The sequence below is a fragment of the Nocardia sp. NPDC047654 genome (assembly GCF_043205035.1).
Lineage (GTDB): Bacteria > Actinomycetota > Actinomycetes > Mycobacteriales > Mycobacteriaceae > Nocardia.
The window spans coordinates 1-109,253 of sequence record NZ_JBIDDF010000020.1 but is presented as its reverse complement, the minus strand read 5'-3'; the positions used below and the strand labels follow the sequence as shown (position 1 = coordinate 109,253).

Here is a 109,253-nt window from a genome sequence, read left to right as displayed (position 1 = left end):
GCCCGACAGCAGCAGGATGATGAAGCTGTAGAGCGCGATCTCGCCGAGCAGGAACGACCAATGGGTCGGGAAGACCTTGTTGATCGACCGCTTCACGAACGCGGCGGCCTTATACCGCTCGTCCGCCTCATCGGCTTGATTGGCGATTTTGCGAGCTAGATCTATTGCCATGGCCGACACCCCGCCCTGGGTGAGTGGTATCCGTTCCTACTACAGACGGTAGCAGAGCTGTCTGCCGGAATCGATGGGGTTCTCCGGAAGAATTGTGGAACAAGATCATTCACATTTGTCCGGCTCGCAGGGCGCCGTTCGATCCGAGTCGATATCGTTTTACTTGTGAGCGCCATGGCACCGCAGGACGCGACGATGTATTGGCTGTCCGAACGGACGCGCAACGACCTTTTTCTGCTGTATTGCTTCGTCGACCGCGGACGGCCCACCCAGGAACTGCGCGCCGCCGTCGCCGAACGGAGCGCGCGGATCGCGGACCTCCGGGTCCGGCTGCGCGAACTGCCCGCCGACATCGATTACCCGTTCTGGACGCGATGTGAATTCGCTGCCGAGCAATTCGTGGAACATGAACTGGCGGAGCGTAATTGGTCGCACCTGCTGCTCGTTCTCGGCGAGTTGCTCGGCACCGGCGTCGATGCCGCCGTGCACCCGTGGCGGCTGCACGTCTTCCGCGCGATCGCCGACGCGCCAGGGCTGGAAGGCGACCCGGCGCTGGTGGTGGTGCTCCAGATGTCCCATGCGCTGGCCGATGGGCGACGGGCCTCGGCGATCGGGCGTGCGCTGTTCGGTGCGGTGGAGAATCGCCCGGTGGGGGACGAAGGCCGATCACGGTTGCCGGCGCCCGGTGGGGTACGGACCGGAGGCGACGGCGGTGCCGAGGCCGCGGGTGCCGACAGTTCGGTCGGCGAGGCTCGGAGCACGCCGAGTGATCGATCGATGCTGGACGTATCCACGCGAAAGGTGCTCGCTGATTCCCACGGGATCGGCTGGACGGCAGAGGCCCGTGGGCGGACGATCGGTGACGCGGTGTCGGCGAGCGTGTCGTCCGCGGGAGCGCGCGTCGGCTCGGTGGTAGTGCGTGGGCGGACGGTCGGTGATGCGGTGTCGGCGAGCGTGTTGCCGATAGGTGTGCTGATCGATTCGGCGGTCGGCCTGCTGCGCGTGCCGGTTCGGATGGCCGCGACGGCGGTGCGTGGCTACCAGGCGTTTCGAGCCCAGCAGCGGCTGGCGGAGTTGACCGAGGCGGGCGAATTGCCATCGCCCGGACAGGGTTACCCGCCGAGCGCGCTGAACCGGACCACGGTAGAGGGGATTTCGCGGCACGAAGCTCGGATGCTGGTGTTCCCGGCGGAAGATCTGCGGGTGCCCGGTCGTACCGTCACGGTCGTCGTCTTGACCGCGGTGTCGCTGGCGCTCGCCCGCTACCTGGCCGACCGGGGCGAGCCGGTGGAGCGTCTCGGTGCGCAGGTCCCGATGGCCCTTCCCGAGGTCGACCGCCCCCGCAACAACTATCGCAGCCTCGGCGTCGATCTCTTCATCGACGAACCCGATCTGGGCCTGCGCGCCGACAAGATCGCCGCCGCGCTCGCCGACCGGCGCGTCCGCGCGCGGCACCCGCTGCTGTCGGCGCAGGACCGGGTCACCGCGGCAGTCCCCGCCCCGTTGCTGCGTCGGGACGTGGACCGCTACCCCCTCGACACCGTTCCCGACTCGATAGCGGGGCACACGGTCGTCTCCAGTGTCGACCGCGGCCCGGCCGACCTGTCCTTCGGCGGCGGGGAGGTGCGCTTCACGGCCGGGTTCCCCGCACTCGGCTCGGTCATGCACCTCACCCACGGGGTACACGGCCTCGGCGACACCATCACCATCTCACTGCACGCCGACCAGGCGGTCCTACCGGATCTCGACGCCTACGCCGCCCACCTCCGCGCCGCGCTGCTGGAAGCGCGCCGCACCCGGCTCGACTCCGCCCCGGCGTGACGATCGCACGCCCGCGGGTCAAGAACGGACGAGGGCGGGCTGGGGTGCGGACTGGTGGACCTCGGCGGAGATCTTGATCTCCAGTTCCAGCCGGGTGGCGTTGATGACCGAGCGTTCCTCCTCGACGGTGTTCTCGATCGCTCGCGACCACAGCGCCTGGATCTCGGTGATCTCCTCGGCGACGGCCTCGCCGTCGAGTTCGATCCTGCGGCGCTGCAAACTGATGTTCAGCGCCGCCGTGAGCGTACGCATCAGGTCCTCGCAGCGATTGGGGATCTTGCGATGCGCTACGACGCGCAAACTGCTGATGAAGCCTCGCGAGCCGGTGATGATCTGCCGGATCTCCTCGTCCACTTGATCCAGCTCGTCGGCCTCCCAGCGTTCGCAGCGCAACAACTGCTGGCGCACGTCGCTCGAGATGGCCAGCACCGAGGACACCGCGGTGAGCACCGACTCCCGCCGCCATTTGTCGTGCTCGCGCCGCTCGGCCGCCGCGTTGGTCGACTCCACGCTGCGCTGCGCCGCGTCCAGGGTGACCCGGTTGCGCTCGTCCGCGGCGGTGAGCGCCGCTCGGTTCGTGCGGTTGTTGACCAGCACGCCGACCAATGCCGCCATGGCGACGATGAGGGAACCGAAGAGCGGGAGCCACTGAGTCACGGGGACGATCATTCCATCGGAATGGGAAGTCGCACAGCCTAGATCGGACGAACGGTGCTCGCCCGCTGCCGGACGCCGTGGGTCGGCCCGAGCGTGTCGGCTTCTGGGGACCTGCCGCGCCGCGAACCCGTAGCCATCGAACGGCGAATGCCTCCGGCGAAGCGATTCCCGCGTGGAGAATAGTGGCCCACGTGCAAGCCGCGTCCAGTCGCCGAAGACCCGGCCGCCGAGCTGCCGTATCTCATGCGAAAGGCCGGGTCGGACGCGATCAAGCGTCCGACCCGGCCTTTCGTGGCGGAGGATAGGGGATTTGAACCCCTGAGGGCGTTAACCCAACCCGCGTTCCAGGCGAGCGCCATAGGCCACTAGGCGAATCCTCCGTGGAGCAGCATACCGGTAGCCCCCCGTCGGTCGCCAAACAGGGTGGGGAAGGGGAGTGAAGTACCTGTTCGGCCCGGGGTGATGGACCCGGAAGGTGGTGTTGCGGACCGGAGGCGCTACACTGGCCGACGGATCCCGCGCGGCGCGCATCCTGTGAACTCCCCCAGGGCCGGAAGGCAGCAAGGGTCAACGGGCTCTGCCGGGTGCGCGGGGTCCCCTATCTTATGGCTCGCGCGGCGTATGCGCGGTTGCCGAGCCTTCGCTCGATCGGTGCGGACTGGGCGTGGCCCGGGTTCTGGGCGAACCCCGTCCGTCGACGGATAACGCCTCCAATTCCGGGCACCACACGGGTAACGTGAACACCGTCCGCGGATGCATGTGCGTCTGCATGGACAACTGTTCGGTCGCCGCCCATCGGTCCGGCCAGACCATCGTCCCCTAGCTGCTTGAAAGGCTGCCCAGGATGCCCCGGCAAACGCAGATCGGTTTGATGAGCCATGAGGAGCTCGTGCTCGAGCACGACACCCAGACCGCGAACTACGCGACGCTCAAGACCGAGAAGCTCACGCTGGACCTGACCCGGGGAAAACCTTCGCCGGAGCAACTCGACCTGTCCGCCGCCCTGCTGCACCTGCCCGGCGAGGGCGATTTCCGCGACGGCGCAGGCACCGACTGCCGCAACTACGGTGGCCTGCACGGTCTCCCGGAGTTGCGCGCGATCTTCGGCGAGCTGCTGAACATCCCGGTGGATAATCTGCTCGCGGGCAACAACGCCAGCCTCGAGCTGATGCACGACGTGATCACCTACGCGATGCTGTACGGCACCAATGATTCCGAGCGTCGCTGGGCCGCCGAGGATACCCTGAAGTTCCTGTGCCCGGCCCCCGGTTACGACCGGCACTTCGCGATCACCGAGGCGCTCGGCTTCGAGATGATCCCGATCCCGATGCGCCACGACGGCCCGGACACCCACGCCATCGCCGAGCTGCTGGCGAAGGACCCGCAGATCAAGGGTCTGTGGGCAGTGCCGAACTACGCCAACCCGACCGGCGTGGTGTTCTCCGAAGACGTTGTCCGCGAATTGGTCTCGATGCCGGCGGCAGCGCCCGACTTCCGGCTGTTCTGGGACAACGCGTACGCGGTGCACCCGCTCACCGACACCGCCGCACCGGTGATCGACGTGCTCGGACTGGCCGCCGCCGCCGGAAACCCGAACCGCCCGTTGGTGTTCGCCTCCACCTCGAAGATCACCTTCGCCGGCGCGGGCGTGAGCTTCCTCGGCGGTTCCACCGCGAACCTGGACTGGTACCTGAGCCACGCCTCGAAGAAGAGCATCGGCCCCGACAAGATCAATCAACTGCGTCACCTGCGCTTCTTCGGCGACGCCGACGGCGTGCGCGCGCACATGCAGAAGCACCGCGCCATCCTGGAACCGAAGTTCGCCCTGGTGCTGAAGGTCCTCGAGGACCGCCTGGGCGCGTCCAAGGTGGCGTCCTGGACCGAGCCCAAGGGCGGCTACTTCATCAGCCTGGACGTGCTGGAGGGCACCGCGGCGCGGGTGATCGCGCTCGCGAAGGAGGCGGGTATCGCGCTCACGGCGGCCGGTTCGGCCTTCCCGTACAAGAACGACCCGGAGGACAAGAACATCCGGATCGCCCCGAGCTTCCCGAAGCTGCCCGAGCTGGAGAAGGCGATGGACGGCTTGGCCACCTGCGTGCTGCTGGCGGCCACCGAGAAGCTGCTCGGCAAGTAGCGGCGGATCGAGAACACATTGATCGCCCGGCACGGATTCGTGCCGGGCGATTCCGTTGGCGCTCGATCCGATGCCGACAGAGGTGGGACATTGGGGCAGCCGCCTACCCGGTCTCCAACAGTTCCTTGAGCCGCGCCAGATCCCCCCGGTTCGCCCGCCGGATCGCTGCTTCCAGTACCGGCGCGGCGAGTTTCCCGAATCCGCTCGGCTCGCCGCGGTTGCGCAGCGTCATACGGGTGCCGCCCCCCGGCGTGTCCGCCCAGGTGTAGGTCGTCTCCATCGGAAACGGCCCCTGCGCGGTGCGCATCACCAGCCGGATGCCGGGCTCGTAGGCGACCACCTCGTAGGTGTAGGTCAGTTTGTTGCCGAGGAAGTGCGCGACGAACGCCATGCGTGAGCCGACGCCCAGCGGCGGCTCGGTTTCCCAGGTGACGCCGTGGATGCGCGAATACCAGGCCGGAGCGTGCGCCGGATCGGCCGCGTACGCCGCGACCAGCTCGCGGGAGCGGTCGATCACGACGTCGGTGCTCACGTCGACGGCCATCGGCCGGGTCAGTGCGGCTTGTGCGCGAGGACGGCGAACATGGTGACCGAGAGGTGGATGTCGCCGTTGGCCGCGCCCGCCTCCAGGTCGGTCAGCAGCTGTTCGCGCTGCGCCTCGGTGATCGCGCCGCGCGCGACCGCCATCGCCGAGACCCTGGTCACCAACGATCCCGCGCCCACGCTGCGGTCCTGCACCAAGGCATGCGAACCGATGTCGTCGACCACCAGGCCCGCCTTGGTGAGCAGGCCGGGGAGCCGACGGCCGGACAACGGATTGGTGGTGGCCGACACGAGGGTATCGATCACCTCTCGGACGACCTGCCGGTCACCGGGGTGCATGATCGCCGTTCCCCAATCGCTGTCCACCACGACGACGCGTCCACCCGGGCGGAGCACGCGCGCGATCTCGTTGGCCGCGCGGGCGGGCGCGGTCAGGTGCTGGAAGACTCGTTCGCACAGGACGGCGTCGAAGCTCTCCGCGCCGAACGGCACGCCGTACGCGTCCCCGGAGTGGAATTTGGCGGTCGAGCCGGCCTCGGCGGCGCGGCGCTCGGCGGAGGCGAGCAGATGCGGGTCGGGCTCGATCCCGACCGCGCTGCCGCCCGGGCCCACCGCTTCGGCGAAGTTGACGACCTCCGTGCCGGTGCCGGAGCCGATGTCCAGGGCGTGCTCGCCGGGCCGCAGCGCGAGCGCTTCATGCGCCCAGCTGCGCAAGCGGCGGATACCGGGCAGCGCGGCCTGTAGGTCGCGCACGTCTACGAGTTGGTCCTGGCCTGCTCGGTCGAACCGGTCGGGGCGCAATGCGTAGGTGTTCATGGGCCCGTGTCCATCCCTGGCCGTTGCCGTCGTCTTGGTCGGTGTCGCCGTCATCTGAGGCATGGTCTGGAGCCTACGCGGCAGGTCATCTACCCGCGCGTAGGCAATGTGAGGTGAGTCACTCCCCAGGTCGGTCGGCGACGACCCGCGGCGTCCCGCCCCGTCGGCGCCGGTGAGATGATCGACCCGTCCCCAGCACATCGAGCAGGAGGTAGGCGATGACTCGCACGCTATGCCTGGCGCAGGACGCCGAGGCGGACAAGCTACTGACCGAGGACCACTTCGCCACCCTGCTCGGCATGCTCCTGGACCAGCAGTACCCGATGGAGCACGCTTTCCGCGGCCCGAAGAAGATCGCCGACCGGATGGGTGGCTTCGACATCCAGCGCATCGCGGAGGCCGACCCCCAGGAGTTCGAGGAGCTCGCCGCGACGCCGCCCGCGATCCACCGCTACGGCAGGTCCATGGCCCGGCGCGCGCAGGAATTGGCGCGCTACGTCATCGAGCACTACGACGGCAAGGCGGAGAACATCTGGACGGCGGGCGACCCGGACGGGAAAGAGGTGCTGCGCCGCCTGAAGGACCTCCCCGGCTACGGCGAGCAGAAGGCGAAGATCTTTCTGGCTCTTCTGGGTAAGCAGCGGGGCGTGCGGGTGGAAGGCTGGCGCGCGGCGGCGGGCGCGTACGGCGACGAGGGCTCACGCCGATCGGTTGCCGACGTGACGGACGCCGAATCTCTCGCGCAGGTAAGGGAATTCAAGAAGCAGGCGAAAGCGGCGGCCAAAGCGAAGTAGTACGGCAACTGTAACTCTGCGGTTGCCTATTTGAAATCGTCCTGCGTTTTTTCCTCGTTCTCGCACAGCCGGTGCCTGATGCTTTTGCCTGGAACGGCTCCACCTGAGATGAGGGATTGCAGGACATGAGGATGAGGAAACTCGCCGTGGTGGCGGCGCTGGTGACCATTGCGACCGGAGTGGCCGCGGGGACATCCGGTGCCGCGCCGGCGGAAGAAAGCACCGAAAGCGTCATCAATTTCACCGCGTACGCGACGGACACCCAGTCGATCATCGAAACCGACGCGGGTTCGCTCGCCGTCGAGGACGAGGTGCTCCAAGTGAAGGCCTCCAACGGTACCGTGCTCGCGGCACAGCCGCTGCGGTTTCAGCTGGAGGACTTCGAATTCCCGATCGCCGCACAGATTTCCGGTCGTAACGCGACGCTGACGCCGCTGTTCGACCGGGAGCACGCGGTCTACAAGCCGGTCGCCCTGCCCTACGAGGACAAGGCGCCGTGGAAGACCGAGTACGACCGTGAGGTCGCCGCCTGGACCCGCTTGACCAGCACGATCGCCGCCGGGGCGACCATCGGCACGCTCGTCGGCGGCATCGCGGGCGGTGCGATCGGCTGCGTGCTCGGCGGCATCGCCGGCGCCACCGTCGCCTCCGCGGCCATCGTCGGCCTGTTCGGCGCGTTCATCCCGGCTGCCGCCATCGGCTGCCTCGGCGGCATCATCGCCGTCGGCGCCCTGGGCACCCTCGCCGGCCAGCTGCTGGTCACCGCTCCGGTCGCGATCGGTGCTGCGATCCAGTACTTCAGCACCATCAACCAGCCGTTCAACGCCCCGAAGTAATCCTTCCGAGCGAAAATACCCCGCCCCCGTGGAACTCTCCGGGCAGCGGGGTCTTTTCGCGTGCCCACGACCTGCGGAAACAATGTGCCTGTGCACACAACGGCGCGTCGAGGGTTGGTGCGTCGCGGAAATCAATGTTAATTTTGATGACATGTCTGCTGGCCGATCGAACCTCCTGCGCGTCACTTACGTGACCGCCGCGCTGGGTCTGCGGCTGCCATTGACACGCGAACTGTGTCGCCTCTCTTGCTGCAGCTGAGCGGTTTTTCCTGCTCATTTGCTGCCTCGCCGCCCATGTAGGCATGTCCCGTCGATTACGGGACTTCAGCAAGGATCCGCACAATGTCCCTTCCCACCCTTGAACGATCCGTCTCCAGGGTTGCCAACGGCCGTGCCCGCGTTCAGCGTCCGGTTGTCGCTCCCGAACTGCGCCTCGCCGACAACCCGGCGGCCGCGGTCCTGCGCGCCGCCACCGGAGGTCCCGTTTCTCGCGACAACGCCGCGCGCGCAACGGGTTTGAGTATCGCCACGGTCAACCGCCAGGTCTCCGCGCTGCTCGCGGCCGGCCTGCTGCGGGAACGCCCCGACCTGACGGCCTCGGGTGCGGTCGGGCGCCCCCGCGTCCCCTTCGAAATCGACCACGACGCCTACCTCACCATCGGAATCCACATCGGCGCCGCGGTCACCAAGATCGTCGCCGCCGACCTGCGCGGCCGCATCCTCGGTGGGCTGGCCATCGCCACCCCGCAGACCGGTCAGGAATTCGCCACCACCACCGTCGCGCGCAGCGCGAAGGCGTTCCTGCAGCGCTGGCACCGGCGCAAGGCGCTGTGGGCAGGCGTCGCGATCGGCGGCCGGGTCGACCCGCTGACCGGCGTCGTCGATCATCCGAAACTGGAATGGCGTGGGGCGCAAGTCGGTTCGGCCCTCGGCGAGGTGCTGGAGTTGCCCGTCTCGGTGGCGCCGCACGTGGAGGCGATGGCAGGCTCGGAACTGTTGCTGCCCACCGGCGAGCCCAAGGACCAGGCCCGCCTCGAGCGGGGCAGCAGCCTGTACTTCTACGTGCGTGAGACCGCGGGTGTCGCGGTGACCTTGGATGGTCGCGTGCACACGCCGAGCAACGGTCCCGGCTCGATCGCGCATCTGCCCACGGGTTCGGACGTGGAATGCACCTGCGGACGGCGTGGCTGCCTGGAGGTGACCGTCGGTGATCGGTCACTGCACTCCAGGGCCGTCGGGCGCGGCATCATCCCGGCGCACAACGGCACCGCGGGCTCGACCATCGCCGACCTGTACCGGGCCGCGGAGGCCGGATCGGAGTCCGCGCGCGAACTGCTCGCCGAGCGGGCCACCATCCTCGGCCACACCGTGGCTATGGTGCGCGACATGCTCAACCCCGATCGGGTGATCCTCGGCGGCCAGGCCTTCACCGGCTACCGCCCCGCGGTCGCGCACGTGGCGCGGGCGTTCAACCAGGGTTCGACCCTGCCGCCCACCGACATCCGGATCAGCGGTTTCGGCGGCAAAGTGCAGGAGTACGCCGCGGTGGTGACCTCGCTGAGCGTTCTCTACGCCGATCCGCTGGCCGCGGTCCGGCGAACCGCCCTGCACGACTGAGTGTTACGGCGAAGGGCGATCGGCCGCAGCGGCTGATCGCCCTTTTCGCGCGCGTGACGCTAGCGGTGCGGATCGCCCGTGAGGGCGAAAAGCCCCTCCAGGGCGGTGATGAAGAACGGGAAGTGGCCTGCGAAGCGCTGCAGGTTGCGGTCGCGTTCGAAGCCGCCGAACCAGTAGAGGCCGGGTTGCGCGTCGGCCGATGGGTCCAGGTCGCGGAAGGCGCGGATCCAGTTGTCGGCGCGTGCGCCGAGCACCATGAACGGCAGGGCGCGGGAGAACACGGTTTCCTGGTCGATCGGCGGGATCTGTTCGCGCCGAGTGGTTTCCAGGCCGCGCTGCAGCGCGCGGATCTGCTTGGCGAGCTCCAGCCCGCGCGCCGTCCGCACCGGCAGGTACTTCGGCGAGAGCAGAGTCGCGACACCCCCGAGCGCGATAGCGACACCGACCAGGGCATGTCCGGAGGTGAGCGCGAGCGCCACGGTCGCCGCGACACCCGCGACCACCAGTGCCCCACCGAGCCACAGGGCGAGACCGGGACGGCGGCGATCGAGGAAGTTGCCGCGGGCCACGGCGTCGGCGACCAGTGCGGCGCGTACCGGCTCGGAGGCCACGCGTCCCGGCTTGCGCAGCTCGCCCAATGTCACCGCGTCGGCGCTTTCGAGCAGCAGCGCCTGGTAGACGGCCTTCTCGTAGTCGCGCAGTTGGTCGTCGGGGGCGTTCACCCGGGTGATCCGCCAGTCGCTGTCACTGAGCGGCGTGATCCGGATGTACCGGCGCACCGCGAGATCCACCACGGTGGCGGCGATGTCGACCGGATCGACATGTCCGTCCAGCAGCAGCCCGGCCGCACCGGGCAGCGTGCCCTCGGGTGAGGTGAACTGCACGCGATCACCCTCGCGCACCAGCGGATCGATCGTCGCGGAACCGTCGCCCACCGTCGCGTCCAAGCGGCGAGCGCGCAGCACATAGGCGACCAAGGCGGCCAGCGCGAGCAGCAGCACGCCGAACGCGACGAGCGCCGGGGCGGTGATCGCGAAGGGGCCCGCGTCGCCGCTGTCGCGGACATCGGCGTTGCTCGGCACGGTGCCGGGCGGCAATTGCAGCGTCAGATCGATCGCGTCGCCCTTGTGCAGGTCGGTCTGCTCGAGGAAGAGGACGCCGTCGGTCTCGATCTTGACGTCGGCGCACGGCCGGGTGTTACCGGGCGGGCCGAGTTTGCAGTCCACGATGCCCATTTCGAAGCTCGGGCTGATCAGCGAGGCGCTGATGGACGCGATGTCGGTGTTGAGCACACCGAGCCAATGGAAGACCTGGGTGCCCCGCGCGTCGCTGACGGTGTTCTGCACGGAGTACCGGAAGGTGGATTCGCCGGGGCGGGCCTCGATGGTGAACTGGTCGTTGGCGACCGTCGCGGTGCCCGCGCCCTCGGTGTCCACGTCGGTGACCCGGAAGACGCGCTCGGCGTCGTCACCGACCCGCAGCCGCAGCGGGAGTGACATCCGGAACGAGCCCTCCGGCGGCACCGAGACCTGTTCGACCACTTCGAGGACGCCCTCGCGGCTCAGCTTCAGATCGGCGGTGATGGTCACGCCCTCCGGCGCGGGCTGGGCCTGGGTGACCGGGGCCGTCGCGAACATTCCCGCGATGGCGAGAAGCAGCGCGCCTAGGGCGGCCCCCCGAAAAGTCAGCATGGCTGCCTACTCTAGACAGCTTGCTATCCTGCGTCAGCGGCTGTCGGCGATCACTGAGACGAGGGGGTACGGGGGCGTGACACAACCACCGTACGGACACGGACCGGTCCCGCGCGGGGGGCGTCCGGTGCCTCCGCCGCCCGGCTACGGTGCGCCCTACGGCCCGCGCCCGGGTTACGGCCCGCCGCCTGGGTACGGTCCGCCTCCCGGTTACGGCCCGCCGCCGGGATATGCGCCGCCCGCCTACGGCCCGCCACCGGGTTACGGCCCGCCGGTCCCTCCGCCCATGCCCTACGGTCCGCCCGGGCGGCCGCCCTACCCGCCGCCACGCAAACGCGGAGGCGGCGGATGGGTTGTGCTGCTGGTCGTCGTCGTATTCCTGGCGGCGGCGGGACTTGTACGCAACGCGATCTCGGTGGGTCGCGACGCGAGCGACGCGTCCGGTCCGCAACCCGGTTTCACGTTCGACACGCAGCCGGACGGCACGGTCGGACCGTCGGAAACCGGCAACAACCCGCTGCTGACCGACCCCAACGCGACGCTGATTCCGGCGCGGTGCGACTACTCGCCGTGGGGCACCCAGGTGGACGCCGCCCGCAGGTTCTTCGAAAGCGCCGCGTCCTGCCTGGAAGCGGCGTGGAAACCCGTGCTGCGCAAGGCGAATCTGCCGTTCCAGCCGCCGTCGCTGAACGTCAGCGCGACCACGACGGGCATCACCACCCCGTGCACCGGCACGACCAGCAATTTCGCCGCGTTCTATTGCCCGGCGAACAAGACCGTCTACATGCCGATCAGCCAGTTGCAGACGGACTACTTCAAGGACAACTGGGTGGTCTACCTGTCGGTTTTCGCGCACGAGTACGGACATCACGTGCAGGCGATGTCCGGCATCCTGCGCAAGGCCAACAGCGATCGGGCCGACGTGGGGCCGCGCAGCGCCAAGGGACTGGAGCTGTCGCGCCGAGTCGAATTGCAGGCCAACTGCTTCGACGGCATGTACCTCTCCTCGTCGTCGAAGGGCGGTTCGCTCACCGACCCGCAGCTGACCCTGGCCCGCAAGGACGCCTACGGGCGCGGTGACCAGGCCGGGGACATGCGCGACCACGGGTCGTCCGAGAACGGCGGGCAGTGGTTCGAGGCGGGTTTGGACAACAACCGTGCGGCCCAGTGCAATACGTTCACCGCGTCGGCGAGCTCGGTGAGCTGAGGGCACGACGCGGCTGCCAGGGTACGGTTCGCCTCCGGACCACAGCCCGCATGGTTATCTCTCGACTCCGAACCTCCGGCGAATGTCGGCGAGCGACCCGGTGCCGCCCGCCGGCTACACGCACCGCGGGGCTACCCTCTGCCCCGCCTTCGCCCTGGGCACTGTGCCGACGCCGCGGCGATGATCAGTCCCCCTCTTCGGCGCGCGGGCGATCGATATGCGGACGCCCGAGATGCCCCTCGCCGAGGCGGCGCGGCGCATGGCCGTGCACTCCTTCCGCGTACGCCGTCTCGGCGTGCAGGGCGAAGTCGATCCCGGCGGTCTCTTCCTCCTTGCTGACCCGGAATCCGACGAACCGGTCGATGCCCTTGCCGAGCGCGAACGAGACGCCGAACGCGTAGGCCGCGACGACGAGCACCGCCACCAGCTGTTTGCCGAGCTGAGCGAGCCCACCGCCGAAGAACAGGCCCTCGACGCCGCCGGTCATCACTCCGGTGGCGAGCAAGCCGATCAGCACGGTGCCCACGATGCCGCCGACGAAGTGCACGCCGACCACGTCCAGCGAATCGTCGTAGCCCGCTTTGAACTTCCAGCCCACCGCGAACGAGCACAGCACGCCCGCGGCGAGCCCGACCAGCAGCGCACCGAGGGTGTTGACCGACCCGCACGAGGGAGTGATGGCGACCAGACCGGCCACCACGCCGGACGCGGCGCCGAAGGTGGTCGGCCTGCCGTCGCGGATCTGCTCGACCGCCAGCCAGCCGAGCATGCCGAGGCAGCCCGCCACCAAGGTGTTGAGGAAGACGGCCGCGGCCAGGCCGTTGGCCGCCAGCGCCGAACCGGCGTTGAAGCCGAACCAGCCGAACCACAGCAGGCCCGCCCCGAGCAGCACGAAGGGCAGGTTGTGCGGGCGCATCGCATCGACCTTGAACCCGATGCGCGGGCCGAGCACCAGCGCGAGTGCCAGGGCCGACGCGCCGGAGGCGATCTCCACCACCAGGCCGCCCGCGTAGTCCAGCGCGCCGAACGAGGCCAGCCAGCCGTCCGGGCCCCACACCCAGTGGGCGATCGGCGCGTACACCACCAGCGCCCAGAGCGGCACGAAGATCATCCACGCGCCGAACTTGGCCCGGTCGGCGATGGCGCCGCTGACCAGCGCGGCGGTCAGGACCGCGAAGGTGAGCTGGAACGTCGCGAACAACAGCTCCGGCACCGAGCCGCGCACCGAGGTCGGATCGATGCCCGCCATGCCGAGGTGGGCGAGGCCGCCGATCAGACCGCCGCCCGCGTCGTCGCCGAACGCCAGGCTGTAGCCGAGCAGTAGCCAGGTCACCGTTACCAGCGGGATGGCGATGAAGTTCATCATCAGCATGTTGAGTACGCCGGTCGAGCGGACCATGCCGCCGTAGAAGATGGCCAGGCCCGGGGTCATCAGCAGGACGAGGGCCGTGCTGACCAGCAGCCAGGCGGTAGCCGCGGGGTCGATGGTTGAAGACACGGGTTCACTCCTTCCGCGCGCGTGCGCTGCGAGGAAGTTACCGAACGGTCGCTCGGGGGCCGACAGCCGATCGGTCGAAAGGCGGTCAGGCCGGGGACGCGCCCTTCCTGACGCGGCGCAGCCACGCCGTGACCGTGTCCGGTGTGGGCGGGTCCGCGCCCACCAGGTCGAGCACGCAGTAGCCGAGGCATGCCGCGCCCATCACGCGCGAGGCGACGGCTTCCGCGTCGCCCCACGGCAGGAAGGGTTTGGCGAGCAGTAGGGAGGCGATGCCGTGGGCCACCGACCACAGTTCCAGCACGATCGGCAGCGGGTCGCGCCGCGCCATCGTCCCGTCGTCCATGCACTTGCGTACGGTGGCCGTGAAATGCTGGAAGGCGCCGCTGGTGAGCACTTCGTCCACCACGCCCTCGGACTCGGTGGGGGCGGTCGCGAGCCGGTATTGCTCGGGATGCTCGAGCGCGAAGCGGACGTAGGCCATGCCTTGATCGTGCAGTTGGCGCACCGGGGAGGTAGTGGGGTCGGTGGCCGCTCGCATCGCCTCGGCGAGGTCTTCGAAGACCTGGGCGACGACGGCGTCGATGAGCTCGTCCTTGTCCGCGAAGTGCCGGTAGATCGACGGCGCGCTCACCCCGACCAGCTTGCTCACCGCCCGGATCGAGACGGCGTCGGCATGCCCGGTCGTGGTGAGCAGTTCGGCCGTGGCCCGCAGGATCTCCTCGCGCAGCTGGGCGCCGGAGCCGCGCGGCGAGCGCGGACGCCTGCCACCGATCACGCGCGCCCCGCGATTTCCAGCGGGCGCGCGGCGGCGTCCTCCTCGCCTTCGGTCAGCCCGATCTTGGCGTGCAGGCGGGCCAGCGGTGCGGGCGCCCACCAGTTGGCCGGACCGAGCAGGCGCATGAGCGCGGGCGCGAGCAGACCGCGGATGATCGTGGCGTCGGCGAGCACGGTCAGCGTGAGGCCGAGGCCGAGCAGCTGCATGAACGACACCTTCGCGGTGACCAGCGCGCCGAGCACGATGGCCATCAGCACGGCGGCCGCGGTGAAGATCCGGCCCGTGCGGGCCAGGCCGACCGCCACCGCGCGAGTGTTGTCGTGGGTGGCCAGCCACTCCTCGCGCACCCGCGACAGCAGGAACACCTCGTAGTCCATGGACAGGCCGAAGGCCAGGCAGAACATCAGGATCGGCATGGTCGGCACCAGGTAGCCGACCGCCGTGAAGCCGAGCAACCCGGACAGATGGCCCTCCTGGAACACCCACACCATCGCGCCGAAGGCGGCGGCCAGCGACAGTGTGTTCAGCACCAGGGCTTTGATGGGCAGCACGACGCTGCCGGTGAACAGGAACAACACGATGAAGGTGGTGAGGGCGATGAGGCCTGCCGCGAGCGGAAGGCGGGCGGCCAGCGCGTGCAGGGAGTCGGCGTTGGCCGCCGCGGCGCCGCCGTAGAGTGCCTCCCCCGGGGCCGGGATCGCCCGGATCGCCGTCAGCTGACGGTCCCCGGCGGGGGAGAAGGGATCGAGCTTGGTCGCGACATTCAGGTAGGTCCCGGTGTCGTTGGCCATCCCGGGCGGAGCAGGCGCGACTCGCGCGCCTGCCGCGTAGACCCCGGCGGCGGACAGGACCGCGGGCACGCCCTCGACCTTCGACAGTTCGGCGGCGTACCCGCCGAGCGCCGCGTTGTCGCCGTGGTAGCCGTCCAGCACGATCGTGGTGCTCGCGACCGGATCGGCCTGCGGGAACTCGGTGCGCAGGGCGTCGCCGACCTGGCGGCTGGTGGCGCTGACCGGCAGCACCCGGTCGTCGGGATAACCGAACTTCACCGACAGGAACGGTGCGCCGAGCGCCAGCAGCAATGCGATGATCACGATCGCGACCGGCGCCGCGTGCCGCATCACCACGCCGGCCAGCCGATACCAGCCGCTGTCCTCCGGCGCCCGTGGGCCGGGTGTGGGCGCGCCGCGGCGGAACAGGCGGCGCAACGGGACCCGCAGGTCGAGGGAGTTCACCCGGTGCCCGAGCAGGACCAGCGCCGCGGGCAGCACCACGATCGATGCCGCCGCCGCCGCGGCGACCACCGCGACGCCCGCGTAGGCGAAGCTCTTCAGGAAGTACATGTCGAACACGCTCAGCACGGCCAGCGAGAGCGCGACGGTGAGTGCGGAGAACAGCACGGTGCGCCCCGCGGTCTGCACCGACCGGATGGTGGCGGCGGCCGGATCCAGGCCGCGCGCCAGTTCCTCCCGGAAGCGGCTGACGATGAACAGGCTGGAATCGATGGCCAGCGCCAGTCCCATCGCCGTCGTCATGTTCAGGGCGTAGATCGAGACGTCGGTGAACAGCGTGCACAGGCGCAGCAGCGCGAGCGTCGCCAGGATGGCGAACATCCCGATGGTCAACGGGAGGGCCGCGGCGACCAAACTGCCGAACACCAGGACCAGCACGATCATCGACAGCGGTACCGCGACGCCCTCGGCCACGGTGAGGTCGCGGGTGGTCTGCTCGGTGACGTCCTGATAGATCGCGGCGATGCCGCCCTGGCGGACCGTGATGCCGTCGGAGACGCCCGAGAACTGCCGCTTCAATTCACTCGCGGTCTGCTGGACCTGCGTCTCGTCTCCGTCGAGATAGGCGACGACCAGGGCGCTCTTGCCATCGGCGCTGCGCAACGCGTTCGCCAGCGGCTGCGGCGTGGTCCAGTAGGACTGCACGCCTCGCACGTCGCCGCGGGCTTTCAGCGCGTCGGCCAGCCCGATGCCCGCCGCCTTGGTGGCCGGATCGTCCGCGCCCGCGTCCGAACCGACCAGCAGGACGAAATTGGGCGCGGCGCCGGCGAAATTGTCGGCGATCAGCTCATTGACGAGGGCGGATTCGGCGTCGTCCGAAGTGAACCCGCCGGACTTCAAGTGCGCGGGCGCGGTGGCGCCGAAGACGCCGCACAGCACGGCGACCGCGAGCGCCGCGGCCAGCACCGCGCGCGGAGATCGGGTGATGAATCGGGCCATCCGGGTCAGCATCGCGGCTCCGCTCGATAGGTTAACGGCGTTATAGTAACGTCGTTAACCCAAGGTGTCGAGCCCGCGGGCGGCGCCCGAGTCAGCCGCGGGACTTACGGATGGCCCGCAATCCCCTCCGTCCGGGCACGGGCAGGTCGTCGCGCATCTCCACCCATTCCGCGGTGGTCAACCAGAGTTCCTGGGCGCGGGCATCGGCGGTGTTGTGGAAAATTCGGCGGCCGCGGTCGTCGCGCAGTTCTTGCGCGACCACCGACCAGCGTGGCGCGCGGCCGTGTTCGTCGAGGTAATCGGCCAGATAGGCCGCGATCGCGGTGCCGATGGTGTTCACCGGGCGCAACGAGACCCGGTTTCCGTACTGGGCGGCGTAGAAACGGCGGGCCGCGCACAGAGACCGGGGATTGGCGTTGGAGGCGATCCATCCCGCGCGCTGGGCCCGCTCGATCAGCCAGAGGTGTTTGACCGCCGATGGGGCGATGTTGCCGACGCGGGTGCGGATCAGCGTCATGATCTGCTCGGTGCACAGCACGTCGCGGCGGGTGGGCCCGTAGCCGTGCGCGGTCCAGTGCGCGTCGGCCAGTTTGGCCAGCACCCGGCCGAAGTCATCGATGCTGCGCTGGGCGCGGCGGCCGAGACGTTCGATGCGCTCGGCCTCGCGGCGCATCTCGTTCTGCGCGGTCAGGGTGCGGATCGCGGCCATGGTCGGCACCTGGCCGCGCTCGAGGAGTTCGAGGATGGCGGCCGCGGTGGCCGGATCGGCTGCCGCGGTGACCGGCAGCGAGTCGCGTTTGATCGCGAACTCCTGCGGGCTGATGGCGCGGCTCAAGAGGGCGACGGCGGAGCGGTCGCCTGCGAAATCGGTGCTGGACAGCCAGGCGGCGGCGATGTCGTCACACGACACGGTGGACGGTCCTCCGGTGGAAGGTGGGGGAATTGGCGCTGGTCACCCGTGGTGCTCTCGAGGTTGTGCCCCGGTCGGGATGAGGGACCGGCCGGGGTCACCAACCTGATGAAGGTTTGGCTACCGAAGTTGCCGACTGCCACGTTAGCCAGACGATTGCATCGATGTCACCCATGGTTGCGGTTTCGTTATCTCCGAAAAGTCGAGGTAAATCGGGGTGTGAGTCCATATTCTCCGGCCCGGGCAGGGTGCCGTGGCGGCTGTGTCCGGACTTCGCTCGTGCAGCGTGAGCGATAGCTCTGAGGTTGCTATCGTGCGTGCGAGGGGTGGGCGCCGAAGGAGACGTGGCGCATGTTGTGACTTGGGTCACATTTGTGGGCCCGCGTGGCCCGCGACCGGCGCAGCGGGCGGGCATGTCCTTTGTCGGAGGTCGCCGGTAACCTCTGGCCGTGGCTCTGTACCGGAAGTACCGACCGGCAACGTTCGCTGAGGTGGTGGGTCAGGAGCACGTCACCGACCCGCTGAGTATCGCGCTCGACACGGGGCGGATCAGTCATGCCTATCTGTTCTCCGGTCCACGCGGCTGCGGTAAGACGTCCTCCGCGCGCATCCTGGCCCGATCGCTGAACTGCGTGTCGGGCCCCACTTCGACGCCCTGCGGCACCTGCCCGTCCTGCGTGGCCCTCGGGCCCGGCGGTACCGGCAACCTGGATGTCATCGAACTCGACGCCGCGAGCCACGGCGGCGTCGACGACACCAGGGAATTGCGGGACCGCGCCTTCTACGCGCCCGCCGAGTCCAGGTACCGGGTGTTCATCGTCGACGAGGCGCACATGGTGACCACCGCCGGATTCAACGCGCTGCTCAAGATCGTCGAGGAGCCGCCTGCCCACCTGATCTTCATCTTCGCGACCACCGAGCCGGACAAGGTGCTGCCCACCATCCGCTCGCGCACGCACCACTATCCGTTCCGGCTGCTGCCGCCCGCCACGATGCGCGGACTGCTCGGGCGGATCTGCGAGCAGGAGCACGTGCCGGTCGAAGAAGCGGTGTACCCCTTGGTGATTCGCGCGGGCGGCGGCTCGCCGCGCGACAGCCTGAGCGTGCTCGATCAATTGCTGGCGGGCGCGGGCCCCGAGGGCGTCACGTACGCCCGCGCGGTCTCGCTGCTCGGCGTCACCGACGTGGCGTTGATCGACGACGCGGTCGAGGCGCTGGCCGCCGACGACGGCGCCGCGTTGTTCGGCACCGTCGACCGGGTGATGGAGGCGGGCCACGACCCGCGGCGATTCGCCGCCGACCTGCTCGACCGCTTCCGGGATCTGATCCTCATGCGGGCGGTGCCCGACGCCACCGAACGCGGCCTGGTCACCGGCCCGGGTGACGTGCTAGACCGGATGCGGGACCAAGCCGAGCGATTGGGTTCGGCCACCCTGACCCGTTACGCCCAGCTGCTGCATGAGGGTCTCGGCGAGATGCGCGGCGCGACGGCGCCGCGGCTGCTGCTCGAAGTGGTCTGCGCGCGCATGTTGCTGCCCTCGGCGTCCGATGCGGAATCCGCCACGCTGCAACGCTTGGAACGGCTCGAGCGCGGTATGGCCGGGGGCTCCTTCGCCGCCGCGCCCGCCTCGGCTTCGGCGCCCACTCCCGCCCAGCCCACGGCCGGGGCCGGGTCGCCGTCGGAGTCACCTCGACGCCGGGGTGCCGAGGCGCTGGCCGCGATTCGTCGCGAGAACCGCGGGAGTGGTCGCTCAGAGGACGCTGCTGAAGCCGGTGGAGCCCCGCCCGTCGGCGGTTCGGCGCAAGCCGAGCCTGGCGCCGGTACCGGAACCGCTGATCGCCCAGTGCCGATCGGTGGCGGGGGAAGTCCGTCTTCCGGTGCGGCAGATACCACTGTCGCCGCACCGGGCGGCGGGTCGTCCACGAACGCGTCGGCTCCGGGCTCCGAAGGCGGCGCGGATCCTGTTGCGCCGGTTGCCGAACCGGACGCCGCCGTTGTGCCCGACAGCGGGTCGGCGGGAACGATGCCGGCGGGAGGGCCGAGCGCGACCGCCGCGTCGAGTACTTCGAAGGCCGGGACGGCAGGTGCGTCGGGGCCGAATCCTGAGGCGTCCGGGCCGGTTGGCAGCGCAGCGGCCGCCGGAGCGGGCCGCGTTCCTTCCGGACCGGCTGCCGTGCAGCGCGTTTCGGACGCCGTAGCGCGATCGGGACTTTCTCCGGCGCCGCAGCAGGCGGGTTCTCCGGCATCGGGTGCGCAGGCAGCGTCGCCTACCGTCGATCCGGCCGTCGGGAACGACCCGACTGCCGGGCGGGGTTCCGTGCGCGAGCGCGGGGCCGCCGACTCGACTGCTGCGCGGGATTCTGCCGTGGGGCCTGATCGCGGGCCCGTCGAGTCGACCACACCGCGGAATTCTGCTGGGGGATCTGATCGCGGGGCCGCCGAGTCGACCACGGCGCGGGATCCCGCTGCCGGGCGCGATCGCGGGGCTGCGGATTCGATCGCGGGGCTGCGTTCAGGGGGCGAGCATGGGAGCACGGGCCCGGATGCGGCGGGGAGTTCCGCTGTGGGGCCTGATCGCGGGGCTGCGGAGTCGTCTGCCGGGCCGAGTTTCGGGCGCGAGCACGGGACCGCGGGCCCGGATGCGGCGGGGAGTTCCGCTGTGGGGAATGATCGCGGTGCTGCGGAGTCGTCTGCCGGGCCGAGTTCTGGACGCGAGCGCGGGAGCATTGGCCTGGACGCAGCGCGGAGTTCCGCTGTCGGGCGTGATCCTGGGGCCGGGGACCCGAGTACGGCGCGGCGTTCTGCCGCCAGGGCCGATCGTGGTGCCGCCGACTCGCCCGGCGTGCAGGATTCCGCCACCGATCAGGGCGATCCTGGGCGATCCGAGGCAGGGCCGCCCCACGCGTCCGCGCAGGAGCCCGCCGGTCCTTCCTCGGCGCCGAGCGGTGATCTGCTGCGCGAGGTGGAAGCCGCTTGGGCGGATATCCGCGCCAAAGTGCGGGAGTTCGGCGCGGCCGTGCAGGCGATGCTCGCCGGTGCGTCGGTCGCCCGGGTGGAGGGCGAGGTCATCGTCTTCGCACATCAGCACGCGCCGCTGGCCCAGCGCCTGTCCGATCCGCGGAATCTGGAAGCGGTGCGGTCGGCGGTGCGGGCGGTGCTCGGCCGCGACCACGAGGTGCGCTGGGAAGCGGGCGGCGGGGCGCCACGGCCGGCGGCGTCACGGGCCGGCGGTAGCGGGAACCGTGCTCGCGGACAGGCGGCAGGCCAGCCGGGACGTGAATCCGGCAACGCGACAGGCCGTGCTCCGGATGCCGCCGCCCCGCCGAGGTTCTCCCGCCCCAGCCAGGCGCGCAACGCGGGCGCCGAGAAGCCGGGTAACGCGGGTCGCGCCCGCGCGGGTGGCGCGAATCCGCGCCCGTTTCCGGCGGAGGACGACATCCCGCCGCCCGACTATCCCGACCTGCCGGACGATCCCGGCCCCGCGGACTATCCGCCGCCCTACGACGCCGAACCAAGCGGAAGCGACGCCGCGAGCAGCCGGGGCTGGAGCGGTGACGGCGCCGTCCCCGCGTCGACGCCGGAAGAGGAGCGGGAGATGATGGCCGCCGCGGCAGACCCGGTGGCCCCCGGCGACCGGCGCGACCCGGACGAGGTCGCCCTCGAATTGCTGAAGAGTGAGCTGGGTGCCACACGGCTGGATGGTTGACAACCACCGCTCTCACGACGTTAAGTTAACCGGAGTTCGCACTCCGCGGTAGTATGTACGGGTAGCCGGGAGCTTCGGTACGCCGACGTTCTATGGTATGCCCAGGCGTACGTGCGACCGTGACGTGCGATCGCTCTTGCCTGCCTGGTTTTGTACAGCGTTAGGAACGGTCGGCCGCAAGGCCGGTCGGCGAGGTCAGCCGCAGCCACGCCGCACCCGCGGTGTCGCCGCAAACCAGCGCTCGGACGGACGTATGTCCGGCCCGGCCGCACAGGAGCGCTCGGACGGACGAACGTTCCGGTCGACCGCACAGAAGCGCTCGGACGGACGAACGTTCCGGTCGACCGCACAAAAGCGCTCGGACGGACGAACGTTCCGGTCGACCGCACAAAAGCGCTCGGACGGACGAACGTCCGGCCGCCGCACATTGAGGAAGGAACACTCCGATATGACCACAGAGGCCTACATTTACGAGGCCATCCGCACTCCGCGTGGCCGTGGCAAGAAGAACGGCTCGCTGCACTCGGTCAAGCCGATCGACCTGACTGTTGGTCTGATCCAGGAGCTGCGCGGACGCTTCCCGAACCTCGACGAGGATCGGATCTCCGACCTGATCCTCGGCGTGGTCGCGCCGGTCGGCGACCAGGGTGCGGACATCGCGCGTACCGCGGTCACCGTGGCCGGCCTGCCCGACACCGTCGGCGGGTTCCAGCTCAACCGCTTCTGCGCGTCCGGCCTCGAGGCGGTCAACCTGGCGGCCCAGAAGGTCCGCTCCGGCTTCGACGACCTGGTCCTCGCCGGTGGCGTCGAGTCCATGTCGCGCGTGCCGATGGGCTCCGACGGCGGCGCCTGGGCGCTGGACCCGGCCACCAACTACGACACCTACTTCGTCCCGCAGGGCGTCTCCGCCGACCTGATCGCCACCATCGAGGGCTTCAGCCGCGACGATGTCGACGCCTACGCGGTGCGCTCGCAGGAGCTGGCCGCCAAGGCCACCACCGGCGGTTACTTCGCCAAGTCGATCGTCCCGGTCAAGGACCAGAACGGCATCGTCGTGCTGGACAAGGACGAGCACATGCGCCCCGGCACCACCGCCGAGGACCTGGCCAAGCTGCAGCCGTCCTTCGCCGTGATCGGTGAGATGGGTGGCTTCGACGCGGTGGCGCTGCAGAAGTACCACTTCGTCGAGAAGATCAACCACGTGCACCACGGCGGCAACAGCTCCGGCATCGTCGACGGCGCCGCGCTCGTGCTGATCGGTTCGGAAGAGGCGGGCAAGGCCTCCGGTCTGACTCCGCGTGCGCGCGTCGTCGCGACCGCCACCAGCGGCGCCGACTCCACCATCATGCTCACCGGTCCGACCCCGGCCGCCAAGAAGGTGCTGGCCAAGGCGGGCCTGACCCTCGACGACATCGACCTGGTCGAGATCAACGAGGCATTCGCCTCCGTGGTGCTGAAGTTCCAGAAGGATCTGAACATCCCGGACGAGAAGCTGAACGTCAACGGCGGCGCGATCGCGATGGGCCACCCCCTGGGCGCGACCGGCGCGATGATCACCGGCACCATGGTCGACGAACTGGAGCGCCGCAACGGCCGCTACGCGCTGGTCACCCTGTGCATCGGTGGCGGCATGGGCGTGGCGACCATCATCGAGCGGGTCTGAGCCCCAACCGACAGCTGAAGATTTGCGGCGGCGTGAGCGTCAGGCCCGGAGGCGGCAGCCTGCGTAACCACGTAGGGCCGCGAACGCCGCTAATTCACCTAGGAGACACAGAGCTGTGAGCGAAACCAACATGATCGGTTGGGAGCAGGATTCGGACGGCATCGTCGTGCTGACGATGGACGACCCGAACCAGGGCGCCAACACCATGAACGAGCTGTACAAGAAGTCGATGACCGCCACCGTCGACCGGCTCGAGGCGGAGAAGGACAACATCACCGGTGTCGTCCTGACCTCCGCGAAGAAGACCTTCTTCGCCGGCGGCGACCTGAAGAACATGATGAAGGTCGGCCCGGACGACGCCCAGGCGCTGATGGAGGAGCTCGGCGAGATCAAGAGCGCCCTGCGTCGCCTGGAGCAGCTGGGCAAGCCGGTCGTCGCCGCCATCAACGGCGCGGCGCTGGGCGGCGGTCTGGAGATCGCGCTGGCCACCCACCACCGCATCGCGGCGGACGTGCCGGGTTCGCAGATCGGTCTGCCGGAGGCCACCCTCGGCCTGCTGCCCGCGGGCGGCGGCATCATCCGCACCGTGCGCATGCTCGGCCTGCAGAACGCCCTGATGCAGGTGCTGCTGCAGGGCCAGCGCAACAAGCCGGCCAAGGCCAAGGAGATCGGCCTGGTCGACGAGCTGGTCGGCACGATCGAGGAGCTGGTCCCCGCCGCCAAGGCGTGGATCAAGGCCAACCCCGAGGCCGGCGTGCAGCCCTGGGACAAGAAGGGCTTCAAGATCCCCGGCGGCACCCCGTCCTCGCCCGCGTTCGCGGCGAACCTGCCCGCCTTCCCGGCGAACCTGCGCAAGCAGATCAAGGGCGCGAACATGCCCGCGCCGCGCGCCATCATGTCGGCCGCGGTCGAGGGCTCGCAGGTCGACATCGACAACGCGTCGCTGATCGAGTCCCGCTACTTCGTGCACCTGCTCACCGGCCCGGTCGCGAAGAACATGATCCAGGCGTTCTTCTTCGACCTGCAGACGATCAACAACGGCGGTTCGCGTCCGAAGGACGTGCCGAAGAAGGAGATCAAGAAGGTCGGCGTGCTCGGCGCGGGCATGATGGGCGCGGGCATCGCGTACGTCTCGGCCAAGGCGGGCTACGAGGTCGTGCTGAAGGACGTCTCGATCGAGGCGGCCGAGCGCGGCAAGAACTACTCCGAGAAGATCGAGGCCAAGGCCCTCTCCCGGGGCAAGACCACCGAGGAGAAGTCCAAGGCGCTGCTGGACCGGATCAAGCCGACCGCCGACGCGGCCGACTTCGCAGGCGTCGACTTCGTCATCGAGGCCGTCTTCGAGAACACCGAGCTCAAGCACAAGGTGTTCCAGGAGATCGAGGACGTCGTCACCCCCGACGCGCTGCTCGGCTCGAACACCTCCACCCTGCCGATCACCGGTCTGGCGACCGGCGTGAAGCGCCAGGAGGACTTCATCGGCATCCACTTCTTCTCGCCGGTCGACAAGATGCCGCTGGTCGAGATCATCAAGGGTGAGAAGACCTCGGACGAGGCGCTGGCCCGGGTGTTCGACTACACCCTCGCGATCAAGAAGACCCCGATCGTCGTCAACGACAGCCGTGGCTTCTTCACCTCGCGCGTGATCGGCACCTTCGTCAACGAGGCGATCGCCATGCTCAAGGAGGGCATCGAGCCCGCCACCATCGAGCAGGCCGGTCTGCAGGCGGGCTACCCGGCCGCGCCGCTGCAGCTGTCGGACGAGCTGAACATGAAGCTCATGCAGAAGATCGCCAAGGAGACCCTGGAAGCCGCGCAAGCGGGCGACACCACCCTGGGCGTCAAGCGGCACCCGGCGCAGGATGTCATCGACTACATGGTGTCCGAGGGTCGTCCGGGTCGCCTGGAGAAGGCCGGCTTCTACGAGTACGACGAGAACGGCAAGCGCACCGGTCTGTGGGGCGGCCTGCGCGAGCACTTCAAGACCTCGGCGGGCTTCGACGTCCCGCTGCAGGATCTGATCGACCGCATGCTGTTCGCGGAGGCGATCGAGACCCAGAAGTGCTTCGACGAGGGCGTGCTCACCTCCACCGCCGACGCCAACATCGGCTCGATCTTCGGCATCGGCTTCCCGGCCTGGACCGGTGGTGTGCACCAGTTCATCGTCGGTTACCCGGGTGGCCAGGAGGCCTTCGTGGAACGCGCCGACTACCTCGCCAAGAACTACGGCGAGCGCTTCGAGGTCCCGGCCTCGCTGCGTAAGTAGTCTCGCGCCGGAACGCGGGCGGCGAAGCCCGTCACCGCTTTTCGCGGTGGCGGGCTTCCGTCGTTTCCCAGCCCGTGCACGTTCGCGTCCTTCCGGCCGGATAGGTTGGCAGCCGTGCCGAGACGTAGTCGCCATGTTCTGCTCGCCAGTTGTGCCCTCGTCCTCGCATCGGCGCCGGTGGCGGGCGCCGATTCCGCGCCCGCGCCCTCGGTGCGCTTGCTCGGCGAGCAGGTGATCGCGTCGGGCCTGGACTTCGAGGGCACCACCGTGGGCGGCCTGTCCGGGATCGATTACTCGGCACGCACGGGTGAATTCGTGCTGATCAGTGACGATCGGTCGAGCAAGAACCCCGCGCGGTACTACACCGCGCGCATCGAGGTCGGCGAGCGCGGCGTCGGACCGGTGACGATCACCGGCACCCGGCCGCTGCTGACCGCGACGGGCGCTGCCTACCCGCCGATGTCGGTGGACCCGGAGGAGATCCGGGTCGATCCGTGGACCGGCGACTACTACTGGACGCAAGAAGGCGAACGCGACGGCGACCTACTGGCCGACCCATCGGTGCGGATCGCGCACCAGGACGGCTCCTATGCCGGTGAGCTGCCGATTCCGGAGAACGAACGGATGCGTCCCGGCTCCGGTCCGAGGCAGAACCAGGCGCTGGAGGCAGCGACCTTCCTCGCCGCCGGCGCATTGTTCGCGACCGCGACGGAAGGGCCGCTGCTGCCGGACGGACCGCCGCCGACCACGACCGGTGCGGCGCTGGCGCGCATCACCGTCCAGGCCAGATCCGGATCGCCGCTCGCCCAGTACGCGTATCCGATGGAGCCCGTCTTCGCCGAGTCGCGGCCCGAACCCGGCCGCGGCGGCACCGGGATCGCGTCCGTCCTCGCCGCCGATCCGCTCGACCCCACGAAACTTCTTGTGCTGGAACGGTCTTTCTCCCCGGGCACGGCCAACAAGATCCGCGTCTACGAGGCCGACCTGAGCGGCGCGACCGACATCCTCGATGCTCCGCTCGGCGCCGCGCGCCCGGCGGCCAAGCGGCTGCTGGTGGACCTCGACGACGTCGGACTCACCGCCGTCGACAACGTGGAGGGTATGACGTGGGGTCCCCGGCTGCCTTCCGGCGAACGAACCCTGGTCCTGGTCAGCGACGACAATTTCGACAGCCGCCAGATCACCCAGGTCGTCGTCCTCGCCGTCGCCTAATCCGTGGGACGCAACTCCTCGGCGGCGGCCTGGTACGCGGCGGCGGCCCTCGCGAAGTAGTCGAACAGCACTTCGCGCTGTTCGGGTGAATAGCCGCCGATGATCTCGCCGATGCGCCGCCGCGCCGGGGCGAGGACCTCGTCCAGATCAGCGGGCTTGCCGACCAGTTCGACGATCACCTTGCGCCGATCGCCCGGGACCGGCGCGCGGCGGACGTAGCCCGCCTCCTCCAGTCGGTCGATCAGCCGGGTGGTCGGGCCGGTGGTCAGGCCGCTGCGAGCGCCGAGTTCGCCCGGCGTCATCGGTCCGGCCAGTCCCAGGATGTTGAGCGCGTAGAGGTCGGTGGCGCCCAGATCGACCGCCCGCGCCCCGGCTTGGCCGTGCAGCATGACCGCGCTCAGATAGCGCCGATAGACCTCATGGGCGTCCGGTCGAAGGCCATGTGGCGCGGTCTCGGGTGTTGACACGAGATCCCTCCATCCCTTAATTTCTTCTTATACAAAGAGACTTCTTCTAAGAAGAAAGCTCTCATAAGAAGTAATCTATCATGGAGGCACCATCATGAGTGGCGACGAGAGCACCGACCGGCGCGGCATCCTGGCCGTTCTCGCCGAGTTGACAGACGCCTGGGGGCGGGGAGACGCCGACGCCTACGGCGAGGTCTTCACCGACGACGCCACCTACACCAGTTACCTCGGTACCCATTACCGTGGCCGCGCGGACATCGTGGCTTCGCACCGAGCCTTGTTCGCGGGCGTCCTGAAGGGCACCCGGCTGGCCGATGAGGTGCTGGACATTCGTTACTACGGTCCGGACGTCGCCGTGGTCACCAGCCGTGGCGACACCTACAAGGGATCGCCGAAGCAGGCGCCGGCCAAGGTTCAGACCTACACCCTGGTCCGCAGGGACGGCCGATGGCGCATCGCCGCTTTTCGGAACACCAAACGCAGGAAGCTCATGGAGCGCATGACCTTCTGGATCACTCCGGCGACACGTCCCGCCGAGCAGCGCTGACCGATCCACGGCGGATAGCTCATGGAACCGGTTGGCCGGCTCATGCTCGGGTATACGGCCGGGTGGACCGGACGTGGCGGCGGTCACGAGCCGAGGCGGCACCTGCAAAGGTGCGCGCGAGCCCATTTCGCGCCGGACATCGAGCCCCGACCGGAGCGCTGAGCCGCGCGGAACGCACGGATCGGCGGCACGAGTCGTCCTGTTCGGAAACGTCACCCGCCTGATACCGGGCCGCGCTACGTTGGAGTATGCGCAGACATATCGGACACGGCGTCCGGGGTCGGCGCGGAGTTTGGTCGCCGATGTCGCCGATTCGATGTGAGTTCGAGGTGATCACATGAATCCACAGACGCGTTCGGGCCGGGTGCGCCCCGAATCGACTGCGGCCGAGACGGACACGCGGCGGGAGGCGCCCATCGACATCGCCGACGAGTTGGAGGCGATGGGCCTGTCCGGTGCGGTGGAGATCGGTCGGGGCGGATTCGGCGTGGTGTATCGCTGCGTGCAGACCGCGCTGGATCGGGTTGTCGCGGTGAAAGTGCTCTCCTCGGAGATCGACCAGGAGAGCCGGGAGCGGTTCCTGCGTGAGGAACAAGCCATGGGCAGGCTGTCCGGCCACCCGAATATCGTCGACATCCTCCAGGTGGACGTGACGGCGACCGGCATGCCGCTCATCGTCATGCCGTACTGCACCCATGGATCGCTGGAGCAGCTCATCCGCGATCAGGGCCCGCTGACCTGGGCGGACTCGCTGCGAGCCGGAGTCAAGCTGGCGGGCGCCATCGAGAGCGCACACCGCGCCCGGATCCTGCACCGTGACGTGAAACCGGCCAACGTCCTGCTCAGCGGCTACGGCGAACCGCAGCTGACGGATTTCGGCATCGCCCGCATCCCGGGCGGGTTCCGCACGTCCAGCAGCATGATCACCGGCTCGCCCGCGTTCACCGCGCCAGAGGTCCTCAAAGGCGACGAGCCGACCATCCGTTCCGATGTCTACGGCCTCGGCTCGACGCTGTTCGCCTTGCTCACCGGGCACGCGGCCTTCGAGCGGCAGGCGGGGGAGCGGGTGGTGGCGCAGTTCTTGCGAATCACCACCCAGCCGGTGCCGGACCTGCGCGAACAGGACATTCCGCCGGATGTGGCCACCGTCATCGAACACGCGATGGCTCCGAGTCCGCGAGATCGCCCGGCCAGCGCTTACGAGTTCGGCGAGATGCTGCGCGAGGTGCAGCGCGGCCATGGCCAGCTGCCCGACGAGATGGCGCTGCTGGACACCATGCCGGAGCCGGAACCGACGATTCCGACCGCGGTGGGCATACCGACCGTGGCGTGGACCGGTTCCCGTCCCGCGGTCACCGCGCGACGCAGCTGGCCGTTGACGCTGCGGCCCGCCGTCTCGCAGCATTCGGCGACCTCGACGACGACACCGCCGACGGCCGTGACCAAATTCCGTCCGCCCACGCCCACGCGAGACCCGATACCGCGGCCGCGTCTGCTGGACACCCTGCGCGGGGGCGGACGGCGCAGACTCGCGGTGATCCACGCGCCCGCGGGGTTCGGCAAGAGCACACTGGCCGCGCAGTGGCGCGCCGAACTCACCGAAGGCTCTACCGCCGTCGCCTGGATCGGTATCGACCGCGACGACGACAACGAGATCTGGCTGCTCGCCCACCTGATCCAGGCGATCCGCCGGGTGCATCCGGACGTCGGCGCCGGTCTGGACCAAGTGCTGGAGGAGCGGCCCGCCGACGCCGCCGCGTTCGTGATTCCCACGCTCATCGACGAGATCCACGCCGCGGGCAAGACGGTCGTGGTGATCGTCGAGGACTGGCAGCGGATCACCGACGCGGGTGCGCACCGGGCGATGGAAGCCCTACTGGACAACGGCTGCCACCACCTGCGTTTCGTCGTGACCAGCCGAGAGCAATCCGGCCTGCCGACGAGCCGGATGCGGGTGCACGACGAACTGGTCGAGATCGGCTCGGCCGCGTTGCGCCTGACCGAGGCGGAGACCAGGCAGATCCTCGTCGAGCGCAACGGATTCGACCTGACCCCCGAGCAGGTGACCGAGATCCACACCGCCACCGACGGCTGGCCCGCGGCCATCCAACTGGTCGGACTGTCCCTGCGCGGCAACGCCGACCCCGCTCAGCTGATCGCCACACTGTCGGAGGGCAACCACGGCATCCGCGAATACCTCGCCGAGAACGTGCTGGACACCTTGGAACCCAAGATGCTCGAGTTCCTGATGTCGATCGCGGTGACCGAGCGGATCTGCGGCTCGCTCGCCGCGGCGCTGTCCGGCGAACCGGACGCCGAACAGCTGCTCGAGCAGGCCGAGCAACGGGAGCTGTTCCTGCGGCGCATCGAGCACGACCCGGAGTGGTTCCGGATGCAACCGTTGTTCGCCGAGCATCTGCGGACCCGGCTCGATCGCGTTCACCCAGGGAAGTCGAAGTCGCTGCACCGCAAGGCTTCGCGCTGGTACGCCGAACACCAGCTGCTGCGCAAGTCGGTCGACCACGCATTGGCCGCGACCGATCTGAAGATGGCGCTGGACCTGCTCGAGGGCGGCGGGATGGACCTGATCGACGGATCCCGGCTCGCCACCCTGCTGGGCAGCGTGTCGAAACTACCGATGCAGCAGGTGGCCTCGCGCTCGAAGTTGCTGATGGCGGTGGCCAGGGCGAATGTCAACTTGCAGCAGTCCGGCGCGGCGCGCAACGCGCTGGGCAGGCTGTCCAACATCCTGGCCCGCGGCTCCACCGGTGACGCGGATGTGCGCGTGCAGCGCTGCCAGGCGGCGGTGCTCGCCGCTTCGGACCAGATCGCGCGCGACCACACCGAAGGCGTGCTGGATCGGGTCGCGGACTGCCTGCAGGAGCCCGACGATCTACCTGCGTGGACGGTCTCGACCGCGGCGAACCTCACCACGTTCGTGCGCCTGTGCGGATTCGACTTCGAGGGCGCCAGGAAGATCCAGGAATGGGCCGAGGACTATCACAAGGACTCGAAAGACCCGCTGGGCCTGGTATTCGGCCGCTGCGGCCAGGGAGCGGCCGCCTACGAGCAACTCGACGTCGCCACCGCCACCCGCTGTTTCCAGCAGGCGTGGGAGTCCGCGCGCGAGCGCTCCGGACCGCGCTCGCACGCGGTGCGCGTGGCCGCCGCTCTGCTCGGCGAAACGAGTTATCGCCGGGGTGATCTGGAGACCGCAGACCGGCTGCTGGACGAAAGCCACGAGCTGGTCACCCGGGTGGGGCCGGTGGACTTCCTGATCTCCACCTTCGTCGTCGGCGCGCGGGTCAAGGCGGTCGGCGGGGATCTGTTCACCGCGGCCACGAGGCTGGACGAGGGCGCGCGCATCGCCGCCGACAACCGCCTGGCGCGCCTGGCCGCGCACATCCGCGCCGAACGGCTGCGTCTCGGGCTGCCGCTGGAGGCCGGGGAGCGCCGCTACACCGATCTCAGCGAGTCCACGCCGCTGCAGATGGGGCATAGGCTGACCGGCGCAGCCCTGCTCACCGCCGAGGCGGAGGAACTCGCCGCGATTCGCGCGCTGCTCGCCGAACACCGGCCCGGCTCCGACGACCGGGCCGTTCGCCGCGCCCGCGCGCTCTACGACCACACTCTGCAAAAGCACCGTCCGCGCGCCCAATTGGACGCCGCGCTGCTCCTGGCCGAATGTCTGGCCACCGCCGGCTGGGTCGGCGAGGCCACCAACCTGCTGCTGCCCGCGGTCACCACCTGCGCGGGCCTCGGCTGGACCAGGCCGCTGCTGGACGCGGGCCCCGGCGTGGTCGGCATCCTGCGCGTGCTGCGCGCCGACCTGCCCGCCTCGGCCCAGGTCGGTGACATCGAACTGCCCGCCCCGTTCCTGGATGAACTCCTGAACGAGGCGGGCAGTCAGGCCTACTGAACGAACCGGATTACGGCTGCCACCACGGGCGCAGCGGCACGGTCCAGTCGCCGTCGGCGGGGAGCTTGACCCCCAGCACCTGGTGCAGCTGAACCACGTTGCGCTGGAAGCCCAGCCGGCAACCCGCCATGTACAGGCCCCACACCTTCGCGGTGCCCTCGCCGACCTCGGCCACGCAGGCGTCCCAGTTGGCGACCAGGTTCTTGCACCATTCGTGCAGGGTCAGGGCGTAGTGCTCGCGCAGGTTCTCCTCGTGCAGCACCTCGAGCCCGATGTTCTGGATCTCGGAGATGATCCGCCCGGAGCCGATCAGCTCGCCGTCCGGGAACACGTAGCGGTCGATGAAATCGCCCGCCTTGGTGGTGCGGGTGTTGTCCGGGCGGGTGATGCAGTGATTCAGGAACAGGCCGCCGTCGCGCAGCTTGCTCTTGATGTAGTCGAAGTAGAACGGGTAGTTGTGCACACCGATGTGTTCGGTGAGGCCGATCGAGGACACCGCGTCGAACTCGCCCTCCGGCACATCGCGGTAGTCGGAATGGCGCACCTCCGCCAGGTCGGCCAGGCCTTCCTCGGCGATCTTCTTCTGTGCCCAGTCCGCCTGCTCGGCCGAGAGCGTCGCGCCGATCACCTTCACGCCGCGCTTGGCGGCATAGCGCACCATGCCGCCCCAGCCGCAGCCGATGTCGAGCAGCCGGTCACCCTCCTTCAACCGGAGCTTCTCGAACACCAAGCGGTACTTGTTCTCCTGCGCCTGCTCGAGCGTCCAGTTCTCGTCGCCGTAGACCGCGCAGGTGTAGGTCATCGACGGGCCGAGTACGTACTCGTAGAAGGCGTTCGAGACGTCGTAATGGTGGTGGATCGCTTCGGCGTCGCGGGTCTTGGAGTGGCGCAGGCCCTCGAAGGCGATCCGACGCCAGCGCGGCAGGGTCTCCTGCGGCGGCGGGGCGACCGGCTTGAGCCGCTCCCAGCCCAGCGAGCGCGCGATGGTCACCAGCGCCAGCGCGGACGGACGGCGGAACTTCAACCCTTCCAGCGCCTTCAGGATCTCGTACGGATCACCCGGGTGCACGCCGGTCGCGGTCATGTCGCCGGAGATGTAGGCGCGGGCCATGCCCAGGTCGCCGGGGGCCGTCGCCAGATAGTTGATGCCGCGCGGGGTACGGATGTCCAGGCCGAACTCCGAATCCCCCGGTCCGGTCGCGCTGCCGTCGTAGGCCGTCAAGCGGATCGGGACTTCGCCCTCGACGAGGGTCTCGAAGATCTCGGCAATGCTGAGTTTGGTCCCGAGATCGGCGAAGACATCGGAACGGTCCTTGAATGTCGTCATCTGCGTTGCACCGCCTTCGAATACAAATCCAGCAGGCGCTGGTCCGGGTCGTAGCGTTTCTTCAGTTCGGTATAGGTGTTTCCGCCGTAGAGCGCCGCGAACTCATCCTTGTCGTAGAAGGAATCCGAGTACAGCGACTTATGACCGTCGAACTCGGTCACCGTGCGCTCGATCGCGCGGTTGGCCGCGCCCTCTCGCTGCCCGGGGGTGGTGGGCACGGCCGACCAGAATCCGACATTCACGTAGGTCCGGTCCGGCTCCAGGGGGTACAGCGGCCAGGTGCGTCCACCCGGCCCATCCGGGTCGCCGCTCTCGCGCAAACGCAGTGGGCACAGCCAGATCGGCTCGATCGGGATCTCGCGCAGAAACCATTCCACGAAGTCGGCGGTGCGGTCCACCGGCACCTCGATGTCCTGCACGACCCGCTCGCGCGGGGGATTGCCCTTGCGCGCCTCCAGCTTGTCCGCGATGGCGTACTTGTGGTCCAGCGCCACGAGCTTCCAGTAGAAGCTGCTGCGCCGGTAGCGTTTCGGCCAGAACCGGCGGATCCTCGGGTGCTGTGCGCCGAAGGCGCGCGAGCACCAGAACCAGTCGGTGTCCCAGCGCCACAGGTAGTCGTGGATGGTCAGGCGGTCGCGCTTGGGCGTGTCGCCGTCGTGCTGGATGGACCGGTAGTAGATGTCCATACCGGTGTAGTCGCTGACCGGGCCGGGCTCGTCGGTGCGGCGGCCCAGCGTCAGGTAGCTCTCCTCGGCGGAGAAGACGACGCCGTCCAGATAGTCGACGGGCTCACCGTCGTAGGCGCGGTCCGTCACGATCGTCGCGAGGGCCGCCTCCAGTTCGCGCAGGTCCCGGAAACGCACGTGCCGCAGCGCGACGTACGGCCGCACCTCTTCCAGCTCGATCTTCAACCGCACCGTGTAGCCCAGCGTGCCGTAGGAGTTCGGGAATCCGCGGAACAGATCGGCGTGCTCGTTGTGCGGCGTGGCGGTGAGGATCTCGCCCGCGCCGGTGAGCACGTCCATCTCCAGCACCGACTCGTGCGGCAGGCCGTTGCGGAAGGACGTGGACTCGATGCCGAGGCCGGTGACCGCACCGCCCAGCGTGATCGTCTTGAGCTGGGGAACGACCAGCGGCGCGAGCCCGTACGGGAGGGTGGCGGCAACCAGCTCCTCGTAGGTGGTCATGCCCGCGACATCGGCGGTCTTGGCGACCGGGTCGACGGCGATGACCCGGGTCAGTCCGGAGACGTCGAGACCGGGCGCGGGGTTCTTCGCCCTGGCGCGGAATAGGTTCGACGTCTTCTTCGCCAACCGGACGTTGGCGTGCTCGGGTATCGCGCGGTAGCTCGCCAAAAGACGGTCCACGCCCGCTCGATGCGCGGCAAATCCTGATTCGCGTGCGGCCGGTGGGTGTCCGGCCTTCCCCAACAGACTCACTGCCACCCCTCGACGCTAGTACGGACCAAACGGCGGGGCCACCGCGCGGGCATGGTGGCGGAGAAATGTCACGCATATGTTGCGAAATGGAATACCGAATTGTCTGGAGTAGTTCGCGGCACCCTCGGCGCTTTCCTCCGGCGCCGACAGTGCAGGATGGAGTTCGGTCGAGACACCGCATCCGGACAAGGAGCTCATTGTGGGACAGGTCAGCGCCAGTAGTTCGATCGACGTGCAGGCGGATCCGCAGCGCGCGCTGGAGGCCATCGCCGACTACGACACGGTGCGTCCGCGCATTCTCTCGTCGCACTACCGCGACTACAAGGTGGTCGAAGGCGGCAAGGGCGCGGGCACCGTCGCGGAGTGGACTTTGCAGGCCACCGAGAAGCGTTCGCGTAACGTGCACGCGGTCGTCTCGGTATCCGATTCCATTGTCACCGAGCGCGACTCGAATTCGACGCTGGTGAACACCTGGACCGTCACGCCGGAGGGCACGGGAGCGCGGGTCACGCTGCGCACCACCTGGAAGGGCGCGGGCGGTATCGCGGGCATCTTCGAAGGCATCTTCGCGCCGCTCGGCCTGAAGAAGATCCAGGCCGAGGTGCTCGGGAACCTGCAGCGCGAACTGGCCTGATCGGACGGACGCGACGACGGTCCGTCGGGCCGTCGTCGCGATGTCGAGCGGCTTACTCGGCGGTGTCGAGCGGCCTACTCGGCGGCGATGTCGAAGAGGTTCCCCTCGGGATCGGCCAGCGTCGTCCATTTCATGCCCCACTCGTCGAAGTCGCCGACGTGCTTCGCGCCGAGGTCGATCGCGCGTCCGACTTCGTCCCCGTCGGAGGCGAGCAGGTCGAGGTGGATCACGTTTTTCCCGGGGTTCTTGTCGGGCACCCGGAGGAACATCAGCGCGGTCGCGGCGCCCGTGGTCCGGCCGACGGTGGCGAACTCCGGGGTGGGGCCGGGATCGACGGGCGTGTCCAGCAATCGCGACCAGAATTCGGCGAGCGCGCCCGCATTCTCGCAGTCGATGGTGACATGGGCGATAGAGAGTGTCATGGATGTCTCCTTGTTCACGGTTGGGCGATGGGCCAGCACACTTCGGTTCGGTAGGTGGCGGGATCGTCGGACACATCCGGTCCGAGCAGGTACAACTCGCGGATCGGTTCGGGCAACGCGACATCGTGTTCGGCGACATGACTGCCCAGCGCGCCGTAGGTGCGGTCGAAATCCTCGAACGGGCCCTCGTGCACGGTGACGGCGAATCGGCGCGTGGGTAACTCGATCGCCGAAAGGCCCGGGGGCAAGACGATATCGGCCCGGGCGACCGGTACGAACGCGACGACCGCGCCCTCGTCCTGTTCGAAGAAATCGGTGCCGTAGGTGGCGCCGCCGACACCCGCGGGTGCGATACCCGCGGCGGCCAGCGCCTCGTACAACGCCGGGAACGTCGACGCGCACCACTGGTCGATGTGTTCGCGCGCCACCGTCGCGCCGATCGCCGCGGCCGGGAACGCCGGAACCACGCGATACTCCACGGTGATCGGGGGGGCGGGCGTCAGCAGCGAGCGCAACGACGCCACGACCGCACGGGTACGGATCAGCTCCGCCTCCATGCGCTCCAAATGCGCGCGCAGCGTGGCGTCACGGGCGTCGTCATCCGGCGCGGCGAGGACGGCGCGGATCTCCGGGACCGGCATGTCCAGCTCGCGCAGCCGCCGGATCAACTGTGCCTGCGTGACCTGCGCCGTCGCGTACCGCCGATAGCCCGAACCGGCGTCCACGTCGACCGGAGCCAGTAGGCCGATCTCGTGGTAGTAGCGCAACGTCTTCACGCTGAGATTGCTCAGCCTGGAGAACTCCCCGATGGGGACGGTTGCCGTCATGGCACCAGCCAACACCCTCCAGCGACGGGAGGGTCAACGACACCCGGTGTTCAGGCGAGCGCGAAGGTCAGCAGAAGGGTGGTCTGGAACGCGCCGCGCCACCACGAATAGCCGAACCACACACCCGGGGTGACCTCCCGGATCTCGTCGTAGACCGGCGGCGTCGGGGAGGGCGCGTAGTTCAGGGCCCAGGCAGGCTGCCCGTCGGTCAGCGCGGGCGCCGCGTAGACGTCGGCGCGCCAGCCCTCGATGCCCGCACCGGTGAGGCGGTTCATCAGGTAGCCGCCGTCCGGGCCGGTGTAGAAGGTCTTGCCGATCCACAGCGGGGGCGCGACGGCTTGCATGACCGGTGGACGAGTGACCCAGCCCGACTTCACGCCGGAGGGAACGTCGCCCAGCGGCGCGGCGCGGAAGATGGCGTCCTGCTGCTCCGCCGAGCACCGGAAGCGCAGCGAATCGAGTGTCGCGGCCTTGTCGTCCGGATAGAGGACGCAACCGTCACCGTAGTCCGCGACCGCGGGGGTGGTTTCGGCATCGATGACCTCTCGGGCATCGGTCACCTCGGTCGCATCGACGATCTCGGTCGCATCGACGATCTCCGCGTCCGCGGACGCCGTTGGCGCCGTGGCGCCGAGAAAGATGCTGGGAACCCCAAGCGTGAGCACCAGGGTGCTCAGGAAACGTGCACGAACTGCGATCATCTTTGTCTCCAGATTTGCACACCGGCCCCGACTCGGTGTCGATGGTAAGGCGCGCTCGGTCGGTCTCCACCGGAACTACCCAACCTGTTATCCACCATGCGCCGCGACATCGGACCCGTCGGGCCGCGCCGGGGACACGGTGCGGCAGGACTAGGCTGGCCGGTGACACCTTCTCCAGAGAGGACCCTCCCGTGCAGCCAGGTGGCCAGTTCGATATGCAACAGTTGCTCGCCCAGGCGCAGCAGATGCAGCAGGCGGTGATGGAAGCCCAGGAAGAGATCGCGGCGACCGAGGTGGAAGGCGAGGCGGGCGGCGGCCTGGTCCGGGTCACCATCAAGGCAAGCGGCGAGGTGGTGTCGCTGACCATCGACCCGAAGGCCGTGGATCCCGACGACGTCGAGACTTTGCAGGACCTGGTCATCGGCGCGGTCAACGACGCGATGGCCAACGCGCAGCGCGTCGCCGCGGAACGGCTCGGACCGCTGTCCGGCGGCCTCGGCGGCGGTTCGCTGCCCGGTTTCTGAGCCGGGGTAGCAGTTGTACGAGGGTCCGGTCCAGGATCTGATCGACGAATTGGGCAAGCTGCCCGGCGTCGGTCCGAAGAGCGCCCAGCGCATCGCCTTTCACCTGCTCGGGGTGGAACCGCCGGAGATCGATCGGTTGCAGGCCGCGCTGCAAAAGGTGCGCGACGGTGTGCAGTTCTGCGTGACGTGCGGGACGGTCTCCGACGGCGAGCTGTGCCGCATCTGCGCCGACCCGCGCCGGGACCGGACGATGATCTGCGTGGTCGAAGAACCCAAGGACGTGCAGGCGATCGAGCGCACCCGGGAGTTCCGCGGTCGCTACCACGTGCTCGGCGGCGCGCTCGATCCGCTCAGTGGCATCGGCCCCGACCAGCTGCGCATCCGGGAGTTGCTGGCGCGCATCGGAAACCAGGACGACGGCGTCGACGTCAGCGAGGTGATCATCGCGACCGATCCGAACACCGAGGGCGAGGCCACGGCCACCTATCTGGTCCGGATGCTGCGCGACTTCCCCGGCCTGAGCGTAACCAGGCTGGCCTCGGGCCTGCCGATGGGCGGCGACCTCGAATTCGCCGACGAGCTGACCCTCGGCCGCGCGCTGTCCGGGCGGCGCGCGCTGTAGCAGGCGCGAACGCCTCTCCCGAACGGGATTGCGCGCCGCCCGGCGTGGGTTACCGTGTCGGAGATGAGCATCGAATTCTTGCTGACGACGCTCGTCATCGTCGCCACCCCCGGAACCGGTGTGCTGTTCACGCTCGCGGCCGGGCTGTCCAGGGGCGTGCGGGCCGCGGTGATCGCGGCTTTCGGCTGCACGCTCGGCACCGTCCCGCACCTGATCGCGGCGATCACGGGTCTGGCCGCGCTGCTGAACGCCGGCGCGGTCGCGTTCCAGACGCTGAAGTACCTCGGCGTCGCCTATCTGGTGTACATGGCCTGGAGCACCTTCCGGGACAAAGGCGCGCTCGCCGTGCCGGAACGGACCGGGCACACCGCGCCCTCAGCGCGGAAGGTGATCACCTCGGCGGTGCTGCTGAACCTGCTCAACCCCAAGCTGACCATCTTCTTCTTCGCGTTCCTCCCGCAGTTCGTGCCCAGCGGCGCGCCGAACGCGGTCGCGCGCATGCTCGAGCTGAGCGGCATCTTCATGCTCGCGACCTTCGCGGTGTTCGCGGTATACGGCGCCTGCGCGGCCGCCGTCCGCGACCAGGTCGTGTCCCGGCCCGCCGTCGTCACCTGGACGCGGCGGGTTTTCGGCGCCTCGTTCCTCGCGCTGGCGGGCCGGCTGGCCATCCAGAACCAGTGACGGTGCTAGAGATCGACGCGAGACCAGGGTAGGCCGGGGAAACGGCTGCGGTCGTCGTTGGCCCAGCCCCAGATGAGGGCGGCCACGGTGGCCGGGTCGGAGACGGTGGTGCCGAAATGCCTGTCGGGATCGCCGTCCCGGTATTCCACGGTGTACGCGCCGGAGTTGTCGCGGTAGGTCTGGATGTAGAACTGGTCGCCGCGCTCGACCACGAGGTACGGGTTGGGCGGGCTCAGCTCCGGGATCCACTGCTGGACAAGCGCTTCGGTCAGGTACGGGAACTCGCCCGCGCCACCGTGCGTGACCATGGCGCCGACGTGCCCGGCGGGATCGATCAGCCAGGCCAGCTGGGGGTCGTAGACGGCGTAGTTCAGCGGTGTGGCCAGTTCGAACAGCAGGTGGCGGACGAAACCGATCGCGTCGTAGGGACACGCCACGTGCAGCACCGCGCCGGTGGCCGCGCCGCCGACCGGCGCGGTGCTGAGAAAGCCGTCCTCCTCGGGCAGTTCCGCGTTGCGTCTGTTCAGTTCGGCCGCGATCCGCGCTACCGTCCCCGACTCGGGGGCGCCCTGCTGGGTGCTCAGGTAGGCGTCGACCTCCGCGATCGACGACGCGACACCGGACGGCAGCAACACGTGGTCATAGCTCACCGGGCCAGGGTACGTAACCGTTCAGGCGCGGCGGCGGACCGTGTCGTCGTCGGTGCACCGGCAGCCGCCCGCGAGGTCTCGGCAATCGAGGACGAAGGCGTGCCGATCATGGCTGAGCTCGAGGCACTGCTCGTCGGTGCATTCCGCGATCCGGCTCGCGTGCACGATCAGGGTTCCATGGCAGTGGTCGAACGCGGATTCACAAGATGAACAACCTGGTGTACGCATATGACCTCCTGACGAGATCGTTGTCGTGGTTCGGTGATACCACCGGCTCGGCGGTCACGGTGGGACCCCGGCCCGTGTGTCGGCGTATCCGGCGCAGGTGCGGCCACGCCGCGCGGGCTGCCGGTTCGCCCGGCGCCGGGGCCGCGACATGCGAAAATAGTCACACAGCCCGCCGGGCGCGGACCGCCCGGAGCGTTCGACGACCGTTGGTACGGATGGCGCGGAAGCGAGGTCGGCGCGGTGACGTTGCGCGATGAGCGGCGGGAACCCGCGACCGGCGCCACGATGCGCGAGCAGCTCACGCGCTACCGCTCGGAGGGCGCCGAAACCGCCGCCTACGACGAATGCGGCGCGCCCGTCGCGGGTTACTACGACGAACTGGTCGACGCGGACGGCAACGTGCGCCGGATGTGGTCGGAGCTGTCGGCCGACTTCGCCGAACTCGGCGGGGATGGCCTCGGCAGGCTGGACAGCCGGGTGCGCAGGCTGATCGATGACGACGGCATCACCTACCTCGAGGTCGGTGCAGCGGCCGAAACCCCGGCGCCGTGGCGCCTCGATCCGATTCCCCTGCTGGTCGCCGCCGACGATTGGACCCGGCTGGAGGCCGGGTTGGAGCAGCGCTCCCGTGTGTTCGACGAGGTGCTCACCGATATCTACGGGCCGCGCAGGACGCTCGGCTCGGGACTGCTCGCGCCGGAGGCGGTGTTCGGCAACCGCGGCTACGTCCGCGCCGCGCACGGCATCACCGTGCCGGGGCGGCACCAACTCTTCCTGCACGCCTGCGATATCAGCCGTTGGAGCGACGGGCGGTTCCGGGCGCTCGCCGACTGGACGCAGGCGCCGGCGGGCGCCGGATACGCGCTGGCGGACCGCAGGGTGGTCTCGACCGCTGTCCCGGAATCGTTCGAGCACGCCAATCCGCGTCCGCTGACACCGTTCGCCAGGGCGATGCGATTGATGCTGATCGAATCGGCGCCGACCGACGACGACGAGCCGGTGGTCGTGGTGCTCAGCCCCGGCGTGCACTCCGAGACCGCGTTCGATCAGGCGTATCTCGCTTCCACGCTCGGTTTTCCGCTGGTGGAGAGCGCCGATCTGGTGGTGCGCGACGGCGCGCTGTGGATGCGGTCGCTGGGCACGCTGAAGCGGGTGGACGTCGTGTTGCGCCGGGTGGACGCCGAATTCTCCGATCCGCTCGATCTGCGGCCGGACTCGCGGCTGGGCGTGGTGGGACTGGTCGAGGTACTGCGGCGCGGCGCGGTGACGGTGGTGAACACGCTCGGCAGCGGACTGTTGGAGAATCCCGCGCTGGCCGGTTTCCTGCCCGCTTTGTCCCGCGCGCTGCTGGGCGAGGACCTGCTGCTGGAGAGCGCGCCGTCGTACTGGGGTGGGCACGAGCGGGAACGCAAGCACTTGATCGCGAAGCTGGACGAGCTGATCTTCCGCTCCGCGGTCGACGGGGCCACGGTGTTCGGTCCCGAGCTGAGCCGGGATCAGCGCGCGGAGCTGAAGGCCGGGATCGATGCGCACGGGTGGCAGTGGGTGGGCCAGGAACCGGCGCAGTTCTCCGTCACGCCCGCCATCCGCGATCACGGCGGCCTCGGCGCGGCTCCCGTCGGCATGCGGTTGTTCTCGCTCGCCCACCGGGGCGGCTACACCGTGATGTCCGGTGGTCTCGGCCAGTTGCGTCAGCGCACGCCCGATCGTGCCGCGCGCAAGGTCGCCGCCAAGGACATCTGGGTACGGGCCGCGCCGACGGCCGCCGCCGCGATCAGCACCGAGCCGCCCCGCGAGCGCGAACGGCGCACCGCCCCTGCCGTGGCGGCGATCAGCTCACCGCGCGTGCTCAACGACCTGTTCTGGATCGGCCGTTACGGCGAGCGCGCGGAGAACGCCGCCCGTCTGCTGATCGCCACCCACGAGCGCTACCAGGAGTTCCGTTATCGCCCCTGGCTGGAAGGCGCCGCGGCGATGCCGATCCTGCTGGCCGCCCTCGGCCGGGTCACCGCCACCGCGGCTCCGACCGAGGGACTGTTCGGCCCCGAAGTGCGAGCCCTTGCGCCGCAGCAGAGTTCGGCCGACCGCGGTACGCCCGCGCCGGGCGTCGCCGTCGACGGGGGAGTCGCGCGATACGGCGATGAGCGGGCACACGCCGGGGCCGGCTCGACCGCGCATGCCGAAGGGCAGCCGAGACCCGTTCCGGCGCTGCCCGGTGCGGGAGGGGCCGCCCGCGAGGAAGCCGTTGCCGGCGCCGATGCGCATCCGGTCGCGGCCGGTGTGGAGGCCGTCGCCGGGCGATCGGACAGCGACGAGACGACGAGCGCGGCGGAGGACAGCGCGCCGCCGGTGCCCGGCGCGTCCCGTGCCGGTCACGACTACCTCGTCGCGCTGACGATCGACCGGGAGCTGCCCGGATCGCTGGCCTTCGCGATCGACCGGTACGGCAACGCCGCGCGCGCCGTGCGCGACCAGTTGTCGGTGGACACGTGGATGATCCTCGGTGCGGTGGACCGCGCGCTGGCCGGTTATCCGGCCGGGGTGGACGACCTGGAGGCGGAGTTGTCGGACGTGCATTCGCGCACCCTGGCCGGGCTGCTCGCGCTGTCCGGGATCGACGGAGAGTCACTGATCCGCGACACCGGATGGCACGTCAGGGACATCGGCAAGCGCGTCGAGCGCGGCCTCGCCATGACCGCGTTGCTCTCGGCCGCGCTGACCAAGCGGTATCCGGAGCAGACCGAGCGAGAAGTGACGGACTGGGTGTTGCGCGCCACCGAGTCCTCGGTGAGTTACCGCAGGCGGCATCAGGATTCGACGCGCCTGTCGAACGTCGCCGAACTCCTGCTGTTCGACACGGCCAATCCGCGCTCACTGGCTTACCAGCTGGAGCGGTTGCACGCCGATTTCCACGCGTTGCCAGGCGCTTCGGCGTCCTCGCGTCCGCAGCGGCTGCTCGCGGACGCGCGCCGCATGCTGCGCCGCCTCGACCCCGACGACTTGGAGGTCACCGACTCCGAAGACCGGCGCACCGAACTGGCGGAGCTGCTGGAGGGAGTGCACTTGCGTCTGCGCAAGGTATCCGAATCCTTCGAGACCACGACGCTCTCGCTGCCGGTCGGCATCCAGCCGCTGTGGGGTAGCGCGCAGGTTGTCGAATGACCGGCCCGGGCGGTGCGGTGCGCCGCTATCAAGTGGAGCATCGCACCAAGTACTCGTACTCCGGGGAGGTCACCAACTCGTACGGTCGCGCCTACCTGACGCCGCGTGATTTGCCCGGCCAGCGACTGTTGTCCCACGACATCCGGATCGACCCGGCTCCCTCGGACCGGTCGGTGGGCGCGGACGTGTACGGCAACATCACCTCCTACTTCCACGTCACCACCGAACATCGTTCGCTGACCGTCGTCGGTGAATCGCTGGTCGAAGTCGACGCCCCCCTTCGGGATGGCGGCCCCGCCGCCGAACCGTGGGAGAAAGCGCGGCCGACCGGTGCGAACGGACCGTTCGCCGTGGAGTTCGCCCTCGACCTGCACCCGCCGGAGATCACCGCGGAGCTCGCGGCGTACACGGCCGAATCCTTCCCACCGGGCAGGCCGCTGCTGGACGCGGTGGCCGAGCTGAACACGCGTATCCACGACGACTTCGCCTACCGGTCCGGCGCCACGACGGTGTCCACCCGGGTGGCCGACGTGTTCGCCGCGCGCGCGGGCGTCTGTCAGGACTTCGCCCGCCTCGCCGTCGCCTGCCTGCGGTCGCACGGCCTCGCCGCCCGTTACGTGTCCGGCTACCTGGCCACCGATCCGCCGCCGGGCAAGGAGCGGATGGTCGGCGCCGACGCCACGCACGCCTGGGCGGCCGTGTGGACGCCCGCCGCGCACGGATCCGACCGCGCCGGCCACTGGCTCGACCTCGACCCCACCAACGACCAGTTCGGCGACGAGCGCTACATCACCGCCGCCTGGGGCCGGGACTACGCGGATGTCCCTCCGCTGCGCGGCATCATCTACACCGACGCCAAGGACAGCACGATCACCGTTTCCGTCGACGTCACCGAGATCGGAATCAGACCGGCACGCGACGTACCGGTACCGCACGACCCTTGATCGCCACCGCGAAGGACCAGTTTTGACAGTCGACCAGAAGGCCGCCGCCCACCGGATGTACGAGGCGTTCAACGCCCGTGACTACACCGCGACCGAGGAGATCTTCACCCACGATTTCTACAGCCACCCGCTCGAAGCTACCGGGCCGAGCAGCGTCGTCCAGGCATGGAAGCGTTTCCACCAAGCCTTTCCCGACGTCCGCGTCGTCGTCGAGGACATGATCGTCGACGGCGATCGGGTCGCCGTACGAACCAGCGTGCACGGCATCCCCGACCGGCACCCACCGATGATGCTGGAGATGTTCACGATCCGCGATGGTCGGATAGCCGAACTCTGGGGATTGTCCTCCCTACGTCGCGAGGCCTGAGAGCGTTGCGATTCCGTCGCCGATGACTCCGGCGGTGATCAGGATCGGAATGGGGTGGCACCGAGGCGGATCAACGCGCCCATCAGCGCCGTGTCCTCAGCGATCACGGTCGGTCCCTGTACCGGTGACGTCGCTGTCGGTGACGGCGAATGGGACCGGGCAGCAGGGGTTCTCACTACAGGCGATCAGGTCGTCACATCCGGCCGCGAGTGCGGCGCGCAGGGTGTCGCGCACCGCGGTCAGCTCGGCTAGTTTCGCGTCGACCTCGGCCAGCTTGGCCGTGGCGCGGGCCTGCAACCCGGCATCGGCGCGGCGGCGGCCGAACCGGGTGGCGGCCAGCAGTTCGGTGACTTCGTCGAGGGTGAACCCGAGCCGCTGGGCCGCTTTGATCACCCGCACCACCGTGACCGACTGCTCCGGATACAGTCGATGCCCACCCAGGGACCGCCGCGGTTCGGCGAGCAGCCCGCGCCGCTCGTAGTACCGCAACGTCTGGGCGTTCACTCCCGCCGCCGCGGCCAGCTCGCCGGTGCGCAGGCCGGTCACCTCCGGCCGCCGATCGAGGCTTCCACCCGCGCGGCGAGCGCATCGAGGACCTCGACCTCGGTGTCGGGAACCTCGATGCGCATCACCGGTCCGGAATCGGCGGTGCCGAAGCCGAACGCGAAGAACGCGCAGCAACCCGATTCCCGGGCGGCGAGATCACGGCCGACCGGTTCGGCGTCGGCGTCCAGCAGCAGATCCAGCCGCGTGCGCGCGGGCCGGCGCGCGCCCCGCACCGAGTCGGCGAAGAACCGATCGAACTCCGCGACCCGGGCAGGCTGCTCGACGGTGGGCAAGGTGCATGACTCCGGCACCCGATCCCCAGCGGAAGGCGAAATCATCATGTGGCCACGGTAAGCGTGTACCCGGGTACAGGATGCAACCCCGACCGGCGGAATCGGGCCCACCAACGCTTCGAGCCACGCGGGACCACCGGCCACGTCGCGATGCTCGTCGTGGCGGTACCGCCGCGAGCCCTCGGCCGAATCGTGCGGATCATCGTCGCCGCGCCCGGATCGCCGGCCGGTCGGGCGAGACCACCCGCCCAACTCAGGCGCGCAGGCGCTCCCGGCGAAGCTGATCGACCTCGGGGAGGTCGAGGGGAGCCAGCTCGGTGACGCCGAGGGCGCGCGTCAGCAGCAGGTCGGCGAGTTCGGGGTTGCGGGCCAGCGCAGGGCCGTGCATGTAGGTGCCGATCACCGAACCCTGGACGACGCCCTCCAGCCCGTCGCCGACGCCGTTGCCGACACCACGGGTGACGCGCGCCAGGCCGTGCGCTTCACCGCCGAGTTTCGTACCGCCACGGTGGTTTTCGAAGCCGGTGAGCGCCGCGGTGAGCCCGTCGAGCAGCGGTGCGGTGGTCACCTCTCCGATCGCGCGTTCGGTCTGCGGCGAGGTGGTGACGTCGATCAGGCCGACGCCGTCCACCCGCTCGCCCACCGAGGTCTCGTACCACTGGCCGAGCACCTGGATGGCCGCGCAGATGGCCAGCACCGGCGCGCCTTTCGCGGCGGCGCGCTGCAAGCCGGGATAGCGTTGCAGGTGCCGGGTGGCCAGCCGCTGGGCGGAATCCTCCGCGCCGCCCAAGGTGTAGATGTCCAGGGAATCCGGCACCGGGTCGGACAGCGTGATCTCCACGATCTCGGCGTCGTAGCCGCGCATGCGCAGTCGCTGGCGCAGCACGAGGGCGTTGCCGCCGTCGCCGTAGGTGCCCATCACGTCCGGCAGCACCAGGCCGATGCGGAAGGTCGAACTCATGATGCCTGCTCCTCGAGGTCACGGTTGAGATCGCGGAACGCGGTGTAGTTCGCCAGCACTTCGACGTGGCCCGCGGGGCACGATGCGATGGCGCGCACCGGATCGGGCACCAAGGTGTGCTCCACGCCTGCGTAGGTCAGCCGCACCGCCAGGTCGGTGGCGCGCTCGCCCGCGGCCACCACCTGCACGCCTTCGAAGTGCTCGAACCGCACGTCCCACAGCCAGGACAGGTCCTCGCCGTCGGGCACCTGGCCGTTCACCGCGATCACCAGGCCCGCGGAGGTCGGCTCGATCATCGACAGCGCCTCCTGCCAGCCCGCCGGATTCTTCGCCAGCAGCAGACGCGCGTCGTGCTCACCGACCTGCACGGTGCGGTAACGGCCCGCGATCTCGCGGACCGTGCCCGCGGCCGCGACGGCCTGCTCCGCGTCGGCGCCGAGTGCGACGGCGGCTGCCACCGCCTGCGCCGCGTTGCCGCGATTGGCCCGGCCCGGCAGCGCGAGCCGCAGCGGGAACCGCGCGTCCTCCGGCCCGACCAGGTCTTCCCCGTCGAGCCACCAATCCGGTTCGGGGCGTTGGAAATCGGCACCGGTACTGCGCCAGTGCGTGCCCTCCCAGACGATCGGCTCACCGCTGCGCGGGCAGCTGGTCGCGTCCATCGCCCAGCCGCTGCCCGCGGACACCCACACCACGTTGGGGTGGTCGTAGGCGATGGAGGTGACCAGGACGTCGTCGCAGTTGGCGACCACGACGGTGGCGGGGTGCCGGGCCAGCCCGGCGCGCAGCTTGCGCTCGATCATGTTGATCTCGCCGACCCGGTCGAGCTGGTCGCGGCTGAGGTTGAGCAGCACCACCGCCGAGGGGTTCAGCGAATCGGTGACGTGCGGCAGGTGCAGTTCGTCCACCTCGATCGCGGCCAGCGGCGCGCGCCGGTGCGCGTTGAGCGCGGCGACGATGCCCGCGTCCATGTTCGCGCCGTCGGCCTGGGTGGCGACCGCGCCGAGGGTGCTGAGCGCGGCGGTGGTCATCCGCGTGGTGGTGGACTTGCCGTTCGTGCCGGTCACCAGCACGGTGCGCCGCTGCCGCCCCAACTGGTCCATGACGGTCGGATCGATCTTCAACGCGATCAGGCCGCCGATCATCGAGCCCTTGCCGCGACCCGCCTTCTGCGAGGCCCAGGACGCCGCTCCCGCCGCCGCCAGCGCGAGTCGTCCGCGCACCGATATGTCTGCCACGTCGCGAGTCTATGTTCGCCCCGCGCTCCGGGCGCGCCGCGGTCGGGTGGCGTGGGCCACGCGGCTCAGTCCCGGTAGAGCTTGGCCGCGTAGTTCTCCGGCGAGTAGTAGCGCTCCAGTTCCTCCACCGTCTCGGTTACGTTCGTCTGCACCTCTTTGACCAGGCACGCAGCGCTGGGCAAGGTGTCCTGCGGCCACTGCTCGGGCTCCCACAGGTGGCTGCGCATGAACGCTTTGGCGCAATGGAAGAAGATCTGGTCGATATCCACCTCGACGGCGAGGATCGGGCGGTGCCCGCGCACCACCATGTCGTCGAAGTACGGCGCGTCGCGCACCAGCCGGGCACGGCCGTTGATCCGCAGCGTCTCGCGGCGGCCGGGGATCACGAACAGCAGGCCGACATGCGGGTTGGCCAGGATGTTGAGGTAGCCGTCGGCGCGCCGGTTACCGGGGCGCTCCGGCACGGCGAGGGTGGTGTCGTCGAGCACCCGCACGAACCCGGCCGGATCGCCTTTCGGGGAGGCGTCGCAGTTGCCGTTCGCATCGCTGGTGCTCATCACCAGGAACGGGGAGGCGGCGATCCACTCCCGGTCCCTGGCGTGCAGCGCGACCCGCTCCTTGGTGGCGGTGCGCGGCGCGACTTCGCCGAGCAACGCCCGTAGATCCGCCGGGTCGGTGATCTCGTCGGAGGCGATGCTTTCACGCATATTTCGATTCAAGCACCGCAGCCCGGAGGATGGCGCTCGAAATCGGTTCCTGCGAGGGGAGATCGATCACATCCGTTCACACCGGGATGTCCAAGATGTTGGGACTACCCGGCTGTGTAGCGGTCAGCGCAACGACACCGACCCGCGGCACACCAGCCCATTCGGCGGATGCGCGAACTGCTGACCATCAACCCACCCTCGGCCTACACGGGGCTGTCTCAGCCGTGGGCGCGATCGCTGCGTGCCGCACTTTTATGCCGGTCGGCCGCTCCGTCGGAGAACTCCGACGATGCCAGGAGCGCGGCTACCTGGCGATGAAGTCGACAGACGTTTCCACATTGCCTGGCTGCATTCCGGCATCGGTCAACACCTTGAAATCACATCGACTACGTAGCTTGTACCATCGTCCTCGATCGATTTTGATGCTCGAATGGAGGAGGTAGTCGCGCGGGATGTTTTGATGATCGTCGGAGTAGCCGGCAATTCCGCCTATTGTGGTATGGCAGTTCATGCCGCCGTACACAATGTTTTGAGTCGCGGGCAATAGCTTCAACAACCATGCGAACACGTTCGAACTGTAGTTCACCTGGCCGGTGAACTTCGCGATATTGTTCTGGTACTCTCGATACGCAGAACTTGCCGTGAACTCCAGGTCGGCCGGGTTCGGTTCAGCGGCAGCAAAGCTCGGCACGCATAGAAGAACGGCAGTGGCGAGAGCTGCCGCAAAAGAATATTTCATTATCCCCCCGTTGAAAAGCGTGATCTACAACCAGTCTATTCTCACTGCGCGGAGAGTATGGGAGTCTTGCTGGGCGAATTCGTACTCGACCTCGACGCTGTCACCGATCGAGATATCGTCGAAATTCCTCCCGCGTAATGAGTCCAATCCGAACCAGATGTGATCTCCGGTGATGGACTCAACGATTCCTGTCGCGCGCTTGCTGTTCCAACGCCAGATTTTTCCCCGCGTTATGAGGTCCCCCTCTTCCCCGTGCATAGTCAGAGACTATCGCTTTGCTGAGGTCAGCGCAATAACTCGAGAACGGGCGTTCGGGTGTTCCGGTCACACCGGCATGTCGAACAGGTTCGGCTGTCCCGCCGCGTAGCGGTCGGCGTCGATCCGGCGCAGCGGTTCCAGTTCGGGCGCGCGGAAGAGGGTGTACGTCCGGCAGCGCTCCGCGTTCGAACCGGCAACGTCCAGCAGCGCGTTCACCGCGGCGCGCGCGGACTCGTTGGCGCCCTCCATGGTCGCAAGGTCGACATTCGTGCGCACGTAGTCGCCTGCCAGGAAGAGGTTTTCCAGGGCGCCGTGCGCCTGCGGACGGTACTCCCACGACCCGGCCGTGTTGATCAGCAGCGGATCGGCGTTGGCATTGCGCCGCTGCCCCTCCTGCCAGGTGATGCCCGGGTCGAGGAACCAGGAGTGCAGGTCGGCGTCGCCCAGCACCTCGCCGCGGTCGTCCAGGTGCGCCCGGATCTGTGCCCACGCCTCGCGCGCGATCTCCTCGTGCGTGCACTCTTTGGCCGGTTTGCCGAACAGGATGCCGGGGGTGTTCCAGTCGGAGATGTCCACCGATAGGCAGTCCCGCACAGCGCCGTCGCCGAACTCGGTCAGCTTGCGGCGCCACAGCTGGTTCTGGCTGATCGAGGTGAGCGACCACGGCGCGTCGATATAAGCGGTGTGGCCGCGCGAGATGTCGGCCGACCTGCGCAGATAGAACTGGATGCCGTTCATCCAGTCGGTGACGAGGTTGTCCATCCCCGCCAATTCCGGCTGGACGGCGAGCACCTGCGGCGACCATAGGGTGCGCGCTCGTTCGGCGGGCAGCGCGACGACGAAATAGTCCGCCTCGATCGTGCGCTGCGCGCCGGTTTCGTCGACGACGCGGGCCGCGACGATCCTGCGGTCGCGCACCTCCAGTTCGCGCACCTCGGTGCCGAGCGCGAACTCGGCCCCGAGTTCACGGATCCGCCGCATCCACGGCTCGATCCAGACCGCGGTGGTCGGGCCGTTGAGTACGCGGTCCAAGCCGCCGTCGTTGCCGATCCCCATCGGATTGCCGAGGAACTGCTCGCCCATCGTGCCGATGGTGCGCACGCTCGCCACGTTCTCCTTCGCGGCGACCATGATGCTGGTCAGCGTGCGCGAGAGCAGCGCGCGGAACTCGTGCGAGCGGGCGTGGCCGCCGACGAAATCGTGCCAGGAGGTGCGCTCCCACTGGCCGACGCGGCGGGCATCGCAGCTGGTGTTGAAGACCAGCAGGCGTTCGGCGAAGTAGATGCCCTCGTCGGGGGGCATCTTCAGTGCGGTCGACAACGCCGCGCCGAGCGTTTCGCGGAAACTGTCCGGAGAGAATTCGGCGCGGGAACGCGGACCGAGCGGGACGCGGAAGTCGTCGCCGCCGCGGCGGGCGAATCGCGCTTCCGGTACAGCGACAAGGTTGTCCCATACGCCGTTCGCGTTGCCCGGGAACGGGATTCGGCGCATGGTGTCGGGCACGTGCTGATAGAAGCCCGGAAAGAAGCGGAAGCCGTGTTCACCGGGCAGGTCCGGTCGTCCTTCGACTCCGGTGCCCGGTACGCCGACGCTGCGGGCTTTGCCGCCCCACGCGCGCCTTTCGTAGACGGTGACCTGGAATCCGCGTTCGGCCAGCTCGTGCGCGGCGGTGAGACCGGCGACACCGCCGCCCAGCACCGCGACCCGTCTGCCGCCGGGATTCGCCGCGCCCGGTGTCGGTCGCACCGCACCCGCCGCCAGCGCACCCGCTGCCACTCCCGCCACGACCGTGTTACGAAGCAGTGTTCTTCGCGATACGGTCCATCGATTTTCTGCCATGCGCCGCTCTGTTGCTAGAACCGGGACCAACTTCCACGCCGGGCACCACTGTAAGGCGGCAATTCGAGGATCTCGCACCGACCCCGCGAAGCGATCGGTGCGACGTACGGAACTCGTGCGACCGAGCACACGCGGGCGCGCGCTTCGGCGTCCATGGGGGTCGGCGCCGATCAGGTCGCGCGGGTCCGTCCGGCCCGCGGCGTCGCTTGCCGGATCCGGGCGTGACCGCCCGTCAGGCCGGGCGGCCGGAGTCCGCCGGTGCGGGGGCGCTCGGTGCCCCGGTGCGGATGTCGGTCGTCACGGCACGTGGCCTGCTCGACGTGGCGGCGAACGCGCCTGCCAGCACCACCACGCCTCCGACCAGTGACAACGGGGTCGGTGTCTCGCCGAGTGCAATCCAGGCGGCGGCGATCCCGACGACCGGAACGAGCAGTGAGAACGGCGCGACCAGCCCGGCGGGATAGCGCCCGAGCAGGTAGGTCCACAGTCCCGTGCCCACGACGGTCGCGAGAACGGCGATATAGGCGAGAGCCAGCAGCGCGGGCAAGCCCTCTGCTGTGAACGACTCGGCGAAGGCGCGAGCGCCCGTGGTCGGCCCTTCGGCGACCATGGACAGCGCGAACAGCGGCACCGGCGGCACGGCGGTGGTCCACAGCATCAGATGCAGCGGGTTGACGCCCGGGGTCTCGGTACCCGCCAGGCGCGCGCCGATGTTGCCGAAGGCCCAGCCGAGCCCGCCCGCCAAGGTGAGCAGCACCGGGAGCAGGGTCGCGTGTTCCAGCCGGTCCCAGCCGATCACCGCCATGCCCGCTACCGCCACGGCGATCCCCGCGACCTGCGCCGGGCGAATCCGCTCACCCAGCAGCAGCGTGCCGAGCAACACGGTGAACGGCGCCGAGGACTGCAGGACCAGCGAGGCCAGCCCGGTCGGCATGCCCACCCGCATCGCCGTGAACAGGAACGCGAACTGCAGGATGCCGAACCCGGTGCCGTACAGCAGGATCCAGCGCATCCGCACCGGAGGGCGCGGAACGAACAGCAGCGCGGGCACCGCGAGCACCGCGAAGCGCAGCGCCGCGAAGAAGAACGGGGGGAAGTGGTCGAGCCCCACCCGGATGGCGAGGAAGTTCAATCCCCAGAGCAGGACGACGGTCAGGCCGAGCAGGCGGTCGCGGTTGGTCACGCACTACATCGTGCGGCTCGCTAATCATCAGGACAATCGAATAATAGTGGATGAATGATGTAGTTTGACTTAATGGACAATCGGGTCACATCCGGTCCGCCGATGGCCCTGGAGCGGCTGCGGGTGCTGCGTGAACTGGCCGATCGAGGCACCGTGGCCGCCGTCGCAGCGGCGCTGTCGATGACGCCTTCCGCCGTCTCCCAGCAGCTCAAGGTGCTGGCAAGGGAAGCGGGCGTGGCCCTGCTCGAACCCGACGGCAGACGGGTCCGGCTCACCGACGCGGGCCGCGCCCTGGTGGTGCGCGCCGACGAAGTGTTCGCGGCCATGGATCGCGCGGTCGCCGAGATGGCGCACTATCGCGGCTCACCGCGCGGCCGGGTCCGCGTCGCGGTGTTCCCCTCCGGCGGCGCCCTGCTGCTGCCGCACGTGCTGCCCGGCATGGTGGACAGCGGTGTCGAGGTGGTCGCGCGGGACGAGGACGTGCCACCGTCGGAGGTGGCGCGACTGCTCGCCGACTACGACGTGGTCCTGACCCACCGCGACGAACGCGCCGCGCCCATTGCCGATCCGCGCATCGCCACCCGGGTGCTCATGCGCGAGCCGATCGATGTCGTCGCGGCGCCGACGCATCGGCTCGCGGGCCGCTCGGCCGTGACGCCGGAGGAGTTGGCCGACGAGACCTGGCTGAGCGTGCGGGGCGGATTCCCCGTCGACGACGTGCTGCGCTCGATCGCCACCGTGACCGGCGTGCAGCCGCGCATAGCGCAGCGCCTCAACGATTTCCGCGTCATCGAGACCTTGGTCGCCGTCGGCTACGGTGTCGCGCTCATGCCGCGCTACGCCGTGGGCCACCCCGAACTGGCGGTGCTGCGGCTGTCCGGTGTGCGTGCCGCCCGGATGTACGAACTGGCCACCCGGCCCCGGGCCGAGGCCCGTCCGGCGATCGCGGCCGTGCTCGCGGCGTTCGAATCGGCCGCCACGTCGGCGACGGCCGATTCCGGAACGCCGCACGCAAAAGGCACCGCCGCCCGGGCGTAGCTCCGGGCGGCGGCGTCGAGTCGGCCGATGAACCGATCAGAATCCCGGCGGCGGCTGGTGCCGGTAGGGATGCTGGGACTGTGAGCTGACGTAGCCGAAGTCGTCGGCGACCATCGCCGCCAGCTCCAGCAGCGCTCGCCGCGTCGGCTTGCTCACCAGTTCCAGATCTATCTCCGCGCCCTCGGCGAGGTGGTCGTCGAACGGCACCACCTGCACCGCGCGGGTGCGGTCGAGGAACAGCTTGCGCAGCTGGTCCAGATCGACGGTGGACGCGCCGCGCCGGGAAGCGTTCACCACCACGACCGTTCGCTCCACCAGCTTGCCGTAACCGTGGTGGTCGAGCCAGTCCAGCGTGGCCGACGCGCTGCGCGCACCGTCGATGGCGGGCGAGGTGACCAGCACCAGCGAACTCGCCATATCCAGCACGCCCGCCATCGCGGAGTGCATCAAGCCGGTGCCGCAGTCGGTCAGGATGATGTTGTAGAACGACTGCAGAATGCCGATCGCTTTGCGGTAGTCCGCTTCGCTGAACGCCTCGGAGACCGCCGGATCCTGTTCACTGGCAAGCACTTCCAAGCGGCTCGGCGCCTGCGAGGTGTGCGCCCGCACGTCGGAGTACCTGGTGATGTGCTGGTCTTCGAGGAGGTTGCGCACGGTGGAGCGGGTCTGCCGCGGCACCCGGTGCGCGAGCGTGCCCAGGTCGGGATTGGCGTCGATCGCGATGACCCGATCGCCGCGCTGCGAGGCGAAGGTGGAGCCGAGACCGACCGTGGTGGTGGTCTTCCCGACGCCGCCCTTGAGCGAGAGGATCGCGATCCGGTAGTCCCCGCGTACCGGCTGGTTCACCCGGTCGACGAGATCCTGGTAGACGATGTCGGCCGCCGACTCGCCCGGGTTGATCATGCCGCCGGACGCCTTGTGCACGGCACGGCGCCAACCGCTGCGCGGGGCCCTGCGGGCCCGCCTGAGCAGGTTGAGGTCGTTCACCGAATGCCCCGGCTGGCCGGGCTGCGGCACATGCTGCGGTTGGAACGGCGGTGCGGACAGATGCGGCGGACCGCCCTGCCAGCTCGGCACCTGCGGTTGCCCGAGCGGCGGCGGAGGCGGCGGTTGGTAAGGGGGCGGCGGCGGCTGATGCGTTACCGGCGGGGGCGGCGGCGCCCAGCTGTAGATCGGGCCGCTGGGTTGATCCTGCTGCGGCGCACCGGATTCGGGCTGCGCGGAATCCACCGGAACCCGCCGGACCAAGCCGTCGCCGCCGATCTCCTGGCGGTACTCCCCGTAACCGGGATGGGGTCCGTCGGGAGGTGGGGCTATCGGGTGGCTACCGCTGTGACTCGGCTGCGGCTGAAATGCGCCGGTAGGGAACGACTCCCCCGGAAACGGCGACGGAGGGGGATACGGGCCCGGGCTCGGCGGGGCGTACGAACCGTAGGGCTCGGCCGGTCCTGCCTGCGGGGGAGCCCAAGCCTGCGCCGGTGCGCCTGCTTGCGGGTAGACCGTGGTCTGCTCCGTCGAGCCTTGCGGCTCCGGCTGTTCGGGCTGTGCGTCCGGCTGGGCAGGCCCATCCGCCACGTCGGATTCCTTCGCTTCCTCGCCGCCGATCGGTTCGGCCGACGGATCGGCGGCCGCTGACTCCGCGTCGCTGACTTCGGCCGTATCCACGGAATGACTCTGCAGCCAGGGCGGTGAGGTCGGATTGTGGTCGTTAGTTGTCACGGTTCCCCCATCTGCTCGGGAATTCGAGCAGAGAGCTCGGCGCTTGGAGTGCGAATCCCACGCTAGCACGGGGTTCGCTACGCCGTGTCGCGGAAGGCGTGCCGGACGTGGGGAGCGGCGCGGCCCACAAGCGGTCTGCGCCAGCGGGATCGGGCGCCGCGCGGTGGAACCGTCGCGACGCCCGTCCGAGTCCTTCCGGAACGCGCTGTCAGTGCGCCCGGTTCACCGCCGACACCACCGCGCGCAGCGACGCGGTCGTGATCGAGGTGGCGATGCCGACGCCCCACACCACCCTGTCGCCGATCGCGCACTCCACGTAGGCGGCGGCCTGCGCGTCGTCGCCCGCGGACATCGCGTGCTCGGAGTAGTCCAGCACCTCGACGTCGAAGCCGACCGCGGCGATCGCGTCGACGAACGCCGCCAGCGGTCCGTTGCCCTTGCCGGTGATCTCCTGTTCGACGCCGTCGACCTTCACCACGGCCACGATGGCGTCGACCCCGCCGTCGGTCTCCGACGCGGTGACCTTCTGGCGCATCCGCTCCAGCGGGCGGATCGGGCTCAGGTACTCCTCGTGGAAGACGTCCCACATCTCCTTGGGCGTCACCTCGCCGCCCTCGCCGTCGGTGATCTTCTGGATCGCCTGGGAGAACTCGATCTGCAACCGCCGGGGCAGCGCCAGCCCGTGGTCGGTCTTCATGATGTAGGCGACGCCGCCCTTGCCGGACTGCGAGTTGACCCGGATCACCGCCTCGTAGGTGCGGCCGACGTCCTTCGGGTCGATCGGCAGGTAGGGCACCTCCCAGACGATGTCGTCGACATCCGCCCCGGCGGCGTCGGCCGCGGCCTTCATCGCGTCCAGGCCCTTGTTGATGGCGTCCTGGTGGCTGCCGGAGAACGCGGTGTAGACCAGGTCGCCGCCGTACGGGTGGCGCTCGTGCACCGGCAGCTGGTTGCAGTATTCGACGGTCCGGCGGATCTCATCGATGTCGGAGAAGTTGATCTGCGGGTCGATGCCGCGGGAGAACATGTTCATCCCCAGCGTGACCAAGCAGACGTTGCCGGTGCGCTCGCCATTGCCGAACAGGCAGCCCTCGATCCGGTCGGCGCCCGCCTGGTAGCCCAGCTCGGCGGCGGCCACCGCGGTGCCGCGGTCGTTGTGCGGGTGCAGCGACAGCACGATCGAGTCGCGGCGGGCCAGGTTGCGGCTCATCCACTCGATCGAGTCGGCGTAGACATTCGGCGTGGCCATCTCCACGGTGGCGGGCAGGTTGATGATCAGCGGCTTGTCCGGCGTCGGCGCGATGATCGCCGAGACCGCGTCGCAGACGTCCTTGGCGTACTCCAGCTCGGTGCCGGTGTAGGACTCCGGGCTGTACTCGTAGCGCCAAGAGGTGTCCGGGTAGCGCTGCTCGATCTCCAGGCACAGCGCGGCGGCGTCGGTGGCGATCTTCTTCACCGCCGCACGGTCGGCGCGGAACACCACCTTCCGCTGCAGGATCGAGGTGGAGTTGTAGAAGTGCACGATGACGCTCTGCGCGCCCGCGCATGCTTCGAACGTACGTTCGATCAACTCCGGGCGGCACTGGGTCAGCACCTGGATGGTCACGTCGTGGGGGATCGCGCCGTCCTCGATGATCTCGCGGACGAAGTCGAAATCGGTCTGGCTCGCCGAAGGGAACCCGACCTCGATCTCCTTGTAGCCCATCCGCACCAGCAGGTCGAACATGCGGCGCTTACGGGCGGGGCTCATCGGGTCGATCAACGCTTGGTTGCCGTCACGCAGGTCGACCGCGCACCAGCCCGGCGCCCGGTCGATGACCCGGTCCGGCCAGGTGCGGTCGGGCAGCGTGATCGGCTCGACCTCCTCGGCGAACGGCCGGTAGCGGAACGTCGGCATCGAGGAGTTCTTCTGTTTGTTCCACCCGGGCTGGTCGGCGGGGGCGGGCTTGCTCGGCGCGGTGATGGTGCGCGCGGCGGATACGAATGCGTCAGCAGGGGACATGGGGGTTTCTCCCGAGGATGTCGTTTTTCCCAATGGGCTGGGTCGACCGGCGCGGCAAAACCCCGCGACGGGAGCCGGTCCGATCAGACCCCGTCGCGGCGGTCGAGAAGAAGTGCCCGCTGCATGATGTCCGCGAGTTTACCGTGCCGCTGTTCGGGCGGGAAGGGAGGTCCATCGTCGGGTGATCCGACGACCCGGCTACCGTTCGGTCCGGCAGTGGACAACGCTTGTACGGGCCCGTGGTCCGACGGGACGTCGAAGGATTGGCTATGACCTGGCTGGAGCAACTGGCCGTCTTCGGTGCGGGCATCGCGGCGGGCGGCATCAACACCATCGTCGGCTCCGGCACGCTGCTCACGTTTCCCGTTCTGCTGGCGTTCGGCCTTCCTCCGGTGACCGCGAACGTCTCCAACACCATCGGTCTGGTTCCCGGCTCGATCAGCGGCGTGCACGGATATCGCAGGGAACTCGCAGGCCAGCGCGATCGACTGGTGCGGCTGGGCACCGCGTCGTTGCTCGGCGGCATCACCGGCGCGGTCCTGCTGCTGGTCTTACCGGCCGGCGCGTTCAAGGCGATCGTGCCCATATTGATCATCCTGGCACTGGTGCTGGTGGTCGTGCAGCCGCGATTGGCAGACTGGGTCAAGCGCCGCAGGGAGAACGACGACGCCCCGGCTCCCGCGCACGGCGGCCCCGTCCTGTTCGCCGCGATCTTCGCCACAGGTGTCTACGGCGGGTACTTCGGAGCCGCTCAAGGCGTGCTGCTGATCGGTTTGCTGGGCGTTTTCGTACACGACGACATCCAGCGCCTCAACGGAGTGAAGAACGCGCTCGCCCTGATCGTCAACGCGGTGTCCGCGCTGATCTTCATCGTCGTGGCGGACGTCGACTGGCGTGCGGCGGTGCTGATCGCGCTCGGCTCGATCATCGGCGGGCAGCTCGGCGCACGGCTGGGCAGGCGGATGCCGCCGGTCGCGCTGCGCGCGGTCATCGTCGTCGTCGGCGTCATCGCGGTGATCCGCCTGATGGCGTCCTAGGACGGGCCGCGCCGGGTGCCGAGGTCGTGTCGCGAAGATCTCAGGGTGGGATGTCAATCCTCAGGGGGACGACGCCCGCCCGCACGGGGCACAGGATGAGTGCCGTGCCTAGCTGGAAGATCGTCATCGCCGCCGCCCTCGCCGCCGCGCTGCCCGCGGTGAGCGGCTGCGGCGGTCCGCCGAGCCGACACGAGTCGGCGGTCGCGGAACTGGCCGCGCAGGCCGACGCGGCGCCGACGCCGCTGCTCGAGTGGGCTCCGTGCGCGGAGCCGAAGCTGAACAGGTTCCAATGCGCGACCGCGCAGGTGCCGGTGGACTACGCGCACCCGGACGGGCCGACCCTCGGGCTGGCGGTGGTGCGTCAGCAGGCCACCGACCCACAGCGGCGGATCGGCACGCTGTTCTCCGCCGTCGGAGGTCCCGGTGGGTCGGGGCTGCGCTGGGCGGAGCAAGGGGAACTGCTCGGCGGCGAGCTCGCGCGCCGCTTCGACGTGATCACCTTCGACCAGCGCGGTATCGGCCGAAGCGGGCAGGTGCGGTGCTTCGCGGACACCGAGCAGCAGCGGCGGTTCTGGTCCGGCGCGTTGCTGCCGCCGGCGAACCCCGAGCAGGAGCGGGCGGCCGACGCGGCGAGCCGCGAGCTGGCCGCCGGTTGCGCGGCGCACGGCGGCGCGTTGCTCGGGCACCTGACCACCGTCGATGCGGCACGCGACCTGGACCTGCTGCGCCGAGCCGTCGGCGATCCGCAGCTGACCTATGAAGGCGGTTCCTACGCGAGCTACCTGGGCCAGGTGTACGGCGCGCTGTTCGGCGATCGGGTGCGCGCGCTGCACCTGGCGTCGGTGATCGACCCGGACACGTACACCAACGACACGCGAAGCGCCGTCGAGAACCGCGCGGCCGGAACCGAAGAAGTGCTCGGTGAATTCCTGCGGCTGTGCGCGGACGCGGGACGGGAGCGCTGCGCCTTCGCCGCGCCGGGCGGTCAGGGCGATGCCGTCGTGAGCGGAGGTGCGGGCGCTCCCGTCCGCCCCGCCGACCTCCGCACCCGCAATGACGCTGTGCTGCAACGTCTTCGCGAGGGTCCGCTCGTGGTGGGGGCCGGAGAGCGGGCGCGGACGGTCACCTATGCCGAGGTGCTGTCGTCGCACGCGCTGTTGCTGTACGACCCGGAGCAGGGCTGGCCCGCCCTGGCCGAACTGCTCGCCGAACTGGAACGCGGACCGGCGGGCAATCCCGACGCGGTGGGCCAGATCCTCTCGGCGATCGCGCAATCGGACGGATTCCTCGACTCCTTCACCGCGATTTCCTGCGCGGACAACACCTTTCCGCGTGATCCCGGCCAATGGCCCGGCATGGCAAGGGATCTAGCCGGCGTCAGCCCGACCTACGGCGCGTTCTGGTTGTCGTTGCTCCATGCGTGCGCCTTCTGGCCTTCCCCGCCCGAGGGGTATGCCCAGCGGTATACCGGGCCGTGGATCCTGCGATCGGACACCCCGGCCGTGTTGGTCGACAACCGATTCGACCCGGTCACTCCGCTCAGCGGCGCGCGGCGCGCGCAGCAGGAATTGGTGAACGCCCGGTTGGTCGTCGTCGAGGACGGGTACGGGCACACCCCGTTGAACGAATGCACCCGGAAGCTGCGCGAGCGTTATCTCATCGACCTACAGCTACCCGCCCCCGGAGCGACCTGTCGCCCCGATGAGCTGCCGTTCGACCGATAGCAAAAACGGATATCTGTTCACAAAACGGGAATACCGGTAATCTGCGCACGCTAAGCCTGATGATGGAAGGTGACCGGTGCGTAGACGTGCCTTGTTCAAGGCGGCGGGCACCGCCGCCCTGCTCGGTGCTGTGGGGACGATGACGGGGACGAGCACGGCGTCCGCCGACCCGATGTGGGAGTCCTTGTTCCGCGCCTGGGTTCCGGAGATCTTCGCCCCGATTCCCGACCCGGCGGAGCACTCGCCCGCGATCGTCATCGGCTCGGGCTTCGGCGCCGCCGTGACCGCGTTGCGCCTGGCCGAGGCCGGGATCGTCACCACCGTGCTGGAACGCGGTTCGCGCTGGCCGAACGACCCGTGGCGGGAGATCTTCACCGGCGACGACCTGCCCGACGGCCGCGGCTTCTGGCACCGCACCCAGTTCACCGGCGTCACCAAGGTGCCGATGCATTTCGCCAGTTTCGGCGGCGTGCTGGACTGCACCGAGTATCCGGGCATCGACGTCTGGCGCGCGGCGGCGGTCGGCGGCGGCTCGGTGATCTTCAGCGGGGCCATGATCGCCCCGCAGCGCCGCTTCTTCGACCACGTCTTCGGTGGCACCGTCGATTACGGCGAGATGGAGCGCGTCTACTACCCGCGCGTGCGGGACATACTGCGGCTGAGCCCGATGCCCGCGGACATCTACAACTCCTCGCCGTTCACGCATTCCCGTGCCTGGGACGATCAGGTGCGCAAAGCCGGCTACCAGCCGCAGGCGAACGACTCGATCTTCAACTGGGACATCCTGCGCGCCGAACTCGCGGGCGGCGCGAAGCCTTCGGCCACGGCGGCCAGGAGCAACCTGGGCAACTCCAACGGCGCCAAATTCGACCTGAACCAGAACTACTTGGCCTACGCGCAGGGCACCGGACGGTGCGGGGTCTTCCCCGGCCATCGGGTGGACGCCATCGCGCAGGAATCCGGCGGCCGCTACGCGGTCACCGTGACGAAGCTGTCGCCGACCGGTGAGGTGCTGTCCACCCGCACCCTCACCTGCGATCGGCTCTTCCTCGGCGCCGGATCGATCGGCACCTCCGAACTGCTGGTCCGCGCCCAGGCCACCGGCACGTTGCCGAACCTGAACGAACATGTCGGCGACGGCTGGGGCACCAACGGTGATGTGGTGCTCGCCCGCGGCGCCAGCGCGCTCGCCGGTCACGGCCAAGGCGTGCCGAGCGCGAGCCGTATCTTCGACGAATCCGGCGTACCGCTGACCCTGGAGAGCTGGTACATCCCCGGGATCCCGTTCGAGACCGGCGCGCTGGCCTCGCTCGGCATGGTGCTCGACCCGACCCGTACCCGGTTCGGCTACGACCGGGCCGCGAACCGGGTCGGGCTGAGCTGGTCGGCCGCGAACCGGGAAGACACCGTGGCGGCGGCCAGGGCGGTCGACCACCGGATCGCCGAACGAGCGGACGCCCTCGTCGAGTACAGCGCACTCGGCTACGACGCGAACGCGCTGTTCACCGCGCATCCGCTCGGCGGAGCGGTGCTGGGGCGGGCCACCGACGGCTACGGCCGCGTGCACGGTCATCCCGGCCTCTACGTGATGGACGGCGCGGCGATACCGGGCAGCACGGGGACGGTCAATCCGTCGCTCACCATCGCCGCGCTGGCCGAACGCAATATCGAGGCGATCGTTCGCGCCGGTCGCTGAGCACGCGGCATCCGGGCGGAGCGTCCATCCGGGTGCTGCTTCCAGGAGTATCGCCAACCGTGCCGAGCATGCTTTCGGCGTACTAATGTCGGCGGCACCGTTCGGCGTCGAAGGGATTCGCAGTGTCCGCTCCCGCTTCCAGCTCGGGCATCGAGAGTTCTTCCGCCGATCGATACGGGCTGCGGGAATCACCGCAGCCGCAGGACTATCCGCGCAAGCCGCCGATGCTGTGGACCGATTTCGTGATGCTCGCGCTGGCCGTCGTGTCCGTGGCGCTGGTCGCGTGGATCACCTTCTTCCCGGTCTCCGGGCACACCTACCACGCGGTCGTGGTCGCCGACTGGTCCTTGTGCGCGGTGTTCGCGCTCGAGTTCCTGTGGCGCTGGCGCCGCGCGGGCTGGCCGTGGACCTTCCCGCTCGTGTACTGGTACGAGGTCCTCGGCATGATCCCGGTGACCAGCCTGTTCTTCCGCGGCTTCCGGCTGTTGCGGATCGTGGTGATCGTCGTCCGGCTCGCCCGGGTGGCCGATCGCCTGTTCGGCGACCGGGTGACGGCCGCGGTGGTGAACCGGTTCGTGGCGACCATCGTCGACACCATTCGCCGTCCGATGACGATCGCGGTGATGGACGAAGTGGCGCAGGTGCTGCGCACCGGCCACTACACCCGCAACATCGCGGCCGCCCTGGAGGAGAACCGCGCCGAACTGGACGAGATGATCGTCGAGCTGATCAAGAAGGACCCGCAGGCGGGCCGGGTGCGCTACATCCCGTTCCACGACGAGATCATCCGGCTGATCGCCGACACCACCTTCCGCATCGTGTTCCAGGTGCTGGAGGATCCGCGCACCGATGAACTCGTCGCGGACGTGCTGCGGGAGAACATCGATCAGATCCGCGACGCGGTCCGCGACGGTGTGCGGGTGCCGCCGTCCGCGTACGGGCCGACACCCGACGAGGACTGCGTGCGGCATCGCGTCACTCGGGCGCCGCGTGCCTGATCGCGTCCCTCGGCTGCGCCAAACGCACGGTCTCCCAGGCGATCAGCGCGATCAGGACGACGCACAGCAGGGCCAGCGACGCCAGCGCGGGCAGGGCGCAGGCCAACGGGATGAGCGCCAGCAGCACCGCCACGGCGACCACGCGGGGCATCGTGACGGTGCCGGTGGCGAAGTGCTTGAATCCCACCAGTGCGATCAGATACAAAACGACGCCGCCGTAGAGCGCGTAGAGCGGGATGCCGTACAGCGCGTCCTTCAGGGTGTGGTGCGAGGAATCCCCGACGTAGTAGAGAACTTTCTTCAGCCCCAGTGACAACGCGATGATCCCGACGATCATCGGGAAATGCCAGAAGGTGTAAGAGCCTTGGGCGATCTTGATCTGCCGACTGCCCTCGGCGTGGACGAGTTCGTGCTCCACCGCCAGAGCGGCGACGTCGAAGTACGCCCACCACAGCAGACCGGAAATGGCGAGGCCCAGCAGCGAGCCGAGAGCGATCGGCCAAGAGATCGGCAGGCCGGCCACCCCGATGCCGATCGAGACGATCGACTCACCGAGCGCGACGATGACGATCAGCCCGTATCGCTCGACGAAATGCCTGGCCGAATTCAACCGCCAATCGGTGCCCGCGAACAACGTCCACAGGTAGTCGCCCGCGATCGCGGCGATCCACAGCGCGATCTGCACCCTGCCGGTGGTCAGCGCGGCGACGACCAGCAGCGTGGTGCCGAGGGTGATCGAACCGAGCGCCCAGCGCAGCAACTGGCCGCGCAATTGCGGATCATCGGCACTGGCCAGCCAGAACATCCCGAAGTGCACCAATCGCACCACCAGGTAGGCGACGGCGAAGACCAGCGGCCCGAACCACCCGCCGGTCTTGTCGTCGAACGCCTCCGGGATGGTGAGCGCGGCGAGGAACGCGCCGCCCATGGCCGCGAACATCGCCACCCGTGCGAGGCCCTCGTCGGCGCGGACCACATTGCCGAGCCAGGAGTAGGCGATCCACAGCCACCACATCACCGCGAGCACCAGCACCGCGCGCAGCGCGTTCTTCGCGCTGGTGTCGTCCGCGATCAAGCCGGTGACCATGGTGAACGCGAAGACGAGCACCAGGTCGAAGAACAGCTCGAGCTGCGTCACCGAGGCGTCTTCGGCCATCGGCTGGAACCGCACTCGTTTGGAACCGATCATGCCGCTCATCGTCGCACCCCGATCGGTTCGGCGCCGGTTCGCTGCCGCGCCCGCCCGCCGATTTCGCGCAGAGCACAGCGCGGCTACACGGGTTGATAGGTCTCCGTTTCGGGGAACCGCTCGGCGAAATCGATGAAACACTCCGCGACCACTTCATTGGCCTTGCGGAAAGTGCGTTTCAGCAGAAATCCGGGAACAGGGAGGGGCAGATAGAGCTCGACGTGGTACCAGACGTGCGTGCCGTCGACGCTGTCGGACACTTCGAAAAAGCCGCCACCCCGGACGCCCCGGGTGCTGTCGGCGACAACCCAGGAGGACCGGTCGTCGGTCCAATCATATTCGAGCACTTGCAGATCCGAGCTGCCGAGCAGTTCCGCCTTGAGGAAGACGCGCCGCGGCCTGCGCCGGGCGTCGCGGGTGGCGACCCGCACGTCGCTGTAGGAGGACGACCATTCCGGAAGCGATTCGACGGCTGTCAGGGCATCCATGACCTGTTCGGGATCGGTATCGACGAAGAATCGGATATCCGTTTTGGTGCGCATGGCATACCTCCGACCCCCGGTTGGACAAGTCGGCCGATTGTCTCCGCGATTTGTCCGGTTCGTCAACCTGACTGTGCGAGACCACATCTCGGCTAACCGGATTACCTGCCGTTATCAGGTCGAGATCGGCGATCGGCTACCTCCGGAACAACTTCCGGACGGAAGGATGGGGTCGTCCGGAGGTTCGCGCGCCTACGATCGGATCCGAATGGGCGCCGATCTGCGGCGCCGTCGGTCGGGCGGGAGGATGTCATGAAATACGCCGAACTGCTGGCGCAGGCGCGCGACGCGATCACGGTGCGCCGGGTCTACGGTGACCCCTACGAATCCGGTGGGGCGATAGTCATCCCCGCCGCCTCGGTCGGCGGCGGTGGTGGCGGCGGCGGAGGCGGCGGGAACAGTCCGGACGGGGAGGGTGCCGGGGAAGGGGTGGCGTTCGGAGTAGGCGCCAAGCCCGTCGGCGCCTATGTGCTCCGTGACGGGCGATTGACCTGGCATCCAGCCGTGGATGTCAACGCGATCATCGAGACGGCGGGCAAGGTGCTGATCGCGGGGGTGCTGGCCTTCGCGCTGACTCGCTACGCCAAACGCCGCGCCTGACCGGCGCGGCGAGCGGCGTCTCCTGTCGGCGAGCACCGGACCGAGCGCGGGCGAGGCCGCCCGGCGCGCGATCCGACGCGGCGTTCATTCCGATGTGGCGGGCTCGACGATCGCGTCGGGCCCTGGATACACCAGCGACTCGTGACCGTCGGAGAAGCGCACCACGTAGGGCGGCGTCCCCTCCGGCCCGCGGACCTCGATGATCTCGGCCAGGTGATCCACTTCTCCCACCACGTGTCCGTGCACGCAGAGTCGATCTCCTACATGTGCGATCATCGCCCCATTATCGAACGCCAGTGGTGCGCGTCACAACCACTCGGGCGAAGGCGGCGGATCCGGTTCAGTCGTCCGCGCTGATCACGCGCTCGACCGCGGCTTCGATCAAGGCCCGGCTCTGCTCCTCGGTGAACACGTCGGGCAGCGTCATCCGGTCGACGATCAGCCAGTTCAGCGCGAGGTAGAGCAACAGCACCGACTTCTCGTCACCGGGCAGCCCCGCCGCCAGATGGTTGCGCACGTTGTAGTCGATGTCCTCGCGCACTCGCTCGGTCAGCACCGCGCGCAATTCCGGCCGCCGGGTCGCCTCCAGGCGCAATTCGAGCAGGGCGAGGTAGCCGGTGCGGAACGCCTCGATGCGTTCGACCGTCTCCGTCATCAGTTCGATGATATTGGCGCGGGTCTTCGGCCCGTCGGTCAGTTGGGTCATCGTGGCTTCGCTCGGCTGTAGCCGCTCGTAGAACCGTCGGCCCGCCTGAGTGAGCAGGTCGTCGCGGTTGGCGAAGTAGTTCGACGCCGTGCCCGCGGGTACCCCGGCCTCCTTGTCCACCGCGCGGAAGGTCAGTCCGCGCGCCCCATCGCGCGCCAAGACCTCGATCGCGGCGTCGACCAGCGTCTGTCGTCGCTCCGGATTGGTCCGCACTTGACACCACTCCATTCGTAGTACTATCTTCCAATCACTACATGCAGAGTACTACAAGTGAGGTGCTGGTATGCGAAAGCTGGTCTACTACGTGGCTGTGTCGCTGGACGGCTACATCGCGGGCCCGGCGGGGGAGTTCGACTTCTATCCGTCCGACGCCGAAATGGGCGCGTGGCTCAACGGCCGGTATCCGGAATTCGTGCCGAGTCACTTGCGTCCGCTGGTGGGGATGGCGGTGGACGAACCGAACAAGCGGTTCGACACCACCGTGATGGGCCGCGGCACCTACGAACCGGCCCTGTCCGAAGGCGTGACCAGCCCGTACGCGCACCTGAAGCAGTACGTGGTCTCCAGCACGCTCGGGCGCATCGATGATCCGGCCGTCGAGGTGGTCGAACGCGACCCCCTCGGCCTGGTGCGGGAGCTGAAGCAAGCCGAAGGCGGGGATATCTGGCTGGTCGGCGGTGGTGAACTCGCCGCCCAACTACTGGGCGAGCTGGACGAGATGATCATCAAGAGTTACCCGGTGGTCGCGGGCAGCGGGATATCCGCGTTCTCCGGCGCGTTCCGTCCCACTTTGTTCACCCCGGTGCAACGCAAAGAGTTCGGCAACGGCGCGCAGGTCACCTGGTTTACGCGCGCCTGAGTTCCCGACTTCCCTCCGAAAGGTGTTTTCATGCGAAAACTCGTCTATTTCGTCGGCCTCTCCCTCGACGGCTATATCGCGGGGCCGAACGGTGAGATCGACTTCTTACCGGTGGGCGATGAGATGTGGGAGTGGCTACGCGCGGAGTATCCCGAGACGCTGCCCACCCACGTGCGGCCGCATATCGGACTCCCCGTGGACGCGCCCAATCAGAAGTTCGACACCCTCGTCATGGGTCGCGGCACCTACGATCCCGCCCTGGCCATCGACGTGACCAGCCCGTACGCCCACCTGAAGCAGTACGTGGTGTCCAGCACGCTCGGCCGAATCGATGATCCGGCGGTAGAACTGGTCGAGCACGACCCGGTGGGGCTGGTCCGCGAACTGAAGCGGCAGGACGGTAAGGACATCTGGCTGGCGGGTGGCGGCCTGCTCGCCGCCGCGCTGCTGGAGGAGATCGATGAACTGGTGATCAAGAGCTATCCGGTCGTCGCGGGCGCCGGGGTACCCGGCTTCGCGGGCGAGTTCCGTCCGACGCTGTTCCGGCCGACCGAGCGCAAGGCCATCGGCGACGGCGTCCAGGTCAGCTGGTTCACCCGGGCCTGAGCCGACGCCCGGCCTCGGGACGCGGCCGGCTCGGTGGTCGAGCCGGGAGCGATCTGCCGTTGCCGCCTGCGCTCCGCCCGGAGAGACCCGGGTCAGCTCGCGTCGGTGAGGAACGACAGTCGCACCTGCCGGTCCGGGTTGTCGACATTGAGATCGACCAGCGCGATCGACTGCCAGGTGCCGAGGGCGAGCTCCCCGCCGAGCACCGGCACGGTCGCGTACGGCGCGATCAGGGCGGGCATGACGTGGGAGCGTCCGTGTCCGCGCGAGCCGTGCGCGTGCCGCCACCGGTCGTCGGCGGGCAGCAGATCGCGCAGCGCGGCCAGCAGATCGTCGTCGCTGCGCGCGCCGAGTTCCATGACCGCGATCCCCGCGGTGGCGTGCGGCACGAAGACGTGCAGCAGCCCGTCGCCGCCGGCTGAACGCGCGAAAGTCGCGCACTGCGGCGTGATGTCCTGTACCACTTCATTGTGGCCTGTTCGCACCTCGAGCAGTGTGCTCTTCATGTGCACATCGTCCCTCATCCGTCGCGGCCCCCGCGGTGCTATCGGGATGGGATGCGGCTGTGGGCTTTTCCACAAGCCGGGTAGGTAGCGGCAAAACCGCTGGCCCCGGCCGGTACCCTGAATGACTGTTACCAGTTTGTTGTCGATCTTGGAGGACCCTGTCGTGGCTCTCGTGGTTCAGAAGTACGGAGGATCCTCGGTGGCGACCGCCGAGCGTATCCGGCGCGTCGCTGAACGGATCGTGGAGACCAAGAAGCAGGGCCACGATGTGGTGGTCGTCTGCTCCGCCATGGGTGACACCACCGACGAGCTGCTCGACCTCGCGCAGCAGGTGGCGCCGTCGCCGCCCGCCCGCGAGATGGACATGCTGCTCACTTCCGGTGAGCGCATCTCCAACGCGCTGGTCGCCATGGCCATCCACTCCCTCGGTGCCGAGGCCCGCTCGTTCACCGGTTCGCAGGCGGGTGTGATCACCACCGGCGCGCACGGCAACGCGAAGATCATCGATGTGACCCCCGGTCGCGTCCGCGCCGCACTGGACGAGGGCCTCGTCGTCCTGGTCGCGGGCTTCCAGGGCGTGAGCCAGGACAGCAGGGACGTCACCACGCTGGGTCGCGGCGGCTCGGACACCACGGCCGTCGCGCTGGCGGCCGCGCTGCAGGCCGATGTGTGCGAGATCTACACCGACGTGGACGGCGTCTTCACCGCCGATCCGCGGATCGTGCCCGACGCGCAGCGGCTCGAGCAGGTCTCCTACGAGGAGATGCTGGAACTGGCGGCCTGCGGGGCCAAGGTGCTGATGCTGCGCTGCGTCGAATACGCCCGCCGCTACAACGTGCCCGTGCATGTGCGCTCGTCCTACACCGACAAGCAGGGCACCTACGTTTACGGATCGATGGAGGACATCCCCTTGGAGCAAGCAATCCTCACCGGCGTCGCGCACGACCGCAGCGAGGCCAAGGTGACCGTGGTCGGGCTGCCGGACGAACCGGGCTACGCCGCCAAGGTGTTCCGCGCCGTCGCCGACTCGGAGATCAACATCGACATGGTCCTGCAGAACATCTCGAAGATCGAGACCGGCAAGACCGACATCACGTTCACGCTGCCGAAGTCCGAGGGCGCCCGCGCGGTCGAGATGCTGACCAAGCGCCAGGCCGAGATCGGCTTCTCCCAGGTGCTCTACGACGATCACATCGGCAAGGTGTCGCTGGTCGGCGCGGGCATGAAGAGCCACCCGGGCGTCACCGCCACCTTCTGCGAGGCGCTGGCCGAGGCGGGTGTGAACATCGACCTGATCTCCACCTCGGAGATCCGGATCTCCGTGCTGGTCAAGGACACCGAACTGGACGAGGCCGTGCAGGTGCTGCACAAGGCCTTCGATCTGGGCGGCGACGAGGTCGCGGTGGTCCACGCGGGAACGGGGCGATAGGTCATGGGAGTTCGCGTAGGAGTCGTCGGCGCGACCGGGCAGGTCGGCGCCGTCATGCGGAAGCTGCTGCACGAGCGCGACTTCCCGGCCGACGAGCTGCGGTTCTTCGCCTCCGCCCGTTCGGCGGGCAAGACGCTGCCCTGGCGCGGCCGCGAGATCGTCGTCGAGGACACCGAGACCGCGGATCCGTCCGGCTTGGACATCGCGCTGTTCTCGGCGGGCGCCACCATGTCCCGCGTGCAGGCGCCGCGTTTCGCCGCGGCGGGCGTCACGGTGATCGACAATTCCTCGGCGTGGCGCAAGGACCCCGAGGTCCCGCTGGTGGTCAGCGAGGTCAACCCGGAGCAGACGCGCAACCTGGTCAAGGGCATCATCGCCAACCCGAACTGCACCACGATGGCGGCCATGCCGGTGCTCAAGCCGCTGCACGACATCGCCGGTCTGCGCCGTCTGATCGTGTCCAGCTACCAGGCCGTCTCCGGCAGCGGTCTGGCCGGTGTCGAAGAGCTGGCGAGCCAGGCCCGCGCGGTGATCGGCGACGCCGAGAAGCTGACCCACGACGGCCGCGCCGTGGACTTCCCCGCCCCGAACAAGTACGTCGCCCCGATCGCGTTCAACGTGCTCCCGCTGGCGGGTTCGCTGGTCGACGACGGCTCCGGCGAGACGGACGAGGATCAGAAGCTGCGCAACGAGAGCCGCAAGATCCTCGGCATCCCGGATCTGGCCGTGAGCGGCACCTGCGTGCGCGTGCCGGTCTTCACCGGCCACTCGCTCTCGGTGAACGCCGAATTCGCCGAGCCGCTCTCGGTCGAGCACGCCAAGGAGATCCTGGCCAAGGCGCCCGGCGTGAAGCTGGTCGACGTGCCGACCCCGCTCGCCGCGGCCGGCATCGATGAATCCCTCGTCGGCCGCATTCGCCAAGACCCGGGCGTGCCGGACGGCCGCGGGCTCGCGCTGTTCATTTCCGGTGACAATCTGCGTAAAGGCGCTGCCCTCAACACCATTCAGATCGCCGAGGTGCTGATCGGCGACCGCTGAGACAGATCGATCGAACGGGCTGCGGACTTTCCGTGGCCCGTTCGTCGTTTCCGGAACCGATCAGCGGACGCGCAGTCCGTCGAAGACGACGGCGAAGGCGCGGTCGCGCTGGGCGGGAGTGGCCGTGCTGCCGTGGGTGGCGAGGAACGCGCCCTTGACCAGGCGCATCAGGTCATCGACATCGATGTCGGTGCGTACGCCGCCCGCTTCCTGCGCGCGGGTGAGCAGCGCGCCGATCACCGTGTTCAGTTCGTGCACCGGCCGCAGATACGCCGGGGCATCCGCGCCGCCCACCGCATCGGCGAGATCGCGTTTGACGCTGCCCTCCGCCACGAGCCGGGCCAGGAAGTCGAAGAAGGCGGGCACCGGGTCGGCGGCGTCGGCCAGTTCCCGGGCAGAGGAGATGATCCGGTCGACTCGATCCACGATCGCCGCCTCGAACAGCGCCTCCTTGGTCGGAAAGTGCCGGTAGACGGTGCCCGCGCCGACACCGGCCCGCCGCGCGATCTCGTCCAGCGGAACCGCGAGCCCCTCCGCCGCGAACGCTTCTTGCGCGGCTGCCAGCACCCGCTCGCGGTTGCGGCGGGCGTCGGCGCGCAGCGGTCGGCGCTCGGGCTCGGTCATGAGGGACGAGTTTACTGTTGACAAGCGGGGCGATCGTTCCGGATGATAAGCGGGTCGTTCGTTCCGTTTATCCGGAGGTGTGGTGATGACTCTCGACTCGCCCGTCGAAAGCCCGCGTGAGCTGGTCGAGCGGCTGTTCAGCGAGCTACGCTCCCGCGACGCGGAGGCGTTCGTCGCGCGGTTCGCGCCCGACGCCATCTTCGAGATCCCGTTCACCGTCCCGGGGCTCCCGGCCCGCTTGGAAGGCCGCGAGGCGATTCGCGAGCACTTGGCGCAGCGCTGGTCGGGACTTTCCGGAATCGAAGTGCACGCCATCCATCCTCAGGTCTACGAGACCACCGACCCCGAGGTGCTGCTCGTGGAGAACGAGGTCGACATGACCGTCCCGGGATCCGGCCGCGCTCGGGTTCGCACGTCCGTCAACGTCGTTCATGTCCGCGACGGCGAGGTCGTGCTCTTCCGCGACTATATGGACACCGCCCGCTTCGCCCGCTCCGCGAAGCGGTGAATGACGCGTTCGCTGCGAACGTCGCTCTTGCGGGACCCTGAAGTTGTCGGATGAGTACGACGCCGCGGAGTGGTACCATATCTCGTACTACTGGCTGGAGGGACTCATGGCTGCCGCGATTACCGTCAGTGAGGCGCGCAAGAACCTGTTTCCCCTGGTCAGGAAGGTCAATGAGGATCACGACACGATCGAGATCGTGTCGAAAGGGGGGAACGCTGTGCTCATGTCCAAGGAAGACTACGACTCCCTGATGACGACCGTGGAATTGCTCAGCGGGCGCGATGGGGCGCGCCTACGCCGATCGATTCAGGAACTCGAGAATGGTGGCGGCGCCGAACGCGACCTCATCGAATGAAGGTCGTTTTCTCCGAATCCGCGTGGGAAGAGTATTCGGCGTGGCTGCAGCGCGACCGTCTCGTGCTGAAGAAGGTCAATGTACTGATCAAGGCGATCATGGCGGAGCCCTTCGAAGGCGTCGGTAAGCCCGAACCTCTGAAGCACGACTTGGCGGGGTACTGGTCACGACGGATCACGCAGGACCATCGCATCGTCTACCGCGTCGTCGATGATGCGATCCGGATCGCCAAGGTGGGCAAGCACTACGACTGACCTCGTTCTGCCCGCCGAAAAGGCCTCGCTCGGCGCACGGCGCGGCTGTTAGCCTGCGCCGATGGCGAATCCTCATCCTCATGTGTATCTCGGCGACCGGATCGTCGCGGCCGATGCCGCCACGGTGGGCGTCGCATCGTCGGCGGTGTTGTACGGACTCAGCGTCTACACCGTTTTCCCGGTGCATGTGGATGGAGCAGCGCGTACGGTATTCCGCCTGGACGACCATTTCCGCCGGCTCGAGGAGTCCTGCAAGATCATCGGAATCGATCGGTTCGCGGCGGAGTGGGATTTCGAGCGGTTCCGAGCGACCGTCGTGGAACTGATCGCGGTGAACGCTCCGCGCGAGGACGTTTTCGTCCGGGCGACGGTGCATGTGGTCGAGTCCATTCCGGGCACCCGGGTGCGGGGCTGCGCGATCCAGGTCAGCATGTTCGTCTACGACGCGGTGCCCATAGTCCCGCAGGACGGCATGCGCCTGAAGTCGAGTCCGTGGCGGCGCATTCCGGACAACGCGATTCCGTCCCGCGCGAAAGTCAACGGGGCATATGTGAATTCCGTGCTGGCCAAGCAGGACGCGATCGACAGCGGCTACGACGACTGCGTCTTCCTCGATGGCAACGGGCACGTCTGCGAACTCAGCGCGGCCAATATCTTCCTGGTCCGCAACGGCACACTGATCACCCCCGATGTCTCCTGCGACATCCTCGACGGCATCAACCGCAGGACCGTACTCACCTTGGCGGCCGAGGACGGCATTCCGGTGGTCGAACGCACCGTCGATCTCACCGAGTTGTACATCGCCGATGAGGTGTTCGTGACCGGAACGTCGGCAGGCGCGGCGCCGGTCGTCGAGGTGGACGGCCGCGTCGTGGCGAACGGCGTGCCCGGTCCGATCTCCCAGGGGCTGCGCAAACGCCACTACGCGGCACTGCGTACCGACAACGTGCACGGTTGGGTCACGGATTTGTCCGCGGCCCGGTAGTCCACCGCGCCGCTCAGCGGATGCCCGGGGTGCGCGGGTCGGGTCCGAGACAGACCAGGATGGCGCACCCCGGAGGGGTGTCCGCGAACGGCGGGTCCAGCGGGTGATTCAGGCAAGCGAAGACATTGCAGCCCGGATAGGCGGCGGGACCGAGCCCGAACACTGCGATCAGGATGTCCGTGTCGACGAAGCGGCGGGGGTCCAGCCGCAGCGGCGGCTCGACGTAGGGCCCCGGGTCGGGCACCGGCCGGTCGTCGAACGCGTCGAACACCTTGCGGAAGAACTCGTAGGGCAGTTCCTGGGTGTTCTGTACGACGCCCGACACGCCCTGGCTGCTGACGTTTCCGAAGACGCCGGTCCACACCACCGTGAGATCGAGGCTCGGAATGACGAAGACGTTCTGCAACCCGAGCCCGGCCATCGCGTACACGTCACCGGGAAGGAAGTCGGCGATCTCGGCGCAACCGCTGCCGAGCCAGAACAGGTAGCCGTAGCACGCGTTCGTGGGTGACGGCGTGCGTGCCATGGTCAAGTAGTCGGTGGAGACGATCCGCTGCGCGCCCCAGCGCCCGTCGTTGCCGACCAGCAGGCCGAGTTTCGCGAAGTCGTTCGGCGGGATCATCAGGTGCGCGTAGCCGTAGGTGTGCCCGGAGCGGTCGCGCGCCCAGTAGTAATCGCTGCGGAGAATGCCGAGCGGATCGAACAATTCGCGCTGCGCGAACCGTTGCAGAGGCTCTCCGACGGCCAGCTCCACCACGTAGGCCAGCAGGTCGACATTGCGCTGGCTGTAGGTGAAGACGGTGCCCGGCGGATTGTCCAGCGGCACGCCGAGCGCCTGGACCGCGCTGTCCGGATCGACCGGGATCACACCGGTGACGCCCTCGGTGAGCACGCCGACCCGCATGCCCGAGGTCTCGGTGAGCAGGTTCTCGACGGTGATCGACCGGTGCGCCGCATCGCCGAGCCCCGCGGGCAGATAGCGGCCGATCGGTGCTCGGAGATCGAGTTTTCCTTGGTCCCAGGCGATTCCGGCGAGCAAGGAGACGACGCTCTTCGTCGAACTCCAGATGTTCCAGGCCACGTCGCCGGTCTGGTCGTTCGTCGGTCCCTCGCCGATGAGGCAGTTGTGCCGGAACACCTGCACGTTGAACCGGTTTCGACCGGACGCGAAGGTCAGTGCGTCCTGGAGTTTCACGGAATCCAGACCGACCTGTTCCGGCGCCGCCCGCTCCAGATCGCGTCCCGAGCTGACCGCGCACCGAACCTGCTCGCCGGGCGCGGCCACCGCGCTTGCGGCGAACGCATTGCACGCCACCAGCGAAACTGCCGCGATTCCCGCCAGGAATCCACCGAAACGCCCCATAAGCAAGAGGCTAGCGCCCTTTCGCCTGATCACACGGGCAACAGGCGGGGAACTGGACGTCCGATATCCGCGCGGGCCGGACTCGGGCGCCTCGCCGTTGAACTCGGTCGGGGGACACCCTTATCGCATACCCGCTGCGCAAAGGGCGAGCGTGCCGAGCGATCGGGGACGCGCGGGCGCTATCGGCCTGCCGAGCACGTGCGGTGCCAGGCCTGGGTCCGTGCCGCGACGGCCGGGCGTCATCGGCGGGAGCTCCTGGCCAGGCCATATAACGCGGTGCCGAGTGCCAGCGCACCGAGCCCCGCGAGCACGGAGCCGAGGGGCAGGGAGAACCCGACGACGACGCAGCCCACCGCGCCGACCACGGGAACCCACCGGGGTGGGCGGTTCTCCTCGGCGCTCAGGGTGGCGGCGGAGACGTTGGCGATCAAGTAGTAGAAGAGCACGGTGAACGAGGAGAATCCGATGGCCGCGCGCAGATCGAACAGCGCGGCGACCACGGCGACCATCGTGCCGACCACCAGTTCCGCGCGGTGCGGCACCCCGAACCGCGGATGCACGGCGGCGAGCGCGCCCGGCAGATAACGGTCCCGCGCCATGGCGAGCACTGTGCGTGACACGCCGAGGATCAACGCGAGCAGCGATCCGGTCGCCGCGAGTACCGCGCCGATCCGCACCACCGGAGCGGCCGCGGGGACGCCTGCCGCACCGACCACTCGCGCCAGTGGATCGGTGGCCTGGGCCAGTCCGGCGGAGCCGAGAACGCTCAGCGCCGCGACCGCCACCAGCGCGTAGACCACGAGGGCGAGTCCGAGCGCGATCATGACGGCACGGGGAATGGTGCGTCGCGGTTCGCGCACCTCCTCGCCGAGCGTGGCGATGCGGGCGTACCCCGCGAACGCGAAGAACAGCAACCCCGCCGCCGTGAGCACCTCGCGCGGGCCGATCCGGTCGGGCAAGGCCGTTGCCGCCGAGTGCGTTCCCGCCAGCCCGATCACGATGACGATGGCCAGCACCGTGAGCACCACCGCGACGAGCACCCGGGTCACGAACGCCGACTTCTGCACCCCGGTGTAGTTGACGGCGGTGATCGCCACCACCGCCCCCACCGCCACGGCATGCGCCTGTGCGGGCCAGGCGTAGCTACCGACGGTCAGCGCCATCGCCGCACACGAGGCGGACTTGCCCGCGACGAATCCCCACCCCGCGAGATACCCCCAGAACGGTCCGAGCCGCTCCCGCCCGTAGACATACGTTCCACCGGACACGGGATACCGCGCCGCGAGCCGTGCCGACGACGTCGCATTGCAGTACGCCAGCACCGCCGCCACCGCGAGCGCCACCGGCAACCAACTCCCTGCCGAAGCCGCCGCGGGCGCCAGCGCCGCGAATATCCCCGCCCCCACCATCGCCCCCAACCCGATGACCACCGAATCGGTTAGTCCGAGCCTGCGGTGCAAGGTCCCGTCCTGCGACGCCATGAAGTGCATCCTCCCGCATCGCCCCCGCCGCCGCAGAGCGAGTACGACTCGGCGAAGAACTCCGGCGGTGGTACATGGCTGCGGCGAAACGCGAGAAGTTTCCCGCTCAGATGTGGTCGGAAATGACAACGCCGCCGGATTCGCGAGGAATCCGGCGGCGCTGCGAGCTCGGACACCATATCGGTGTCACAACCGTCGACGTCCCACAAGCGCCTCTCGGCGGGTGGTCGCTCGTAGCGACAAAGGGGTGCGGCCCGGGGCTGTCCGGACGCCGGCGTGGGTGTCGACGTCCCACAAGCGCCTCTCGGCGAGTGGTCGCTCGAAGCGACAAAGGGGGTGCGGCCCGGGGCTGTCCGGACGCCGACAGGGGGTTCAACCACCGGCTCCCGCAAGCTATTCCGCGCCAGATCTGTGATGCCGGTCACTTCGGGCGGGTCGCGTTCGAGGTCGTGCTCGGCGAGTCGCGGCCGGTGGACGTAGCCTTCGGGCTGAAATTTTTCTTGAATGATTCCAGATTGTTTTCTTGACTTATTCCAGAAAAGGGCCAGACTCGAAGCATGCACACCAATAGCGCCGATCCACGCGAGTGGCTGCGAGCAGCGGGTTTGCGGGTCACCGCCCCGCGGATCGCGGTGCTGGACGCGGTTGCCGCGCGGCCGCATTCGGATGCCGACACGGTGGCCGCAGCCGTCCGGGACGCGCTGGGCTCGGTGTCCACGCAGGCTGTCTACGACGTCTTGCATGCTTGCGTGCGCGCCGGGATCCTGCGGCGGATCGAGCCCGCGGGCTCGTCCGTGCGATACGAGACCCGGATCGGTGACAACCACCACCATCTGGTGTGCCGAAGCTGCGGTGCGGTCGCGGATGTCGACTGCGCCGTGGGCGAAGCCCCATGTCTGGACCCTTCGGACGCTCACGGATTCGTGGTCGATGAAGCCGAGGTCGTCTTCTGGGGGCTGTGCCCGACCTGCCGTTCCGAGTAGCGGTCCGCATCTTGCCACCCCGGGTAGCACTCCCGGGACGATGTTCACCACCCGAGGAGTCCGATGACCAAGCCGACCACCACGAACACCGGTATCCCGGTAGAGAGCGACGACGAATCGCTCACCGCGGGCGCGCAAGGCCCGATCCTGCTGCACGACCACTACCTCATCGAGAAGCTCGCCCAGTTCAACCGGGAACGGGTGCCGGAACGTATCGTGCACGCCAAAGGCGCGGGCGCTTACGGCGAACTGGTCGTGACCAACGACGTCAGCAGGTACACCAAGGCGAAACTGTTCCAGCCCGGCGCGCGCACGGAGTCGCTGGCGCGATTCTCCACCGTGGCCGGTGAGCAGGGCAGCCCGGACACCTGGCGTGACCCGCGCGGATTCGCGGTGAAGTTCTACACCGAGGACGGCAACTACGACCTCGTCGGCAACAACACGCCCATCTTCTTCATCAAGGACCCGATCAAGTTCCCCGACTTCATCCGGTCGCAGAAGCGCCTGCCCGGCAACGGTCTTCGCGATCACAACATGCAGTGGGATTTCTGGACCCTGCGCCCGGAGAGCGCGCACCAGGTGACCTGGCTGATGGGCGATCGCGGCATCCCGAAGACCTACCGGCACATGAACGGCTACGGATCGCACACCTATCAGTGGATCAATGCCGCGGGCGAGCGCTTCTGGGTCAAGTACCACTTCAAGACCGACCAGGGCATCGAATACCTGACCCAGGCCGACGCCGACCGGATCGCGGGCGAGGACGCCGATTACCACCGCAAGGACCTGTGGGAGGCGATCGAGCGCGGCGACTTCCCGAGCTGGACGGTGTACGTGCAGGTCATGCCGGTCGCGGAGGCGGAAGGCTACCGGTTCAACCCGTTCGACCTGACCAAGGTGTGGTCGCACAAGGACTACCCCTTGCTCGAGGTCGGCAAGTGGACGCTGAACCGCAACCCGCGCAACTACTTCGTCGATATCGAGCAGGCCGCGTTCGAGCCGTCGAATGTGGTTCCCGGCATCGGCTTCTCGCCGGACAAGATGCTGCTCGGCCGCGTCTTCGCCTACGCGGATGCGCACCGTTACCGCATCGGCACGAACTACGCGCAGTTGCCGCCGAACCAGGCCAGGGCGGCGGAGGTGAACTCCTACTCCAAGGAGGGCGCCATGCGGTACCACTACAACGAGCCGAATGTGCCGGTGTACGCGCCGAATTCGTTCGGTGGGCCGCACGCCGCCCCGGAGCGGGCGCCCGACGGCGGCATCTGGGACTTCGACCCGGCCATCGTGCGGGCAGGCTACCTGCGGCACGCCGAGGACGGTGACTTCACCCAGGCGGGCACCCTGGTCCGCGAGGTGCTCGACGACGCGCAACGCGAGCGGCTGGTGCGCAACATCGTCGGCCACGTGCTCGGCGGTGTGCGGGAACCGGTGCTCGGCCGGGTTTTCGAGTACTGGAAGAACGTGGACGCCGACCTCGGCAAGCGGGTCGAGGAGGGCGTGCGGGCCGGGCTCGACGGCAGCTCGCAGGGCTGAGCGCCCGCATCGAAGGCAGGTGTGCGTCATCGGCGCGCACCTGCCTTCGGCGTGTCCGGCCGATCCTGTTCGCCCGGTAGGTGCCCGGGTGTCAGAGTGACGGCATGTCTCGGCTGACACGCGACCACCGGGTGGCGCTCGCCGCCGCATCGGCTCTGCTGGCCGGCTGCGGTACAACTCGACACCGCGATTCCCGGTGACGAGCGGGACACCACCACGCCCGCCGCGCCGGCGGCGGACTACCGCGCTTCGGCGCTGGGTGACGCGCTCGGCGCACCCGAACGCGATCAGCTGGAGGCCTGGCCGAAGGCGAACACCACCGGCGGCGAACGCACCCGCGCGGGGTTGCCGCGAGCTGGGTCACCGGCGACAAGACCGGCACCGGGTCCTACGGCTCGGCCGACAACGTCGCGACCGTCTGGCCGGAGGGTGGCCGGGACCCGATCGTGATCGCGATCCTGAGCCGCAAGTCCGACGCGGACGCCGAGGCGAACAACGACCTGCTGGTGGAAGTGACGAAGGTAGCCGTAGAACGTCTACGGTGACCTACGGCGCCCGCCCCATCGAATGGATCGGCATCGCCGGCTGCGCGCCTTCCGTCGCCGCGGTGCGCCGGACTCAGCGGGGACTGTAGTGGACCTGGCCGGGTTCGGGCGGCCAGGTTCGTACACCTACAGCAGGCCCCACCAGTACAGCAGGCTGGCCAGAATCCAGACCACCACGGTTTCCATCGTCGCTCCCAATCTTTCGGCGCACTCGTCACCATCATCCCGCGATCCGGCTCCGCGCGGTAGCAGCTTGCTGGGCACCGCTTCATAAAGGTGCGCTCACCTGCGGTTTCGATCTTGCAAGGTGTTCTTAAGTGCGTGCCAAGCGCCGGCCTGCATTGTTTGTCTCGCGGGAGGAACAAGCCCAGCACCGAAGGTGCGAACCGGGGAACGACCTGTCTCGAGGGGTGACAGGCCGGACCTCGGGGGTGGTGTCCGCCGGGCCGGTCTACGAGGGGTGGCCGGCCCGGCGGACGCGGACGCGGAGCGGACGCTCGCACCGGCTCTTCCTGGAGCTGACCGGCAACGACACGGTGGTTGCCGCTGCCGAAGGTAACCAATGAGTGCGCGGCACCGGGTCCACAGGTCCACAGCGGAAAGGTGCGGCTGGGCTGGTCGCGAGGGTGATCGGCCCACTTCTGGAACCTGTTCTAGACAGATGCGTGATTCTGTCTTACGGTCGATACATGGTGAACGTTGCGTATCGGCCAGCTCCGGTGTTCGAACTCCGTTCCGGCCCCACTTGGGCATCGCCTTGGGGGATGTACAGGGCGCTGCGTGAGCACGATCCGGTGCAGCACGTCGTACCGGCGGCGCGCCCGGAGAACGACTACTGGGTGCTCACCCGGCACGAGCACGTGTACGCGGCGGCACGCGACAGCGAAACGTATTCCTCTCGCGACGGGCTGACGGTGGAATACGGCGAACTCGACGAACTCGGCCTAGCCGACAACCCCCCGCTGGTGATGCAGGACCCGCCGCAGCACACCGACTTCCGCAAACTGGTCGCTCGCGGGTTCACCCCGCGTCAGGTCGAGGAAGTCGAGCCGGTGGTCCGCCGGTTCGTGCGCGACCGGCTCGACGACCTCGGGGCACAGGGCGGTGGTGACATCGTCGAGCAGCTGTTCAAGCCGCTGCCGAGCATGGTGGTGGCGTACTACCTCGGGGTGCCCGAACAGGACCGGGTGAGGTTCGACGGATGGACCGACGCCGTCGTCGCGGGCAGCATCGACCGGACGAACACCAAGGCGCAGGCGGCGTCGGCGGAGATGATGGGTTACTTCGCCGGGCTGATCGAACGCAGGCGCTCCGACCCCGGCGACGACACGGTGTCACTGCTGGTCCAGGCGGGAATGGCGGCCGACGACACGGACGTGCGCGGGCTGATCCAAATCCTCGCCTACGCCTGGACCATGGTCGCGGGCGGCAACGACACCACCACGGGCCTGCTCGGCGGCGCCGTGCAACTGCTGCAACAGCACCCGGATCAGCGCGCCGCGCTCGCCGCGGAGCCGGACCGGATTCGTGTCGCGATCGAGGAGTTCGCCCGGCTCACCTCGCCGGTGCAAGGGTTGGCGCGAACCGCGACGCGCGATGTCGAACTGGCCGGGAGAACGGTGCGAGCGGGGCGGAAAGTACTGCTGGCGTTCGGGTCCGCCAACCGCGACGAGCGGGCGTTCGGCGCGGACGCCGACGAACTGGACATCGACCGGAATCCGCAGCGCATCCTCACCTTCGGGCACGGGCCGCACCACTGTCTCGGTGCGGCGGCGGCGCGGATGCAGGCCAGGGTCGCGCTCGAGGAGCTGCTCGATCGGTTCCCCGAGTACGTGGTCGACATCGATGCGGTCGAGTACGCGAGCGGTCCGTACGTTCGCAGGCCGACTACTGTGCCGTTCCGGTGCAGGGGCTGAGCGGCGAGGTGGCGCGACCCGGACCGCGCCCGTCCGCCCGCGCCGCAGCCGGTGAACCCGGCGTCGGCGGGCCGGAGAACTCGGGCGCGGCGGTCCGCACCGCTGTCGGAGTGGCGCCGCGGTGCGGTGAAGTAGGACGCCGCGGTGCGGTGAAGTAGGAGAGGACACGGCATGAGTGGCGATTGGCTGGCCGGCGGCCGCACCGAGCTGGCCGGTGAGCGCATTCTCGACGCGGTGCGCGCGCTGTTCATCGACAAGGGCGTCAGCGGGGTCGGCATGGCCGAAGTCGCCGACGCCGCAGGCTGTTCCAGGGCGACGCTGTATCGCTACTTCGAGAATCGGCAGGCGCTGTATGTGGCCTTCGCGGGGCGGGAGGCGCGGCAGTTGATCGAGCGAGTCTGGCGCGACCGCGCGGTGCCCGCGAGCGCGGAGCCGGGGGAGCAGTTGCTCGACACGTTGACCGCGCTGCTCGCAGAGGTACGGAAAACGCCGCATCTAGCGGTCTGGTTCGAACCGTCCAACGCGGGCATCGTTGCCCAGCTGGCGAATTCGGCGGGGGTGGTGGACGCGCTGGCCACGAACTTCGTCGCCGGATTCCGCCCCGGGCTGCCCGCCATCGCCGCCGAGCGCGTCGGTCGGTGGGTGGTGCGTGCGATGGTGTCGTTGCTGACGCTGCCCGGTGCGGGGGAAGACGAGGAGCGGGCGATGCTGCGCGACTTCGTGCTGCCGTTCCTGCTCGACGACCGGACGGTGATCGCCTGATCCGGCACGTCGTCGACCGGAGCCGCGCGGGACTCCGGTCGAAGCGCGACCCCGCCGCGCGTGGCTCAGACCGTCGCGGCCGAGTAGTCGGGCAGGTCGTAGCTCTCGGTCTTGCTCAACATCCGCATCATCACCGGGCGCATCGCCTTCGACATCATCAGCTTGCTGAGGGCGTGGCCCGCGCGAATGCCGAAGCGAGACTTGGGCGTCATGGCGTTCAGGCCGCCCGGCTGCAACTGCTGGGCCGTCTTCACGAAGGGGCGCAGCACTTCTTCGTAGCGGGCCAGGCCCCGGCCGGGGTTGTCGGCGTGCGCGGCCAGCTCACCGGCGAGGACGTACGCCCCCACCAGCGCCATCGCGGTTCCCTGGCCGGTGAGCGGTGAGCCGCAGTAGCCCGCGTCGCCGAGCAGGACCACTCGGCCCTCGACCCAGCTCGGCATGTCGATCCGGGCCAACTCGTCGAAGTAGAAGTCCGGAGCCTCGGACACGGCCGCCGCGATGCGAGCCGATTCCCAGCCGCCGCCGGCCAGGCGGTCGCGGATGAACTGCTGCTGTGCGGCGACATCCCGGCGCAGCGCGGGATCGGCGGCCGCGCGGATCACGACGAGCGCCTTGCAGGTGGCCGGGTCGGCGTCGGGGCGCATGCCCAGCCCGGTGGCGCCCACCAGCGAGTGCATCGTGAACCAGTGCGGCTCCAGGTCTTCCGGGCGCGGCAGCGTGAAGAACGACATGTATCCGCCGAGGTACGTCGCGAACTGTTCCTCGGGGCCGAAGACCATCCGGCGGGTGGCGGAGTGCAGCCCGTCCGCGCCGATCACGATGTCGAACCGCTCGGTCGCGCCGGAGGCGAACGTGACGTCGACGCCCGCGTCGTCCTGCCGGATCTCGGTGATCCACTCGCCGTACCGGTAGTCGACACCGCCCTCCGCGGCGAGCAAGTCGAGCAGCACCTGGTTGAGATCCCCCCGGGTGATCTCGATTTCGGCGACCGCGCCCTTGCCGTCGAAGAGTTCGGCGGACATACGGAGGATCTCGCGGCCCGCGTCGTCGACGTACTTCATGCCCCGCTCGTCGAGCTGGTAGTCGCGGATGCCCGGCATCATGCCCATCCGCTCGGCCACCTCGCGACTGGGCCCGCGCAGGTCGACGGCCTGCCCGCCGGGCCGCGGCGCCGCGGCGCGCTCCACGACGGTGGCCCGGATGCCGGACCGGAGCAGTTGCAGCGCAACGGCATTGCCGCCGATGCCGCCGCCGGCGACGAGCACGCGGAGCTGGCTTACGGATTTGGCGCTCATGACTTTCCTCGACTCCCACTGGATTGACCAAATGTCTTAGACATATGTCTAACACAGACTGGCACAACTGTCTAGCACAAATGTCTAAGCGGGTGGTCAGAGCAATGGCCCATGGCGGCGAGGAGCCCTCGCGGCCATGGGCCATCGGTGAAAAGCGCGATCTAGGAACGACGTTGGAGGTAGGTGCGCCAGCTCGCGAGATGGGTGATGTCGGTAGCGGCGCTCGCGGCATCGTAGGTGCAGGTGAAACCGACGACCTCGCGGCCGTCGGCGAGTTCGATACTGGTCAGGGCCATGGGAGAGGGAAGCTCGGCGAGGAACGCACCCAATCCGGCGGCGGAGACGCGGAACAGTTCTCCCTCGATCGGGGCGCCGCGGCCCGGTCCGTGACGCACCAGTCCCGGCTTGGGCGGCGTGGTGTCGAGAGCGGTCAGCCGGTAGGCGTCGGTGGTCCGGATCTCGCCGAGAAAGCGGGCGCCGAGTTGCTCGAGCTGGAAGTGCAGCGGCTGCCCACGCAGGTGTGCTCCGAAGACGGCAAGGTCGACACCGCGATCGACCATCAGCGGCGAGTTCTCCGAACCGAGCAGGCGGGCGGCGAGGTCGACGGCCACCTGATCGGCGAAGGCGGGGGTGACCAGCATGACTCCGAACGGCGCGCCGTCGGCGGTGGAGGCGCCTGGGACGGCGACGGCGGCCATGTCCAGCAGATTGCAGAAATTGGTGTATGTGCCCATCCGCCGGTTGATTCGGATCGGATCGGCTCGCACCGCTGCGATGCTGGGGTGTTCGGTGGTCGTCGGCAGCAGCAGTGCGTCGAAGCCGTGCAGCAGTCCGGCGGCCGCCGCCTTCGCCCGGGCCAGCCGCTCGAGATCGGCGGCGAACGCCGTGCCGGTCTTCTCCCGCGCCGCGCCGATGATCGCGGTGACCGTGGGGTCGGCGCCCGCGGGAGCGGTGTCCAGGAACGCGCCCACCGCGGCATAACGTTCGGCGACGAGCGCACCGTCGTAGAGCAAGAGCGCGGCGTCGATCAGGACGGAGATGTCGATTTCCTCGGTCTTCGCGCCGATATCGGCGACACCGGCGACGGTGCGGGCGAACGCTTCCCGATACGGCTCGCCGAGCGCGGTCAGGTCCTCTGGGCGCGGCACGGCGATGCGCGGCGCGAGCGGGGCGGCCAGCCGGACGTCGGCGGGCCAGGTCCGGCTGCGCGGGTCGCGCGGCTCGGGGCCCGCCATCACCGCGGCCGCGGACACCGCCGAGTCGAGGTCGGCGGCGAAGACCGTGACGGCGTCGTAATCGGCGCAGGCGGGCACGGTCCCATGCGCCGGGATCACTCCCAAGGTGGGCTTGATGCCGACGATCCCGTGCAGTGCCGCGGGCACGCGGCCGGACCCGGCTGTGTCGGTGCCGATGCCGATGTCCGCGATGCCGAGTGCCACCGCGGCGGCGGAACCGGAACTGGACCCGCCCGCCACCAGCTCCGGATAGAGGGCGTTGCGCACCGCGCCGTACGGGCTGCGCGTCCCGACCAGCCCGGTGGCGAACTGATCCAGGTTCGTCTTTCCCAGCACCAGGGCCCCGGCCGCGAGCAATCGCTCGATCGCCGCCGCGGTCACCTCCGGCAGGTAGGCGAACTCCGGGCAGGCCGCGGTGGTCGGCAGGCCCGCCACATCGATGTTGTCCTTCACCGCCACCAGAACTCCGGCCAGCGGCAAGGACTCTCCGGCGGCGAGCCGCCGCGCGAGGGTGGCCGCTTCGGCGGCGACCTCGGATTCCGGTCGCAGGGTGATCCACACCTCCGGCCGATCGACCTCGGCGATCCGCCGATAGGCGGCCGCGACGCGTTCGACGGGGTCGGCCGCCGTATTGCCTAGGACGCCTGCGGGCATTCAGTCGACTCCGATCACTACTAGTGGCGTGCCCGGCTCCACCTTGGCGCCGGGTGTGGTCAGTACCTTCAGCACGGTGCCCGCGCTCGGGCTGTGCACGGGTAATTCGAGTTTCATCGCCTCCAGGACGGCGACCGGCGCACCGGCCGCGACCTGCTGACCCGGTTCGACTTCCACCCGCCAGACATTGCCGATCATCGGCGCCGCCACCACGGTCGCGTCGGCGGGCAGCCCGGCGAGCGGGTCGTCGATCGGCGCGGCGACGGGCGCGACGGTGCTGCGTTCGAATTCGCCCGCGGCCCGCCACGCGTCCTTCTCCGCCTCGAACGCGGCGGCCTGCCCTGCCTCGAACTCGGCGATGGCGTCGGCCTCGGTGCGCAACAGGCGCAGGTGGTCGGCGAGCGCGAAGCTGCCCTCGCTCACCTCGGCGTCGAATCTGCCCGCCTCGGCCGCACGGCGGTACTCGAGCAACTGTTGCGCGCCGACCGGTTCCCACACGATGCGGTCGAAGAACCGGAACAGCCAGGGCGTGCCCGGCTCGAACGGCGCGGACTGCCGGTAGCTGGACCAGATCGGCACGGTGCGGCCGATCAGTTGATAGCCGCCCGGGGAGGCCATTCCGTAGACGCACAGGTACTTGCCGCCGATGCCGACGGCATCCGACGGGGTCCAGGTGCGCGCCGGGTTGTATTTGGTGGTGACCAGGCGGTGCCGCGGATCCAGCGGAACCGCCAGCGGCGCACCGAGGTATACGTCCCCGAGTCCGAGCACCAGATACTCGGCGTCGAAGACGGTGGTGCGCACATCGTCCACACTGGCGAGCCCGTTGATACGGCGGATGAACTCGATGTTCGACGGCAGCCATGGCGCGGTGTCGCGCACACCGCTGCGGTAACGGTCGATGGCTTCGGCGATGGACGGGTCGTCGAACGACAGCGGTAACCGGATGGTGCGGCTCGGCACCACCAGGTCGGTCGTGGCGGGCAGCTCGAGTTCGAGTTCGGTCAACGTGCCGAGCAGCCGATACAGCGGCAGCACCGCGGGGTCGAAGTGGATGTGCAGGGACCGGACGCCGGGCGTCACGTCGAGAATGCCGGGCAGCCGGACGCCCGCGAGGCTTTCGGCCAGCGCGTGCACCCGCATGCGCAGCCCGAGATCGAGCACCATCTCGCCGTATTCGACCAGGACGTTGTCGTCCCCCGCGCGCAGGTACCGCACCCGCGGACGGTCCCGCGACGCCTCGAGTCCGCCGAGAACACCGCGATCACGCAGGGCCGCAGCAGCATCGGTGATCAGCTCCGGCACGCGACGGTCATCGGACGAACGCAACGCGGCCGCCTTGTCGTCGTCGACCGGCACGAACCGCACCGAGTCGCCGGGACGCAACTGTCCCATCCGCCAGCGATGCGCGGACACCACCGTCAGCGGACAGGCGAATCCGCCGAGGCTCGGGCCGTCGGGCCCGAGCAGGATGGGCGTGTCACCGGAGACGTTCAGCGCGCCCACGCTGTAGGGGTTGTCGTGCAGGTTGGACGGGTGCAGCCCGGCCTCGCCGCCATCGGTGCGCGACCAGGCCGGTTTCGGGCCCTCCAAGCGGATGCCGGTGCGATTGGCGTGGCTGCCGACCCGCCACGGGTGCGTGCAGAACTGGATCATGTCGGCGTCGGTGAAGTACGCGGAGGTCTGCGGGCCGACGCCTACCGCGAGCTGCCACTCGTGGGTGAAGCCGGGCCGCTCATCCGGCGGCACCGCCGCGGGTGGGCCGAGTGCGCTCGCGTCGGCCGGGGCGATGCCGAGCACGTCGCCGGTGGTTACGGCGCTGCCGGTCACCCCGCCGAAGCCGCCGAGGGTGAAGGTGGCCGCGCTGCCGTGATAGAGCGGCGCGTCGATGCCGCCGCGCACCGCCAGATAGGTGCGCAGGCCGGTGTCGGTGGGTGCGCCGATGTCCAGCACCGCGCCCGCGACCACCGTGACGGGCTCCCACATGGACACCGAGCGGCCGTCCACCGTCACCGGCGCAGGCGCACCGGTCACGCACACGACGGTGGTGTCGGAGAAGCGCAATCGCGGGCCCTCCAGGGTGCATTCGAGCGCGGGGGCCCCGGCCGGGTTGCCGACCGCGGTGTTGGCGAGGGTGAAGGAGAGGTCGTCCATCGGGCCGGACGGTGGAATGCCGACGTTCCACAGGCCGATCCGACCGGGGTGGTCCTGCACCGTGGTCATGGTCCCGCCGCGCAGTACGTCGACGCGTCGGCCGGCCGGGCGGATCTCGGCCAGCGTGGTGGTGGTGTGCTCGGTGCGCAGGACCCGGCGTTCGGCCGTGGCTTGGCGCAGTTGCGGCAGGTTCGTCTGCACACCGTAGATCCGCGTGGCGGCGAGCGCGGTGCGCAGTGCGGCGAAGGCGTCCGCTCGGCTCTCGCCCGCGCCGATCACCTTCGCCAGCAAGGGGTCGTAATACGGGCTGACCTCCGAACCGGTGTCGACCCACGTGTCGACCCGTACGTCGTCCGGGAAGCACGCGGCCGTGATCAGGCCCGCGCTGGGACGGTAATCGTGGCCGGGATCTTCCGCGTAGACGCGGGCTTCCACCGCGTGACCGGTGGTCGCGGGACCGCTCTCGGGCAGTTCGTCCACCATCGAGGTGTCCCCGCCGGCCAGGCGCAGCATCCACTCCACCAGATCGACGCCGGTGACCGCCTCGGTAACCGGATGTTCCACCTGCAAGCGGGTGTTCATCTCCAGGAACGACGCGGCGCCGTTGTCGGCGTCGTAGACGAATTCCACCGTCCCGGCCGAGCGGTACCCGACCGAGCGGGCGAGTTCCCGGGACGCGGCGAGCAGGCGCTCCGACAGTTGCGCGGTGAGTCCCGGCGCGGGCGCCTCCTCGATCACCTTCTGGTTGCGGCGTTGCAGCGAGCAGTCCCTGGTGCCGAGGCTGACGACGCGGCCGTGGCCGTCACCGAACAACTGCACTTCGACGTGCCTGGCTCGCGCGACGAAACGTTCCAGGAAGACGCCCGCCGAACCGAAGTTCGCCGCCGCGATGCGCTGCACGCGCTCGTAGGCCGCGCGCACCTCGTCCGGGCCGAAGCAAGCCTGCATGCCGATGCCGCCACCGCCGCCGACCGCCTTGAGCATCACGGGAAAGCCGATCCGCTCCGCCTCCGCCACCGCGTGATCGGCCGCTTCGAGCAGGTCACTGCCCGGAATGAGCGGTACGCCGACCGCACGCGCCGCCGTACGGGCGGTGTGCTTGTCACCGAAGACGCGCAGCTGCTCGGCAGTCGGTCCGACGAACGCGATGCCCGCCTCCTCCACCACGGTGGCGAACTCCGCGTTCTCCGAGAGGAATCCGTAGCCGGGATGAATGGCCCCGGCCCCGGTCGCCAGCGCCGCGTCGACCACCAGGTCGGCGCGCAAGTAGGACTCCGCGGCCGGACCCGGACCCAGACGAACGGCGACGTCGGCCATCTCGACGTGCGCCGCGCCGATATCCGCGTCGGAGTACACCGCGACCGTCTTCAGCCCGAGTCCCCGGGCGGTACGCATGATGCGGCACGCGATCTCGCCGCGGTTCGCGACGAGCACGGCATCGAATTCCAGTCCCACTACCGCTCCCCGCTAATCCGTGGCCAGCGACATCGCGGCGATCGCGCGGGTGACCCGTTCGAGCACCACGTCCAGCGATTCACCGATGTGCGTGTGCAACAGCCGATACGCGAGCGGGAGATCGTCCGCCAGCACGGCGTCGAGGATGCCCAGATGCTCGGCGATGGTGGTCTCGATCCGGTTGTTGACCATGAAGTCGTACATGCGCACGTGGCGGATGCGGGAATTCACCGCTTTGAGCGCCCGCACCATCTCGGTGTTGCCCGCCGCGGTGAGCAGCGTGACGTGGAATTCCTCGTCGCGCACCACGAAACCGGGCTCCTGTTCCGGTGGGTCGGCGCGCAGTTCCAGCCAGGCGGCGCGCTCGGATCGCAGGAGCTCCCGGTCGTGCGTGACCGCGGGGTTGGTCATCGCGCGCTGAAGACCGCCCAGTTCCAGGGTGATTCGCAACTCGTACAGGTCCCGGATCAGCGGGATGCTCGGCCGGACCGGACTGAAGCCGTATTCTTCGCGTTGCAGCAGTCCGTCCGAGCACAGGACGGTCAACGCTTCGCGGATCGGCGTGCGCGAAATGCCGAATCGCGCGGACAGTTTCGGCTCGGTCAGACGTTCGCCGAACTTGATGTCCCCGTTCATGAGCTCGCTGCGCAGTGCCGCGTACACCACGTCGCGTAGGGATTTGCCCGCCGCGTCGGCCGAAGCCGCTATCCGTGTCGACATGCCTGTATACGCTATTGACCACGAGTTTCGATGAAGTGTCCGTAAGTTATCGCCGCGTTAGCGTCTGCTCACCATGTCGCTCGCCGCGAGGGTGCCCGGACAGCCGGTCGGTGGTGGGGCCTGCGAAACGAAATCCCGCCTCCGCGCGACAGACTCATCGAGGTCGGTTGTCCACCAGCGAAGCATCAAGGAGATCCTATGAAGCGCAGCACGAAGTTCGCCGGAGCGCTCGCCGCCGTGGCAGCGGCCCCGATCCTCGCGGCCGGTAACGCCCAGGCGGACCCTGGCACGGTCTACTTCTCGGTGGGCAGCACGAACTGCGCGATCTTCGCGAACGGATCGCTCGGATGCGATCTCGGCTCTCCCATGTATATGAGCTACTACATCGGCGATACGTACGTGCCGGTGCCGGTGCCGGTGAACGAAATAGCGATCGACCAGCCTTGGCTGCCCGCGCATCCCACCTTCGACCCGGGCACGCCGTATACCTTGCCGGGTGGCAATCCCCGCATCGACGACGTGAAGACCGGCTCGGGGGCGTGGGGTCCGATCATCGAGCACGCCGGAGCGTCGTGCCAGGTCGGTTTCCACGGCAGCTTCACCTGCCAGGCTCTGGGCCGGGGGTTCAGTACCTACGGCAGCACGATCGTCGCGTGATCGTGCGGCGGCGCGCCCACGGTCGGCGGGTGCGCCGCCGGGCTATCGGCCGCCGGTGCCGTTGAGCCGGATCACTTGCGCGTTCACCGTGCTCGCCGCGTCACCGGCCAGATAGGCGACCACCGCGCCCGGCTCGGCCGGCTCGAGCGCGGCGAGGGCGGTCTCTAGTTCCGCGTTGTCGGTCGTGCCGACGCCGTAGCTGACCGTGTTGACGGTGATCCGCCGCGGCACGAAGTCCGGGGCCACGGCCTGGCCGAGCTGCTCGACCGCGCCGCGCGTCGCGTCGTGCACCGCGCTGCCCGGGTCGGCGGGATCGCAGACGGTGATGATCCGGCCCTCGTCGGCCAAATGCTGCAAGGCCAGCTGCAGGCCGTGGAACACGCCCTTCACCGTCGCCGCGAAAGCGCTGTCGAACGCCTCGGAGCTGAGCTTCGGGAACGGCTCGGACTCCGGTACCGCCGCGGTGTTGACCAGCAGGTGCCAGCCGCCGCATTCGTCGAGCAGCGCCTGCACCAGTTCCTCGTACTCACCGCGATCGGCGATGTCCGCCGCCAGCGCCAGCGCCGAGCCGCCTGCCTCGGTGATCTCCTTCACCACGTCGGCGGCGGGCTCGGGGAAGTGCGGATGGTGCACCACGACCTGTGCACCCTGCGCGGCAAGCGTTTTCGCGATCGACCGGCCGATTCCGGTGTAGGCCGCCGTAACCAGGGCGGTCTTCCCGGACAGCGGTTTGTCCGCGGGCACGCTATCGACGGGCTTGCTCATCTGCCGACCTTTCGTCGATTGCGGAAATAAGACTCCAGCGATGATATTCCCGCATGCCAGCGGTCCAACCTACGACGGACCGCCGACCGTCATCGTGTCGGGTCCGTCGGCAATGGCGGGCGGCCGCAATGCCCGCGGGACGGTCAACGCCCAAGTCCGGTCGCACGCAGGCGTGCATGGTGCCGAGCCTACGCATCCGGATCGACCCCCTCACGAAAGCTACTGGTGCACAGACGAATTCGGGCCGATACGGATAGCTGTGCGGCGGTGAACGGGTCGTCGGCCATTGCGTACGTCGGATCGACGCGGTGTCGGCGCAGGTAGGAGGTCGTCGCGGCGAACCCCACCGCGGCCGCGGCCGGCGTTCGACCCTGCTTTCACTGCCCTGCGGTATCGGCGCCGCCACCGCTGTCCTCGATAACGAGGAAGGCCCCCGACCGTGAACCGGTCAGGGGCCTTCCCGTCGTCTCAACCACGAGTCGGGGTGACAGGATTTGAACCTGCGACCTCTTCGTCCCGAACGAAGCGCGCTACCAAGCTGCGCCACACCCCGTGAAGTGGACCTGGAGTAGCTTACAACAGGGCGGCCCGAGACGTTAAACCGGCAGGTCAGTCAGCCTGCGAGGGGGCGGATGCTGGTGAAGATGCGCTTGGCGGTGTCGGCGTCGAGTGCGTGCGGGACGCCGGTGTCGGCGGCGATCACCATGACGAAGGTCCCGTTGTCGTTGGGGAACGCCGCGGTGTACACGGAGTACGCCTTCGCGCAGCCGGGCTTGGCGTCGGTGACGGTGCCCTTGGTCTCCACGAACATGCCGTGCTGCGAGCCGTCCAGCGAAGCCAGCGGCATGGGCAGAGCGGGTGTGCCGCCGGGCGTCGCCTTATAGGCGAGTGTGGCGGTCTTGACGCCGAGTTCGGTGGCCGCCTTTCCCGGGTCGGAGGTCCCCGAGCCGGTGAGGAAAGCGACGGTGCGGGTCGATCCGGGGCAGTAGCCCTTGCCCTCGCTGGCCAGGCCTTTACCCGCGACGGCGTTCGGGGGCTCGCCGAAGCCGCCGATGGTGCCTTGCGGCGCGATCGTCCAGTCGCCGGGCACGTCGTAGGCGGCGCCGCTGTCGGGTGCTCTGACGACCTGGTATCCGGGTATCACCGGCGTTTTGTCCCCGGAGCCCCGCGCTGTCGTCGTGGGGGCCGCTTTGGTCGTGGTCCGGGTGGGCGCGTCCACCGTCGTGGTGGTGAGGGCGTTCACCATCGATGGAGCGGTGTCCCGAGCGGAGTCATCGTCCGTCTTCATCGTGCTCAGGGCTACTACCCCGGCCACGAGACCGGCCACCAGCAGCACCGCCAGGCCGGCGGACAGCACGAGCTTTCCTCGGCCGCTCCCGCTCGGACGGTTCGGTGGTGGTCCTCCGAATCCGCCTTGCGGACCGTAGCCGGGCTGATACCGGCCATCCGGCGGGGTGCCGTACTGCGCCGGACCGCCTGCGGGTTGCCACTGCGAAGCCTGGACCGGCTGACCGAACGGATCGGCGCCCGGATAGCCGAGCTGGGGCGGCGCCTGGCCACCGGGGCCCGGCGTCCGGTTGCCGAAGGGGGCGGGCTGGTCGAGTGCGCCGAGCGGCTGTCCGAGCATCGTCGGATCGTTGCGCCCGTGGACGAGATCCGGCGGGGTCTGCGGGGGCCACTGGCCGGAGGGTGTCTGCCCGAGGGATGGGGCCGACCTGGTGGGATCGTCGCGGCCCGGGGTCCCCGGCCGTCGGCTGACCCACTCGGCGAGCACGGTCGGCTCGGCCGGTGTGGGCGGGTGCGAGCCCGAGTCGCTGTCCGACAGCCGAGATGTCGGTGGGTCGCTCTGAACGCCGGGTTGCCACTGGAGTGTCGGGGCGGGCTCTCGGTTCGGCTGCCACTGCGTGGCTGGGTCGGCCTGCCCCGGATACAGCGGCTGGCCGCCGTCACCTGTCGCGGCTCCCGGTTGCCACGGGGACATCGGGGCAGGCCCGTTCGAGGTCGGCTGCTCCGATGCGCCGCGCTGCCAAGGCGTGACAGGCGGGCGTGTCGGTTCGTCGTATCCGCCCGGCTGCCAGGGGGACCACTCTCGGGGGCTACCGGCTCCTGCCTCCGTTGGCCGGGCGCCGGCATCGTCTCCCGCCGGAGGAAACGCGGAATGCGGTGCGCGGAAGGGCTGTTGCCGAGGATCCGGCGGCCCGGCGGGCCGTCCCATGATCGTCGGGTCGTCGCGCCGGTCGTCGAATCCACTCACAGTTGTCCCCTACCTGCCACACGTCTCGGCAGGGGACCTTAGCGGGCGACGGCCTCCGATGCCGACACTCCGTGGCCCGTGTCGGCTCCCGGTCGCTTCGGCGGCGCGGCGACCAGCGTCAACAAGGTCGCCTCCGGACGGCAGCAGAAGCGGTAGGGCGCCCACGGGGAGGTGCCGACACCCGCGGAGACGTGCAACCGGGTGTGCTCGCCCCACTTCGAGGAACCCTTCACCCGGGACCGGTCGATTCCGCAGTTGGTGACCAGCGCGCCGTAGCCGGGCAGGCACAACTGGCCGCCATGGGTGTGCCCGGCCAGCACCAGGTCGTACCCGTCCTCGGCGAAGCGGTCCAGCACCCGGGGCTCGGGGGAGTGGGTGAGGCCGAGCCGCAGATCGGCCAGCGGGTTCGGGGCGCCCGCGACGGTGTCGTACCGGTCGCGCTGCAGGTGCGGATCGTCGACGCCGGCGGTGGCGATGCGGATACCGGCCACCTCGAGGTCGCGACGCACGTGCGTCAGGTCGAGCCAGCCGCGCTCGGTGAAGGCCGCGCGCAGGTCTTTCCACGGCAGCGGAGCGCCGTAGGTGCGGCGGTGGTCCTTCTTGAAGTACTTCAGCGGGTTCTTCGCCACCGGCGCGAAATAGTCGTTGCTGCCGAAAACGAAAAGCCCCGGGCGGGAGAGCAATCCACCGAGGGCCTGGACCACCGCGGGCACCGACTTCTGGTGCGAGAGATTGTCGCCGGTGTTGATCACCAGGTCCGGCTCCAGCCGGTCCAGTTCCCGCAGCCACTGCTGCTTGAGCTTCTGCCCGGGCGTCATGTGCAGGTCACTGAGGTGGAGCACCCGCAACGACGACGACCCCGGCGCCAGCACAGGCATGGTCGCCTCCCGTAGGACGAAGGCGTTGCGTTCGACCAGCGAGGCGTAGCCGATTCCGGCCACCGCGGCCCCGGCGGCTCCCAGCGCGGTCGTGCGTACAGCAGAGGTCGAGATCACGGGCATTTGCCCAGCATAGGTGACCTCGCTCAGGAGCGCCGAGTGTGTTTCCGCACAAGCGCCCCTTTTCTCGGCGGGAAATCGGGCCGTGCGGCAAATGTAGTGGGACCACCGCCCCGGAGCCGCTACCGTGAGCGGCATGTCGGAACTCAAATCGCAGCTGCGAGCGGATCTCACCGCCGCGATGAAAGCCAAGGACACGCTGCGCCTTTCCACGTTGCGGATGTTGCTGTCGGCGATCCAGACCGCCGAGGTCGCCGGCACCCAGGCGCGTGAGCTCACCGACGCCGAGGTCGTCTCCGTGCTGCAGAAGGAGTCGAAGAAGCGCAGCGAATCCGCCGAGGTATACACGCAGGCCGGGCGCGGCGAATTGGCGGCGAACGAGCACGCCGAGGCGCGCGTCATCGACGAGTATCTGCCGACCCAGTTGACCGACGCCGAAGTCGCCGATCTCGCCGACACCGCCATCGCACAGGTCGCCGAGGAGATCGGCGAGCGTCCCGGCATGCGCCAGATGGGGCAGGTCATGAAGATCGCCACCGGGCTCGCCGCGGGCAAGGCCGACGGCTCGCGCATTTCGGCCGCGGTGAAGGCGCGGCTGTAGGACCGCGACGAGAAAAGGGGCCGCGAACCGTGTGGTTCGCGGCCCCTTTCTCCTGTCAGCGCGGGATCGGGATGGGAATCGGGATCGGTGGCAGCTGCGGCGGTAGCGGCAGTCCCGGGATGCCCGGCGGCGGGGCGGGCGGCCCGGGCGGCGGCGCGGCCCGGACGGTGCCGTCGCTGATGTACAGCGTGATCACCGAGCCGGGGATCGCCGACCCGTTCGGCGCGGTGCCCATCACGGTGCCCTTGGGGCGATCGCCTGCCCCGGTCACCGGCGACACCTGGAAGCCGGCGGCCACCAGCGCCGCGGTGGCCTCGCCCTGGGTCTTGCCGACGACATCGGGCACCTGCGCGTTGTTCGCGCCGCGCACGTACTTGTCGTCCAGCGGGGGCAACCCGGGCGGCGGGAACAGCGGTATCACCGGTTTGATCGCGTTGAACCAGGTGCGGGCGGGCTCGTTACCGCCGAACAGGTTGCCGTCGCCGCAGTTGCGCAGCGGGAACGAGCAGATCTCGCCGGGGGTGGGGCTGTCGCCGTAGGCGTAGACCGCGGCGGCCAGCGCGTTGGTGAAGCCGAGGAAGGCCGAGGAGCGGTGGCTCTCGGTCGTACCGGTCTTGCCCGACATCGGGAAATTCCAACCCACCGACTGGGCCGCGGCCGCCGCCGTGCCCGAAGTGTCGTCTTTGCTCATCGCGTTGGCCAGAGTGTTCGCCAGACCGGGCTCGACCACCTGCTCGCAGGCCTGCTGGGTCAGCGGCACCTGCTTGCCCTCGCGGTCGATGACCTCCTTGATCGGGTTCGGCGGGCACCACCGGCCACCGGAACCCAGCGTCGCGGCCACGTTGGACAGCTCGAGCGGGTTGATCGCGACGGGGCCGAGGGTGAACGAGCCGAGGTTCTGGTCCTTGATCATGTCCGCCAGGCTCTGGTTGCCGTGGCCCGAGGTGCCCGCTTCGGTGAACGAGCGCATGCCGAGCCGGACCGCCATGTCGACGGTGGGGGTGACCCCGACGGCCTGGATCAACTTCACGAACGCGGTGTTCGGCGAGGTGGCCAGCGCCTCGGTCACCGACATGGGCGACTTGTACCGGCCCGCGTTCTCCACGCAGTAGGTGGCGGCCGGGCACCCGCGGGCGCCACCGTTACCCATGCCCTTGGCCTCGAACCGCCCAGGCACCTCGAGCTGGGCATCGATGCCGAGGCCCTTCTCCATGGCCGCGGCGGTGGTGAAGATCTTGAAGATGGAGCCCGCGCCGTCGCCGACCATGGAGTACGGCTGCGGCTGCACGGTCTCGTTGGCGTCCCGGTTCAGGCCGTAGGTGCGGCTGCTGGCCATCGCGAGCACCGGATGCGTGTCCTGCCCCGGCGCGACCACGGACATGACCTCCGCGATGTTGTCGAGGTTCGGGTTCGCCGCGTCGGTCACCGCTCGTTTCACCGAGTCCTGCACGGCGGGATCGAGGGTGGTCCTGATCAGATAGCCACCCTTCTCGATCTGTTCGCGGCTGATGCCGGCGTTGGCCAGGTACTGCAGCGCGTAGTCGCAGAAGAAGCCGCGGTCGTTGGCCGCGATGCAGCCGCGCGGCAGGCCTTTGGGCTCCGGCAGCACGCCCAGCGGCTTGGTCTTCGCCTCGCGGAACTCCTCGGCGCGGCTGGGAATGTTCTGGATCATCGTGTCCAGCACCGTGTTGCGCCTGGCCAGTACGCCGTCCGGATTGGTGTAGGGATTCAGCTTGGACGAGCTCTGCACCATGCCCGCCAGCATCGCGGCCTGTGAGACGTTCAGATCGGCCGCGTCGACGCCGAAGTAGGTCTTCGCGGCGTCCTGGATGCCGTAGGACGAGTTACCGAACGGGACGAGGTTGAGGTACCTGGTGAGGATCTCGTCCTTGGTCAGCTCCCGGTCCAGCGTGAGCGCCATCCGGATCTCCCGGATCTTGCGGGCCGGAGTGGTCTCGATGGCGGCGCGGCGCTCGGCGTCGGTCTTGGCCACCACCAGTAGCTGGAAGTTCTTCACGTACTGCTGGTCCAGTGTCGAGGCGCCCTGCTGGACCTCGCCGCTGGCGCTGTTGGTGAGGAACGCGCGCAGCGTGCCCTGCCAGTCGACGCCCTCGTGGTCGGCGAAGCGACGGTCCTCGATGGACACGATCGCGAGTTTCATGTCGTTGGAGATCCGGTCGCTGGGGACCTCGAATCTGCGCTGCTCGTACAGCCAGGCGATCGGATTGCCCGCCGCGTCGACCATGGTCGAGACCGCGGGCGCCGTGCCCTCGACCAGCTCCGAGGAGACGTTGTCGACGGCGTCGGCGGCACGGTTGGAGACGAACCCGAAGCCGCCGGCGAGCGGGAACAACAACCCGGCGACGAGCACGGAGGCCAGCACGCAACTGCCGGCCAGCCGCGCGAGCGTATGTGTGATCGGCACGAAACAAGACTACGGGTTGCCACTCGAGCGTTCTTGGCGGCATTTGTCCGGAGGTCGTAACTGGTTGTTCGCGAACCGGAATGGGCGTGTCGCGCGATCGGGGGCGGCGTGTCGCATGAGGGCGCGTACGCAATCTGCCTGCCCGTCCAGTGCGCGCCCCGCTTTGCAGGGACGGACGTACCAAAAAATCTCGAGGTGGTCTTGCGCAAGCGCCATACCTTTACCTAGATTGAGAACCCAGTGTGATAGAGCTAACACTCAAAGTGGAATGTGGTGCACTTCGCAGCGGGGTTTGGGTGCTGCGCGGTGACAACGCGATTCTGGAGCGCCGTTGACCCGGTGTTCGGACTGCAAAGGGGCACACCAAATGCACATGACAACCCCCATCGCTCGATTGGACGTGGAGCAGGCCGAAGCAAGGATCGCCTGGGTAGCCCAGGCCCGATGCAAGGAAGTGGATCCCGATCAGTTGTTCGTCCGCGGCGCGGCGCAGCGCAAAGCGGCGACGATCTGCAGGCACTGTCCCGTGCTCATGCAGTGTGGTGCCGACGCGCTGGACAACCGCGTCGAGTTCGGTGTGTGGGGCGGCATGACGGAACGGCAGCGTCGCGCCCTGTTGAAGCAGCATCCGGAAGTGACCTCGTGGGCCGATTTCTTCCAGGCCCAGCGCCAGCATCAAGTGGCGATGTAATCCGGCCACATCGAAACGGAGCCCGCGCGAGCGGGCTCAGTTTCGTTTCAGGAGCAATATTTCCGTTCGGAGCAATAGCGGATACGCCTAAGTATCAAGCGCTCGCGCGCGCCGTGCCGGTGAGCTGATCGCCGACGACGCGCAGCGCGTCGAGATCGGACACCTCGAACGGGAGCGCGGTGACCGAGACGATCGGCACCCGCGGATGCGCGCCGGTGAAGCGGTGCAGCAGATGCTGCTCGCGTTTATCGGTGACGACCCGGCGGGCGTGCACCCGCAACACCGCCGCGGTGAGCGGATCGGAATCCGCCACCTGGTCGGCGGCGGTGAGCGCGTGATCGGCGGGCAGCGAACTCAGCACCGGATGGGTGCGGTTGAGCACCAGCCCCGCCAGCGGCATCCGCTCGGTGGAGAGGCGGTCGACGAAGAACGAGGCCTCCCGCAGCGCGTCCGGTTCCGGCGCCGCCACCACGAGGAAGTGTGTACCCGGCTTCGACAGCATGGCGAAGGTCCGCTCGGCCCGCTCCTGGAAGCCGCCGAACAGCGACTCCAGGGATTGCAGGAAGTTCGACGCGTCCTTGAGCATCTGCCCACCGACGACGGTGGACACACCCCGCACCGCCAGGCTCATCGCGCCGGTCACGAGACGGGTCACGCCCCGGCCGGGCGCCATGATCACCCGGATCATGCGGCCGTTGAGGAAGTTGCCCAGCCGCTTGGGAGCATCCAGGAAGTCGAGGGCGTTGCGCGAAGGCGGGGTGTCGACCACGATCAGGTCCCACTCGCCCCGGTGGGCCAGCTGCCCCAGCTTCTCCATCGCCATGTATTCCTGTGTGCCGCCGAAGGAGGAGGCGACCGTTTGATAGAAGGGGTTGGCGAAGATCTGCTCCGCTTTCTCCCCGTTGGTGTGCTCGAGCACCATGTCGTCGAAGGTGCGGCGCATGTTGAGCATCATCGCGTGCAGTTCGCCCTTGGCCTCGGGGCCGAGCGCTACCCGCTGCGGGTTGTTGCCGAGGTCGGCGACGCCCAGTGACTGGGCCAGCCTGCGCGCGGGGTCGATGGTGAGCACCACGACCTTGCGGCCTTCCTCGGCGGCGCGCAGCGCGAGGGCGGCGGCGGTGGTGGTCTTGCCGACGCCACCGGAGCCGCAGCAGACCACAACCCGGGCGGACGGGTCGGCGATGATCCGCGAAATATCCAGCGGGGCAGCCGTGGGATGGGTCGGCGTGCTCATCGGACTCCCTGTGCGGTGAGGTGTTCGGCTAGTTCGTACAGTCCGCCCAGGTCCATCCCGTCCGGGAGGGCGGGCAGGTAGAGCCGGGAGATGTCGACCTTGGCCAGTTCCTCGGCGCTGTCGTCCTGTGCTTGCAGCGTGGCGGAGTGCTCGATCGTTTCGGTGAGCAGCCCCTGGAAGTCGCCGTCGGTGAGGGTGATGCCCGCGGAGGTGAGGCCCGCGCGGATGGCGTCGGCGTCCAGTTCGCCGCGAGCGGCCCGGTGGCCCAGCTCGGGCGGGAGCTGGCCTTCGGTCGCGCGGTTCACGATGACGGTGCCGATGCGCAGGTCAGCGGCGGTGAGTTCGGCGACCGCGTCGGCGGTCTCCTGCACCGGTAGTGCCTCCAGCAGCGTGACCAGGTGAATCATGGTCTGATCGGAGTGCAGCAGCTGCGACACGCCCTCGGCTTGCGAAGCGATCGGCCCGCCCTTGGCCACCTCGGCCATGGCCTTGGTGACGTCGAGGAAGCCGGCGATCCGGCCGGTGGGCGGGGCATCGACCACGATTTCGTCGTAGACCCGCTTGCCGGACTTGTCCACGCGAACCGCGCACTCCTTGATCTTGCCGGTCAGGATGACGTCGCGCAGACCGGGCGCGATCGTGGTGACGAACTCGATGGCCCCCATCCGGCGCATCGCGCGGCCCGCGAAGCCGAGGTTGTAGAACATGTCGAGGTATTCGAGGAAAGCGTGCTCGATGTCCAGCGCCAGCGCGACCACTTCGCCGCCGCCGTCGGCGGTGGCGATCCGTGTCTCGGTCGGCGGCAGCGGCGGCAGGTCGAACAGCTGCGCGATCGATTGTCTGCTCTCCACCTCGACCAACAGCACCCGGCGCCCGCCCGCGGCGAGCGCCAGGGCCAGTGCTGCGGCAACCGTCGACTTGCCCGTGCCTCCCTTGCCGGAGACGTAGTGCAAGCGGGCCTGCTCAGCGCGCTTCGGCCACCTTGTGTCCAGTCCCGGCTCCGCCGAAAGCGGCCCTGCAGTTGGTACTCCCACGATCGCGAGCCTATAACTGGTCCGCCACAGCGGGGCACCGGCCGTACCAGACGGGTGGGTCGCGCGGGCCGGTCTGAGCACTTACCCCCCGCCACCGCTCGAGTTCCGACACACCCGGGTAAGTGGCCGTTTCCCTTATGAATCGCCGTCGCATCATGCGAAGCCACCCGGGGTGATCCCCACTCGACCGTCCCAGTCTTCGCAGCTAGGCCACACCGAGCATCGTTCGTTCGCGGGCCGGGTGCCGAGCTGACATGCCGGCGACGAATGACGAACGGCCCGGCCCACTGCCGCACACCCAACGCGGCTCGCCCACCGGTCTCGAGTGACGCGCGCGACATCGCCTATTCGCCGTTGACTGTCCCGGGTCGTCTTCACACGGCTGCGGCGAGTTCGGCGGCCCTACCCCGGGTAGCGCCGCGGAGCTATCTCGTGCACGGCTGACGCGCTCCGACGAATACCCGGCCAGCCCACCCCCCGATAAGGTCCCAGCGAAGCGACGCCGACCGAAGCAACACGATCCGAGCGGCCACCACATCCCGACCAATCAGTACCGGGCCGCCTCGACGGACCCGCTCCGGGGCGCGTGCCCAGTGTCCCGAGCGCGAGTACCGACGCCCCCAGCGCACCTCAACGCCCGATCTCAAGCGAGCAACAACGGGCATCCGCCGTCGCCACCGGCAGATCAGCGAAGCCCCGCATGCGAGCGGCCGCACTTCCGCGAACAACCATCCCGTACCAGGTGGATGAAGATTCTTTCGCGCGACCCGCATGACCCGTGTCCTGAGCCCAGATGCCGACGCGCCCAGCGCACCTCAACCACGTCTTTCGAGCGAAGCGAGACCGAGCATGCGCCGTTCGCGGCCCGGCTCGCGTTCGCGCGGCCGCCGCGTCCGCGACGAAGTCGCCAGCGGCAGTCGCGCAAACGCGAGCCACAAAGGGGCCGCGAACACGCAGCGCCGAAGGCGCTGCAAATCCAACACAGCTACGCTTCTCGCTCATGAGTGATACGACCCTGTGGGAGTACGCGACCGTGCCGCTGCTGACGCATGCGACCAAGCAGATTCTCGATCAGTGGGGAGCCGACGGCTGGGAGCTGGTCACCGTGCTGCCCGGTCCGACGGGTGAGCAGCACGTCGCCTACCTCAAGCGGCCCAAGTAGCGAAGGACGGTGACGCGATGACCCAGTGGGAGAAGAACCTCGCCGAGCTCGGAATCACCCTTCCTCCGGTCGCGGCCCCGGTCGCGGCTTACATTCCCGCGATCCGTACCGGGTCGCTGGTCTACACCTCCGGTCAGTTGCCGTTCGTGAACGGCCAGTTGTCCGCGGTCGGCAAGGTCGGCGCCGAGGTCTCGATCGAGGAGGCCGAGGAGGCTGCCCGGCTGTGTGCGCTGAACGCGCTGGCGGCGGTGCACGACCTGGTCGGCCTGGACGCGGTGGTGCGGATCGTGAAGGTGGTCGGGTTCGTCGCCTCGGCGCCTGGATTCGGCGATCAGCCGGTTGTGATCAACGGCGCGTCGGAGTTCCTCGGCCAGGTCTTCGGTGACGCGGGTAAGCACGCGCGCTCGGCCGTGGGAGTCTCCGAACTTCCCCGCAACACTCCGGTCGAAGTCGAACTGATCGCCGAGGTGCGCTAGACCGGAACTGTCGGCTCCGTTTCTATCCGAGGTTTTGCGATGACGTTGACTCACCCCGCCTACGGGCAGCTCCGGCAGGTCACCGAGACGGCAGCGGTGCTGCTCGCCGACAATCCGGGGCAGATGACCTTGGACGGAACCAATACCTGGGTCCTGCGCGCGCCGGGACGGTCGGACTGTGTGGTGGTGGACCCGGGGCCGAAGGACAAGTCGCACACGGCCGCGATCGCCGAGGCCACCGGTGGCCGGATCGCGCTGACGCTGATCACCCACCGCCATCACGACCACACCGGCGGTATCGATCGGCTGGTCGAGCTGACCGGGACGCCGGTGCGCGCCAAGGACTCCGGCTTCCTGCGCGGCTCGTCCGCTCCCCTCGTCGACGGCGAGGTCATCGAGGCGGCGGGCTTGCGGATCACCGTGCTGGCCACGCCGGGTCATACCGGCGACTCGGTGAGCTTCGTCCTCGATGACGCGGTGCTGACCGGCGACACCATCCTCGGCGCGGGCACCACCGTGCTGGACTCCAGCGACGGCACGCTGGCCGATTATCTGTCCTCGCTGGACCGGTTGGTCGAGGCGGGCCATGGCAAGGCGTTGCTGCCGGCGCACGGCCCGGACCACCCGGATCTGGAGCCGGTCGCCCGGTATTACATCGCGCATCGCCACGAGCGCCTCGATCAGGTGCGGGAGGCGCTGCGGGCGCTCGGCGCGGACGCGGGCGCGATGGCGGTCGTGCGGCGCGTGTACGCCGACGTGGACAAGCGGCTGTGGCCCGCGGCGCGCAGTTCGGTGCAGGCGCAGCTGGAATATCTGCGCGTGCACGGCTAGCCGGAACGACAGAACGCCGGGTTCAGTGGAGCGCTGAACCCGGCGTTCGGCGTGGAGTCCGTGCGTTACCGGGCGCGACGGGCCAGGCGCTCGGAATCGGAGATGAGCACGCTCTTGCCCTCCAGCCGCAGCCAGCCGCGATGCGCGAAGTCGGCGAGCGCCTTGTTCACGGTCTCGCGGGAGGCCCCGACCAGCTGGGCGATCTCCTCCTGGGTCAGATCGTGGGTGACCCGCAGCGCGCCCGCCTCCTGGGTGCCGAAGCGCTGTGCGAGCTGCAGCAGCGCCTTGGCGACCCGGCCGGGGACGTCGGTGAAGATCAGATCGGCCAGGTTGTTGTTGGTCCGGCGCAGGCGGCGAGCGAGAACGCGCAGCAACTGCTCGGCGATCTCGGGCCGCTGGTCGATCCAGGTCTTGAGGGCGTCGCGGTCCATCGTCACCGCACGCACCTCGGTCACCGTGGTGGCGGTGGAGGTGCGCGGGCCCGGATCGAAGATCGACAGCTCGCCGAACATGTCGGACGGGCCCATGATGGTCAACAGGTTCTCGCGGCCGTCGGGCGAGCGGCGTCCGATCTTCACCTTGCCGGACGTGATGATGTACAGCCGGTCGCCCGGCTCACCCTCGTTGAAGATGACATGACCGCGCGGGAAATCCACCGGCTGAAGTTGCTTGGCGAGGGCGGCCACCGCAGTGGGCTCGACGCCCTGGAAGATGCCTGCTCTGGCGAGGGCCTCGTCCACGAATGTGCTCCTTAGGGAAATGGCTCTGTACTGGACCGAAGCGACTCGGCCAACAGCGCAGTCTACGCGGCGTCACTACAGCGTAGTGACGGACACCACGTAACGAGTGGATTGCGCGACGCGCACGCCGGGTCAGCTCGCGCGGGCCACGTCCATCTCGTCACCGCGGGAGCGACGCCTGCGCATCCGGGCCACGGCGGCGGGCAGACCGAGCTTCGTCAGCTCTTTCACCTCGGCGTTACTGGCCTTGTCCAGGTACTGCTGAACCTCTTCGTCGGGTTCGAGAAGCTTGCGGAGCCGGTTCTCGACCCGCTCCATACCCAGTGCGAACAGCATCAGCACCACTGGGAAGAGCACCACAGCGAGTCCTTGCATGACGAGCAGTAAACACCGTCGAGGTCTCAGATGGAACACGGCAACTGAACTGGAAGGGCAACGTTGTCCGCCGATTCCGTATGGTGGACGCGTGCGCGTCTCCCCCTCCACCGCCGCCGGGAACGGGCTTGCCCCCGGCTCCGATCCCAACGGAACGCCGCCGGTCGCCGCCGCGGCTCCACAACGGAAAACCAGGGCGCGACAGGCGGAAACCCGACTCGGGCTGGTCCGCCGCGCGCGCCGGATGAACCGCGAACTGGCGACCGCTTTCCCCGACGCGCATTGTGAGCTGGATTTCACCACACCGCTCGAACTGGCGGTCGCGACAATACTTTCGGCGCAGTGCACCGACGAGCGGGTGAATCTCACCACGCCCGCGCTGTTCGCCCGGTACCCCGACGCCCGCGCCTACGCCGAGGCAAACCGCGCGGAGCTGGAGGAATACATCCGGCCGACCGGCTTCTTCCGGAACAAGGCCGCCTCGCTGATCGGACTCGGCCAGGCGCTACTGGAACGATACGACGGTGAATTGCCTCACACCCTGACCGAACTCGTCCAGCTGCCCGGCATCGGGCGCAAGACCGCCAACGTCATCCTCGGCAACGCGTTCGGGGTGCCGGGCATCACGGTCGACACCCATTTCGGCCGTCTGGTGCGCCGCTGGGGATGGACCGACGAGGAAGACCCGGTCAAGGTAGAGCACATCGTCGGCGCGCTGATCGAGCGCAAGGAATGGACGATGCTCTCGCACCGGGTGATCTTCCACGGACGGCGGGTCTGCCATTCCCGCAAGCCGGCGTGCGGCGCTTGCGTCCTGGTCAAGGACTGCCCGTCGTTCGGTATCGGGCCGACCGATCCGGAGGCCGCGGCCAAGCTGGTGAAAGGGCCGGAGCGCGAGCATCTGCTGGAGCTGGTGGGCCGGTGAGCTCGGAGCCCTCGGGCCGAAGGAGGAGGGGGCATGCGTGGCGCTGGGCATTGGCAGGTCTGATCGTGGTGGTGGCGCTGGCGGTCGCGGTGTGGCCGCGCGGCGACGACGCGACGGAGGAGCCGCAGTCGCCCCCCGCCGCCTCCGGCGTCTCCGATGACCTGCGCGCTGCCGCCCATTTGCCCGACTGCCCCAGCGGCGCCGCCACCGGCAGCGGGCCGCTGGCCGGGATAACGCTGGGTTGCCTGGCGAACGGCAGGCCGGTGGACCTGGCCGCCGCGCTGGCGGGCAAGCCCGCTCTGCTGAACCTGTGGGCCTACTGGTGCGCACCGTGCGCCCAGGAGTTGCCGTATTTGCAGCAATACGCCCAACGCGCCGGGAACGCGATTACCGTGCTGACCGTGCACAGCGACCCTGATGAGGCCAAGGCACTGTCCCGGCTGCGTGGGCTGGAGGTGCGGTTGCCCGGCGTTTCGGACGCCGATGCGCGAGTGCGTACGGCCGTCGGGGCCCCCGCGGTGCTGCCGATCTCGGTGCTGGTGCGTGCCGACGGCTCGGTCGCCGACGTCGTGGTGCGGGCTTTCGGCGGGGTGGATGACATCGCGAACACGGTCGCGGGCAAGCTCGGAGTGGCCGCGTGACAATGCGGGTGGACGAATCAATGGTGGAGGTGACGGTGCGGGCGTGCACGCGGGCCGGTGAGCGAATGCGCGGGGGAGGTGTGTGTTGAGCATCGAAATGCCGCCCGGCATCCCGGAATGGCTGACCCGCTCGGCCGAACCGGCTACGGAGAACGCCGACACCCTGACCAGGGAGCGTGTGCTGCGCCGCGCCCTGACCCTGACTTCGAAGCCGCGGCAAGCGGCGGTGCTCGTGCTGTTCGGCGGCTCGCCCGAGCCGGACCCGGCCGCGCCCGGCGGACTGCCCGCCGACGCGGAGGTGCTGCTCACCCAGCGCGCCTCCACCATGCGCCAGCACCGAGGCCAAGTGGCTTTCCCCGGCGGCGCGGTCGACCCGGGCGACGCCGGGCCGATCGATACCGCGCTGCGCGAAGCGTGCGAGGAGACCGGTCTCGACCGTTCCGGTGTCGAGCCGTTCGCGGTGCTGCCGAAACTGTTCGTGCCGCCGTCTCGCTTCGACGTCACGCCGGTGGTCGCGTACTGGCGCACGCCGGGCGCGGTGGGGGTGGTCGACCAGAGCGAGACCGAGCGCGTCGTGCGCGTCCCGCTCGCGCAGCTGCTGGATCCGGCCAACCGCTTCCTGGTCCGCAGCCCCATGGGTTATCAGAGCCCGGCGTTCCAGGTCGACGGGATGCTGGTCTGGGGTCTGACCGGCGGCATCCTCGCCGGGATCAGCAAGGCCTGCGGCTGGGACCGAGCGTGGGACCACGGGGACGTTCGTGATCTGGAGACCGCACTCGCCGCCGTGGGGATGACGTTATGAGTTCGTCGGCCTGGCTCGACATCGCCGTCGTGCTGCTGGCGCTGCTGGCCGCCTCCTCGGGATGGCGCCAGGGCGCGGTGGCCTCCGCGCTCGCCTTCCTCGGTGTGGTGCTCGGCGCGGTCGCGGGCATCCTGATCGCGCCGCACATCCTGGTGCACGTCGACGAGGGCCGCACCAGAGTGCTCACCGGTGTGCTGCTGATCGTGGTGCTGGTGATCGTCGGTGAGGTCGCGGGCATGGTGCTGGGGCGCGCCGCGCGCAGCGGCATGCGTCATCCGTTCACGCGCAGCGTCGACAGCGCGGTCGGCGCGGTGTTGCAGGCGGTCGCCGTACTGGTCACCGCGTGGCTGCTGGCGCTGCCGCTGGCCACGTCGTCGCAGCCGGCCATCGCGACGGCGATCAACGGCTCGCGGGTGCTCGCCGATGTCAACGACGTCGCGCCGAACTGGCTGCGCAGGCTGCCCAACGAGTTCTCCAAGCTGCTCAACACCTCCGGCCTGCCGGACGTGATCGGGCCGTTCGGGCGGGCGCCGATCGCGGCCGTGGAACCCCCGGATCCGAGCGTGCTGGCCAGCCCGGTCGCCGCCTCGCTACAGCAGAGCGTGCTGCGCATCCGCGGGGTCGCGCCGAGTTGCCAGCGGGCGCTGGAGGGCTCGGGTTTCGTCATCGCGCCCGAGCGCGTGATGACCAACGCCCACGTCGTCGCGGGCACCACGAGCGTCGCGGTGGACACCCCGCGCGGCCCGCTGGACGCGAACGTGGTTCTGTTCGACCCGTCCAAGGATGTCGCGGTGCTCGCCGTGCCCGGTCTCACCGCCCCGGTGGTCCCGCGCGCGCCGGCGCCCGCGCGGTCGGGCGACAGCGCGATCGTGCTCGGCTACCCCGGCGGCGGCCCGTACACCGCGAGCGCCGCCCGGGTGCGCGAGACCCTGGATCTGACCGGTCCGACCATCTACCGCAACGGCACCGTCGAACGCGAGGTCTACACCGTCCGCGGCCAGGTCAGGGCGGGCAATTCCGGCGGGCCGCTGGTGGATACCGACGGGCAGGTGCTCGGCGTGGTCTTCGGCGCCGCCGTCACCGACGACGACACCGGTTACGTGCTCACGCTCGCGGAGGTCCGCGCGCAGCTCGACGCGGCCGAACGGGTCAGCGCCGCGGTGGACACCGGCGCCTGCGTACTCAGCTGAATCGGCGTCCCCGGCCACGGGCGATCCGTGGCCGGGAAGTCATTCCCCGCGGCTCAGGCCAGAAGTTTGGCCAGTTCCGTCGTCACGGCGTCCGGGTTCTCCTGGTGGGCGAAGTGCCCCGCCGCCGGGATGGTGACCAGTCGCCGCTCCGGTGAGAGATGAGGATCGCGGCGGAAGGTTCCCGCCAGCACGTAAGGGTCCAGATCGCCGCGCATGGCCAAGACCGGGATATGGATGGGTTCGCGCATGGTCGCCATGAACCGGCGGCCGTCCGGACGCCACTGACTGCGGAAGGCCCAGCGCTGGTACTCCAGCGCACAATGCGCGGCGCCGGGAATCCGGATCGCCGAACGCATCCGCCGGGCGGTGTCGACGAATTCGGCGGTGCCGGTCCATCCCACGCTCACCCGCTGACGCAGCAGTCGCTCGACCTCGAAGCCGTCGGCGGTGGTCAGCAAGTGCTCGCCGTACCGGGGCAGCTGGTAGCGAAGGAAGTTCGGCAGCCAGGCCGCGCGCTGGCGGCGGTTGCGCAGCACGGAACTCTTCAGCGCCGACGGATGCGGCGAGCCGACCAGCGCGATCGAGCGAACCAGTCGCGGATGCAGCACCGCGGTGGTCCAGCAGACCAGTCCACCGTCGGCGTGCCCGACCAGCGTCGCCTCGGTGTATCCGAGCGCCCGGATGAGGCCGGCGACGTCACCGGCGAGCGTCCAGCCGTCGTAGCCGCGCGGCGGCTTGTCGCTGTCGCCGTAGCCGCGCAGGTCGACGGCGACAACGCGGTAACCGAGCTCGGCCAAGCCGGTCAATTGGTTACGCCAGGACCACCAGAAGTCCGCGAACCCGTGCAGCAGCACGACCAGCGGAGCGTCGGCCCGCTCGGGCGCCGCGTCCACGACGTGGAATCGAATACCGTTGGCGTGCACGTCCCGATGCGTCCACGGTCCGTCGTAACGGACGCTGGACGGATCCGGAAGCAAGTTCGCCGACACGGCGACCGAGCCTAGTAGCCGTCGTACCGGCTCGCGCACGCGCGCCTAGGAAGCGGGCTTCTCCAGGGCGAGACGGTCGTCGTGTGCGGACGCGCCCAAGCTGTGCGGCAGCACCGTGCGCGCCTGCTTGAGCGAATCGATCGTCTTCTCCGGCGCGCGCAGTTTCTTCACCCGCCGGTATCCGAGGAACGCCAGTGCCGCGGTGGCTACGACCATCAGCAGGAAGACGATCAGGAAGGCCGCCCAGCGCGCCAGCCACACGTCGAGCAGCTCGCCGAGGAAGAAGAAAAAGAAGAAGGTGCTGAACAACAGCACGGTGAGCGCGAGGATGAAGTAGACGCTGCCCTGCAGGCCCTTCTTGATCTCACCGGTGACCTCGGCCTTGGCCAGTTCGACCTCGGCGCGGACCAGGGTCGACATCTGCTCGGCGGCGTCGCGGACCAGGCTCCCGAAGCTCGCGGAGCCGAGCGGATCGGCGTCCGTGAGTGGAATGGAGGTGACCGTACGACCGCGCTCCGCGCCGCTCCCGTTACCGCCGTGGTTGAAACTCACTTGGTCGACCCTTCTCCCTGTCCCGGCACTGCTTCAACTCCCGTTCGATCGGCGGCGCTCCCGGTGCCCTCCGTGGTCACGCAGGCTACCGCCTCCGGGCGGATCGCTCGTGCCGCCGTACTGTTCACGTTCTAGCGCACGGGCGTCCCGCCGAGCCTGGTGGACACGCCCACGCCGCAACAGTAGCGCCGAACCGGCGATCGACGCCGCCATTGATGTGACCAACACAGCGGCTTTCGCCAACTCGACGTCCGCGACATCGGCGAGCGCGAGTTCCGCCACGAGAAGGCTAACCGTGAAGCCGATCGCGCCGAGCACCGACAGGGCGAACATGTCCCGCCAGCCGAGCCCGCTGGGGCGCTTCGCGACGCCCAACCGAATTGCCACCCAGCTCATCCCGAAGATCCCGAGGGGCTTGCCCACGAGGAGCCCGAGAATCACGGCGAGCGCGAGCCGATTGGTGTACAACTCGCCGAACACCGTGGGATTCAACGGAACCCCGGCGGCGAACAGGGCGAACAGCGGAACGCAGAACCCGGCGGAGACCGGCTGGAAGAGGTGCTCGAGCCGGGAGGCGGGCGCTCGACGTTCGCCGGGATCCGGGCGCACCCGGGTGAGCAGGCCGAGCGCGACGCCCGCCAACGTGGGATGGATGCCCGCCTCGTGCAGCGCGTACCAGGACACCAACGCCAGCGGGACATAGAGCCAGGGCGTGCCGATCCGCGCGCGTTGCCCCATCGACCATCCGGCGAAGCATCCGGCCGCGACGAGCAACCACAGCAGCGACACCGCGGTGGTGAACAGCACCGCGATCACGACGATCGCCATGAGGTCGTCGACCACCGCGAGACTGAGCAAGAACACCCGCGCGCCCGCCGGGATGCGCGAACCGGTCAGCGCCAGCACTGCGAGCGCGAACGCGATGTCGGTGGCGACCGGGATGGCCCAGCCGCGCTCCATGCCGGGGATGCCGAACCCGACGACCGCCGCGATCAGCGCGGGGGTGACCACGCCACCGATCGCCGCGATGACCGGCAGGGTGGCGCGTCTGCGATCGGCGAGTTCACCGACGACCAGTTCGCGTTTGAGTTCCAGTCCGGCGACGAAGAAGAACACCGCCAGCAGGCCGTCCTCGGCCCAGCCTGCCAAGGTCAGGTCCAGGTGCAGCGGTGGGATCGCGACGACGGTCTCGGTCATCGACACATAACTCGCTGCCCAGGGCGAGTTCACCCACAGCAATGCGATCGCGGCCGCTATCAGAAGCAGTGCGCCGCCGAAGGTTTCCGTGCGGAGGTAGCGGGACAATTCCGAGTGCACTCGCGTGATCACGGGAAACCTTTCGGGCGGCGATCGGGCAGCACTGCGGCGGCACCCACCGGAACCGGCTCAACGGGTGCGCGACCGCTCGCCGACCAGACTTCCCGGCACACCTCACGCAATCTTAACGGGTGCGGCCGGTGACAGGTCCGCCACCGGCCGTACTCAGCGCTGCTCGGTCAGTCCTTGCCTGCCCGGATCGCCTCGAAGACGCTCGGGTCGACGAGGGTGGAGGTGTCGCCGAGTTCGCGTCCTTCGGCGATGTCGCGTAGGAGGCGGCGCATGATTTTGCCGCTGCGGGTTTTGGGG

General features: G+C 69.0%; 96 protein-coding genes, 2 tRNA genes, 1 other RNA gene and 2 pseudogenes. 48 read left to right on the top strand and 53 right to left on the bottom strand.

Features of this window, described 5'->3' with window-relative positions:
• Positions 1-171, bottom strand: a pseudogene (locus tag ACGF7Y_RS32775) (cytochrome b); the annotation flags it as partial.
• Between the two features lie 165 nt (positions 172-336).
• Here ACGF7Y_RS32775 and ACGF7Y_RS32770 point away from each other — a divergent pair.
• Complete coding sequence (locus ACGF7Y_RS32770; RefSeq protein ID WP_393240669.1) at positions 337-1,992, top strand: WS/DGAT domain-containing protein; 1,656 nt, start codon at positions 337-339, stop codon at positions 1,990-1,992.
• Between the two features lie 18 nt (positions 1,993-2,010).
• On the opposite strand, the gene ACGF7Y_RS32765 is transcribed toward ACGF7Y_RS32770, so the two are convergent.
• Both ACGF7Y_RS32765 and ACGF7Y_RS32760 read right to left on the bottom strand, forming a co-directional pair.
• Positions 2,011-2,649 carry a hypothetical protein gene (locus tag ACGF7Y_RS32765; protein WP_393240666.1) on the bottom strand — a complete coding sequence of 213 codons (639 nt, stop codon included), beginning with the start codon at positions 2,647-2,649 and terminating at the stop codon, positions 2,011-2,013.
• A gap of 292 nt (positions 2,650-2,941) precedes the next feature.
• Positions 2,942-3,029 (bottom strand) — tRNA-Ser (locus tag ACGF7Y_RS32760).
• Between the two features lie 128 nt (positions 3,030-3,157).
• Between ACGF7Y_RS32760 and ffs the strand changes: the two genes are divergently transcribed.
• Positions 3,158-3,252: signal recognition particle sRNA small type (gene ffs, locus ACGF7Y_RS32755), an RNA gene on the top strand.
• A gap of 241 nt (positions 3,253-3,493) precedes the next feature.
• Positions 3,494-4,783 carry an aminotransferase class I/II-fold pyridoxal phosphate-dependent enzyme gene (locus tag ACGF7Y_RS32750; RefSeq protein WP_393240663.1) on the top strand — a complete coding sequence of 430 codons (1,290 nt, stop codon included), beginning with the start codon at positions 3,494-3,496 and terminating at the stop codon, positions 4,781-4,783.
• A 103-nt stretch (positions 4,784-4,886) separates the two neighbouring features.
• Here the strand turns inward: ACGF7Y_RS32750 and ACGF7Y_RS32745 are convergent, their stop codons facing one another.
• Positions 4,887-5,315 carry an SRPBCC family protein gene (locus tag ACGF7Y_RS32745; protein WP_393240660.1) on the bottom strand — a complete coding sequence of 143 codons (429 nt, stop codon included), beginning with the start codon at positions 5,313-5,315 and terminating at the stop codon, positions 4,887-4,889.
• A 20-nt stretch (positions 5,316-5,335) separates the two neighbouring features.
• Entirely contained in the window at positions 5,336-6,142 is an 807-nt protein-coding gene (locus ACGF7Y_RS32740; protein WP_393240692.1) for a methyltransferase domain-containing protein, read from the bottom strand.
• Between the two features lie 218 nt (positions 6,143-6,360).
• On the opposite strand from ACGF7Y_RS32740, the gene ACGF7Y_RS32735 reads away from it, so the two are divergent.
• The 3 genes from ACGF7Y_RS32735 to ACGF7Y_RS32725 all read left to right on the top strand — a co-directional run bounded on the left by ACGF7Y_RS32735 (position 6,361) and on the right by ACGF7Y_RS32725 (position 9,389).
• Complete coding sequence (locus tag ACGF7Y_RS32735; RefSeq protein WP_393240657.1) at positions 6,361-6,936, top strand: HhH-GPD-type base excision DNA repair protein; 576 nt, start codon at positions 6,361-6,363, stop codon at positions 6,934-6,936.
• Positions 6,937-7,061: 125 nt separating this feature from the next.
• Positions 7,062-7,772, top strand: coding sequence for a hypothetical protein (locus tag ACGF7Y_RS32730; RefSeq protein ID WP_393240655.1), 711 nt, complete (start codon positions 7,062-7,064; stop codon positions 7,770-7,772).
• 342 nt (positions 7,773-8,114) lie between these two features.
• Complete coding sequence (locus tag ACGF7Y_RS32725) at positions 8,115-9,389, top strand: ROK family protein (protein ID WP_393240652.1); 1,275 nt, start codon at positions 8,115-8,117, stop codon at positions 9,387-9,389.
• Between the two features lie 59 nt (positions 9,390-9,448).
• Here ACGF7Y_RS32725 and ACGF7Y_RS32720 read toward each other — a convergent pair whose 3' ends face one another.
• Complete coding sequence (locus ACGF7Y_RS32720) at positions 9,449-11,080, bottom strand: DUF2207 family protein (RefSeq protein WP_393240649.1); 1,632 nt, start codon at positions 11,078-11,080, stop codon at positions 9,449-9,451.
• A 286-nt stretch (positions 11,081-11,366) separates the two neighbouring features.
• Here ACGF7Y_RS32720 and ACGF7Y_RS32715 point away from each other — a divergent pair, with 286 nt between their 5' ends.
• Complete coding sequence (locus ACGF7Y_RS32715) at positions 11,367-12,287, top strand: neutral zinc metallopeptidase (protein ID WP_393240647.1); 921 nt, start codon at positions 11,367-11,369, stop codon at positions 12,285-12,287.
• A gap of 184 nt (positions 12,288-12,471) precedes the next feature.
• On the opposite strand, the gene ACGF7Y_RS32710 is transcribed toward ACGF7Y_RS32715, so the two are convergent.
• The 4 genes from ACGF7Y_RS32710 to ACGF7Y_RS32695 form a co-directional block, all read right to left on the bottom strand.
• Positions 12,472-13,719, bottom strand: coding sequence for an ammonium transporter (locus tag ACGF7Y_RS32710; protein WP_393240689.1), 1,248 nt, complete (start codon positions 13,717-13,719; stop codon positions 12,472-12,474).
• 151 nt (positions 13,720-13,870) lie between these two features.
• Complete coding sequence (locus ACGF7Y_RS32705) at positions 13,871-14,560, bottom strand: TetR/AcrR family transcriptional regulator (protein ID WP_393240645.1); 690 nt, start codon at positions 14,558-14,560, stop codon at positions 13,871-13,873.
• Positions 14,557-16,803, bottom strand: a complete 2,247-nt coding sequence (locus ACGF7Y_RS32700) for an MMPL family transporter (RefSeq protein ID WP_393240642.1) — start codon at positions 16,801-16,803, stop codon at positions 14,557-14,559. Before ACGF7Y_RS32700 ends, ACGF7Y_RS32705 begins: the two co-directional genes overlap by 4 nt.
• 79 nt (positions 16,804-16,882) lie before the next feature.
• Positions 16,883-17,701 carry a hypothetical protein gene (locus ACGF7Y_RS32695; RefSeq protein WP_357126898.1) on the bottom strand — a complete coding sequence of 273 codons (819 nt, stop codon included), beginning with the start codon at positions 17,699-17,701 and terminating at the stop codon, positions 16,883-16,885.
• A gap of 449 nt (positions 17,702-18,150) precedes the next feature.
• On the opposite strand from ACGF7Y_RS32695, the pseudogene ACGF7Y_RS32690 reads away from it, so the two are divergent.
• The 4 genes and pseudogenes from ACGF7Y_RS32690 to ACGF7Y_RS32675 form a co-directional block, all read left to right on the top strand.
• Positions 18,151-19,743 (top strand): annotated as a pseudogene (locus ACGF7Y_RS32690) (DNA polymerase III subunit gamma and tau); the annotation flags it as partial.
• 2,113 nt (positions 19,744-21,856) lie between these two features.
• Entirely contained in the window at positions 21,857-23,071 is a 1,215-nt protein-coding gene (locus tag ACGF7Y_RS32685; RefSeq protein ID WP_040864405.1) for an acetyl-CoA C-acetyltransferase, read from the top strand.
• A gap of 115 nt (positions 23,072-23,186) precedes the next feature.
• Positions 23,187-25,337: a 3-hydroxyacyl-CoA dehydrogenase NAD-binding domain-containing protein gene (locus ACGF7Y_RS32680; protein ID WP_393240639.1), complete on the top strand. Its 2,151-nt coding sequence runs from the start codon at positions 23,187-23,189 to the stop codon at positions 25,335-25,337.
• A 114-nt stretch (positions 25,338-25,451) separates the two neighbouring features.
• A complete protein-coding gene (locus tag ACGF7Y_RS32675; protein ID WP_393240636.1) occupies positions 25,452-26,549 on the top strand; it encodes an esterase-like activity of phytase family protein in 1,098 nt (365 codons plus the stop codon).
• On the opposite strand, the gene ACGF7Y_RS32670 is transcribed toward ACGF7Y_RS32675, so the two are convergent.
• On the bottom strand, positions 26,546-27,016 hold the full coding sequence (locus tag ACGF7Y_RS32670) for a MarR family winged helix-turn-helix transcriptional regulator (protein ID WP_393240633.1): 471 nt from the start codon (positions 27,014-27,016) through the stop codon (positions 26,546-26,548). The genes ACGF7Y_RS32675 and ACGF7Y_RS32670 overlap by 4 nt on opposite strands.
• Positions 27,017-27,110: 94 nt before the next feature.
• On the opposite strand from ACGF7Y_RS32670, the gene ACGF7Y_RS32665 reads away from it, so the two are divergent.
• A complete protein-coding gene (locus ACGF7Y_RS32665) occupies positions 27,111-27,563 on the top strand; it encodes an SgcJ/EcaC family oxidoreductase (protein WP_393240630.1) in 453 nt (150 codons plus the stop codon).
• A gap of 337 nt (positions 27,564-27,900) precedes the next feature.
• Positions 27,901-31,482: a protein kinase gene (locus ACGF7Y_RS32660; RefSeq protein ID WP_393240627.1), complete on the top strand. Its 3,582-nt coding sequence runs from the start codon at positions 27,901-27,903 to the stop codon at positions 31,480-31,482.
• A gap of 10 nt (positions 31,483-31,492) precedes the next feature.
• Here the strand turns inward: ACGF7Y_RS32660 and ACGF7Y_RS32655 are convergent, their stop codons facing one another.
• Together ACGF7Y_RS32655 and ACGF7Y_RS32650 are read right to left on the bottom strand one after the other, a co-directional pair.
• On the bottom strand, positions 31,493-32,809 hold the full coding sequence (locus ACGF7Y_RS32655) for a class I SAM-dependent methyltransferase (protein ID WP_393240624.1): 1,317 nt from the start codon (positions 32,807-32,809) through the stop codon (positions 31,493-31,495).
• Positions 32,806-34,248 (bottom strand): FAD-binding oxidoreductase, encoded by a 1,443-nt coding sequence (locus tag ACGF7Y_RS32650; protein ID WP_393240686.1) that lies wholly within the window; start codon positions 34,246-34,248, stop codon positions 32,806-32,808. Before ACGF7Y_RS32650 ends, ACGF7Y_RS32655 begins: the two co-directional genes overlap by 4 nt.
• A gap of 199 nt (positions 34,249-34,447) precedes the next feature.
• On the opposite strand from ACGF7Y_RS32650, the gene ACGF7Y_RS32645 reads away from it, so the two are divergent.
• The gene (locus tag ACGF7Y_RS32645; RefSeq protein WP_040864411.1) at positions 34,448-34,882 is read left to right on the top strand and encodes an SRPBCC family protein; all 435 of its coding nucleotides are present in this window, start codon (positions 34,448-34,450) and stop codon (positions 34,880-34,882) included.
• Between the two features lie 74 nt (positions 34,883-34,956).
• On the opposite strand, the gene ACGF7Y_RS32640 is transcribed toward ACGF7Y_RS32645, so the two are convergent.
• The 3 genes from ACGF7Y_RS32640 to ACGF7Y_RS32630 are packed head-to-tail and all read right to left on the bottom strand — an operon-like array spanning position 34,957 to position 36,832.
• Complete coding sequence (locus tag ACGF7Y_RS32640; RefSeq protein ID WP_393240622.1) at positions 34,957-35,304, bottom strand: VOC family protein; 348 nt, start codon at positions 35,302-35,304, stop codon at positions 34,957-34,959.
• Positions 35,305-35,318: 14 nt separating this feature from the next.
• Entirely contained in the window at positions 35,319-36,131 is an 813-nt protein-coding gene (locus tag ACGF7Y_RS32635) for a MerR family transcriptional regulator (RefSeq protein ID WP_393240620.1), read from the bottom strand.
• A gap of 50 nt (positions 36,132-36,181) precedes the next feature.
• A complete protein-coding gene (locus ACGF7Y_RS32630) occupies positions 36,182-36,832 on the bottom strand; it encodes a hypothetical protein (protein WP_393240617.1) in 651 nt (216 codons plus the stop codon).
• A 191-nt stretch (positions 36,833-37,023) separates the two neighbouring features.
• Between ACGF7Y_RS32630 and ACGF7Y_RS32625 the strand changes: the two genes are divergently transcribed.
• From ACGF7Y_RS32625 to ACGF7Y_RS32615, 3 genes are all read left to right on the top strand, one after another.
• Positions 37,024-37,356 carry a YbaB/EbfC family nucleoid-associated protein gene (locus ACGF7Y_RS32625; RefSeq protein WP_062972321.1) on the top strand — a complete coding sequence of 111 codons (333 nt, stop codon included), beginning with the start codon at positions 37,024-37,026 and terminating at the stop codon, positions 37,354-37,356.
• A 13-nt stretch (positions 37,357-37,369) separates the two neighbouring features.
• Positions 37,370-37,978, top strand: a complete 609-nt coding sequence (gene recR, locus ACGF7Y_RS32620) for a recombination mediator RecR (RefSeq protein ID WP_393240613.1) — start codon at positions 37,370-37,372, stop codon at positions 37,976-37,978.
• A 63-nt stretch (positions 37,979-38,041) separates the two neighbouring features.
• Positions 38,042-38,659, top strand: coding sequence for a LysE family translocator (locus tag ACGF7Y_RS32615; protein WP_393240610.1), 618 nt, complete (start codon positions 38,042-38,044; stop codon positions 38,657-38,659).
• Between the two features lie 5 nt (positions 38,660-38,664).
• On the opposite strand, the gene ACGF7Y_RS32610 is transcribed toward ACGF7Y_RS32615, so the two are convergent.
• A complete protein-coding gene (locus ACGF7Y_RS32610; RefSeq protein ID WP_393240607.1) occupies positions 38,665-39,309 on the bottom strand; it encodes a hypothetical protein in 645 nt (214 codons plus the stop codon).
• Positions 39,310-39,330: 21 nt separating this feature from the next.
• On the bottom strand, positions 39,331-39,537 hold the full coding sequence (locus tag ACGF7Y_RS32605; RefSeq protein WP_391471623.1) for a hypothetical protein: 207 nt from the start codon (positions 39,535-39,537) through the stop codon (positions 39,331-39,333).
• A 285-nt stretch (positions 39,538-39,822) separates the two neighbouring features.
• Here ACGF7Y_RS32605 and ACGF7Y_RS32600 point away from each other — a divergent pair, with 285 nt between their 5' ends.
• The 3 genes from ACGF7Y_RS32600 to ACGF7Y_RS32590 are packed head-to-tail and all read left to right on the top strand — an operon-like array spanning position 39,823 to position 44,010.
• On the top strand, positions 39,823-42,699 hold the full coding sequence (locus tag ACGF7Y_RS32600; RefSeq protein ID WP_393240683.1) for a circularly permuted type 2 ATP-grasp protein: 2,877 nt from the start codon (positions 39,823-39,825) through the stop codon (positions 42,697-42,699).
• The gene (locus ACGF7Y_RS32595; RefSeq protein ID WP_393240604.1) at positions 42,696-43,643 is read left to right on the top strand and encodes a transglutaminase N-terminal domain-containing protein; all 948 of its coding nucleotides are present in this window, start codon (positions 42,696-42,698) and stop codon (positions 43,641-43,643) included. The genes ACGF7Y_RS32600 and ACGF7Y_RS32595 overlap by 4 nt, the downstream gene beginning before the upstream one ends.
• A 22-nt stretch (positions 43,644-43,665) precedes the next feature.
• Positions 43,666-44,010 (top strand): ester cyclase, encoded by a 345-nt coding sequence (locus ACGF7Y_RS32590; protein ID WP_393240601.1) that lies wholly within the window; start codon positions 43,666-43,668, stop codon positions 44,008-44,010.
• A gap of 96 nt (positions 44,011-44,106) precedes the next feature.
• Here ACGF7Y_RS32590 and ACGF7Y_RS32585 read toward each other — a convergent pair whose 3' ends face one another.
• The 8 genes from ACGF7Y_RS32585 to ACGF7Y_RS32550 all read right to left on the bottom strand — a co-directional run bounded on the left by ACGF7Y_RS32585 (position 44,107) and on the right by ACGF7Y_RS32550 (position 51,771).
• Positions 44,107-44,556, bottom strand: a complete 450-nt coding sequence (locus ACGF7Y_RS32585; protein WP_393240598.1) for a MerR family transcriptional regulator — start codon at positions 44,554-44,556, stop codon at positions 44,107-44,109.
• A complete protein-coding gene (locus ACGF7Y_RS32580; protein ID WP_393240595.1) occupies positions 44,553-44,897 on the bottom strand; it encodes a hypothetical protein in 345 nt (114 codons plus the stop codon). The genes ACGF7Y_RS32585 and ACGF7Y_RS32580 overlap by 4 nt, the downstream gene beginning before the upstream one ends.
• A 205-nt stretch (positions 44,898-45,102) precedes the next feature.
• Positions 45,103-45,813, bottom strand: coding sequence for a type 1 glutamine amidotransferase (locus ACGF7Y_RS32575; protein ID WP_393240680.1), 711 nt, complete (start codon positions 45,811-45,813; stop codon positions 45,103-45,105).
• Entirely contained in the window at positions 45,807-47,045 is a 1,239-nt protein-coding gene (locus ACGF7Y_RS32570; RefSeq protein WP_393240593.1) for a MurT ligase domain-containing protein, read from the bottom strand. Before ACGF7Y_RS32570 ends, ACGF7Y_RS32575 begins: the two co-directional genes overlap by 7 nt.
• A gap of 65 nt (positions 47,046-47,110) precedes the next feature.
• On the bottom strand, positions 47,111-47,752 hold the full coding sequence (locus tag ACGF7Y_RS32565) for a pyridoxamine 5'-phosphate oxidase family protein (protein ID WP_393240590.1): 642 nt from the start codon (positions 47,750-47,752) through the stop codon (positions 47,111-47,113).
• A 304-nt stretch (positions 47,753-48,056) separates the two neighbouring features.
• Positions 48,057-48,491, bottom strand: a complete 435-nt coding sequence (locus tag ACGF7Y_RS32560) for a hypothetical protein (protein WP_393240588.1) — start codon at positions 48,489-48,491, stop codon at positions 48,057-48,059.
• Positions 48,492-48,815: 324 nt separating this feature from the next.
• Positions 48,816-50,588: an FAD-dependent oxidoreductase gene (locus ACGF7Y_RS32555; protein WP_393240585.1), complete on the bottom strand. Its 1,773-nt coding sequence runs from the start codon at positions 50,586-50,588 to the stop codon at positions 48,816-48,818.
• Between the two features lie 232 nt (positions 50,589-50,820).
• On the bottom strand, positions 50,821-51,771 hold the full coding sequence (locus ACGF7Y_RS32550) for an EamA family transporter (RefSeq protein WP_393240582.1): 951 nt from the start codon (positions 51,769-51,771) through the stop codon (positions 50,821-50,823).
• Between the two features lie 102 nt (positions 51,772-51,873).
• On the opposite strand from ACGF7Y_RS32550, the gene ACGF7Y_RS32545 reads away from it, so the two are divergent.
• The gene (locus tag ACGF7Y_RS32545; protein ID WP_393240677.1) at positions 51,874-52,809 is read left to right on the top strand and encodes a LysR family transcriptional regulator; all 936 of its coding nucleotides are present in this window, start codon (positions 51,874-51,876) and stop codon (positions 52,807-52,809) included.
• A 36-nt stretch (positions 52,810-52,845) separates the two neighbouring features.
• Here the strand turns inward: ACGF7Y_RS32545 and ACGF7Y_RS32540 are convergent, their stop codons facing one another.
• Complete coding sequence (locus tag ACGF7Y_RS32540; protein ID WP_393240579.1) at positions 52,846-54,474, bottom strand: AAA family ATPase; 1,629 nt, start codon at positions 54,472-54,474, stop codon at positions 52,846-52,848.
• 262 nt (positions 54,475-54,736) lie between these two features.
• Positions 54,737-56,530: a 2-isopropylmalate synthase gene (leuA, locus tag ACGF7Y_RS32535; RefSeq protein WP_393240576.1), complete on the bottom strand. Its 1,794-nt coding sequence runs from the start codon at positions 56,528-56,530 to the stop codon at positions 54,737-54,739.
• Positions 56,531-56,799: 269 nt separating this feature from the next.
• On the opposite strand from leuA, the gene ACGF7Y_RS32530 reads away from it, so the two are divergent.
• From ACGF7Y_RS32530 to ACGF7Y_RS32515, 4 genes are all read left to right on the top strand, one after another.
• Complete coding sequence (locus ACGF7Y_RS32530) at positions 56,800-57,567, top strand: sulfite exporter TauE/SafE family protein (RefSeq protein ID WP_393240573.1); 768 nt, start codon at positions 56,800-56,802, stop codon at positions 57,565-57,567.
• Between the two features lie 104 nt (positions 57,568-57,671).
• Entirely contained in the window at positions 57,672-59,291 is a 1,620-nt protein-coding gene (locus ACGF7Y_RS32525) for an alpha/beta hydrolase (protein WP_393240570.1), read from the top strand.
• 76 nt (positions 59,292-59,367) lie between these two features.
• Entirely contained in the window at positions 59,368-60,987 is a 1,620-nt protein-coding gene (locus ACGF7Y_RS32520) for a GMC oxidoreductase (protein ID WP_393240567.1), read from the top strand.
• A 122-nt stretch (positions 60,988-61,109) separates the two neighbouring features.
• Positions 61,110-61,985: an ion transporter gene (locus ACGF7Y_RS32515; protein WP_393240564.1), complete on the top strand. Its 876-nt coding sequence runs from the start codon at positions 61,110-61,112 to the stop codon at positions 61,983-61,985.
• On the opposite strand, the gene ACGF7Y_RS32510 is transcribed toward ACGF7Y_RS32515, so the two are convergent.
• Complete coding sequence (locus ACGF7Y_RS32510; RefSeq protein WP_393240562.1) at positions 61,963-63,174, bottom strand: low temperature requirement protein A; 1,212 nt, start codon at positions 63,172-63,174, stop codon at positions 61,963-61,965. The two genes, ACGF7Y_RS32515 and ACGF7Y_RS32510, sit on opposite strands and share 23 nt — an antisense overlap.
• Positions 63,175-63,257: 83 nt before the next feature.
• The gene (locus tag ACGF7Y_RS32505; protein ID WP_040864430.1) at positions 63,258-63,716 is read right to left on the bottom strand and encodes an SRPBCC family protein; all 459 of its coding nucleotides are present in this window, start codon (positions 63,714-63,716) and stop codon (positions 63,258-63,260) included.
• 252 nt (positions 63,717-63,968) lie between these two features.
• Between ACGF7Y_RS32505 and ACGF7Y_RS32500 the strand changes: the two genes are divergently transcribed.
• Positions 63,969-64,316 (top strand): hypothetical protein, encoded by a 348-nt coding sequence (locus ACGF7Y_RS32500; RefSeq protein WP_063052057.1) that lies wholly within the window; start codon positions 63,969-63,971, stop codon positions 64,314-64,316.
• Positions 64,317-64,400: 84 nt separating this feature from the next.
• Here ACGF7Y_RS32500 and ACGF7Y_RS32495 read toward each other — a convergent pair whose 3' ends face one another.
• Positions 64,401-64,592, bottom strand: coding sequence for a DUF1918 domain-containing protein (locus tag ACGF7Y_RS32495; protein ID WP_040864432.1), 192 nt, complete (start codon positions 64,590-64,592; stop codon positions 64,401-64,403).
• A 64-nt stretch (positions 64,593-64,656) separates the two neighbouring features.
• Entirely contained in the window at positions 64,657-65,250 is a 594-nt protein-coding gene (locus ACGF7Y_RS32490; RefSeq protein ID WP_393240557.1) for a TetR/AcrR family transcriptional regulator, read from the bottom strand.
• 55 nt (positions 65,251-65,305) lie between these two features.
• On the opposite strand from ACGF7Y_RS32490, the gene ACGF7Y_RS32485 reads away from it, so the two are divergent.
• Both ACGF7Y_RS32485 and ACGF7Y_RS32480 read left to right on the top strand, forming a co-directional pair.
• Entirely contained in the window at positions 65,306-65,881 is a 576-nt protein-coding gene (locus ACGF7Y_RS32485; RefSeq protein ID WP_393240554.1) for a dihydrofolate reductase family protein, read from the top strand.
• A gap of 30 nt (positions 65,882-65,911) precedes the next feature.
• Entirely contained in the window at positions 65,912-66,487 is a 576-nt protein-coding gene (locus tag ACGF7Y_RS32480) for a dihydrofolate reductase family protein (protein ID WP_393240551.1), read from the top strand.
• Positions 66,488-66,579: 92 nt separating this feature from the next.
• On the opposite strand, the gene ACGF7Y_RS32475 is transcribed toward ACGF7Y_RS32480, so the two are convergent.
• The gene (locus ACGF7Y_RS32475) at positions 66,580-66,993 is read right to left on the bottom strand and encodes a YjbQ family protein (protein ID WP_393240548.1); all 414 of its coding nucleotides are present in this window, start codon (positions 66,991-66,993) and stop codon (positions 66,580-66,582) included.
• 163 nt (positions 66,994-67,156) lie between these two features.
• On the opposite strand from ACGF7Y_RS32475, the gene ACGF7Y_RS32470 reads away from it, so the two are divergent.
• Both ACGF7Y_RS32470 and ACGF7Y_RS32465 read left to right on the top strand, forming a co-directional pair.
• Complete coding sequence (locus ACGF7Y_RS32470; protein ID WP_040864436.1) at positions 67,157-68,422, top strand: aspartate kinase; 1,266 nt, start codon at positions 67,157-67,159, stop codon at positions 68,420-68,422.
• Positions 68,423-68,425: 3 nt separating this feature from the next.
• Positions 68,426-69,460: an aspartate-semialdehyde dehydrogenase gene (locus ACGF7Y_RS32465; protein ID WP_393240544.1), complete on the top strand. Its 1,035-nt coding sequence runs from the start codon at positions 68,426-68,428 to the stop codon at positions 69,458-69,460.
• Positions 69,461-69,520: 60 nt separating this feature from the next.
• On the opposite strand, the gene ACGF7Y_RS32460 is transcribed toward ACGF7Y_RS32465, so the two are convergent.
• Entirely contained in the window at positions 69,521-70,084 is a 564-nt protein-coding gene (locus tag ACGF7Y_RS32460; RefSeq protein WP_393240542.1) for a TetR/AcrR family transcriptional regulator, read from the bottom strand.
• A gap of 85 nt (positions 70,085-70,169) precedes the next feature.
• Here ACGF7Y_RS32460 and ACGF7Y_RS32455 point away from each other — a divergent pair, with 85 nt between their 5' ends.
• The 4 genes from ACGF7Y_RS32455 (at position 70,170) to ACGF7Y_RS32440 (ending at position 72,186) form a co-directional block, all read left to right on the top strand.
• Positions 70,170-70,592, top strand: coding sequence for a nuclear transport factor 2 family protein (locus ACGF7Y_RS32455; protein ID WP_393240539.1), 423 nt, complete (start codon positions 70,170-70,172; stop codon positions 70,590-70,592).
• 106 nt (positions 70,593-70,698) lie between these two features.
• Positions 70,699-70,947 (top strand): type II toxin-antitoxin system prevent-host-death family antitoxin, encoded by a 249-nt coding sequence (locus tag ACGF7Y_RS32450; RefSeq protein ID WP_357043570.1) that lies wholly within the window; start codon positions 70,699-70,701, stop codon positions 70,945-70,947.
• The gene (locus tag ACGF7Y_RS32445) at positions 70,944-71,201 is read left to right on the top strand and encodes a Txe/YoeB family addiction module toxin (protein WP_393240536.1); all 258 of its coding nucleotides are present in this window, start codon (positions 70,944-70,946) and stop codon (positions 71,199-71,201) included. The genes ACGF7Y_RS32450 and ACGF7Y_RS32445 overlap by 4 nt, the downstream gene beginning before the upstream one ends.
• A gap of 61 nt (positions 71,202-71,262) precedes the next feature.
• Entirely contained in the window at positions 71,263-72,186 is a 924-nt protein-coding gene (locus ACGF7Y_RS32440) for an aminotransferase class IV (protein ID WP_393240533.1), read from the top strand.
• Positions 72,187-72,199: 13 nt separating this feature from the next.
• Here the strand turns inward: ACGF7Y_RS32440 and ACGF7Y_RS32435 are convergent, their stop codons facing one another.
• Both ACGF7Y_RS32435 and ACGF7Y_RS32430 read right to left on the bottom strand, forming a co-directional pair.
• Positions 72,200-73,549: a serine hydrolase domain-containing protein gene (locus tag ACGF7Y_RS32435; protein WP_393240530.1), complete on the bottom strand. Its 1,350-nt coding sequence runs from the start codon at positions 73,547-73,549 to the stop codon at positions 72,200-72,202.
• 239 nt (positions 73,550-73,788) lie between these two features.
• Positions 73,789-75,030 carry an APC family permease gene (locus ACGF7Y_RS32430; RefSeq protein WP_393240528.1) on the bottom strand — a complete coding sequence of 414 codons (1,242 nt, stop codon included), beginning with the start codon at positions 75,028-75,030 and terminating at the stop codon, positions 73,789-73,791.
• 557 nt (positions 75,031-75,587) lie between these two features.
• On the opposite strand from ACGF7Y_RS32430, the gene ACGF7Y_RS32425 reads away from it, so the two are divergent.
• Both ACGF7Y_RS32425 and ACGF7Y_RS32420 read left to right on the top strand, forming a co-directional pair.
• Entirely contained in the window at positions 75,588-76,013 is a 426-nt protein-coding gene (locus ACGF7Y_RS32425; protein WP_393240525.1) for a Fur family transcriptional regulator, read from the top strand.
• A gap of 63 nt (positions 76,014-76,076) precedes the next feature.
• Positions 76,077-77,549, top strand: coding sequence for a catalase (locus ACGF7Y_RS32420; protein ID WP_393240522.1), 1,473 nt, complete (start codon positions 76,077-76,079; stop codon positions 77,547-77,549).
• A 671-nt stretch (positions 77,550-78,220) separates the two neighbouring features.
• On the opposite strand, the gene ACGF7Y_RS32415 is transcribed toward ACGF7Y_RS32420, so the two are convergent.
• Positions 78,221-78,358 (bottom strand): hypothetical protein, encoded by a 138-nt coding sequence (locus tag ACGF7Y_RS32415; protein ID WP_393240519.1) that lies wholly within the window; start codon positions 78,356-78,358, stop codon positions 78,221-78,223.
• Between the two features lie 425 nt (positions 78,359-78,783).
• Between ACGF7Y_RS32415 and ACGF7Y_RS32410 the strand changes: the two genes are divergently transcribed.
• Both ACGF7Y_RS32410 and ACGF7Y_RS32405 read left to right on the top strand, forming a co-directional pair.
• A complete protein-coding gene (locus ACGF7Y_RS32410; RefSeq protein ID WP_393240516.1) occupies positions 78,784-80,010 on the top strand; it encodes a cytochrome P450 in 1,227 nt (408 codons plus the stop codon).
• Between the two features lie 171 nt (positions 80,011-80,181).
• Positions 80,182-80,772 carry a TetR/AcrR family transcriptional regulator gene (locus ACGF7Y_RS32405; protein WP_393240513.1) on the top strand — a complete coding sequence of 197 codons (591 nt, stop codon included), beginning with the start codon at positions 80,182-80,184 and terminating at the stop codon, positions 80,770-80,772.
• Between the two features lie 65 nt (positions 80,773-80,837).
• Here ACGF7Y_RS32405 and ACGF7Y_RS32400 read toward each other — a convergent pair whose 3' ends face one another.
• The 4 genes from ACGF7Y_RS32400 to ACGF7Y_RS32385 all read right to left on the bottom strand — a co-directional run bounded on the left by ACGF7Y_RS32400 (position 80,838) and on the right by ACGF7Y_RS32385 (position 88,285).
• A complete protein-coding gene (locus ACGF7Y_RS32400; protein WP_393240510.1) occupies positions 80,838-82,067 on the bottom strand; it encodes an FAD-dependent monooxygenase in 1,230 nt (409 codons plus the stop codon).
• 161 nt (positions 82,068-82,228) lie between these two features.
• Entirely contained in the window at positions 82,229-83,956 is a 1,728-nt protein-coding gene (atzF, locus tag ACGF7Y_RS32395) for an allophanate hydrolase (protein WP_393240507.1), read from the bottom strand.
• Positions 83,957-87,505 carry an urea carboxylase gene (uca, locus tag ACGF7Y_RS32390; protein ID WP_393240675.1) on the bottom strand — a complete coding sequence of 1,183 codons (3,549 nt, stop codon included), beginning with the start codon at positions 87,503-87,505 and terminating at the stop codon, positions 83,957-83,959.
• Between the two features lie 72 nt (positions 87,506-87,577).
• Positions 87,578-88,285 (bottom strand): GntR family transcriptional regulator, encoded by a 708-nt coding sequence (locus ACGF7Y_RS32385; RefSeq protein WP_393240504.1) that lies wholly within the window; start codon positions 88,283-88,285, stop codon positions 87,578-87,580.
• A gap of 198 nt (positions 88,286-88,483) precedes the next feature.
• On the opposite strand from ACGF7Y_RS32385, the gene ACGF7Y_RS32380 reads away from it, so the two are divergent.
• Positions 88,484-88,942 carry a hypothetical protein gene (locus ACGF7Y_RS32380; RefSeq protein ID WP_393240501.1) on the top strand — a complete coding sequence of 153 codons (459 nt, stop codon included), beginning with the start codon at positions 88,484-88,486 and terminating at the stop codon, positions 88,940-88,942.
• A 42-nt stretch (positions 88,943-88,984) separates the two neighbouring features.
• On the opposite strand, the gene ACGF7Y_RS32375 is transcribed toward ACGF7Y_RS32380, so the two are convergent.
• The 4 genes from ACGF7Y_RS32375 to ACGF7Y_RS32360 form a co-directional block, all read right to left on the bottom strand.
• A complete protein-coding gene (locus ACGF7Y_RS32375) occupies positions 88,985-89,707 on the bottom strand; it encodes an SDR family NAD(P)-dependent oxidoreductase (protein WP_393240498.1) in 723 nt (240 codons plus the stop codon).
• Between the two features lie 479 nt (positions 89,708-90,186).
• Positions 90,187-90,260: transfer RNA gene (locus tag ACGF7Y_RS32370), tRNA-Pro, on the bottom strand.
• A 60-nt stretch (positions 90,261-90,320) separates the two neighbouring features.
• Positions 90,321-91,334 (bottom strand): hypothetical protein, encoded by a 1,014-nt coding sequence (locus ACGF7Y_RS32365; RefSeq protein WP_393240495.1) that lies wholly within the window; start codon positions 91,332-91,334, stop codon positions 90,321-90,323.
• A 665-nt stretch (positions 91,335-91,999) separates the two neighbouring features.
• Positions 92,000-92,962 (bottom strand): metallophosphoesterase, encoded by a 963-nt coding sequence (locus ACGF7Y_RS32360; protein ID WP_062972244.1) that lies wholly within the window; start codon positions 92,960-92,962, stop codon positions 92,000-92,002.
• 133 nt (positions 92,963-93,095) lie between these two features.
• Between ACGF7Y_RS32360 and ACGF7Y_RS32355 the strand changes: the two genes are divergently transcribed.
• Positions 93,096-93,560 (top strand): GatB/YqeY domain-containing protein, encoded by a 465-nt coding sequence (locus ACGF7Y_RS32355; RefSeq protein ID WP_393240492.1) that lies wholly within the window; start codon positions 93,096-93,098, stop codon positions 93,558-93,560.
• A gap of 55 nt (positions 93,561-93,615) precedes the next feature.
• Here the strand turns inward: ACGF7Y_RS32355 and ACGF7Y_RS32350 are convergent, their stop codons facing one another.
• Positions 93,616-95,985, bottom strand: coding sequence for a penicillin-binding protein (locus ACGF7Y_RS32350; RefSeq protein ID WP_393240489.1), 2,370 nt, complete (start codon positions 95,983-95,985; stop codon positions 93,616-93,618).
• Positions 95,986-96,352: 367 nt separating this feature from the next.
• Between ACGF7Y_RS32350 and ACGF7Y_RS32345 the strand changes: the two genes are divergently transcribed.
• On the top strand, positions 96,353-96,676 hold the full coding sequence (locus ACGF7Y_RS32345) for a WhiB family transcriptional regulator (protein ID WP_014981178.1): 324 nt from the start codon (positions 96,353-96,355) through the stop codon (positions 96,674-96,676).
• Between the two features lie 94 nt (positions 96,677-96,770).
• On the opposite strand, the gene ACGF7Y_RS32340 is transcribed toward ACGF7Y_RS32345, so the two are convergent.
• Together ACGF7Y_RS32340 and ACGF7Y_RS32335 are read right to left on the bottom strand one after the other, a co-directional pair.
• The gene (locus ACGF7Y_RS32340; RefSeq protein WP_393240485.1) at positions 96,771-97,910 is read right to left on the bottom strand and encodes an ArsA family ATPase; all 1,140 of its coding nucleotides are present in this window, start codon (positions 97,908-97,910) and stop codon (positions 96,771-96,773) included.
• Entirely contained in the window at positions 97,907-98,944 is a 1,038-nt protein-coding gene (locus ACGF7Y_RS32335) for an ArsA-related P-loop ATPase (RefSeq protein ID WP_393240482.1), read from the bottom strand. Before ACGF7Y_RS32335 ends, ACGF7Y_RS32340 begins: the two co-directional genes overlap by 4 nt.
• Before the next feature lie 1,000 nt (positions 98,945-99,944).
• On the opposite strand from ACGF7Y_RS32335, the gene ACGF7Y_RS32330 reads away from it, so the two are divergent.
• The 3 genes from ACGF7Y_RS32330 to ACGF7Y_RS32320 are packed head-to-tail and all read left to right on the top strand — an operon-like array spanning position 99,945 to position 101,413.
• The gene (locus ACGF7Y_RS32330; protein WP_085994820.1) at positions 99,945-100,106 is read left to right on the top strand and encodes a DUF4177 domain-containing protein; all 162 of its coding nucleotides are present in this window, start codon (positions 99,945-99,947) and stop codon (positions 100,104-100,106) included.
• Between the two features lie 17 nt (positions 100,107-100,123).
• Complete coding sequence (locus tag ACGF7Y_RS32325) at positions 100,124-100,582, top strand: RidA family protein (protein ID WP_357127063.1); 459 nt, start codon at positions 100,124-100,126, stop codon at positions 100,580-100,582.
• 39 nt (positions 100,583-100,621) lie between these two features.
• The gene (locus tag ACGF7Y_RS32320; protein ID WP_393240479.1) at positions 100,622-101,413 is read left to right on the top strand and encodes an MBL fold metallo-hydrolase; all 792 of its coding nucleotides are present in this window, start codon (positions 100,622-100,624) and stop codon (positions 101,411-101,413) included.
• Positions 101,414-101,478: 65 nt separating this feature from the next.
• Here the strand turns inward: ACGF7Y_RS32320 and ACGF7Y_RS32315 are convergent, their stop codons facing one another.
• Together ACGF7Y_RS32315 and ACGF7Y_RS32310 are read right to left on the bottom strand one after the other, a co-directional pair.
• Entirely contained in the window at positions 101,479-102,153 is a 675-nt protein-coding gene (locus ACGF7Y_RS32315) for a Crp/Fnr family transcriptional regulator (RefSeq protein WP_039794544.1), read from the bottom strand.
• A gap of 132 nt (positions 102,154-102,285) precedes the next feature.
• A complete protein-coding gene (locus ACGF7Y_RS32310; protein ID WP_040864458.1) occupies positions 102,286-102,528 on the bottom strand; it encodes a hypothetical protein in 243 nt (80 codons plus the stop codon).
• Between the two features lie 223 nt (positions 102,529-102,751).
• Here ACGF7Y_RS32310 and nth point away from each other — a divergent pair, with 223 nt between their 5' ends.
• The 4 genes from nth to ACGF7Y_RS32290 all read left to right on the top strand — a co-directional run bounded on the left by nth (position 102,752) and on the right by ACGF7Y_RS32290 (position 106,086).
• A complete protein-coding gene (gene nth, locus ACGF7Y_RS32305) occupies positions 102,752-103,453 on the top strand; it encodes an endonuclease III (RefSeq protein WP_062978088.1) in 702 nt (233 codons plus the stop codon).
• Positions 103,454-103,503: 50 nt separating this feature from the next.
• Entirely contained in the window at positions 103,504-104,094 is a 591-nt protein-coding gene (locus tag ACGF7Y_RS32300) for a TlpA family protein disulfide reductase (protein ID WP_393240475.1), read from the top strand.
• Positions 104,095-104,191: 97 nt separating this feature from the next.
• Positions 104,192-104,896 carry an NUDIX hydrolase gene (locus tag ACGF7Y_RS32295; protein ID WP_393240672.1) on the top strand — a complete coding sequence of 235 codons (705 nt, stop codon included), beginning with the start codon at positions 104,192-104,194 and terminating at the stop codon, positions 104,894-104,896.
• A complete protein-coding gene (locus ACGF7Y_RS32290; RefSeq protein WP_062978082.1) occupies positions 104,893-106,086 on the top strand; it encodes a MarP family serine protease in 1,194 nt (397 codons plus the stop codon). Before ACGF7Y_RS32295 ends, ACGF7Y_RS32290 begins: the two co-directional genes overlap by 4 nt.
• Positions 106,087-106,139: 53 nt before the next feature.
• Here the strand turns inward: ACGF7Y_RS32290 and ACGF7Y_RS32285 are convergent, their stop codons facing one another.
• Genes ACGF7Y_RS32285 through nhaA form a run of 3 tightly spaced genes read right to left on the bottom strand, consistent with a single transcriptional unit; the run spans position 106,140 to position 108,956 of the window.
• Positions 106,140-107,075 carry an alpha/beta fold hydrolase gene (locus ACGF7Y_RS32285; protein WP_393240472.1) on the bottom strand — a complete coding sequence of 312 codons (936 nt, stop codon included), beginning with the start codon at positions 107,073-107,075 and terminating at the stop codon, positions 106,140-106,142.
• Between the two features lie 45 nt (positions 107,076-107,120).
• The gene (locus ACGF7Y_RS32280) at positions 107,121-107,627 is read right to left on the bottom strand and encodes a phage holin family protein (RefSeq protein WP_063052025.1); all 507 of its coding nucleotides are present in this window, start codon (positions 107,625-107,627) and stop codon (positions 107,121-107,123) included.
• Positions 107,628-107,660: 33 nt separating this feature from the next.
• Entirely contained in the window at positions 107,661-108,956 is a 1,296-nt protein-coding gene (gene nhaA, locus ACGF7Y_RS32275) for a Na+/H+ antiporter NhaA (protein WP_393240469.1), read from the bottom strand.
• Positions 108,957-109,253: the final 297 nt, after the last annotated feature.

Coding starts and splice junctions, on each gene's coding strand:
- ACGF7Y_RS32750 (WP_393240663.1), top strand. CDS start 3,494: ATGCCCCGGCAAACGCAGATCGGTTTGATGAGCCATGAGGAGCTCGTG.
- ACGF7Y_RS32740 (WP_393240692.1), bottom strand. CDS start 6,142: ATGAACACCTACGCATTGCGCCCCGACCGGTTCGACCGAGCAGGCCAG.
- ACGF7Y_RS32735 (WP_393240657.1), top strand. CDS start 6,361: ATGACTCGCACGCTATGCCTGGCGCAGGACGCCGAGGCGGACAAGCTA.
- ACGF7Y_RS32730 (WP_393240655.1), top strand. CDS start 7,062: ATGAGGATGAGGAAACTCGCCGTGGTGGCGGCGCTGGTGACCATTGCG.
- ACGF7Y_RS32725 (WP_393240652.1), top strand. CDS start 8,115: ATGTCCCTTCCCACCCTTGAACGATCCGTCTCCAGGGTTGCCAACGGC.
- ACGF7Y_RS32720 (WP_393240649.1), bottom strand. CDS start 11,080: ATGCTGACTTTTCGGGGGGCCGCCCTAGGCGCGCTGCTTCTCGCCATC.
- ACGF7Y_RS32715 (WP_393240647.1), top strand. CDS start 11,367: ATGCCCTACGGTCCGCCCGGGCGGCCGCCCTACCCGCCGCCACGCAAA.
- ACGF7Y_RS32710 (WP_393240689.1), bottom strand. CDS start 13,719: ATGACCCCGGGCCTGGCCATCTTCTACGGCGGCATGGTCCGCTCGACC.
- ACGF7Y_RS32700 (WP_393240642.1), bottom strand. CDS start 16,803: ATGCTGACCCGGATGGCCCGATTCATCACCCGATCTCCGCGCGCGGTG.
- ACGF7Y_RS32685 (WP_040864405.1), top strand. CDS start 21,857: ATGACCACAGAGGCCTACATTTACGAGGCCATCCGCACTCCGCGTGGC.
- ACGF7Y_RS32665 (WP_393240630.1), top strand. CDS start 27,111: ATGAGTGGCGACGAGAGCACCGACCGGCGCGGCATCCTGGCCGTTCTC.
- ACGF7Y_RS32660 (WP_393240627.1), top strand. CDS start 27,901: ATGAATCCACAGACGCGTTCGGGCCGGGTGCGCCCCGAATCGACTGCG.
- ACGF7Y_RS32655 (WP_393240624.1), bottom strand. CDS start 32,809: ATGACGACATTCAAGGACCGTTCCGATGTCTTCGCCGATCTCGGGACC.
- ACGF7Y_RS32640 (WP_393240622.1), bottom strand. CDS start 35,304: ATGACACTCTCTATCGCCCATGTCACCATCGACTGCGAGAATGCGGGC.
- ACGF7Y_RS32635 (WP_393240620.1), bottom strand. CDS start 36,131: ATGACGGCAACCGTCCCCATCGGGGAGTTCTCCAGGCTGAGCAATCTC.
- ACGF7Y_RS32630 (WP_393240617.1), bottom strand. CDS start 36,832: ATGATCGCAGTTCGTGCACGTTTCCTGAGCACCCTGGTGCTCACGCTT.
- ACGF7Y_RS32615 (WP_393240610.1), top strand. CDS start 38,042: ATGAGCATCGAATTCTTGCTGACGACGCTCGTCATCGTCGCCACCCCC.
- ACGF7Y_RS32605 (WP_391471623.1), bottom strand. CDS start 39,537: ATGCGTACACCAGGTTGTTCATCTTGTGAATCCGCGTTCGACCACTGC.
- ACGF7Y_RS32600 (WP_393240683.1), top strand. CDS start 39,823: ATGCGCGAGCAGCTCACGCGCTACCGCTCGGAGGGCGCCGAAACCGCC.
- ACGF7Y_RS32595 (WP_393240604.1), top strand. CDS start 42,696: ATGACCGGCCCGGGCGGTGCGGTGCGCCGCTATCAAGTGGAGCATCGC.
- ACGF7Y_RS32580 (WP_393240595.1), bottom strand. CDS start 44,897: ATGATGATTTCGCCTTCCGCTGGGGATCGGGTGCCGGAGTCATGCACC.
- ACGF7Y_RS32565 (WP_393240590.1), bottom strand. CDS start 47,752: ATGCGTGAAAGCATCGCCTCCGACGAGATCACCGACCCGGCGGATCTA.
- ACGF7Y_RS32560 (WP_393240588.1), bottom strand. CDS start 48,491: ATGAAATATTCTTTTGCGGCAGCTCTCGCCACTGCCGTTCTTCTATGC.
- ACGF7Y_RS32555 (WP_393240585.1), bottom strand. CDS start 50,588: ATGGCAGAAAATCGATGGACCGTATCGCGAAGAACACTGCTTCGTAAC.
- ACGF7Y_RS32545 (WP_393240677.1), top strand. CDS start 51,874: ATGGCCCTGGAGCGGCTGCGGGTGCTGCGTGAACTGGCCGATCGAGGC.
- leuA (WP_393240576.1), bottom strand. CDS start 56,530: ATGTCCCCTGCTGACGCATTCGTATCCGCCGCGCGCACCATCACCGCG.
- ACGF7Y_RS32530 (WP_393240573.1), top strand. CDS start 56,800: ATGACCTGGCTGGAGCAACTGGCCGTCTTCGGTGCGGGCATCGCGGCG.
- ACGF7Y_RS32510 (WP_393240562.1), bottom strand. CDS start 63,174: ATGATCGGTTCCAAACGAGTGCGGTTCCAGCCGATGGCCGAAGACGCC.
- ACGF7Y_RS32505 (WP_040864430.1), bottom strand. CDS start 63,716: ATGCGCACCAAAACGGATATCCGATTCTTCGTCGATACCGATCCCGAA.
- ACGF7Y_RS32500 (WP_063052057.1), top strand. CDS start 63,969: ATGAAATACGCCGAACTGCTGGCGCAGGCGCGCGACGCGATCACGGTG.
- ACGF7Y_RS32495 (WP_040864432.1), bottom strand. CDS start 64,592: ATGATCGCACATGTAGGAGATCGACTCTGCGTGCACGGACACGTGGTG.
- ACGF7Y_RS32490 (WP_393240557.1), bottom strand. CDS start 65,250: ATGGAGTGGTGTCAAGTGCGGACCAATCCGGAGCGACGACAGACGCTG.
- ACGF7Y_RS32485 (WP_393240554.1), top strand. CDS start 65,306: ATGCGAAAGCTGGTCTACTACGTGGCTGTGTCGCTGGACGGCTACATC.
- ACGF7Y_RS32480 (WP_393240551.1), top strand. CDS start 65,912: ATGCGAAAACTCGTCTATTTCGTCGGCCTCTCCCTCGACGGCTATATC.
- ACGF7Y_RS32475 (WP_393240548.1), bottom strand. CDS start 66,993: ATGAAGAGCACACTGCTCGAGGTGCGAACAGGCCACAATGAAGTGGTA.
- ACGF7Y_RS32465 (WP_393240544.1), top strand. CDS start 68,426: ATGGGAGTTCGCGTAGGAGTCGTCGGCGCGACCGGGCAGGTCGGCGCC.
- ACGF7Y_RS32460 (WP_393240542.1), bottom strand. CDS start 70,084: ATGACCGAGCCCGAGCGCCGACCGCTGCGCGCCGACGCCCGCCGCAAC.
- ACGF7Y_RS32455 (WP_393240539.1), top strand. CDS start 70,170: ATGACTCTCGACTCGCCCGTCGAAAGCCCGCGTGAGCTGGTCGAGCGG.
- ACGF7Y_RS32450 (WP_357043570.1), top strand. CDS start 70,699: ATGGCTGCCGCGATTACCGTCAGTGAGGCGCGCAAGAACCTGTTTCCC.
- ACGF7Y_RS32445 (WP_393240536.1), top strand. CDS start 70,944: ATGAAGGTCGTTTTCTCCGAATCCGCGTGGGAAGAGTATTCGGCGTGG.
- ACGF7Y_RS32440 (WP_393240533.1), top strand. CDS start 71,263: ATGGCGAATCCTCATCCTCATGTGTATCTCGGCGACCGGATCGTCGCG.
- ACGF7Y_RS32435 (WP_393240530.1), bottom strand. CDS start 73,549: ATGGGGCGTTTCGGTGGATTCCTGGCGGGAATCGCGGCAGTTTCGCTG.
- ACGF7Y_RS32430 (WP_393240528.1), bottom strand. CDS start 75,030: ATGGCGTCGCAGGACGGGACCTTGCACCGCAGGCTCGGACTAACCGAT.
- ACGF7Y_RS32425 (WP_393240525.1), top strand. CDS start 75,588: ATGCACACCAATAGCGCCGATCCACGCGAGTGGCTGCGAGCAGCGGGT.
- ACGF7Y_RS32420 (WP_393240522.1), top strand. CDS start 76,077: ATGACCAAGCCGACCACCACGAACACCGGTATCCCGGTAGAGAGCGAC.
- ACGF7Y_RS32410 (WP_393240516.1), top strand. CDS start 78,784: ATGGTGAACGTTGCGTATCGGCCAGCTCCGGTGTTCGAACTCCGTTCC.
- ACGF7Y_RS32405 (WP_393240513.1), top strand. CDS start 80,182: ATGAGTGGCGATTGGCTGGCCGGCGGCCGCACCGAGCTGGCCGGTGAG.
- ACGF7Y_RS32400 (WP_393240510.1), bottom strand. CDS start 82,067: ATGAGCGCCAAATCCGTAAGCCAGCTCCGCGTGCTCGTCGCCGGCGGC.
- atzF (WP_393240507.1), bottom strand. CDS start 83,956: ATGCCCGCAGGCGTCCTAGGCAATACGGCGGCCGACCCCGTCGAACGC.
- uca (WP_393240675.1), bottom strand. CDS start 87,505: ATGCGTACCGCCCGGGGACTCGGGCTGAAGACGGTCGCGGTGTACTCC.
- ACGF7Y_RS32385 (WP_393240504.1), bottom strand. CDS start 88,285: ATGTCGACACGGATAGCGGCTTCGGCCGACGCGGCGGGCAAATCCCTA.
- ACGF7Y_RS32380 (WP_393240501.1), top strand. CDS start 88,484: ATGAAGCGCAGCACGAAGTTCGCCGGAGCGCTCGCCGCCGTGGCAGCG.
- ACGF7Y_RS32375 (WP_393240498.1), bottom strand. CDS start 89,707: ATGAGCAAGCCCGTCGATAGCGTGCCCGCGGACAAACCGCTGTCCGGG.
- ACGF7Y_RS32365 (WP_393240495.1), bottom strand. CDS start 91,334: ATGCTCGGACAGCCGCTCGGCGCACTCGACCAGCCCGCCCCCTTCGGC.
- ACGF7Y_RS32360 (WP_062972244.1), bottom strand. CDS start 92,962: ATGCCCGTGATCTCGACCTCTGCTGTACGCACGACCGCGCTGGGAGCC.
- ACGF7Y_RS32355 (WP_393240492.1), top strand. CDS start 93,096: ATGTCGGAACTCAAATCGCAGCTGCGAGCGGATCTCACCGCCGCGATG.
- ACGF7Y_RS32345 (WP_014981178.1), top strand. CDS start 96,353: ATGCACATGACAACCCCCATCGCTCGATTGGACGTGGAGCAGGCCGAA.
- ACGF7Y_RS32340 (WP_393240485.1), bottom strand. CDS start 97,910: ATGAGCACGCCGACCCATCCCACGGCTGCCCCGCTGGATATTTCGCGG.
- ACGF7Y_RS32330 (WP_085994820.1), top strand. CDS start 99,945: ATGAGTGATACGACCCTGTGGGAGTACGCGACCGTGCCGCTGCTGACG.
- ACGF7Y_RS32325 (WP_357127063.1), top strand. CDS start 100,124: ATGACCCAGTGGGAGAAGAACCTCGCCGAGCTCGGAATCACCCTTCCT.
- ACGF7Y_RS32320 (WP_393240479.1), top strand. CDS start 100,622: ATGACGTTGACTCACCCCGCCTACGGGCAGCTCCGGCAGGTCACCGAG.
- ACGF7Y_RS32310 (WP_040864458.1), bottom strand. CDS start 102,528: ATGCAAGGACTCGCTGTGGTGCTCTTCCCAGTGGTGCTGATGCTGTTC.
- ACGF7Y_RS32295 (WP_393240672.1), top strand. CDS start 104,192: ATGCCGCCCGGCATCCCGGAATGGCTGACCCGCTCGGCCGAACCGGCT.
- ACGF7Y_RS32290 (WP_062978082.1), top strand. CDS start 104,893: ATGAGTTCGTCGGCCTGGCTCGACATCGCCGTCGTGCTGCTGGCGCTG.